At 61.9% G+C, this 112,476-nt stretch carries 104 protein-coding genes, 1 tRNA gene and 1 pseudogene (1 of these 106 cut by a window edge); 44 read left to right on the forward strand and 62 right to left on the reverse strand.

Going from position 1 to position 112,476, the window contains the following annotated elements; genetic code table 11:
* Nucleotides 1-91: 91 nt before the first annotated feature.
* The 5 genes from ACGLWX_RS11650 to ACGLWX_RS11670 all read right to left on the reverse strand — a co-directional run bounded on the left by ACGLWX_RS11650 (nt 92) and on the right by ACGLWX_RS11670 (nt 6,951).
* Nucleotides 92-958: an ABC transporter substrate-binding protein gene (locus ACGLWX_RS11650; protein WP_396239876.1), complete on the reverse strand. Its 867-nt coding sequence runs from the start codon at nt 956-958 to the stop codon at nt 92-94.
* 114 nt (nt 959-1,072) lie between these two features.
* Nucleotides 1,073-3,127 carry a TonB-dependent siderophore receptor gene (locus tag ACGLWX_RS11655; RefSeq protein WP_396240053.1) on the reverse strand — a complete coding sequence of 685 codons (2,055 nt, stop codon included), beginning with the start codon at nt 3,125-3,127 and terminating at the stop codon, nt 1,073-1,075.
* 200 nt (nt 3,128-3,327) lie between these two features.
* Nucleotides 3,328-4,248, reverse strand: a complete 921-nt coding sequence (locus ACGLWX_RS11660; protein WP_396239878.1) for a helix-turn-helix domain-containing protein — start codon at nt 4,246-4,248, stop codon at nt 3,328-3,330.
* Between the two features lie 39 nt (nt 4,249-4,287).
* Nucleotides 4,288-6,366 carry a TonB-dependent receptor gene (locus ACGLWX_RS11665; protein WP_396239880.1) on the reverse strand — a complete coding sequence of 693 codons (2,079 nt, stop codon included), beginning with the start codon at nt 6,364-6,366 and terminating at the stop codon, nt 4,288-4,290.
* Between the two features lie 183 nt (nt 6,367-6,549).
* Nucleotides 6,550-6,951, reverse strand: a complete 402-nt coding sequence (locus ACGLWX_RS11670; RefSeq protein WP_252108175.1) for an accessory factor UbiK family protein — start codon at nt 6,949-6,951, stop codon at nt 6,550-6,552.
* Nucleotides 6,952-7,329: 378 nt separating this feature from the next.
* Here ACGLWX_RS11670 and ACGLWX_RS11675 point away from each other — a divergent pair, with 378 nt between their 5' ends.
* The 3 genes from ACGLWX_RS11675 (at nt 7,330) to glnK (ending at nt 9,479) form a co-directional block, all read left to right on the forward strand.
* Nucleotides 7,330-7,668: a P-II family nitrogen regulator gene (locus ACGLWX_RS11675; protein ID WP_227389981.1), complete on the forward strand. Its 339-nt coding sequence runs from the start codon at nt 7,330-7,332 to the stop codon at nt 7,666-7,668.
* A gap of 63 nt (nt 7,669-7,731) precedes the next feature.
* Nucleotides 7,732-8,979, forward strand: a complete 1,248-nt coding sequence (locus ACGLWX_RS11680; protein WP_396239882.1) for an ammonium transporter — start codon at nt 7,732-7,734, stop codon at nt 8,977-8,979.
* Between the two features lie 161 nt (nt 8,980-9,140).
* Nucleotides 9,141-9,479 (forward strand): P-II family nitrogen regulator, encoded by a 339-nt coding sequence (gene glnK, locus ACGLWX_RS11685; protein WP_252108177.1) that lies wholly within the window; start codon nt 9,141-9,143, stop codon nt 9,477-9,479.
* 73 nt (nt 9,480-9,552) lie between these two features.
* On the opposite strand, the gene ACGLWX_RS11690 is transcribed toward glnK, so the two are convergent.
* Nucleotides 9,553-10,329 (reverse strand): ferredoxin--NADP reductase, encoded by a 777-nt coding sequence (locus tag ACGLWX_RS11690; protein WP_252108178.1) that lies wholly within the window; start codon nt 10,327-10,329, stop codon nt 9,553-9,555.
* Between the two features lie 170 nt (nt 10,330-10,499).
* On the opposite strand from ACGLWX_RS11690, the gene ACGLWX_RS11695 reads away from it, so the two are divergent.
* Nucleotides 10,500-11,426 carry a LysR family transcriptional regulator gene (locus tag ACGLWX_RS11695; protein WP_252108179.1) on the forward strand — a complete coding sequence of 309 codons (927 nt, stop codon included), beginning with the start codon at nt 10,500-10,502 and terminating at the stop codon, nt 11,424-11,426.
* A gap of 7 nt (nt 11,427-11,433) precedes the next feature.
* Here the strand turns inward: ACGLWX_RS11695 and ACGLWX_RS11700 are convergent, their stop codons facing one another.
* From ACGLWX_RS11700 to phnD, 8 genes and pseudogenes are all read right to left on the reverse strand, one after another.
* On the reverse strand, nt 11,434-13,353 hold the full coding sequence (locus ACGLWX_RS11700; RefSeq protein WP_396239883.1) for a methyl-accepting chemotaxis protein: 1,920 nt from the start codon (nt 13,351-13,353) through the stop codon (nt 11,434-11,436).
* A gap of 244 nt (nt 13,354-13,597) precedes the next feature.
* Entirely contained in the window at nt 13,598-15,700 is a 2,103-nt protein-coding gene (locus ACGLWX_RS11705; RefSeq protein ID WP_396239885.1) for a methyl-accepting chemotaxis protein, read from the reverse strand.
* A 274-nt stretch (nt 15,701-15,974) separates the two neighbouring features.
* Nucleotides 15,975-17,044, reverse strand: a pseudogene (locus ACGLWX_RS11710) (methyl-accepting chemotaxis protein).
* Nucleotides 17,045-17,418: 374 nt separating this feature from the next.
* Nucleotides 17,419-17,847 carry a host attachment protein gene (locus ACGLWX_RS11715; protein ID WP_396239887.1) on the reverse strand — a complete coding sequence of 143 codons (429 nt, stop codon included), beginning with the start codon at nt 17,845-17,847 and terminating at the stop codon, nt 17,419-17,421.
* A 76-nt stretch (nt 17,848-17,923) separates the two neighbouring features.
* Complete coding sequence (phnE, locus tag ACGLWX_RS11720) at nt 17,924-18,733, reverse strand: phosphonate ABC transporter, permease protein PhnE (RefSeq protein WP_252108184.1); 810 nt, start codon at nt 18,731-18,733, stop codon at nt 17,924-17,926.
* Nucleotides 18,727-19,533: a phosphonate ABC transporter, permease protein PhnE gene (gene phnE, locus ACGLWX_RS11725; RefSeq protein ID WP_396239889.1), complete on the reverse strand. Its 807-nt coding sequence runs from the start codon at nt 19,531-19,533 to the stop codon at nt 18,727-18,729. Before phnE (ACGLWX_RS11725) ends, phnE (ACGLWX_RS11720) begins: the two co-directional genes overlap by 7 nt.
* Nucleotides 19,520-20,320 carry a phosphonate ABC transporter ATP-binding protein gene (phnC, locus tag ACGLWX_RS11730; RefSeq protein ID WP_396239891.1) on the reverse strand — a complete coding sequence of 267 codons (801 nt, stop codon included), beginning with the start codon at nt 20,318-20,320 and terminating at the stop codon, nt 19,520-19,522. Before phnC ends, phnE (ACGLWX_RS11725) begins: the two co-directional genes overlap by 14 nt.
* 52 nt (nt 20,321-20,372) lie before the next feature.
* Nucleotides 20,373-21,356 (reverse strand): phosphate/phosphite/phosphonate ABC transporter substrate-binding protein, encoded by a 984-nt coding sequence (gene phnD / locus ACGLWX_RS11735; protein ID WP_252108187.1) that lies wholly within the window; start codon nt 21,354-21,356, stop codon nt 20,373-20,375.
* A 176-nt stretch (nt 21,357-21,532) separates the two neighbouring features.
* On the opposite strand from phnD, the gene ACGLWX_RS11740 reads away from it, so the two are divergent.
* Entirely contained in the window at nt 21,533-22,132 is a 600-nt protein-coding gene (locus ACGLWX_RS11740; protein WP_396239893.1) for a histidine phosphatase family protein, read from the forward strand.
* On the opposite strand, the gene ACGLWX_RS11745 is transcribed toward ACGLWX_RS11740, so the two are convergent.
* From ACGLWX_RS11745 to hemE, 7 genes are all read right to left on the reverse strand, one after another.
* Nucleotides 22,129-22,857, reverse strand: coding sequence for an amino acid ABC transporter ATP-binding protein (locus ACGLWX_RS11745; protein ID WP_252108488.1), 729 nt, complete (start codon nt 22,855-22,857; stop codon nt 22,129-22,131). The two genes, ACGLWX_RS11740 and ACGLWX_RS11745, sit on opposite strands and share 4 nt — an antisense overlap.
* 59 nt (nt 22,858-22,916) lie before the next feature.
* Complete coding sequence (locus tag ACGLWX_RS11750; protein WP_252108189.1) at nt 22,917-24,017, reverse strand: amino acid ABC transporter permease; 1,101 nt, start codon at nt 24,015-24,017, stop codon at nt 22,917-22,919.
* A gap of 15 nt (nt 24,018-24,032) precedes the next feature.
* Nucleotides 24,033-25,223, reverse strand: coding sequence for an amino acid ABC transporter permease (locus ACGLWX_RS11755; protein ID WP_396239895.1), 1,191 nt, complete (start codon nt 25,221-25,223; stop codon nt 24,033-24,035).
* 79 nt (nt 25,224-25,302) lie between these two features.
* On the reverse strand, nt 25,303-26,328 hold the full coding sequence (locus ACGLWX_RS11760) for an amino acid ABC transporter substrate-binding protein (RefSeq protein WP_396239897.1): 1,026 nt from the start codon (nt 26,326-26,328) through the stop codon (nt 25,303-25,305).
* Nucleotides 26,329-26,581: 253 nt separating this feature from the next.
* Entirely contained in the window at nt 26,582-27,607 is a 1,026-nt protein-coding gene (locus tag ACGLWX_RS11765) for an amino acid ABC transporter substrate-binding protein (protein ID WP_396239899.1), read from the reverse strand.
* 102 nt (nt 27,608-27,709) lie between these two features.
* Nucleotides 27,710-28,570 carry a polyamine aminopropyltransferase gene (gene speE, locus ACGLWX_RS11770; protein WP_396239901.1) on the reverse strand — a complete coding sequence of 287 codons (861 nt, stop codon included), beginning with the start codon at nt 28,568-28,570 and terminating at the stop codon, nt 27,710-27,712.
* Complete coding sequence (hemE, locus tag ACGLWX_RS11775; RefSeq protein ID WP_396239903.1) at nt 28,567-29,670, reverse strand: uroporphyrinogen decarboxylase; 1,104 nt, start codon at nt 29,668-29,670, stop codon at nt 28,567-28,569. Before hemE ends, speE begins: the two co-directional genes overlap by 4 nt.
* Before the next feature lie 160 nt (nt 29,671-29,830).
* Between hemE and ribA the strand changes: the two genes are divergently transcribed.
* The 5 genes from ribA to ACGLWX_RS11800 all read left to right on the forward strand — a co-directional run bounded on the left by ribA (nt 29,831) and on the right by ACGLWX_RS11800 (nt 35,391).
* Entirely contained in the window at nt 29,831-30,466 is a 636-nt protein-coding gene (gene ribA / locus ACGLWX_RS11780) for a GTP cyclohydrolase II (RefSeq protein WP_252108195.1), read from the forward strand.
* Nucleotides 30,467-30,537: 71 nt separating this feature from the next.
* Nucleotides 30,538-31,854: a diguanylate cyclase gene (locus ACGLWX_RS11785; RefSeq protein ID WP_396239905.1), complete on the forward strand. Its 1,317-nt coding sequence runs from the start codon at nt 30,538-30,540 to the stop codon at nt 31,852-31,854.
* A 51-nt stretch (nt 31,855-31,905) separates the two neighbouring features.
* Nucleotides 31,906-33,648: a PAS domain-containing protein gene (locus tag ACGLWX_RS11790; RefSeq protein ID WP_396239907.1), complete on the forward strand. Its 1,743-nt coding sequence runs from the start codon at nt 31,906-31,908 to the stop codon at nt 33,646-33,648.
* Nucleotides 33,645-34,973 carry an ATP-binding protein gene (locus ACGLWX_RS11795; protein WP_396239909.1) on the forward strand — a complete coding sequence of 443 codons (1,329 nt, stop codon included), beginning with the start codon at nt 33,645-33,647 and terminating at the stop codon, nt 34,971-34,973. The genes ACGLWX_RS11790 and ACGLWX_RS11795 overlap by 4 nt, the downstream gene beginning before the upstream one ends.
* A complete protein-coding gene (locus ACGLWX_RS11800) occupies nt 34,960-35,391 on the forward strand; it encodes a response regulator (protein ID WP_396239911.1) in 432 nt (143 codons plus the stop codon). The genes ACGLWX_RS11795 and ACGLWX_RS11800 overlap by 14 nt, the downstream gene beginning before the upstream one ends.
* A 10-nt stretch (nt 35,392-35,401) precedes the next feature.
* Here the strand turns inward: ACGLWX_RS11800 and ACGLWX_RS11805 are convergent, their stop codons facing one another.
* The 4 genes from ACGLWX_RS11805 to djlA form a co-directional block, all read right to left on the reverse strand.
* Nucleotides 35,402-36,445 carry a pentapeptide repeat-containing protein gene (locus ACGLWX_RS11805; RefSeq protein WP_396239913.1) on the reverse strand — a complete coding sequence of 348 codons (1,044 nt, stop codon included), beginning with the start codon at nt 36,443-36,445 and terminating at the stop codon, nt 35,402-35,404.
* Entirely contained in the window at nt 36,442-37,194 is a 753-nt protein-coding gene (locus ACGLWX_RS11810; RefSeq protein WP_396239915.1) for an HAD family hydrolase, read from the reverse strand. The genes ACGLWX_RS11805 and ACGLWX_RS11810 overlap by 4 nt, the downstream gene beginning before the upstream one ends.
* A gap of 115 nt (nt 37,195-37,309) precedes the next feature.
* Nucleotides 37,310-37,954 (reverse strand): glutathione S-transferase family protein, encoded by a 645-nt coding sequence (locus ACGLWX_RS11815; protein ID WP_396239917.1) that lies wholly within the window; start codon nt 37,952-37,954, stop codon nt 37,310-37,312.
* 65 nt (nt 37,955-38,019) lie between these two features.
* Nucleotides 38,020-38,802 carry a co-chaperone DjlA gene (djlA, locus tag ACGLWX_RS11820; protein WP_396239919.1) on the reverse strand — a complete coding sequence of 261 codons (783 nt, stop codon included), beginning with the start codon at nt 38,800-38,802 and terminating at the stop codon, nt 38,020-38,022.
* A 196-nt stretch (nt 38,803-38,998) separates the two neighbouring features.
* Here djlA and ACGLWX_RS11825 point away from each other — a divergent pair, with 196 nt between their 5' ends.
* From ACGLWX_RS11825 to ACGLWX_RS11835, 3 genes are all read left to right on the forward strand, one after another.
* Nucleotides 38,999-41,323: an FdhF/YdeP family oxidoreductase gene (locus ACGLWX_RS11825; RefSeq protein WP_396239921.1), complete on the forward strand. Its 2,325-nt coding sequence runs from the start codon at nt 38,999-39,001 to the stop codon at nt 41,321-41,323.
* Nucleotides 41,323-41,598, forward strand: coding sequence for a MarR family transcriptional regulator (locus ACGLWX_RS11830; RefSeq protein ID WP_396239923.1), 276 nt, complete (start codon nt 41,323-41,325; stop codon nt 41,596-41,598). The genes ACGLWX_RS11825 and ACGLWX_RS11830 overlap by 1 nt, the downstream gene beginning before the upstream one ends.
* Before the next feature lie 97 nt (nt 41,599-41,695).
* Nucleotides 41,696-42,637: an aldo/keto reductase gene (locus ACGLWX_RS11835; RefSeq protein ID WP_396239925.1), complete on the forward strand. Its 942-nt coding sequence runs from the start codon at nt 41,696-41,698 to the stop codon at nt 42,635-42,637.
* A gap of 73 nt (nt 42,638-42,710) precedes the next feature.
* Here the strand turns inward: ACGLWX_RS11835 and dxs are convergent, their stop codons facing one another.
* Genes dxs through ACGLWX_RS11850 form a run of 3 tightly spaced genes read right to left on the reverse strand, consistent with a single transcriptional unit; the run spans nt 42,711 to nt 45,870 of the window.
* The gene (dxs, locus tag ACGLWX_RS11840; RefSeq protein WP_396239927.1) at nt 42,711-44,642 is read right to left on the reverse strand and encodes a 1-deoxy-D-xylulose-5-phosphate synthase; all 1,932 of its coding nucleotides are present in this window, start codon (nt 44,640-44,642) and stop codon (nt 42,711-42,713) included.
* Nucleotides 44,643-44,689: 47 nt separating this feature from the next.
* On the reverse strand, nt 44,690-45,580 hold the full coding sequence (locus tag ACGLWX_RS11845) for a polyprenyl synthetase family protein (protein ID WP_252108208.1): 891 nt from the start codon (nt 45,578-45,580) through the stop codon (nt 44,690-44,692).
* Nucleotides 45,574-45,870, reverse strand: a complete 297-nt coding sequence (locus ACGLWX_RS11850; RefSeq protein ID WP_252108209.1) for an exodeoxyribonuclease VII small subunit — start codon at nt 45,868-45,870, stop codon at nt 45,574-45,576. The genes ACGLWX_RS11845 and ACGLWX_RS11850 overlap by 7 nt, the downstream gene beginning before the upstream one ends.
* A gap of 260 nt (nt 45,871-46,130) precedes the next feature.
* Between ACGLWX_RS11850 and serA the strand changes: the two genes are divergently transcribed.
* Nucleotides 46,131-47,375 (forward strand): phosphoglycerate dehydrogenase, encoded by a 1,245-nt coding sequence (gene serA / locus ACGLWX_RS11855; RefSeq protein ID WP_252108210.1) that lies wholly within the window; start codon nt 46,131-46,133, stop codon nt 47,373-47,375.
* A gap of 96 nt (nt 47,376-47,471) precedes the next feature.
* On the opposite strand, the gene ACGLWX_RS11860 is transcribed toward serA, so the two are convergent.
* A complete protein-coding gene (locus ACGLWX_RS11860; protein ID WP_396239929.1) occupies nt 47,472-48,158 on the reverse strand; it encodes a pirin family protein in 687 nt (228 codons plus the stop codon).
* Nucleotides 48,159-48,394: 236 nt separating this feature from the next.
* Between ACGLWX_RS11860 and ACGLWX_RS11865 the strand changes: the two genes are divergently transcribed.
* From ACGLWX_RS11865 to ACGLWX_RS11885, 5 genes are all read left to right on the forward strand, one after another.
* Nucleotides 48,395-49,342 (forward strand): rhodanese-related sulfurtransferase, encoded by a 948-nt coding sequence (locus ACGLWX_RS11865; RefSeq protein ID WP_396239931.1) that lies wholly within the window; start codon nt 48,395-48,397, stop codon nt 49,340-49,342.
* A gap of 171 nt (nt 49,343-49,513) precedes the next feature.
* A complete protein-coding gene (locus ACGLWX_RS11870; RefSeq protein WP_252108213.1) occupies nt 49,514-50,332 on the forward strand; it encodes an IclR family transcriptional regulator C-terminal domain-containing protein in 819 nt (272 codons plus the stop codon).
* Nucleotides 50,333-50,374: 42 nt separating this feature from the next.
* Entirely contained in the window at nt 50,375-50,806 is a 432-nt protein-coding gene (locus ACGLWX_RS11875; protein ID WP_252108214.1) for a YqaA family protein, read from the forward strand.
* A 159-nt stretch (nt 50,807-50,965) separates the two neighbouring features.
* On the forward strand, nt 50,966-53,329 hold the full coding sequence (gene ybiO, locus ACGLWX_RS11880; protein WP_396239933.1) for a mechanosensitive channel protein: 2,364 nt from the start codon (nt 50,966-50,968) through the stop codon (nt 53,327-53,329).
* A gap of 363 nt (nt 53,330-53,692) precedes the next feature.
* The gene (locus ACGLWX_RS11885) at nt 53,693-55,054 is read left to right on the forward strand and encodes a VOC family protein (RefSeq protein ID WP_396239935.1); all 1,362 of its coding nucleotides are present in this window, start codon (nt 53,693-53,695) and stop codon (nt 55,052-55,054) included.
* 35 nt (nt 55,055-55,089) lie between these two features.
* On the opposite strand, the gene ACGLWX_RS11890 is transcribed toward ACGLWX_RS11885, so the two are convergent.
* From ACGLWX_RS11890 to ACGLWX_RS11900, 3 genes are all read right to left on the reverse strand, one after another.
* Nucleotides 55,090-55,983: a LysR substrate-binding domain-containing protein gene (locus tag ACGLWX_RS11890; protein ID WP_396239937.1), complete on the reverse strand. Its 894-nt coding sequence runs from the start codon at nt 55,981-55,983 to the stop codon at nt 55,090-55,092.
* 90 nt (nt 55,984-56,073) lie between these two features.
* Nucleotides 56,074-57,627 carry a BCCT family transporter gene (locus ACGLWX_RS11895; protein ID WP_396239939.1) on the reverse strand — a complete coding sequence of 518 codons (1,554 nt, stop codon included), beginning with the start codon at nt 57,625-57,627 and terminating at the stop codon, nt 56,074-56,076.
* Nucleotides 57,602-57,925 (reverse strand): hypothetical protein, encoded by a 324-nt coding sequence (locus ACGLWX_RS11900; RefSeq protein ID WP_396239941.1) that lies wholly within the window; start codon nt 57,923-57,925, stop codon nt 57,602-57,604. The genes ACGLWX_RS11895 and ACGLWX_RS11900 overlap by 26 nt, the downstream gene beginning before the upstream one ends.
* A gap of 10 nt (nt 57,926-57,935) precedes the next feature.
* Between ACGLWX_RS11900 and ACGLWX_RS11905 the strand changes: the two genes are divergently transcribed.
* The 3 genes from ACGLWX_RS11905 to ACGLWX_RS11915 are packed head-to-tail and all read left to right on the forward strand — an operon-like array spanning nt 57,936 to nt 60,551.
* On the forward strand, nt 57,936-58,994 hold the full coding sequence (locus ACGLWX_RS11905) for an ABC transporter substrate-binding protein (protein WP_252108222.1): 1,059 nt from the start codon (nt 57,936-57,938) through the stop codon (nt 58,992-58,994).
* Nucleotides 58,994-59,776 carry an ABC transporter ATP-binding protein gene (locus tag ACGLWX_RS11910; RefSeq protein WP_396239943.1) on the forward strand — a complete coding sequence of 261 codons (783 nt, stop codon included), beginning with the start codon at nt 58,994-58,996 and terminating at the stop codon, nt 59,774-59,776. Before ACGLWX_RS11905 ends, ACGLWX_RS11910 begins: the two co-directional genes overlap by 1 nt.
* A gap of 10 nt (nt 59,777-59,786) precedes the next feature.
* Nucleotides 59,787-60,551, forward strand: a complete 765-nt coding sequence (locus tag ACGLWX_RS11915; protein ID WP_252108224.1) for an ABC transporter permease — start codon at nt 59,787-59,789, stop codon at nt 60,549-60,551.
* 43 nt (nt 60,552-60,594) lie between these two features.
* Here ACGLWX_RS11915 and ACGLWX_RS11920 read toward each other — a convergent pair whose 3' ends face one another.
* On the reverse strand, nt 60,595-61,281 hold the full coding sequence (locus ACGLWX_RS11920; protein WP_396240055.1) for a YdiY family protein: 687 nt from the start codon (nt 61,279-61,281) through the stop codon (nt 60,595-60,597).
* Between the two features lie 181 nt (nt 61,282-61,462).
* Between ACGLWX_RS11920 and ACGLWX_RS11925 the strand changes: the two genes are divergently transcribed.
* From ACGLWX_RS11925 to urtE, 11 genes are all read left to right on the forward strand, one after another.
* Nucleotides 61,463-63,142 carry an ATP-binding protein gene (locus ACGLWX_RS11925; protein WP_396239945.1) on the forward strand — a complete coding sequence of 560 codons (1,680 nt, stop codon included), beginning with the start codon at nt 61,463-61,465 and terminating at the stop codon, nt 63,140-63,142.
* A 118-nt stretch (nt 63,143-63,260) separates the two neighbouring features.
* On the forward strand, nt 63,261-63,989 hold the full coding sequence (locus ACGLWX_RS11930; protein WP_396239947.1) for a response regulator: 729 nt from the start codon (nt 63,261-63,263) through the stop codon (nt 63,987-63,989).
* A 234-nt stretch (nt 63,990-64,223) separates the two neighbouring features.
* The gene (locus ACGLWX_RS11935; protein ID WP_252108227.1) at nt 64,224-65,222 is read left to right on the forward strand and encodes a tripartite tricarboxylate transporter substrate binding protein; all 999 of its coding nucleotides are present in this window, start codon (nt 64,224-64,226) and stop codon (nt 65,220-65,222) included.
* The gene (locus tag ACGLWX_RS11940; protein WP_252108228.1) at nt 65,222-65,674 is read left to right on the forward strand and encodes a tripartite tricarboxylate transporter TctB family protein; all 453 of its coding nucleotides are present in this window, start codon (nt 65,222-65,224) and stop codon (nt 65,672-65,674) included. Before ACGLWX_RS11935 ends, ACGLWX_RS11940 begins: the two co-directional genes overlap by 1 nt.
* Nucleotides 65,674-67,200 (forward strand): tripartite tricarboxylate transporter permease, encoded by a 1,527-nt coding sequence (locus ACGLWX_RS11945; protein WP_252108229.1) that lies wholly within the window; start codon nt 65,674-65,676, stop codon nt 67,198-67,200. The genes ACGLWX_RS11940 and ACGLWX_RS11945 overlap by 1 nt, the downstream gene beginning before the upstream one ends.
* A gap of 202 nt (nt 67,201-67,402) precedes the next feature.
* Entirely contained in the window at nt 67,403-68,932 is a 1,530-nt protein-coding gene (locus ACGLWX_RS11950; RefSeq protein WP_396239949.1) for a hypothetical protein, read from the forward strand.
* A 345-nt stretch (nt 68,933-69,277) separates the two neighbouring features.
* A complete protein-coding gene (urtA, locus tag ACGLWX_RS11955) occupies nt 69,278-70,585 on the forward strand; it encodes an urea ABC transporter substrate-binding protein (protein WP_396240057.1) in 1,308 nt (435 codons plus the stop codon).
* Between the two features lie 72 nt (nt 70,586-70,657).
* Nucleotides 70,658-72,259: an urea ABC transporter permease subunit UrtB gene (urtB, locus tag ACGLWX_RS11960; RefSeq protein ID WP_396239951.1), complete on the forward strand. Its 1,602-nt coding sequence runs from the start codon at nt 70,658-70,660 to the stop codon at nt 72,257-72,259.
* Nucleotides 72,260-72,262: 3 nt separating this feature from the next.
* Complete coding sequence (urtC, locus tag ACGLWX_RS11965; protein ID WP_396239952.1) at nt 72,263-73,402, forward strand: urea ABC transporter permease subunit UrtC; 1,140 nt, start codon at nt 72,263-72,265, stop codon at nt 73,400-73,402.
* Nucleotides 73,399-74,235, forward strand: a complete 837-nt coding sequence (gene urtD / locus ACGLWX_RS11970) for an urea ABC transporter ATP-binding protein UrtD (protein ID WP_396239954.1) — start codon at nt 73,399-73,401, stop codon at nt 74,233-74,235. The genes urtC and urtD overlap by 4 nt, the downstream gene beginning before the upstream one ends.
* Nucleotides 74,235-74,942, forward strand: coding sequence for an urea ABC transporter ATP-binding subunit UrtE (urtE, locus tag ACGLWX_RS11975; protein WP_396239956.1), 708 nt, complete (start codon nt 74,235-74,237; stop codon nt 74,940-74,942). The genes urtD and urtE overlap by 1 nt, the downstream gene beginning before the upstream one ends.
* Before the next feature lie 95 nt (nt 74,943-75,037).
* Here urtE and ACGLWX_RS11980 read toward each other — a convergent pair whose 3' ends face one another.
* The 6 genes from ACGLWX_RS11980 to ACGLWX_RS12005 all read right to left on the reverse strand — a co-directional run bounded on the left by ACGLWX_RS11980 (nt 75,038) and on the right by ACGLWX_RS12005 (nt 80,906).
* Nucleotides 75,038-75,958 carry a metal ABC transporter permease gene (locus ACGLWX_RS11980; protein WP_396239958.1) on the reverse strand — a complete coding sequence of 307 codons (921 nt, stop codon included), beginning with the start codon at nt 75,956-75,958 and terminating at the stop codon, nt 75,038-75,040.
* Nucleotides 75,955-77,046: a metal ABC transporter permease gene (locus tag ACGLWX_RS11985; protein WP_396239960.1), complete on the reverse strand. Its 1,092-nt coding sequence runs from the start codon at nt 77,044-77,046 to the stop codon at nt 75,955-75,957. Before ACGLWX_RS11985 ends, ACGLWX_RS11980 begins: the two co-directional genes overlap by 4 nt.
* A gap of 3 nt (nt 77,047-77,049) precedes the next feature.
* A complete protein-coding gene (locus ACGLWX_RS11990; RefSeq protein WP_396239962.1) occupies nt 77,050-77,832 on the reverse strand; it encodes a metal ABC transporter ATP-binding protein in 783 nt (260 codons plus the stop codon).
* Between the two features lie 19 nt (nt 77,833-77,851).
* Nucleotides 77,852-78,820: a metal ABC transporter solute-binding protein, Zn/Mn family gene (locus ACGLWX_RS11995; RefSeq protein WP_396239964.1), complete on the reverse strand. Its 969-nt coding sequence runs from the start codon at nt 78,818-78,820 to the stop codon at nt 77,852-77,854.
* Between the two features lie 168 nt (nt 78,821-78,988).
* Nucleotides 78,989-80,359: a PepSY-associated TM helix domain-containing protein gene (locus ACGLWX_RS12000; RefSeq protein WP_396239966.1), complete on the reverse strand. Its 1,371-nt coding sequence runs from the start codon at nt 80,357-80,359 to the stop codon at nt 78,989-78,991.
* A 115-nt stretch (nt 80,360-80,474) separates the two neighbouring features.
* Nucleotides 80,475-80,906, reverse strand: a complete 432-nt coding sequence (locus ACGLWX_RS12005; RefSeq protein ID WP_252108240.1) for a DUF2946 family protein — start codon at nt 80,904-80,906, stop codon at nt 80,475-80,477.
* Nucleotides 80,907-81,238: 332 nt separating this feature from the next.
* On the opposite strand from ACGLWX_RS12005, the gene ACGLWX_RS12010 reads away from it, so the two are divergent.
* The 7 genes from ACGLWX_RS12010 (at nt 81,239) to ureG (ending at nt 86,738) form a co-directional block, all read left to right on the forward strand.
* The gene (locus ACGLWX_RS12010) at nt 81,239-82,123 is read left to right on the forward strand and encodes an urease accessory protein UreD (protein WP_396239968.1); all 885 of its coding nucleotides are present in this window, start codon (nt 81,239-81,241) and stop codon (nt 82,121-82,123) included.
* A 30-nt stretch (nt 82,124-82,153) separates the two neighbouring features.
* Nucleotides 82,154-82,456 (forward strand): urease subunit gamma, encoded by a 303-nt coding sequence (ureA, locus tag ACGLWX_RS12015; RefSeq protein WP_396239970.1) that lies wholly within the window; start codon nt 82,154-82,156, stop codon nt 82,454-82,456.
* A gap of 23 nt (nt 82,457-82,479) precedes the next feature.
* Nucleotides 82,480-82,800: an urease subunit beta gene (locus tag ACGLWX_RS12020; protein ID WP_396239972.1), complete on the forward strand. Its 321-nt coding sequence runs from the start codon at nt 82,480-82,482 to the stop codon at nt 82,798-82,800.
* Entirely contained in the window at nt 82,797-84,509 is a 1,713-nt protein-coding gene (ureC, locus tag ACGLWX_RS12025; RefSeq protein ID WP_396239974.1) for an urease subunit alpha, read from the forward strand. The genes ACGLWX_RS12020 and ureC overlap by 4 nt, the downstream gene beginning before the upstream one ends.
* A gap of 301 nt (nt 84,510-84,810) precedes the next feature.
* On the forward strand, nt 84,811-85,368 hold the full coding sequence (gene ureE, locus ACGLWX_RS12030; RefSeq protein WP_396239976.1) for an urease accessory protein UreE: 558 nt from the start codon (nt 84,811-84,813) through the stop codon (nt 85,366-85,368).
* A complete protein-coding gene (locus ACGLWX_RS12035) occupies nt 85,346-86,041 on the forward strand; it encodes an urease accessory protein UreF (protein WP_396239978.1) in 696 nt (231 codons plus the stop codon). Before ureE ends, ACGLWX_RS12035 begins: the two co-directional genes overlap by 23 nt.
* 64 nt (nt 86,042-86,105) lie before the next feature.
* Nucleotides 86,106-86,738, forward strand: a complete 633-nt coding sequence (gene ureG, locus ACGLWX_RS12040) for an urease accessory protein UreG (RefSeq protein WP_252108247.1) — start codon at nt 86,106-86,108, stop codon at nt 86,736-86,738.
* Nucleotides 86,739-87,002: 264 nt separating this feature from the next.
* On the opposite strand, the gene ACGLWX_RS12045 is transcribed toward ureG, so the two are convergent.
* From ACGLWX_RS12045 to ACGLWX_RS12065, 5 genes are read right to left on the reverse strand one after another with little or no spacing between them, the layout of a single operon-like run.
* A complete protein-coding gene (locus ACGLWX_RS12045; protein WP_252108248.1) occupies nt 87,003-87,245 on the reverse strand; it encodes a formate dehydrogenase subunit delta in 243 nt (80 codons plus the stop codon).
* The gene (gene fdhD / locus ACGLWX_RS12050; RefSeq protein WP_396239980.1) at nt 87,221-88,078 is read right to left on the reverse strand and encodes a formate dehydrogenase accessory sulfurtransferase FdhD; all 858 of its coding nucleotides are present in this window, start codon (nt 88,076-88,078) and stop codon (nt 87,221-87,223) included. Before fdhD ends, ACGLWX_RS12045 begins: the two co-directional genes overlap by 25 nt.
* Complete coding sequence (gene fdhF / locus ACGLWX_RS12055) at nt 88,075-90,960, reverse strand: formate dehydrogenase subunit alpha (RefSeq protein ID WP_396239982.1); 2,886 nt, start codon at nt 90,958-90,960, stop codon at nt 88,075-88,077. The genes fdhD and fdhF overlap by 4 nt, the downstream gene beginning before the upstream one ends.
* Nucleotides 90,957-92,513, reverse strand: coding sequence for a formate dehydrogenase beta subunit (locus tag ACGLWX_RS12060; RefSeq protein WP_396239984.1), 1,557 nt, complete (start codon nt 92,511-92,513; stop codon nt 90,957-90,959). The genes fdhF and ACGLWX_RS12060 overlap by 4 nt, the downstream gene beginning before the upstream one ends.
* Entirely contained in the window at nt 92,510-93,004 is a 495-nt protein-coding gene (locus ACGLWX_RS12065) for a formate dehydrogenase subunit gamma (protein ID WP_396239985.1), read from the reverse strand. Before ACGLWX_RS12065 ends, ACGLWX_RS12060 begins: the two co-directional genes overlap by 4 nt.
* 139 nt (nt 93,005-93,143) lie before the next feature.
* On the opposite strand from ACGLWX_RS12065, the gene ACGLWX_RS12070 reads away from it, so the two are divergent.
* The gene (locus tag ACGLWX_RS12070) at nt 93,144-94,211 is read left to right on the forward strand and encodes a substrate-binding domain-containing protein (RefSeq protein WP_396239986.1); all 1,068 of its coding nucleotides are present in this window, start codon (nt 93,144-93,146) and stop codon (nt 94,209-94,211) included.
* Between the two features lie 92 nt (nt 94,212-94,303).
* On the opposite strand, the gene ACGLWX_RS12075 is transcribed toward ACGLWX_RS12070, so the two are convergent.
* The 3 genes from ACGLWX_RS12075 to dctP all read right to left on the reverse strand — a co-directional run bounded on the left by ACGLWX_RS12075 (nt 94,304) and on the right by dctP (nt 97,182).
* The gene (locus tag ACGLWX_RS12075) at nt 94,304-95,587 is read right to left on the reverse strand and encodes a TRAP transporter large permease (RefSeq protein ID WP_396239987.1); all 1,284 of its coding nucleotides are present in this window, start codon (nt 95,585-95,587) and stop codon (nt 94,304-94,306) included.
* Complete coding sequence (locus tag ACGLWX_RS12080) at nt 95,584-96,090, reverse strand: TRAP transporter small permease (protein ID WP_396239989.1); 507 nt, start codon at nt 96,088-96,090, stop codon at nt 95,584-95,586. Before ACGLWX_RS12080 ends, ACGLWX_RS12075 begins: the two co-directional genes overlap by 4 nt.
* 66 nt (nt 96,091-96,156) lie before the next feature.
* Complete coding sequence (dctP, locus tag ACGLWX_RS12085; RefSeq protein WP_396239991.1) at nt 96,157-97,182, reverse strand: TRAP transporter substrate-binding protein DctP; 1,026 nt, start codon at nt 97,180-97,182, stop codon at nt 96,157-96,159.
* Between the two features lie 424 nt (nt 97,183-97,606).
* On the opposite strand from dctP, the gene ACGLWX_RS12090 reads away from it, so the two are divergent.
* Nucleotides 97,607-98,608, forward strand: coding sequence for a GlxA family transcriptional regulator (locus ACGLWX_RS12090; RefSeq protein WP_396239993.1), 1,002 nt, complete (start codon nt 97,607-97,609; stop codon nt 98,606-98,608).
* A gap of 71 nt (nt 98,609-98,679) precedes the next feature.
* Here ACGLWX_RS12090 and ACGLWX_RS12095 read toward each other — a convergent pair whose 3' ends face one another.
* Genes ACGLWX_RS12095 through ACGLWX_RS12105 form a run of 3 tightly spaced genes read right to left on the reverse strand, consistent with a single transcriptional unit; the run spans nt 98,680 to nt 101,540 of the window.
* Complete coding sequence (locus ACGLWX_RS12095) at nt 98,680-99,942, reverse strand: TRAP transporter large permease (RefSeq protein WP_396239995.1); 1,263 nt, start codon at nt 99,940-99,942, stop codon at nt 98,680-98,682.
* Nucleotides 99,939-100,493 (reverse strand): TRAP transporter small permease, encoded by a 555-nt coding sequence (locus ACGLWX_RS12100; protein ID WP_396239997.1) that lies wholly within the window; start codon nt 100,491-100,493, stop codon nt 99,939-99,941. Before ACGLWX_RS12100 ends, ACGLWX_RS12095 begins: the two co-directional genes overlap by 4 nt.
* Nucleotides 100,494-100,499: 6 nt before the next feature.
* Complete coding sequence (locus ACGLWX_RS12105; RefSeq protein ID WP_396239999.1) at nt 100,500-101,540, reverse strand: TRAP transporter substrate-binding protein; 1,041 nt, start codon at nt 101,538-101,540, stop codon at nt 100,500-100,502.
* A 202-nt stretch (nt 101,541-101,742) separates the two neighbouring features.
* On the opposite strand from ACGLWX_RS12105, the gene ACGLWX_RS12110 reads away from it, so the two are divergent.
* Nucleotides 101,743-103,128, forward strand: a complete 1,386-nt coding sequence (locus ACGLWX_RS12110) for an FAD-binding oxidoreductase (protein ID WP_396240001.1) — start codon at nt 101,743-101,745, stop codon at nt 103,126-103,128.
* A 72-nt stretch (nt 103,129-103,200) separates the two neighbouring features.
* Here the strand turns inward: ACGLWX_RS12110 and ACGLWX_RS12115 are convergent, their stop codons facing one another.
* Nucleotides 103,201-104,199, reverse strand: coding sequence for a TRAP transporter substrate-binding protein (locus tag ACGLWX_RS12115; RefSeq protein WP_396240003.1), 999 nt, complete (start codon nt 104,197-104,199; stop codon nt 103,201-103,203).
* A gap of 139 nt (nt 104,200-104,338) precedes the next feature.
* Between ACGLWX_RS12115 and ACGLWX_RS12120 the strand changes: the two genes are divergently transcribed.
* Nucleotides 104,339-104,415, forward strand: a tRNA-Arg gene (locus tag ACGLWX_RS12120).
* Nucleotides 104,416-104,762: 347 nt separating this feature from the next.
* Here the strand turns inward: ACGLWX_RS12120 and ACGLWX_RS12125 are convergent.
* The 11 genes from ACGLWX_RS12125 to ACGLWX_RS12175 form a co-directional block, all read right to left on the reverse strand.
* On the reverse strand, nt 104,763-106,133 hold the full coding sequence (locus ACGLWX_RS12125) for a phage terminase large subunit (RefSeq protein WP_396240005.1): 1,371 nt from the start codon (nt 106,131-106,133) through the stop codon (nt 104,763-104,765).
* Entirely contained in the window at nt 106,120-106,524 is a 405-nt protein-coding gene (locus ACGLWX_RS12130; RefSeq protein ID WP_396240007.1) for a hypothetical protein, read from the reverse strand. Before ACGLWX_RS12130 ends, ACGLWX_RS12125 begins: the two co-directional genes overlap by 14 nt.
* Nucleotides 106,525-106,564: 40 nt before the next feature.
* On the reverse strand, nt 106,565-107,554 hold the full coding sequence (locus ACGLWX_RS12135; protein ID WP_396240009.1) for a hypothetical protein: 990 nt from the start codon (nt 107,552-107,554) through the stop codon (nt 106,565-106,567).
* A 167-nt stretch (nt 107,555-107,721) separates the two neighbouring features.
* Entirely contained in the window at nt 107,722-108,282 is a 561-nt protein-coding gene (locus ACGLWX_RS12140; protein WP_396240011.1) for a hypothetical protein, read from the reverse strand.
* Nucleotides 108,275-108,793, reverse strand: coding sequence for a hypothetical protein (locus tag ACGLWX_RS12145; RefSeq protein ID WP_396240013.1), 519 nt, complete (start codon nt 108,791-108,793; stop codon nt 108,275-108,277). Before ACGLWX_RS12145 ends, ACGLWX_RS12140 begins: the two co-directional genes overlap by 8 nt.
* Nucleotides 108,790-109,782, reverse strand: coding sequence for an AAA family ATPase (locus tag ACGLWX_RS12150; protein WP_396240015.1), 993 nt, complete (start codon nt 109,780-109,782; stop codon nt 108,790-108,792). The genes ACGLWX_RS12145 and ACGLWX_RS12150 overlap by 4 nt, the downstream gene beginning before the upstream one ends.
* Nucleotides 109,779-110,699, reverse strand: coding sequence for a toprim domain-containing protein (locus ACGLWX_RS12155; RefSeq protein ID WP_396240017.1), 921 nt, complete (start codon nt 110,697-110,699; stop codon nt 109,779-109,781). The genes ACGLWX_RS12150 and ACGLWX_RS12155 overlap by 4 nt, the downstream gene beginning before the upstream one ends.
* Nucleotides 110,684-110,911: a hypothetical protein gene (locus ACGLWX_RS12160; protein WP_396240019.1), complete on the reverse strand. Its 228-nt coding sequence runs from the start codon at nt 110,909-110,911 to the stop codon at nt 110,684-110,686. Before ACGLWX_RS12160 ends, ACGLWX_RS12155 begins: the two co-directional genes overlap by 16 nt.
* Nucleotides 110,908-111,084: a hypothetical protein gene (locus ACGLWX_RS12165; RefSeq protein ID WP_396240021.1), complete on the reverse strand. Its 177-nt coding sequence runs from the start codon at nt 111,082-111,084 to the stop codon at nt 110,908-110,910. The genes ACGLWX_RS12160 and ACGLWX_RS12165 overlap by 4 nt, the downstream gene beginning before the upstream one ends.
* 202 nt (nt 111,085-111,286) lie before the next feature.
* Nucleotides 111,287-111,499 carry a helix-turn-helix transcriptional regulator gene (locus ACGLWX_RS12170; RefSeq protein ID WP_396240023.1) on the reverse strand — a complete coding sequence of 71 codons (213 nt, stop codon included), beginning with the start codon at nt 111,497-111,499 and terminating at the stop codon, nt 111,287-111,289.
* A 565-nt stretch (nt 111,500-112,064) separates the two neighbouring features.
* A protein-coding gene (locus ACGLWX_RS12175) for a tyrosine-type recombinase/integrase (protein ID WP_396240025.1) crosses the window boundary here: on the reverse strand, nt 112,065-112,476 show its 3' end. It continues 884 nt past the right edge of the window; only the last 412 of its 1,296 coding nucleotides appear in the window; its start codon lies off the right edge, out of view; it ends in the stop codon at nt 112,065-112,067.

Raw genomic sequence — 112,476 nt, forward strand, 5'->3', positions numbered from 1 at the left:
ACCGTTCCCCCGTTTTGGTCTAATTTTTCTTTTGACCAATTAAACCTGGCACATCGGGCGAGCTTTGGGCAACGCGTCCGGTCAACGGGAGTCACGAATCAGAAGGCTTTGAGGCGTCTTTCAGGGCAGTGGTCAGCTCGCGGGCGAAGCGCTGAGCGGAGGGCAGCGCGCCAAAGCTCCAGACCGGCGCCAGTCGAATGACGCGGTTCTCTTCGATGGCGGGCAGGCGCTGCCAGAGCCCGCTGCGCGCGAGTTCGTCCTCCACACCGGTGGGTACGGGGTCGACGATGACCAGGGTGGCGTCGGGGTAGTGCGCCAGCGTCTCGACGCCGGTCAGCGCAAAGCCCCAGGCGTTGGTGGCTTGCTGCCAGGCGTTATCGATGCCCAGCCGCGTGAGCACGGCGTTGTAGAGACTGTTGTCGCCAAACACGCGCACGTGGCGCGCATCCATGAACTGAATCGTCAAAAGCGGCGGCGTGGCGCGCGTCTGCTCGCTCAGGCGCTCCATTAGCGCGTCGGTTTCATCGATGAGCGCTTCGGCCTGGGCCTCGCGGTGGGTCTTTTCGCCGAGCTGGCGGGTGAAGCTCAGCATCTCTGGCCAGGTCTCTTCGCCTGGCGTGTAAAGCGCAAACGAGCTCACCGGCGCAAGGCGTGAGAGATTCGGCGTGAGCCCTTCGAACATCGGCGAAATCAGAAAGCCTTCCGGCGGGTCCTGCGCCATCAGCTCGAAGTTGGGCTGCTGGCGCAGGCCCAGATCAACCACCGAATCCGGAAGGCGCGGCTCGCCGACCCAGTCATGGTAGGCGGGAATTTGCGCCACGCCTTCGATCGGCGCGTCGATGGCCAGCAGCGTCTCGGCGATGGTCCAGTCCAGCGTCGCCCACTGCGCCTGGGCACCGGCCGGCAGAAGGCTGGCGGCCAGCAGGAGACCGCGGGCAAGAAGAGGGGAAAGGCGCATGCAGGGCGTCACTCGAGAAGTCAGCCGGTATTTAAACGATAATATTTATTGTTTGCAAACCCGAAACGGCGAACGCCCGAGCGCGATGGCCCGGGTGCCCAGCGTGGCGCTTGGTCAGAAGCGGTAGTGGACGCTGGCGGTCACGCTGCGCTCGGCGCCGAAGTAGCAGTAGTCCAGCGAGTTACAGGTGGCGACGTACTCCTTGTCCAGCACGTTGTTGACGTTGAGGCGGGTTTCGACGCCGTCGAAGCCCTGCCGGCTCCAGTCGTAACCCACCGTGGCGTCGACCAGCGTGTAGTCGGGCACCTTCTCTGTATTGGCGCGGTCGGCGGCGATGTCGGCGTAGTGACGCACGCCCAGGCCCATGTCGACACCGCTGAGCCTGCCATCCACCGGTGCGTAGTGCCCCCAGGCCTGAAGCTGGTGACGCGGCGCGTAGATGGCGTTGTTACCTTCGTTGCCGTCATCGCTTTTGGCGTAGGTGATGTCGGTGAAGCTGTAGCCCGCCTGCAGCGACAGCGTGTCGGTGAGCCGGATCTGTGCTTCGAGTTCCAGACCCTGGGATTCGATTTCGCCGACGGCCCGGTAGGGGTCGGTGGGCTGCTCCTTGGTGGCCACGTTCTCCTGGCTGATGTGGAAAACGGCGGCGCTGAACTGGCTTTGGCTACCCTCGGGTTGAATCTTGACGCCGGCCTCCCACTGTTCGCCCTCCATGGGCGCGAGCAAATCGTCGCGTTCGTCGACGAAGCTGGTCGGCGTGAAGGCGGTGGAGTAATTCACGTAAGGCGCCACACCGTTGTCGAACAGATACACCGCCCCGGCGCGGCCGCTGAACTGGGTGTCGCTGAGCGAGCTTGCGTCATTGGAGTCGCGGTTGACGTTGTCGATGTTCACCCAGTCGTAGCGCCCGCCGAGGGTAAAGCGCCAGTTATCGACGCTGATCTGATCCTGCAGGTAGACGCCGGTCTGCTCGATTTCGTGGTCCTCGCGCGTTGGGTCGTAGAACACCGCTTCATCCAGATCGACGCCGTAGACCGGGTCAAAAGCATCGAGTGACGGAAAGGCGCCGGAAGGCCAGGAGACCTCGTTTTCACGGTGCTGGTAGTCCACGCCGAACAGAAACTGATGGGCCGCGGTGCCGGTATCGAGCGCCGCTTCCAGCTGATTGTCCACTGTCCAGGCGGTGAGCGACTCGTCGCTGCCGGAGTAGTAGCGGGTCAGCTCATTGGAATCCGGCGCGCTCCAGCCGAAACCGTAGACCTGGTTGAGCACCACGTCGGCATTCAGGTAGCGCAGCAGCTGGCGCCCGGTGACGTCCTCGTTGAAACGGTGCTCCAGGGTGTAGCCGAGCATCCGCTGGGTGCGCTCATAGGTATCGAAGGCCTCTTCGCCGTCGAAGAAGGTGTTGCTGATCCTGCGCCCGTTATGGGGCACTACCGAGCCTTCGAACGGCACGCCGGAGTGGTAGCCGCCTTCGGGCTCGTCCTGCAGATAGGCTTCGAGCGTGAGGCTGGTGGCATCGGTCATGTCCCAGGTCAGGCGCGGGGCGATGGCGTAGCGCTGCTCCTCGGCGGGGTCGAACTGGGTGTCGGCGGCGTAAGCGATACCGGTCAGGCGAAACGCCAAGCGCTGCTCGTCGCCCAGCGTCCCGGTCAGATCGAACGCGGCGCTGCGCTGATGATGGTTGCCCAGGCGAAAGCGGAGTTCGCCGCCTTGCTCGAATTCGGGCCGTTTGCTGTTGAGCGCGACCATCCCGCCGGGCGAGGCGCGCCCGTAAAGTACCGAGGCCGGACCGCGCACCACCTCGATGCTGTCCAAAAACCAGGGATCGACGCGCATGGAGCTGTGGGAGTTGGCATCGCCCATCAGCTTCAATCCGTCGAGAAACGTATTGCTCAGGCTGCCGTCAGAGAAGCCGCGCAGCACCAGGTAGTCGAAGCGGTTGGAGGCGCCGACCTGGTTGGTGTACACGCCGGGGGTGTAGTTGGCGGCGCGCTGAACGGTCGTCACGCCGCGGCGCTGCATCTCTTCGTCGGTGATGGTCGAGACGCTCTGCGGGGTTTCCAGAAAAGGGGTAGTGACCTTGGTGGCCGCCTGCTGGGCGGTAACCGTCACGGTGTCGAGCCGAGTGGCCGTGGTCTGGGCGCTGGCCTGAAGCGAGGCCAGCATCAAAGCGGTAGCGACAGGAGCGAGGGTGAACGTGCGGGTCGGCAGCATGAAAGGTCCTGGAGTCGAACGCGAAAATATTTGGAGTAATGAGAATTATTACCTTTTGTGTGACGGAAAAAGTATGCCGTGCGCTAGAAGGACTATGCGTAATGACAAATATGGGGAAGATGGCGAACTTTTAGGCGCGGCGCTTTGAGCGGCTATCGCGGTGAGCGGACGCCGTGAGGTGAGACGCCGAAGGCGCGCTTGAAAGCGGTGGCGAAGTTGGTCGCATGCTTGAAGCCGCAGGCGTGGGCGGTTTGCTGAACGCTGTAGCCCTGCTCGAGATAGCGCCGTGCCTGATCGAGTCGGCAGCGGCGAACGTGGGTAAAGAGGGTGTCGCCGTAAAGCTGGCGGAATTTTTGGCGCAGGCTGCTGGTACTCATGGCGGCGTCGCGGGCCAGCGCTGAGAGGCAATACTCGGCGCCCGGGTCGCGGCGGATGCGCTCATGAAGCGCGCTCAGACAGGCGCGGTCGCGCCTGGATAGCTGCGGTGCGGCGGTTTCATCGGTGTCGGGAAGGGCGTGGCCCAAAAGCTGCAGCGCCAGCCCCTGCCAAACGAGCCGTTGGCGCCAAGCGCTTGCGGGCTCGCAGGCCGCCTGCATTAGCGTTTGGTAAAGCGATGGCGGCAGCGACCAGCCGTAAAGCGCGCTTGTTGACGTTGGTGCCGGCAGCGCGAACGGCGCGGTCGCCAGCACCGCGAGATTTACCGTTTTCAAACGGCGCTGGCGGGGCTGATGAACGACCAGCGGCTGGGCGGCGTCGAAGTGGGCGCAAAACCCGTCGCCGGCGCCCAGCGCCAGCGTCTGCTGGCCCAGCGTCAGCGATACCTCGCCTTCCAGCACTACGCTGACGAACCAGGGCACGCCTTGAATCGATGACGACGTATAGCCGCGCTCGACTTCGAGATCGGACAGCGTCAGGTGCAGCGAATCGAACAGGCGCACGTCGTGCACCTCGCCCCTGGCCACCGGGGCAGCAGCGGCCCCCGATGCGTCATCGATGCGATAACGAATGCCGAACCGCTGGCCCCACTGCGCCAGGGTGTGCGGCGTAATGGCATTCACGGCGGCGCGTGGCATGCAATCACCTCCGAAAACCGTGGCGCTTTCCGGTGCGCGCTAGTACTCGAGCGACCAGCCGAGCGTAAAGGTACGCCCGCGGGCCTGGTAGTCGTAAAGGTACTCCGGGCCATAGGTCGGCGAATAGAAGCCCACGGCGCGCTGGCCCCAAGGGGTGGAGTACTGTTTGTCGGTCAGATTACTGATGCCTAAGCTCAGAGTACCGAAATCGGTCTCCTGGCTTCCGATCAGGTCAAACGTGGTGAAGCCATCGATGCTTTCGCCGGCAGCGTCCTCGTACTCGCGGGCGTGGCTGCCCTGAAGGCGAACCGTGCGCGCCTGATCCTGCCAGCCCACGTGGGCGGTCAGGCTGTCCTGGGAGGGATAGGGCGAAACGGTGATGCCGCGGTCCTGCCAGTCGCCGTCCACCTTCTGCTCAGAAACCAGCGCGTGGAGCGTTGTGCCCACTTCCCAGTGGTTGCCGATGTAGCGCGTGAGTGACGCCTCCAACCCGTAGTCGCGACGGTCGTCGTCGACCTGAGCGATGTTGAGATCCTCGTCCAGCTCGATCGCGGTATCCGACCAAGCGTAGTAAACCGCCGCTTGGGCCAGCCAGTCGCCGCCCTGGTAGCGCCAGCCGAGTTCGACCTGGCGGGTCTTAATGCCATCCAGCGGATTGTCCGCCACGGTCTGGCCGGCGCGGCCGTAGTACTTGGACGGGTCGGGCAGCTCGAAGCCTTCCGAGTAGCCCAGCCAGCTCTGGTGGCCGTTGTCAAAATCGTACAAGGCGCTGGTATTGAACAGCGTTACGTCGTAGTCGCTCGAGCCGCCGGGCACGCCGTTGAAGTCATCGATGTCCACGTCCATGCGCTGGTGGCGAACGCCGCCGCTGAGCTGGAGCTGGTCCGTGGCCCACCACTCTCCTTGGGTAAACAGCGCCAGCGTGTCGACTTCGAAGCTCGGGTAGCGCGGGGTGACGCTGTCGCGGCGCTGAACGAGCCCGCCGGAGGCGTCGCTGGCGGCGCGATCGAAGCGCATCTGCGAGGCGTCGAACGACTCCCGGTCGATATCCGCGCCGTAGCTCAGGTTGAAGTCATCGGTAATGTCCGCCGAGAACAGCCCCTTCAAACCGCTCAGCGTGGTGTTCTGCTGCGAGGCGGCAAAGTAGTAGCCGCCGCCCTGGGCCCGGTAGGGGAAGGGGTGAAAGCTGGACTCCTCTTCCCGGTGAAACGCCTGCAGATAGAAATCCTGATTCAGCAGATCGGCGTGGTGATAGCTTGCGCTGATCATCTTGCGGTCGGTGCGCGGCTCGCGATCGGCGGTAAAGCCGTCGCGAATATCGGCGTCGTTCAGGTTTGGCGCAGGCGCGGCCAGATTGGGGTAGAAAACGCCGCGCTCGTTTTCCTTGCCGGAGTCATAAAGCTGGCCGGTCAGTTGAAGCGTCTGATCATCGCTGAGCTCGACGCTCAGGTTGCCCAGCACGTCCAAGCTGCGATTGCCCTGCAAATCGCTCTGGGCGATATCGGGAAAGATCTCGTCGCCGCCGGCATCATACTGGCGGCCATTCTCGTTGAGCGACACGCCGATGCGTCCGTACACGGTATCGCTGCCGCCGCTGGCGGACTGGGAGAGCCGCCGGTCCAGGTCATGGTCGGTGTTGAAGCCGGTGGTAAGACTCGCCTGAGTCTCGAAGTGCGGGCGCCCGCTGTCGCCCTGTTTGGTAATGATATTGATCAAACCGCCGGTGGCGCCGCCGCCGTACAGGCTGGTAGTGCCCGAAAGCACTTCGACGCGCTCGATATTGAATGGATCGATGGCATCGAACTGGCGCGACAGGCCGCGGGAATTGTTAAGTGAAACGCCGTCGATGAGCACCTGCACGCTGCGCCCGCGCATGTTCTGCCCCGCATTGGTGCGCCCCTGGGGGCCAAAGTCGAGCCCCGGCACCAGCCGGCCCAGCGCCGTTTTCAAATCGCCGCCGGCGTTGATCTGCTGGGTAAGCTCGGCGCCTTCGACCACGTGCACGGCGCCGGGAATCTGGCTGATCTGGGTGGGCGTACGCGACCCCACGACGACCATGGTGTCCTGAGCGGCAGCGTCGCCCCCGGTGGTCGGTTGGTTCTGGGCAAACGTCATCATGGGAAAAGCGCCGCTCAAAAGGGCGACGCTTAGGGGAGCAAGGCGAGTCATGGGCTATCCGAAAAGCAGATTGTTATTGAGAGAACGCCGACCAAGGGCGCTGTAAAGCGCAATGATAGGTGTTCTCATTTTTTATATCAATCTGCTGAGCCCGAGGTTTTTCCGGGTTTAACCGCTTAACGGCTATTCGCCTAGGTCGTCGACCGCGCCGGTCGCGCCTTTCGAGTCCTTGGCCGGCTTGGTGGCCGTGGCGCGCGGCTTGGCGGCTTTTTTGACCGGCTCTTCCGGTGCTGGAGTGGCTTGAGCCTCGGCTTCCATGGGCGTTGCTTTATCAATCTGGCTTGCGTCGATCGAGGCTTCCAGATTCGCCACTTGGCGCTCCAGCGCTTCTACCCGCGAGCGGGTGCGCTGCAGAACGTCCATCAGAATGTCGAAATCCTCGCGGGAGACCAGCTCCATACGATCAAACGCGCCGCGCATGACCTGTTGCACGCCTTTTTGAATGTCTTCCGGCGCGTGGGAGGCGTTTTGTAAACGATCGCCGATCTGCTGGGCGAGGCGGCTAATACGGTCTTGGGTCGCCATGACTCTCTCCTGATGAGGAACGCATGAATGTAAACGACGTGGGGACGCACGTCTTTGCAGTAAGGATACGCAACCGTAGCGAAATACGCATGTTTCGCAGGCGTTTAAGCCCTGACTTTTTCAATGCATCAAAAGAAGGCAGGGCGCTTTTCAATTCGCACTTATATGGTGCGGTGAATTATCTCTGCACCGCCTTGGCGCGCTGGAAAAAGTCATCATGACGTTCCAGTGGTGCTTAAAGTTATGATTTTTTAGTTAATTTTAGCCAATGGCACGGTATGAGCATTAACGAGGCATTGCATCAATTTCGGCGGCCGTACCGCTACTTATCCCAGCGCTGCTCATGTCAGCGCTACTTATCCAGCAGGGAGAACCGGGATGAAACTCATCACCGCTATCATCAAGCCGTTCAAGCTCGACGACGTTCGTGAAGCACTGGCCGACAACGGCGTGCAGGGGATCACGGTGACCGAGGTCAAGGGCTTCGGACGTCAGAAGGGGCATACCGAGCTCTACCGGGGCGCCGAGTACGTCGTCGATTTTCTGCCCAAGGTGAAGGTGGAAGTCGCGGTCGACGATTCGCGCCTGGACGGCGTGCTCGACGCTATCTGCAGCGCGGCGAACAGCGGCAAGATCGGCGACGGCAAGGTCTTCGTCACGCCGCTCGAAGACGTCATCCGTATTCGTACCGGCGAGCGCGGTGCCGACGCTGTATAGCCCGCAGGATTTGGATACGCCTTGATCGAATCACTATAACGCCAGGAACACGGGGAACGATTCATGAACGAAGTCACTGATTTGAGCTACGCGCTCGATACCTTTTACTTTTTGATCTGCGGCGTGCTGGTCATGTGGATGGCCGCTGGCTTCTCGATGCTGGAAGCCGGTATGGTGCGCTCCAAGAACACCGCGGAAATCCTGACCAAGAACATCGCACTGTTCGCCATTGCCTGCACCATGTACCTGCTGGTGGGCTACTACATCATGTACTCTAGCGGCGAAGGCGGCTTCTTGCCGAGTTTAGGCGTGCTGCTGGGCGCTGAAAACGGCGTGGATGCCGTGCTTAACGGCGGTGAAGACGGGAATTACTACTCCAATCGCTCCGACTTCTTCTTCCAGGTCGTATTCGTGGCCACTGCCATGTCGATCGTCTCCGGTGCCGTGGCCGAGCGCATGAAGCTCTGGGCGTTTCTGGCCTTCGCCGTGGTGATGACTGGCTTCATCTACCCGGTGTCCGGCTACTGGACTTGGGGCGGCGGCTGGCTGGACGCGGTGGGCTTCTCCGACTACGCCGGTTCCGGCATCGTGCACATGGCCGGTGCGGCCGCGGCACTCGCCGGCGTGCTGATCCTTGGCCCGCGTAAAGGCAAGTACGGTAAGGACGGCGCCATTCACGCCATTCCCGGTGCCAACATGCCGCTGGCAACGCTGGGTACCTTCATTCTGTGGATGGGCTGGTTCGGCTTCAACGGCGGCTCGGAGCTCAAGCTGTCCGACGTGGCGTCTGCCAATAACGTCGCTCAGGTGTTCGTGAACACCAACGCCGCCGCCGCTGCGGGTGTGCTCGCCGCGCTGGTACTCGCTAAACTGTGGTTCCGCAAGGCGGACCTGACCATGGCACTCAACGGAGCGCTGGCCGGTCTTGTCACCATTACCGCCGACCCGCTATCGCCCACGGCGCTGGGCTCGGCCATCATCGGTGCCATCGGCGGTCTGATCGTCGTCGTCTCCATCGTCACGCTGGACAAGCTCAAGCTGGACGACCCAGTCGGTGCGATCTCGGTACACGGCGTCGTCGGTATCTGGGGCCTGCTGGCCGTCCCGCTCTCTAGCGAATCCGCCACGTTCGGCGCGCAGCTGATCGGTATCGTGGGCATCTTCGCTTGGGTATTCCTGGCAAGCCTGGTGGTGTGGCTGGTGATCAAAGCGATCATGGGCATTCGCGTCAGCGAAGAGGAAGAGTACGAAGGCGTGGACATCGCCGAGTGCGGCCTCGAAGCCTACCCGGAGTTTAGCGTCAAGAAATAAGCACGCTTAACCCATATCAGCGACTCTGGCCTCCCCTTCGTGGGAGGCTTTTTTATTCTCTGGCGGGAGCGGTGTATGCTTAAGGGGAACAGGGCGCGTTTGGCCTCCAGTGACCTTCGCTTACCCAGATATAAACGGGCCACAAGTTAAAGGATGTCGCAATGAAACTTATCTCAGCCATTATCAAGCCATTCAAGCTTGATGACGTACGCGAATCCCTCTCGGACATCGGCGTGCAGGGCATTACCGTGACGGAAGTGAAGGGCTTTGGCCGCCAGAAAGGGCACACCGAGCTGTATCGCGGCGCCGAGTACGTGGTGGACTTTCTGCCCAAGGTTAAGCTCGAAGTGGCCGTCGACGACGAGCTGGTCGAGCAGGTGATCGAGGCGATCACTCAGGTGGCGAATACCGGTAAGATCGGCGACGGCAAGATCTTTGTCATGCCGCTGGAGCAGGTGATTCGTATCCGTACCGGCGAAACCGGTAAAGACGCGGTTTAAGCTCGCCAGGCGTGCGCAAAAAAGCCCCGCCAACCGGAAGGTTGGCGGGGCTTTTTAATGCCTTAAAGCGGCATTACTTCTCGACGAAGGCGCGCTCGATCACGTAGTCGCCCGGCTCGCCCATGCGCGGCGAGATATTCATGCCGAGCTCATCGAGCAGGGCGCTTGTGTCGTCGAGCATCGCCGGGCTTCCGCAGATCATCGCGCGGTCCTGACGCGGGTCGATGGGCGCAAGTCCCGTGTCCTCAAAGATCTTGCCGCTGCGAATATGATCGGTCAGGCGGCCCATGGTGTGAAACTCTTCCCGCGTTACCGTCGGGTAGTACACGAGCTTCTCGGCGATCTCTTCGCCCAGGTATTCGTGAGCGGGAAGCTCTTTGGTGATGAAGTCGGCGTAGGCCAGCTCTGAGACTTCGCGCACGCCGTGTACCAGCACGATCTTTTCATAGCGCTCGTACACTTCCGGGTCCTGAATCAGGCTCATGAAGGGCGCCAGGCCCGTGCCGGTGGAGAGCATGTAGAGATTGCGCCCGGGCAGCAGGTCGTCGCACACCAGCGTACCGGTCGGCTTTCGGCTGACCATGATCTGATCGCCCACTTTCAGGTGCTGCAGACGCGAGGTCAGCGGGCCATCCGGCACCTTGATGCTGAAGAACTCGAGGTGATCCTCGTAGTTGGGGCTGGCGATAGAGTAGGCGCGCATCAGGGGCTTGCCGTTGACTTCCAGGCCGATCATCACGAACTGGCCGGTCTTGAAGCGCAGGCTGCGCTCGCGCGTCGTGCGAAAGCTGAACAGCGTATCGTTCCAGTGATGAACGCTCAGCACTTCTTCCAGGGCAAACTTGCTCATGACGACTCCTTGGTCGCAAATGCCGGTCAATGAAGAGGCATTCGCATTACATATTCGATAAAAGAATAAAAGAGATGAATGATGTTGCCGAGAAGTCTAATCGGTGGCGGTATATCTGTTAAGTCAATTATACTGATAAACATTATCTGCAAAATCGATATAGGTAGGTCATGCACTATACCCTGCGCCAGCTCGAGGTGTTCGTCGCCGTGGCCCAGCACGAAAGCGTCTCCCAGGCGGCGCGCTCGCTGGCCATGTCTCAATCTGCGACCAGCACGGCGCTGACCGAGCTCGAGCGCCAGTTCGACTGCCAGCTGCTGGATCGCCTCGGCAAGCGGCTCAAGCTCAACGCGTTAGGGTTTCAGCTGCTGCCCAAGGCGGTCGCGCTTCTCGACCGGGCCGAGGAAGTCGAGGAACTGCTGCGCGGTCAGAAGGGCGTGGGCGCATTGGAAGTGGGCGCAACGCTGACCATCGGCAACTACCTGGCCACGCTTCTGATCAGCGACTTCATGCAGCGCTATCCCGGCAGCCGGGTACGGCTGGCGGTACGCAATACGCGCCATATCATCGAAGGGGTGCGCCAGCACTCGCTGGACCTGGGGCTGATCGAAGGCCAGTGCGATGACGAAATGATCGTCAGCCAGCCCTGGGTCGAGGATGAGCTTTGTGTGTTCTGCTCGCCGCGCCACCCGCTTGCCGGGCGCGAGCACCTGGAGCTCGAGCAGCTCTTGCGCGAAGACTGGATCATGCGCGAGGAGGGCTCGGGTACGCGCATGACGCTCGAACACGCGGCCCGCCATCGGCGTAGCCGCTTCAATACGCTGTTGGAACTCGAGCATACCGAAGGCATCAAGCGCGCGGTGGAGTCGGGGTTGGGGATTGGCTGCGTGTCACGGCTGGCGCTGCGCGACGCCTTCCGGCGTGGGAGCCTGGTCGCGCTGCCCACCCCGGAATTGGATCTCAAGCGCCAGTTCACCTTCATCTGGCACCGGCACAAGTACCTCACCACCGGCGTGCGCGAGTTTCTGCGGCTGTGCCGTGAAATGACCGCTGGTGCCAGCCGAAGCGATGACATCGAGCTGCCGCCGGTGCCTTAAGGATGCCTTAGAACTCGTCCCAGTCGCCTTGGGTCGATTGAGTCGTCGCCAATCGCGGTGTCGGTGCCATTGGCCGCGGCTGCGCCGCTTTGGCCAAAGCGGGCGTTTGGGCCGGAGCGCCTTGGCTGGAGACCTTGAAGCGTCCAATTACCGTGGCCAACTGACCGGACTGCTCCTTCAACTGCTCGGCGGCGGTGGTGGACTCTTCCACTAAAGCGGCGTTCTCCTGGGTCATGCGGTCCAGGTCCGCCACCGCGACGTTGACCTGTTTGATGCCCTCGCTTTGCTCACTGGTGGCCGCCTCGATCTCCTGGAGCACGTCGGTGACGCGGGTGATGTGCGAAACGATATCGCTCATGGTGTTGCCGGCGCTTTGCACGAGCGCGGTCCCACTATTGACCTTGCCCTGCGAGTCCTCGATCAGCGTTTGGATATCGTTGGCCGCGTCGCTGCTGCGCCGCGCCAGGTTGCGTACCTCTTCGGCCACCACCGCGAAGCCGCGGCCGTGCTCACCGGCCCGTGCAGCCTCGACCGAGGCGTTGAGCGCGAGCAGATTGGTCTGGAAGGATATGCTGTTCATCAGGTTGACGATCTCGCCGATCTTCTCCGAGGCCTGAGTGATCTCCTCCATGGTGCTCACCACATTGCCCATCACCTCGCCGCCATGACCGGCCACGTCAGAGGCGTTGCGGGAAAGCTGGCTGGCCTCCTGAGCCGAAGACGCCGTGTGCTGGACGGTGCTGGTGATCTCCTCGATCGACGCCGAGGTTTGCTGCAGACTCGCCGCGGTATTGTCAGTGCGCCGCGAAAGATCCTGGCCGCCGGAGGCGATTTCGTTGGCGGCGTGGTGGACCGCATCGCTGCTGGCGCGCACGTCGATCAGTACGTGCTCCATCTTGTCGACGAAGCGGTTGAAAGCGTCGCTGATCTGAGCGACCTCGTCCTTGCCGGCGACGGCCAAGCGCCGTGTCAAATCGCCGTCGCCGCTGGCGATATCGTTCAAGGCGTCACGGGCGCGCTCCAGGCCGGAAAGGGTGCGCTTGAGCCAAATACCAATCGCGATCACGGTGACGGCAATGACGATCAGCAGGGTGATTAGCGCCGACTTGATGATGGCGCGCAGCCCGGCGGTTGCCTCGTACTCGTCGAGTGCGACACCCAAGTCCCAGTTCGTGCCCGCAATGGGGGTGACGGCCAGGCGTTTGATTTCGTCGCCTACCGTGATGTTTTCCCAAGCGGTGGGGTTTGAACTCAACCGGTTGAGGGTAGTGGGTGTCAGCGCCGAGCTGATGCGCTCGAGCGGCTCGAGCGAAAGCGCGGTATCCGGGTGAGCGATAATCGTCTCATCATTGCTGCTTAGAAAAGCGAAGCTTGCCGGCGTAGGGTTAATCGAATTGACCTGATCGACCAACTGATTGATGGTCGCGCTGCCGCCCACGACCCCGTACAAGCGGCCGTTTTGCCTGACCGGCGTGGCGATAGTGACTACCAGATCGCCACTTTCAGCGTCCCGGTAGGGCTGCGAGATGATGGTGCCTTCTTGAGCAACGGCACTTTGGTACCATTCGCGCTCGCGGGCGTCGTAGTCAGCATCCGGTATCCAGCCATCCGAGGCGATCAGGCCACCGTCGGGAAGCCCCAGGTTGGCGGACGAAAAGCCGCCGGAGTCGGCGAGTTGAACAAGCGACGCCGTAGGGTCGCCACCGATCACGTGAAAGCGCGCTGACTCGACCATGGCAATGCGAGCCGTGACCCACTCCTCAATGGCCAAGGCGTTGCCTTGAGACAGGGATATGAGGTTCTGGGCGACCTGGCGGTCGTTGTGGCTTTTGAGAATCGTGTAGCTGACCGCGGCATTGATGACGAGCGCCAGGGTAATGATCGCAAGGGTCACCAGCAGAATGCGCGTGCGCAGAGAAGAAAGCATTGAAAAGTCTCGTTAGTTGACGGTCAGTACGAAATAAAATCGAAGGGTTCGGATAGCCATAGTTAAACTCTATCGGTCGCTACGTATACGACTTTAGGGGGGTGGATGAAATTATTGCCTGAAGGGTGTGCCGCTTTGAGAGTGCGTAGATAAAAGCAGGAGCGCCAATTAAAAAAAAGGGCCTCGCAAGGAGGCCCCGGATCAACGCCGATAAGGCGTCAAGGATCGCGCAATCGTTTTCTAATCAGTACCTTTGATGAGCGAGTGCGGGATGTTCACGACTGCCACGCTCCTCGGACAGCGTGAACCCGCCCACCAGCTCCGCCAAACGCTCGGCTTGCTCTTTTAGCTGTTCGGCGGCGGTGGTGGACTCCTCGACCAGCGCGGCGTTTTGCTGGGTCATCTGATCGAGGTCGTTGACCGCGATGCTGACTTGGCCGATGCCGTCGTTTTGCTCGCTGGCGGCGGTGCTGATATCGCCCAGCATCTGGTTGACGCGGGAGACGCTGTCGGCCAGTTCATGCATGGCCTGTTCGGCCTCGCGCACGAGCTTCGTACCGCTTTCGACCTTGTCCACCGAGGCGCCGATACGCTGGCGAATATCTGCCGCCGCGTCGCGGCTACGGGAGGCCAGCATGCGCACTTCTTCGGCCACGACGGCGAAGCCACGGCCGTGCTCGCCGGCCCGCGCCGCCTCGACCGAGGCGTTGAGCGCGAGCAGGTTGGTCTGAAAGGCGATGCCGTCGATCACCTTGACGATGCTCTGGATCTCATCGGAGGTCGTGCGAATTTCGTCCATCGTCGACACTACCTGGCCGAAGGCGCCGTTGGTGCGCGTGGCGAGTTCGGCGGCGGTATGCGAAAGCCCGCTGGCCTCTTTCGAGGCGCTGGTGGTATGGCCCACGGTGCTGCTGATCTCTTCCATGGCGGTCGAGGTCTGCTGCAGGCTAGAAGCCGCCTGGTCGGTACGTCGGGAAAGGTCCTGCCCGCCCTGGGTGATCTCGTTGGCGGCGTGGTGGACCGACTCACTGCTGGCGCGCACATCCACCAGCACGTCGTGGATCTTGTCGGCGAAGGCGTTGAACTGAATCGCAAGCTCGGCGCTTTCGTTACGCCCGCGCACCGGCAGGCGCTGGGTCAAATCCCCATTGCCGGAGGCGATATCACGCATGCGATCGGCCAGGTAGCGCAGCGGTCGGGCGATTCGGCTACCTAGCAGCCAACTGGCCAACAGACCCGCCAGGGCAATCAAAAGACCGACGAGGAGCATGCCCCACATGGAGGCCCTGCCTCGGTCGGAAAGCTGTGTCTGTAAATCCTGGAGACCTGCCATGACCGCGCTCTGCGGCAGGCGAATCACCATCACCCAGGGGCGACCGCTTTCATCGACGCTAAAGGGCGTGTAGAGCTCGAACATGCCCTCGTCGGTGTTGATATGGTTGACGGGCTCGCCCTGCTGGGCGCGGGCGATAGGGCCCTGAAGCGCGGCGGGTAGTGTGTCGACGCCGCGGCCCAAAAGTTCCGCCGCACCGGTATTGGCGGCCAGTGCGCCTTGGCCTGCCACCAGCAGCATCTCGCCAGCGCCGTCGTAAAGCGATTGATTGGCCTCTTCCAGCAGGCCCTGAATGAACGCGACCGAAAGATCGACGCCGGCGCTACCACGGAACTCGCCATCGACCATGATAGGGGCGTTGAAGGAGGTCACCAGCAGGTTGTCGCCGTTGTAGTCGTACCAGTGCGGGTCGACCACGCAGGTGCGCTGCGTTTCCCGCGTGCAGAGGTAATACTCGCCCCGACGAATCCCATCGTCGCCCAGCGCTTCATTTTCCATGTCCTGACCCAGCGCAAGCACCTCGATGGCACCGCTTTCGGTGCGATACCACCAGGGCATGAAACGGCCATCCGGGCCAAACCCCTGGTCCTCGCGATTGATAAAACGCGCATCGAGACCAAAGGCGTCCGGTTCCCAGCCAACAAAGGCATCGAGCAGTTCGGGGTTGTCGACCACCGTTTGGCGAATCAACACCGAAAATTCTCGGCGGCTTAGATACAGAAGCGGTCGGCCCGTCTCATCCACTTCTCCCAGCATGGCGTTGAGATTGGCAAGATTCGTTGCCAGCGTCAGCGCATGACCGAGTTCGCGCTTGATCTCTTCGGTATGCGCCGAGGCGATCGCCTCCAGCCGCGCGGCGGCGTTTTTTTCGAGCAACGTTTTGGTTTGTTCCTCCACCAGCGCTTGGGTGCGTGCGTTGGCGATTAGCGAATACACCACCAGCGCCACCACGACCAGCAAAATAGCGCTACCGGCCAAGGTCGCGATCAGAGTGCGAAGCGATTTAAAATGCATGTTCTTATCCTTGTTGCCTGATGGAAAACCACTACGCGCTCTGTGTCATTAAATAAAGCTGTATCATCGAAACAGCTGCACCATGGACACAGTTGGAGGCGTTAACATGAGTATCGGCATGGGAAGCTTTTTCTTGAAATGCAGACGAGGCAGGGCGACGAAAAAGCGTGCGACCGTCGCGATCAGCTCCTTTGGCGTCGGCTTTTGACAAAGTGCGGCGCTCACCGACCATCAGAGTCGAGAGCGCCGCAGGTGGGTTCAAGAGATGTGTTTTTTAGAACGCGGGTTGTGATGGGGCGGCGAGGAGTGTCGCGGTTTGGCGCGCAGAGCCGAGTGCTGGCGTGGTCGCCGAGAGGGTGAAGCTCGCAATCGTACGGGCCAGATGGTCGGCCTGCTCTTTTAACTGCTCGGCGGCGGTGGTCGACTCCTCGACCATGGCGGCGTTCTCCTGAGTCATGCGATCAAGATCGTTCACCGCGATATTGACCTGCTGAATACCGTCGCTCTGCTCGCTGGTGGCGGCGGCGATTTCGGCGAGCACGTCGGTGATGCGCGCACTGTTGGTCACGATCTCCTGCATGGTGTCGCCGGCGTGGCGCACCAGCGACGTGCCGCTATGCACCTTGGCTTGGGAGTCTTCGATGACTCGTTTGATATCGTTGGCCGCGCCGCTTCGACGGAGGCGTTCAGCGCCAGAAGGTTGGTCTGAAAGGCGATGCCGTCCATCAGCGCAACGATTTCACCGATGCGATCAGAGGCGCGGGTGATCTCCTCCATGGTCGAGACGACCCGAGAGACATCCTCACGGCCCCGGTGGGCGACGTCGGAGGCGGCCTGAGAGAGCGTGTTGGCTTCCTTTGACGAGGCGGCGGTTTGGCCGACGGTGCTATTGATCTGCTCGATGGAGGCCGAGGTCTGCTGCAGGCTCGCGGCGGTCTGGTCGGTGCGCCGTGAAAGGTCCTGACCGCCCAGCGCAATTTCGCTGGCGGCGTGGTGAACGGTTTCACTGCTGGTGCGCACGTCGATCAGCACCGTTTCCATCTTGTCCGCAAAGCGGTTGAAGGCGCCGGCAATGCGGGCGATTTCGTCCTTGCCCGTGGCCGGCAGGCGCTTGGTCAGATCGCCGTCGCCGGAGGCGATGTTGTCCATCTCGCGACCGACGCCCTTGAGTGGGCGCAGCAATAGCGAAAGCAGTACGCCAAGGCCGAGCGCGGTCAGCACCGCCACGATGACCAGTGTGGCCAGCGATGAGAAGGCGATGGCGCGAAGGCCTGCGGTCGCTTCCTGCTTGTCCATGGCGACGACCAGCTCCCAGCCGCTGCCGAGCCCGACGTCGCGCGCCATCAGCAGGTTATAGCGCTGATCGAGCACCAGCGGCGTCGGCGTGTTGCTGCTCTCCAGGTTCTTTAGAAAGGCGGGGTCGAGCTGCTCGTTGAGCACGGTCGAAGGCTCGAGCGCAAGCGCGCTGTCCGGATGCGCCGCAATGGTGCCGTCGTTGGCGACCAAAAAGGCGAAGCTCGAGGGCGTCGGCTGGATCCCGGTGACGATGTCCACTACGTCTTCGATACCGATGTCGCCGCCGATGACGCCCAGCAGTCGGCCGCTCTCTTGATCGATTAACAGATGACACTATTTTTTCCAGTAAAAGCAGCGCATTAGTTATCGGCAGGAGCGGCCTTAACATGAGTTAATTTTACCCGGGGCTACGCCCGACAGGATCAGAGCTTCTTGATCGCCTCTTCGATCTCATCGCTCGAGGCCTTGGTGTAATCCTTGGAGAGCGTATGCGTCACCATCTTCTGAGTCGGCTTGTCGAGCTTGTCGCGCAGAAGACCCAGAAACTTGGGCGCGGCGATCAGGATCAGCTCATCCATCTTATTGCTCGTGCGTGCGTCGAACAGGTATTTCACGACCTGCTTGGCGAACATCTCGTTTTCATGCTCGAGCGCCTCGCCGCCTTCGGCGGAGGAGCGGGCCGAGCCCTGTGAGCCGGTGTGGACATCTGCCCCGGGGCTATCGGTCACCAGATCGCCCTCGTGCATTTGCCCTTCGGCGTGCACCAGGCTCTCCTTCTCGGTGAGCTTGTTCGCGGCATGGGTGAAGATGCGCGCGCGTCCTGCGTCGGCCACCACAATGTAAGTTGGCATGATCAAACGTCCTCCGTGTCGTTAGTGGTTGATTAAACATGGCAAGCGATCGACGTTCGGTCAACCGCTGGCCGCGTTAAAGCACCTTGCGCCTCAAGACGCTCGTCAGCGCCTCTCCGATCAGCACGAGCACGATGATCGCCAGCAGAATCGTTGCGACCGTCGGCCAGGCGAAGGTATCGATCGCGCCCTGGAGGATCACGCCGATGCCGCCGGCGCCTACCAGCCCCAGCACGGTGGATTCGCGAATGTTGATGTCCCAGCGCAAAATGACGATAGCGAAAAACGCCGGCATCACCTGGGGCACGATAGCGTAGGCGATCACCTTGGCTTTCGACGCGCCGGTTGCCTCCATCGCCTCGACCGGGCGCCGGTCGATCTCCTCGATCGCCTCGCCCATCAGCTTGCCGATGAAGCCGATCGAGCGGAACACGATGGCGAGAATCCCCGCCAGCACCCCGGGGCCGAAAATGGCCACGAACAGCAGCGCCCAGATGATCGTATTCACCGAGCGGCTCGAGACCAGAATGAAGCGCCCAAGCCATAGGCACGCCCGGTTGGGCGTGGTGTTCTGCGCGGCGATATAGGCTACCGGCAGCGCGAGAAAGATGGTCAGGAAGGTGGCGAGCGTGGCGATGTGCACGGTTTCGAGCAGGGCACTTACGATGTTGGCAAAGCCCGCCGGGCTCGGCGGCCACATACGCGCCGCCAGCCCGGAGATCTGATTGGGCGCGTCCCACACCCAGGGCCAGAAGATATCGATATCGCTCAACGCCCAGACCACGAGCATCAAGGTGGCGAGCAGCACCGCGTAGCGAATCAGGCGCTCCTTGCGATCAAAACGTTGCCAAACGCGGTCGGCGAGTTGTTCGGCGTGATCTACCATATCTTTTTCCTCACCCAGCCGCTGATACCTTCACTCAACAAAATCACCGCGATGATCACTAAGAGAATCGCGAAGGCGAAGTCGTAGTCGTAGCGCCCGAAGGCGTTCATCAGCGTGCCGCCGATACCGCCGGCGCCGACGATACCGACCACGGCAGAGGCGCGCAGGTTGCTATCGAGCTGATACATGGAGAGCCCGATCTGGCGCGGCAGTATTTGCGGGAACACGGCGTAGAACAGCGTCGCCAGGTAGCCCGCCCCCGAGGCGCGCATCGCCTCGACCTGCCCCCATTCGATCTCCTCGATCTCTTCGGCCAACAGCTTGCCGACGAAGCCGATCGAGTAGAGCGTCAGCGTCAAAATGCCCGCCAGTGGTCCAAAGCCCACCGCGGCGACGAACAGAATCGCCACGATCACCGGATGAAAGCTGCGGGATACGATGATGATCGCGCGCCCGACCAGGTAGATCGGCATCGGAGCGATATTGCGCGCCGCCATCACGGCGAAAGGAATCGAGAGCAAAACGCCCAGCAGCGTTGCCAGAATCGCGATCTGGAAGCTCTCCTTGAAGCCGGTCAACAGCAGCTCGAAGCGGTCGAAGTTGGGCGGAAAGCCACCGCTGAAGATGCGTGCCGCCCGCGGTACGCCTTCGCTGATGCGCGCCCAGTTGAACGGCAGCGAGCCAAACGCCCAGATCAAATACGCCGCGGCGACGATCAAAATGCCGTAGCGCACCAACGGGTTAGCGATGAACGGCGGTTTTTTCCACCGGCGTGGGGCCGAAGACTCAGTGGGCGTCATGCGTCGTCTCCGAAGCGGCAGGCTCTGCGGTGATGTCGCCGTCCGGCGCCTCGATGCCGCCATAGATTTCGTCGAGTGCGTCCTTGTTGAACGCCGCCGGTTCACCGTCGAAAATCATCTTGCCGTGGCGAAGCCCCACGATACGTTCGGTATAGGTTTTGGCCTGGGCGACGTTGTGGATATTGATCAGTACCGGCAGCGAAAGCTCACTGGCCAGGCTTTGCAACAGCACCATGATCTGCTCGGAGGTACGCGGGTCGAGCGAGGCGGTCGGTTCATCGGCCAGCAACACGTCCGGCTCCTGCATCAGCGCACGCACCACGCCGACCCGCTGGCGCTCGCCGCCAGAGAGCTCGTCGGCGCGCTTGTTGGCGTAGTGGGCGATGCCCACGCGCTCCATCAGGTGAAAGGCGCGGTCGATATCCTCCTGCGGGTAGCGTCTGGAGATGGCCTGAAACAGATTGACGTAGCCAAGGCGGCCGGCCAGCACGTTCTCCATCACCGTTAGCCGGTCGAGCAGGTTGAAGCCCTGAAAGACCATGCCGATTTTGCGCCGGGCACGTCTGAGCTCGGCGCCTTTCAAATGGACGAGTTCGACGCCATTGAGCGTGATGGAACCCGATGTCGGCTCCACCAGGCGGTTGATACAGCGCAGCATCGTGCTTTTGCCCGCGCCCGAGGCGCCCACGATGGACACCACGCTGTTACCTTCGACCTTGAGATCGAGCCCCTTGAGCACGGGCTCGCTGTGGCCATAGCGTTTGACCAGATTCTTTATTTCCAGCATGTTGTCGCTTCCATCGGCAGCCAGCAAACCGCGCCCTGAGGCGCGGCGCGATTTACTCTTCCATATTCTCGGGCGTATAGGTCACGCCGTTGGCGGCCTGGATGGTGCGAATCACCTGCCAGTTATCCTTGTAGTTGATCGGGATAAACTTCTCTACGCCCTCGAACTCCTCGCCAAGCTCGGTACCGGCGAAGTCGAAGCTGAAAAACGCCTCTTCGATCTTTTCGACCAGATCCGGGTGCAGGTTGTAGGCGTAGTTATAGGAGGTGGTAGGAAAGCGGTCGGACTCGTAAATCAGGCGCACGTCCTCTTCGTCGTAAAGCCCGCGAGCGGCCATGCGCTCGACCACTTCCGAGGCTACCGGGGCGGCGTCATAATCGCGCGCCACTACGCCGAGCATCGATTGGTCATGACTGCCGGAGTAAACGACCTCGTAATCCTCGTCCGGGGTGACGCCCAGCTCGGGCAGAAGCGCGCGTGGGGCGAGGTTGCCGGAGTTGGAGGTCGGCGAGGTATGCGCGACGCGCTTGCCCTTGAGGTCCTCGACGGTTTCGATGTCGGAGTCGACGTGGGTGAAAAGCTGAAGGGTGTAGCCAAACTGGCCGTCGTCGGAGCCCATCAACGCAAACGGCACCGCCCCTGCCAGGTTCACGGCAAAGGGCGTGGGGCCGGTCGAGAAGCCGGCGATATGGAGCCGGCCGCTGCGCATCGCTTCGACCTGAGCGGCGTTGGACTGCACGGCGAAAAAGCGCACGTCACGCCCGGTCACCTCGGACAAGTGCTCGATGAAGGGCTGCCAGATATCGGAGTAGATGGCCGGGTCCTCGACCGGGGTATAGGCGAAAATCAGCGTGTCCGGGTTGGCCCATTCGGACTCGTCGGCAGGGCGGTCGGCGACCATGTCACCATTTTCATCGCAGTAAATGGCGTCGAGGTCGCCACGTTCGCATTCGGCAAACGCTGTGGATGAGAGTAGCGCAAGAGGCAGTGCCGCCGCCCATGACAGCGCGGGCCTGGATGAGAGAAGCTTTTTCATGGAAACCTCGAAGGTAGTTTGTTTTTATGAAGACGTGTTATGGCTGTTTTTTTATGGCCGGCGCGCGCTTTTGAGCGTTACTACGGCGTCCAGCTCGCTTGTGGTTTCGTTACTGCGCATTTAATGCTTGTTTTTCGAAAACGACGCTTCTTCAACCTAGGGTTTGTGACAAACATATGTCAAGCACTTTACAGGGCTCCTACTACCATTGGCGCAACCGCTATCTGCTGATGCGTCACGGCCATAGCCAGGCCAACGAGCAGGGGCTGATCATTAGCTCTCCCGAGCGCGGGCTCGATGCCTTCGGGCTTTCCGAAACCGGCGAGCGTCAGCTTGCCGAGGTGGTGGAAAATTGGGGCTGGCCGGTACCTACGCGCATCGTGCACTCGGACTTTCTACGTACCACCGAGACGGCGCGCCGGGTGGCGGATGCGCTGGGCGTAACCATGGAAAAGGACGAGCGTCTGCGCGAGCGCTATTTTGGCGAGTTCGACGGCCAGCAAGTGGCGTGTTACCAGGGCGTATGGGTGCTCGATGACTCAGACGCCGAGCACGCCGCGCACGGGGTCGAGCCGGTCGCCCGGGTAGCGGCTCGCATGCAGGCGGTGATTGCGGCGTGGGAGGCGCGGGTCAGCGGCGAGACGATTTTGCTGGTCAGCCACGGCGACCCGCTGCAGATACTGCTCACCGCGCTGGCCGGTAAGCCGCTCACCGGCCATCGGGACCAGACACCGCTTGCGCCTGCCAGCATCACGCTGGTCGACAAAAGCGCTTAGTGGCCGAGGATCTGGCTCAAAAAGAGCTGGGTGCGCTCGGACTGCGGGTCGTTGAAGAACGGCTCCGGGGCGTTCTCCTCGATAATCTGGCCCTGGTCCATGAAAATCACCCGGTCCGCCACGGTCTTGGCAAAGCCCATTTCGTGGGTCACGCAGAGCATCGTCATGCCTTCCTCGGCAAGCTCGACCATGACGTCGAGCACCTCCTTGATCATCTCCGGGTCGAGCGCCGAGGTGGGCTCATCGAAGAGCATCACGTCCGGGTGCATGCACAGCGAGCGGGCGATCGCCACGCGCTGCTGCTGGCCGCCGGAAAGCTGGCCCGGGTACTTTTTCGCCTGTTCGGCGATGCGCACCCGCTCCAGGTACTGCATCGCCTGGGCTTCCGCTTCGCGGCGTGATTTTTTCTGCACCCACATCGGCGCGATGCAGCAGTTCTCCAGCACCGAGAGGTGCGGAAACAGATTGAAGTGCTGAAACACCATGCCCACGCTTCGGCGCACCTGCTCGATGCGCTTGACGTCCTGGGTGAGCGGCACGCCGCCGACGACGATCTCGCCCTGTTGATGCTCCTCCAGATGATTGATACAGCGGATCATGGTGGACTTGCCCGAGCCCGAGGGCCCGCAAATGACGATGCGCTCGCCGCGCTTTACGTCGAGGTCGATATCGCGCAGCACGTGAAAGTCGCCGTACCACTTGTTGACGCCGCGCATCTCGACCATCGAATCCTGAGGTTTTAAAGCTGCTTCACTCATGAGGTTATCCTTGAAAGGGGGCGGCGTTAGCGCTTGTGGCCGGTGTTGAGGCGGCGCTCAAGATACTGGCTATAGCGCGACATGCTGAAACAAAAAATCCAGAACACGAACGCGGCGAACACGTAGCCTTCCAGCGAAAAGCCCAGCCAGCGCGAGTCGGACAGCGCCGCCTGCACGATGCCCAGAAGATCGAAAAGGCCGATGATCATCACAAGCGTCGTGTCCTTGAAAAGCGATATGAAGGTGTTCACGATGCCGGGAATCATCATCTTTAGTGCCTGGGGCATGACGATCAGCCCCATGCGCTTCCAGTAGGTCATGCCGAGTGCGGCAGCGGCTTCGTCCTGGCCGCGCGGAATCGCTTGCAGCCCGCCGCGAATGACTTCGGCCATGTAGGCGCTTTGAAATAGCGTGATCCCGATCAGCGCGCGGATCAGCCGGTCGACGGAGAGATCCGAGGGCAGAAACAGCGGCAGCATCACCGAGGCCATGAACAGCACGGTGATCAGCGGCACGCCACGCCAGAACTCGATGAACACCACCGAAAAGCTTTTGACGATCGGCATGCTCGAGCGCCGCCCGAGTGCCAGCACGATGCCGATCGGTAGCGCCCCGATCATGCCGACCGAGGCCAGCAGCAGCGTCAGCATCAGACCACCCCAGCGGTGGGTCGGCACCCGCGGCAGGCCGAAATGGCCGCCGTGAAGCAGCACGTAGGCGATCACCGGGAACACCACCAGCGCGAACACCGCCACCCAGCGCTTGAGCGGCAGGCGCGGAATGGCAAGCCAGGCAATCAGCGCGAAAAAGCCGACGAAGACGATGTTGGCGCGCCAAAGCTCCGAGCGCGGGTAGAGCCCGTAGATGAACTGGGTAAAGCGCGCCTTGACGAATACCCAACAGGCGCCTTCGCGGGTGCAGTCCTCGCGCGTGGTACCGACCCAGTTGGCGTCGATGATCGCCCACTGCACGGTGGGTACCACCAGCAGGTACAGCACGTAGAGCCCGACCAGCGTGAACAGCGTATTGACCGGGCCGTTGAAAAGATTGCCGCGCAGCCACGCCATCGGGCCAATGGTGCTTTTCGGCGCCGGGCGCTGGTCGATCATGGTTTTATTGTGAATCATGGGTGTCATCCTCGCCTAGCGTTCGACCAGCGCCACGCGGGCGTTGAACCAGTTCATGAACATGGAAACCGTAAGGCTGATGGTCAGATAGACCGCCATGGTCATGGCGATGACCTCGATGGCCTGGCCGGTCTGGTTCAGCGTGGTACCGGCGAACACCGATACCAGATCCGGATAGCCGATGGCCGTCGCCAGCGACGAGTTCTTGATCAGGTTCAAATACTGGCTGGTGAGCGGCGGAATGATCACTCGCATCGCCTGAGGCACCACCACCAGCCGCAGAATCAGATTGCGCGGCAGGCTCAGCGCCTGAGCGGCTTCGGTTTGGCCGTGGGAGATCGCCTGGATACCCGAGCGCACGATCTCGGCGATGAACGAGGCGGTGTAGATCGAAAGCGCCAGCCACAGCGCCAGAAACTCCGGAATCACCGTCACGCCGCCGCGGAAGTTGAAGCCGCCCAGTGCCGGCACGTCCCAGGTGATCGGCACGCCGGTGGCGAGCAGCACCAAAAGCGGCAGGCCAATCAGCAGTAAAAGCGCTATCCAGTAGGCGGGCAGGCGCTTACCGGTGGCCTCGTGGCGGCGCTTGTTCCACACGAGCAATGCAATACTGGCGACGATCGCGACCAAAAAAGCAGCGGGAATCAGCCCGAAGCCGGACTCGAACAGCGGCTTGGGCAGGTAGAGCCCGCGCACGTTCAAGAAGATGACCTCGCCCAGCGACACGCTATCGCGGGCGCCGGGGAGCGTGCGCAGTACGGCGAAGTACCAGAAAAAGATCTGCAGCAGCAGCGGGATATTACGAAAGGTCTCGATGTAGGCGGCGGCCAGCTTGGCGATCAGCCAGTTGGGCGAGAGCCTGGCGATCCCGACGACGAAACCAATGATGGTCGCCGCGAGCACGCCAAGCCCGCCCACCAGCAGCGTGTTGAGCAGCCCGACGAAGAAGGTGCGCCCGTAGGTGCTCTGCGAGGAGTAGTCGATCAGGCTCTGAACGATGCCAAACCCGGCGGTGTTGTCCAGAAAGCCGAAGCCCGTGGTGATGCCGCGGGCGGCCAGGTTCTGCTGGGTGTTGCCCACGATATAGAGCAAAAAGACGGCGACGGCCGCTACCACCAGCACCTGAAAAATGAGCGCGCGCTTGGCGCGGTCTCGCCAGAAGGGGGGCTTGTGGCCCACCGGGCGAGTGGTTGGTCTTGCTGACATGAAGGCGTCTCCGCGATACGGCAGAATCGATCAAACGGCCCGCCGGGCGATGCGCGGCGGGCCGGGTCTTGCGAGACGCTTAGCGAATCGGCGGTGCGTAGTGGAAGCCGCCCTGGTTCCACAGCGCGTTGATACCGCGTTCGATCTCAAGCGGTGAGTCCATGCCGACGTTACGGTCGTAGATCTCGGCGTAGTTACCGACCTGGCTGATGATGTTGTAGGCCCAGTCGGCTTCAAGACCCATGCCTTCGCCGTAGTTGCCATCCTGCCCCAGGATGCGTGCGACGTCCGGGTTTTCGCTGTCCATCATGTCGTCGACGTTTTCAGAGCTAATGCCGTACTCTTCGGCGTTGAGCATCGCAAACAGCGACCACTTGACGATGTTGAACCAGGTGTCGTCGCCCTGGCGCACCACCGGGCCCAGCGGCTCTTTCGAAATGATGTCCGGAAGAATGACGGCGCCTTCCGGGTCGTCGAGCTGAATGCGCAGCGCGGCCAGCTGGGAGGAGTCCGAGGTCAGCACGTCGCAGCGCCCGGACTGGAAGCCGCCAACGGTTTGCTCTGAGGTATCGAAAACGATCGGGTCGAAGGCCATGTCGTTGGCGCGGAAGTAGTCCGCCACGTTGAGCTCGGTGGTGGTGCCGGATTGAATACAGATTGCCGCGCCGTCGAGTTCATCGGCGCCGCTGAGCCCCAAGTCGCGGTTGACCATGAAGCCGATGCCGTCGTAGAAGGTGACGCCGGCGAAGTTGAGGCCCAGCGTCGTGTCGCGGGTGGTGGTCCAGGTGGTATTACGCGACAGCACGTCGACTTCGCCGGACTGCAGCGCGGTGAAGCGCTCGACGGCGTTGAGCGAGATGTAGTTGACCGCGTCGGCATCGCCCAGCACCGCGGCGGCCACGGCGCGACAGATATCGACGTCGAGCCCCTGCCACTCGCCGCTATCGTTGGGGGCTGAGAAGCCCGGCAAGCCGTCGCTGACGCCACACTGCACGGCGCCTCGTGAGCGCGTATCTTCCAATACGTCCGCCTGAACGCTCGCTACACCGGATAGGGTGAGAGCACCGGCGGAGGCCAGCAGTACCGCGTTTTTTTTATTGAACATGGTGTTTCCCGTCCTCGTTATTTGAATATCGTTATAGGCATCGATCTACGACACCCATAACGCTAGCAAGGAAGATGCCAGAAAGGGCCTGTCGACTCATTCAGCGCTTTTCAACGCAAAAGCGCCAACGTTATGACCAAAGTTGTGCTGTAAAACGGTGCGCAATCGGCTACGCGTTGCCCACTTTTAGTGCGGCTTCCAAACGCTTGTTTGAAATTCGCTCAGTAAAAACAGTCAAATAGCGCCGGCGCGCCTAGCGAATGGGCGGGGCGTACTGCAAACCGCCATCTTTCCATAGCGCGTTTAGCCCGCGGCCAATATTAAACGGTGAGCCCACGCCAACGCTGCGATCGAAGGCGTCGGCGTAGTTACCGACCTGCTTGATGATTTGATATGCCCAGTCCGCGTTAAGCCCCATCCCCTCGCCAAAATCGCCGTCGCGGCCCAGAAGACGCATCACCTCAGGTGAGTCATCCTCGAGCATTTCGTCGACGTTGGTTTGGCTCACGCCCAGCTCCTCGGCGTTGAGCAGCGCATAAAGCGACCACTTGACGATGTTGAACCACTGATCGTCACCCTGGCGCACCGCCGGGCCCAGCGGCTCTTTCGAAATGACCTCGGGCAGCACCACCGCCATGTCTGGGTCGGCAAGCTGCATGCGCTGGGCGTAAAGCTGCGAAGAGTCCGAACTCAGCACGTCGCAGCGACCCTCTTCGAAGCCGATGATCGACTGTTCCGGCGCGTCGAATACCACCGCCTCGAACGCCATATTGTGGCGGCGGAAATAGTCGGCCAGGTTGAGCTCGCTGGTGGTGCCGGACTGGGTGCATATCGCCGCCCCATCGAGCTCGCGGGCGCTCTGCACGCCCAGGTCGCTTGCCACCATGAACGCTTGGCCATCGAAGTAGCTCACCCCTGTGAAGTGAAGGCCAAGCGTGGTATCACGGCTCGAGGTCCAGGTCGTGGTGCGAGCGAGCACATCGACCTCGCCGGACTGAAGAGCGGCGAAGCGCTCGACGGAATCGAGCGGCACGAACTCGACGCGCGCGCCTTCGCCGAGCGCGGCGGCGGCCACCGCCCGGCAGATGTCGGTATCCAGCCCCCGGTAGGTGTCTTCATCGTCCAGCGCCGAAAAGCCGGGCTGGGCGGCGTTGACCCCGCAGCGCAGCGCCCCGCGCTCCTTGACCGTTTCGAGCGTGCTGGCCATCGCAAGCCCCGGGAGTAACAGCCCCGCCGCCAGCACGCCGGCCACACCGCGGTATCGGTATTGATTGTTCATTGTTATTGCCCTCTCTGGTTGGGGGTCGTGCGATCTGCAAAAAACCACCAAAAAGGCCGGGCAATGCCCGGCCTCGTCAACGTGCTGCCCGTTCGATGAGCGCTAGGCGAAGGCGGCGCGCATGAAAGGCGGCAGCGCCAGGGCGCCGCGATGCGCCTCTACCGTGTAGTACTGTAGCGGCATTTCGTGGCCGGCGGCAGCCTCTTCGCGGAAGGTTTCAACGCTTACCCCCTTGCCGGCCAGCGTCACGCTCCACCAGCCGGACGGGTAGACCGGCTGCGGGAAGGGCAGGGTGGCCACGCTTTCAAAGCCCGCCGCCTGCATGTCCGTGCGCAGCTCGCGAATGATCGAGCCCGAGTGATAAAGCGGCGATTCGCTTTGCTGCACCAGTACGCCGCCGGATTTGAGAATCCGGTGGCAGCGCTTCAAAAAGTCGGTCTTGAACAGCCCTTCCGCCGGGCCGACCGGGTCGGTGGAGTCGATGATCAGAACATCGATGCTTTCGTCCTCGGCATCATCGACCCACTTTACGCCGTCGGCGAACAGAAGCTCCGCGCGCGGATCACTATTGGATTCGACCAGCGCCGGGAAGAAGCGCTCGGAGGCTTTGGTGACTTCCTCGTCGATATCGATCTGGGTGACCTTCTCGACGTCTTCGTGGCGCAGCACTTCTTTTAGCGTGCCGCAGTCGCCGCCGCCGATGATCACCACGCGCTTCGGGTCCTGATGGGTGTAAAGCGCCGGGTGAGCAATCATCTCGTGGTAGAGGAAGTTGTCGCGGTCGGTCAGCATCACGCAGCCGTCGAGCACCATCAGGTTGCCGTAGGTTTCGGTGGCGTACACCTCGAGGTGTTGATAGTCACTCTGCACGTCCCAAAGCTTCTCGGTGATCTTCATCGAAAAGGCGCTGCCGTGACTGTCGAATACTTCGGTAAACCACTGGTCCTGATTAAAATCGCTCATCGAACGTCTCCGGTGTCGTTCTGGTGATACTGTGGACTGAGTTCGTGAAGTGCCTCCATGAAGGCGCTCACGTTATCCGGGTTGGTGAACTGGCTGATGCCGTGACCCAGGTTGAACACGTGGCCCGCCCCGTGCCCGTAGCTTTCCAGCACCCGCGCGACCTCGGCGCGAATGGCGGACGGGCGGGCGAACAGCACGTTGGGGTCGAGATTGCCCTGCAGCGCCACCTTGTGGCCGACGCGCGCGCGGGCATCACTGAGCTCGGTGGTCCAATCGAGCCCCACCGCATCGGAGCCGGCGCAAGCGATGTCCTCGAGCCACTGCCCGCCGTTCTTGGTGAACAAAATCACCGGCACCCGGCGACCTTCGTGCTCGCGAATCAGGCCCGAGACGATCTGCTCCATGTAGCGCAGCGAGAACTCGAGATAGGCGGGCGTGGAGAGCGAGCCACCCCAAGTGTCGAAGATCTGCACCGCCTGGGCGCCGGCGCGAATCTGGGCGTTGAGGTAGTCGGTCACCGCGTGGGCCAGCGTATCCAGCAACTGGTGCATGGTGTCCGGGGTATCGTAGAGCATGGTTTTCAGGTGGCGAAAATCCTTGCTCGAGCCGCCTTCGACCATGTAAGTGGCCAGCGTCCAGGGGCTGCCGGAAAAGCCGATCAGGGGCATCCGGCCATTAAGCTCGCGGCGGATGGTGGAGACCGCGCGCATTACGTAATCAAGGTCGCGCTCGGCGTTGGGCACGCTGAGCGAGGCAACCTCTTCCGGGGTGCGCACGGTCTTTTTAAACTTGGGCCCTTCGCCGGTTTCGAAATAGAGCCCCAGGCCCATGGCGTCGGGGATCGTCAAAATGTCCGAAAACAGGATCGCCGCGTCCAGCGGGAAGCGCTCCAGCGGCTGCAGCGTGACCTCGCAGGCGAACTCCTGGTTGCGGCACAGATCCATGAAGCTGCCCGCCTGGGCGCGGCGCTCGCGGTACTCCGGCAGGTAGCGCCCGGCCTGGCGCATCATCCACACCGGCGTGCGGTCGACCGGCTCTTTGGTGAGCGCGCGAAGAAAGCGGTCGTTGTGCAAGGGAGGGGGAGTCGCAACGGAAGACATAAACGCCTGCTCTTGAGAAATTTGCCCTATTGTAGGCGAGGTGGTGCGCTTCGGGATAGCCGGCGCGGCGCAGGCCGTGAGACCGGCGCGCCTTTTTGATAGACTATCGCGCTTTGATACTCACATCGTTGACGGCTCCAGTCGATTTGCGAGGTAATTCGTGACCATCCGCTTCATTTCCGCTTGTCGGCTCCCCACGCCCTGGGCCACCTTCACCATGCACGGCTTCGAGGACGAGGCGACGGGCAAGGATCATATCGCCTTGACCCTTGGCGACGTGACAAGCGATGAGCCGGTGCTGGGGCGCGTGCACTCGGAATGTTTGACCGGCGACGGGCTTTTCTCGATGCGCTGCGACTGCGGCTATCAGCTCCAGGAGGCGCTCAAGCGCATCGCCGAAGAGGGGCGCGGGGTGCTCTTGTATCTGCGCCAGGAGGGGCGAGGTATCGGGCTTTTGAACAAGATTCGCGCCTATGCGCTCCAGGACCAGGGCGCCGATACCGTCGAGGCCAACGAGCAGCTGGGCTTTGGCGCCGACCTGCGCCGCTACGATCTGTGCGTACCGATGCTCGAACACCTAGAGATCAAAGCGCTCAAGCTGATGACCAACAATCCGCGCAAGGTCGCCGCTCTGACCAAAGACGGTGTCAACGTCGTCGAGCGCCTGCCCATCACCACCGGGCTCAACCCGCACAACGAGCAGTACCTGGCCACCAAGGCTGGCAAGCTCGGCCACATGATGGCGCTGGGCGACTTTACTCAGGCCGACAGTGTGGATATCGAGCGTAAAAAGTGAGCAATTGACGTCGCTTGACTCTGGAGCCGCTTCTGCGCAGTCTTGCCAGACGACAACGCGGAAGGCTTACCATGACCCAGACATCCAGTCAGCTCTCGATCGTGCTGGTGGAAGACGACCCCGGCGACGCCGCACTCATCCAGTACATCTTCAAGTATGACCATCGCGAAAGCGAGCTGGTCTGGGTTGATAGCCTGAGTGCTCTTGGTGATTCCTTGCAGGAATCGACCTCGCCGCCCGATGTTGTTTTGCTGGACTTGAGCCTTCCCGATACCAGCGGCATTCAAACCGTTTTAACGTGCAAACAGACGGTCGGCACCATTCCTATCGTGGTGCTGACGGGTTACGACGACGCCGAATTCTCGCTCCAGGTGCTCGAAGCCGGGGCGCAGGACTATCTGATCAAAGGCAAAATAGACGCTGATTCACTCAACCGCGCGATTCGCTATGCCATCAGCCGTGCCAAGCTGGAGCAACGACTGGTACTTTCCGAGGAGCGGATGGCTGCTGCGATTGAGGGCGGTAATCTGGGCGTGTGGGACTGGTTATTCGATCGCAACGAGTTCATCTACAGCGAGCGCTGGTTAGCCACGCTTGGTTACGGGCGGGAGTATGCCGATTTGCCCCAGAGTGCGGATGAATGGCTGGACTGCGTTCATCCGGAAGATATGGCCACGCTCAAGTCCGCGATCGACAGTCACTTAAAGGGTGAACAGGCCAGCTACCAGTGTGAATTTCGCATGAAACATCGCGATGGCCAGTGGATCTGGGTGTTCGAATCCGGCCATATCATTAGCCGTGATCTCAAGGGCAATCCTTTGAGGTTGGTCGGTGTTCAGCAGGACATCAGCGAGCGTAAGGCCATGGAAGCTGAGCTTACGCGACTTGCCATGCACGACGAGCTGACCGGCCAGCTCAATCGACGCAGCTTCATGAACCTGGCCGAGCGCGAGCTTGCCCGAGTCAAACGCAAGCAAGGCTACGTCACCTGCATGGTGATGTTCGACCTGGATCGCTTCAAAAGCGTCAACGACCGCTACGGCCACGGCGCTGGCGATGCCGTACTCAAACGCTTTGCCGATACCGTCAGCGCAGAGCTTCGTAAGATGGATGTGTTTGGCCGGCTTGGCGGCGAGGAGTTTGCGGTCATGTTGCCGGATACCGATGTCAGCGGCGCCCAGGTCGCCGCCGAGAAGCTGCGTCGCGCCGTCGAGGCAATGGCCATACCCGTGCCAGGCCTCGACGAGCCGCTCAAGGTCACCACCAGTATCGGCGTAGCGGCTTTAGAAAGCAGCGATACACTCCCCGACAGCGCCCTCGCCCGCGCCGACATCGCTCTCTACGAGGCCAAAAACAGCGGTCGAAACCGGATATGCATTAACGTTTAAGACGAGTTGGCCGATACGCATTGAAAGACACTATCAATGCGAGGAGGCGGCGTGAGCTCACGGCGTGCAACCAATAAAATACAAAAAGCGGCCTGGTGCCGCGGATTTGCGTTCATAGGTACGTTTTACCCGGTGGCTCTGTACGCCGGTGACACCGTCCGTCAAAGCACGTCGCCCCTCTTCACAGGCGATTGGTTAACGCTGGCGCTTCTAACGGGGCTGATCGCCTCGCTGATTCTTTTGGCCTACGTTTACTGGCGAAGCCGACAGCGCTTGGCCAAGCTGCGCCAGCAGCAGCAGGCGCTCAACGGCATTATGTGGGGCACCTCAGCGGGTTCCTGGGAGTGGAACGTCAAAACCGATGAGCTGCACCTCAACGAGCGCTGGGCCGAAATGCTCGGCTATACGCTCGAGGAGCTGGCGCCCGTCACGATCGGCACCTGGGAGCGGCTTTGTCACCCGGAAGACCTTGAGCGGGCGCGCCAAGCGCTTTCGGCTCACGTCGACGGTAGCGCCGAAACCTACACCGTCGAGTTTCGCCTGAGCCATCGCGACGGGCGCTACATTTGGGTCTATTCGCGCGGGCGGGTTCTGGCCCGAGACCCGGAGGGCGCGCCGCTGTTGATGGCGGGCATCCATATCGATATCGATGCCCGCAAGGAAGCCGAAACGCAGGCGCGCGTCAGCCACGAGCGCCTTACAAAACTCAGTGCACGCCTACCCGGTACGATCTATCAGTTCTGGCGGGGCGTGGATGGCTCCATGAGTTTTCCCTACGCAAGCGAGGGCATGACGGAGGTCTATGGTATTACGCCGGAAGAGGCCAACCGGGACGTTAATCAGGTTTTTGCGATTATTCATCACGATGATCTGGCGAGTGTATCGGCCAGTATCGAGGCCTCCACCGACAAGCTAACGCTTTGGAGCGAGATATTCCGCGTTCATCACCCCGTTAAAGGACTTTGTTGGATCGAAGGCAACGCCGTGCCTGAGCGGCTAGAGGACGGCAGCACGATGTGGCATGGCTATTTGCGTGACATTACCGAAAGCCACGAGCTGCAAAAAGAGCGCGACGCTTACCGTGAGTCGCTGGAAAAATCCAACGCCGAACTCGAGCACTTCGCCTACGCCGCCTCCCACGATTTGCGCCAGCCGCTTCGCATGGTGACCAGCTACGCCGGGCTTTTAAAGCGCCACTTGGGCGCTCAGCTCGACGCTGACGGACAGACCATGCTGCATTACATGAGCGATGGCGCCAAACGCATGGATGACATGCTGCTCTCTCTGCTGGAGTACTCCCGTGTTGGACGCCAGGGGGAAGCCTTCACCGAGGTGGCGCTGCGTAAGACCCTCGATGAAGCGCTGCATTTTCTCGCCCCGGCGGTGGCAGAGGCCAACGCGACGATCCGCGTCGAGGGCGAGTGGCCCGCGACTCGCGCAAGCCACGATGAAATGACGCGCCTGTTTCAAAACCTGATCGGCAACGCGCTCAAGTATCACGCCGCTGACGCCCCGGTCGAGGTGCGCATCGATTGCCGGCGACGTGAAGAGGAGTTTTATATCACCGTTGCCGACAACGGCATCGGCATCGATCCGGATCAGATCCCGCGGCTGTTCAAGGTGTTTCAGCGTCTGCACGGGCGCGACCAATTCGAGGGCACCGGGGTGGGGCTGGCGGTGTGTCGCAAGATCGTCGAACATCATGAAGGGCATATTTGGATTACCTCGCCGGGCCGCGGAGAGGGGAGCGTCGTTCATTTCACGTTGCCCGAACGGGCAGTGGAGGCGTCATGAATCGGTTTTTTCGTCGTGGGATTGGCCTTGCGCTAACGGTGGCGCTGTCGCTCGTCGCGTCACAAGGTCAAGCGCAGCCCACCTTCGACGAATTTTTCGAGAAAAGCTCCGTGCCGATGTGGATGGTAGCCACCGACAATGGCGATATCGTGCGTGCCAACCCGGCAGCGAAGGCGTTCTACGGCTACTCCGATCTGGAGCGCATGAATATCAATGAGATCAATACGTTTACCCAAGAGCAAATACGCGATGAGTTGAATCGCGTCAGCAGGGAGGAACGTAACCATTTGATATTTCGCCACCGGCTGGCCGATGGCAGTATCAACGTGGTGGGTGTGTACACACAGCCCTTCGACGACAACGGTCGTTCAACGGTGCTTTCTACTATTGTCGATTTGAGCTTTGCCGAGGGCACCGCCGAGCGGCGCTACGTTGAGTCCGTTGAGCAACAAGTGGATCTTCAAATGGCCGCGCTGAGTCGCGCGCGAGAGAGAGCCCGCTGGTTCTGGATAGGCGGAGCGCTGGCTCAGGCGCTCGTGATCCTTCTGCTGATCCTGGCTTTGGTACGGCTGCGCGGGGCCCAGCGAGAGAACGTGCGCCTGATCGATGAACTCTCTTTTCGAAATCAGGAACTCGAGCGTTTGAGTCAGGCAATGGCGCACCACTTCCAGGAGCCGAGCCGCCGGCTGGTGAGCTTTGCCCGTCAGCTTCGAACGTCATCGTCAGAGCCAGCGGATTCGGCCCAGGGTGTGGCGATTCATTTCATCAGCACTCAGGCCCAGCGGCTGAGCGAACTGGTCGGGGATGTTCAGCGCTACTTGAGTGTCGGTAACACCAAGGTCATCAATGAGCGGGTCGACGTCGCGAAGCTGCTCAATGAACTCTATCGACACGATCCTTTGCTCGAGCCGCTGCGTGAATCGGAGAGCCTGACCGTTGATGGCGCGCTGCCAAAGGCGTATTTCGATTACAGGCTTTTGACTCAAATATTCAAACTGCTGCTGCATAACGCTTGGCAGTACCGGGACCCGGCACGTTCTCTTGAAGTGATCGTCAGCGGCACTGTAAGCAAGGGGCGCGCCTACTACCGGGTTATCGATAACGGTCAAGGCATTGCGCCGGAGTATCGTGAGCAGGTGTTCGATATGTTTACTCGGCTAGTACCCAACGGCGATGCCTACCCTGGCACCGGGGTAGGGCTTGCCACGGTCGTGAAGACCCTTCGCGAGGCCGACGGGCGTATTGTCGTCGAAGATGGCAAGGACGGTGGAGCCTGTTTCGTGTTCGATCTGCCCTTTGGAGGAGCAAATCATGAGGAACGGTAATTTTGTCGTGCTGCTGGTGGAAGATGAGCCCGCCGATGTCCACTTGACCAAAATGGCCTTCAACGAAGGTCAGATGATGGTGGAACTGCATGACGTGGGTGATGGTGTAGAGGCGCTCGAGTTTTTACAGCACGAGGGAGTTCATGGCGATGCACCGAGGCCGGATCTAATTCTGCTGGATCTCAACATGCCGCGCATGGGAGGGAGAGCCTTTCTGGAGCGAGTCAAATCGCTCGACACCCTGCGTCAGATACCCGTGGTAGTGCTGACCACGTCGGAAGCCGAATCGGACATCGTCGCCTCATACGATTTAGGCGCCGCTGGTTTCATCGTCAAGCCGGTGGACATCGAGCAGTTCATCGACTCGATTCGCTCGCTGGAGGATTACTGGCTGACGCTGGTGCGTCGGCCTTCTTGAGACTTACCACTCAGGCGTTTCGCAGCCGATTGCCTAGGCAAAACCCCAAAAGTCCGAGCAGCGTAATGCCGAGCGTCGTTTCGAGCGTGGTGGCCCACTTCAGCCAGCGGCTCGAAAGCTCGGCATCGAGCGAGGCGGTCATCGCTTGGGCGCTGAACAACAGCGCATCGTTGAGCGTGTTCAGCGTTTCGCCCTGTGCGCCTGCCACGCCGGTCGCCGCGTAGAGCCCGGCGAAGGCGAGCATCACCACCAGCAGCGTTACCATCACGCGCAGCGGGCTTTCACCGAAACCGGCGACCAGGTCGGCGCTGGTGCCCAGCAACCAGCGCAGCGTCGCACGAAAGAGCCCCGGGCGCGTTGGCGTATCCAGCTCACGTTCGATGCGCCGGCGCCGCCACACCTGGTCCGGGCGTACCGCCCGCGTTTCCAGTCGGCGGGCGTGATAGTAGGCCCAGCCCGCATCCCGCGTGCTGCCCTTGGCGCTCCAGTGGGCCGAAAGCGCGCGATAGATATCCGCCGCCTCGCGGTGGCGGCGCGACAAATGCAGCGGGGTGCGTATGGGATCGTCGCCCCGGCCGCGCGCCGCCAAATCGGCGTGAAACGCGGCGAAGTCCTCCTCGCGCTCCTGCAATAGTCCGCTTTTGAACCCTTCCTCGATCGCCCCTCGCGGTAGCGCCACGCCGTCGAACACCGCCAGATGCAGCGAGCAGGCGCTGATGTCCGAAGCTTCGAACACGGTATTCATCCCTAGCCGCGCCCGGTAGAAGTCGCAGCCCTTGAGCCGTGCGCGCTTGAAAGAGACGCGCTCGAACTCGGCGTAGCGCAGATCACAGTCGATGAGTTCGGCCTGCTGAAACTTCGCGTCGCGAAGCTGTGCGTTGGTGAAGGTGCAGCGAAAAAGCCGCGCGTCGCGAAAATCGAAGCGCTCGAGCAGCGTAGCGTAGTGCGGATTGCCGAAGTTGACCGCCTCGAGTTCGCACCCGACGAAGTCGACCCAGTCGTTCTGGCGAGCGGTGAGCCGCTCTTCGACCTGTGCCGCGCTCAGCCGCTTCACGGGGCGCTTTCCAAACCGAAGTGCTGGCGCGCGATGCGGGCCACCGCCTGCGGGTCGCCGTCCTTGATCGTGGCCAGCGGTGTCGGCAGCGCCACGCCTTCTGGCGCCTGGGTGCCGCGATCGAGCAAAATCGTCGGAATGCCGACTTGGCTGGCGCCCAGCACGTCATCGAAAGGGTTATCCCCCACGTAAATGACGTTGTCCGCGGGGCAGTCGAGCGCGTCGAGTGCGGCGCGAAACAGGGCCGGGTCCGGCTTGCAGGCCTTCACGTCGGAGCTAAACAGCACGAGCTCGAAGTCGTCCCACAGCCCGAGCATGGAAAGCTCCGCTTCGGTATAGGCGCGCTGGGTGTTGGAAGCGATGGCAAGGCAAAAATCCGCCGCGCAGGCGTCGAGCATCGCGCGCGTGCCCGGCCATAGGCCGATCTCGCGGGTGGTGATCTGGCGATAGGTCAAAGCGAGATCCGCCGCCAGCACGTCGCGGCGCGCGGCGGGCACGTCTGCCTCGGCGAGCAGCGCCTCCCATACCCGGTGCACGTCGACGTCCGGCGCCTCACCGCCGGCGGCGTCGAGCTGCTCCCGGGTAATCGCCCAGAAACGCTGCTCGAGCCTTGGCGCCTCGATGAAGACTTGGCGGTAGCGCAGCCAGTCGGCGAGAAAGACGAAGGTGCTCGCATCGACGTGGTCGCCGTCGAAGACGAGCAGGGTTTTGAAGACGTCGAACAGCAAGACGGGCCTGGAGGGCGGCATCGTTGAATCCCTTGAAAGCGAGGCCGTCATTGTAGGTCGGTGCTAAAAGCGTGACCAGCGCCCATCGAGCGACCTGGATGGAACGACTTGTCTTGAATGACTTGTTTGAAACGACTTAGCCGGTCGCCTCGCTGCCGGCCTTTTCGGCGGCGGCTTTCTCTTGCGCTACGGCGCGGGCCATGGCGGGGCGCTCGAGCTGCGCGGTCATATAGCGCTCGAGCGTGTCCGGCAGGCGGTACTTCATGCTCTTCGCCCAGCTCAACGTATGGGCGAGGAAAAGATCCGCCAGCGTGAAACGTTCCCCCACCAGATACGTCTGGCCCTGATAGCGGCGCTCGAGCGCCTTGAGCGCGCGGGAAAACTCCCAGGCGCAGGTGGGGATCACCGCGGCCACACGCTGCTCTTCGGGCAGCGCGAAGGTGTGTTTGGCGTGATTCCAAAGCGGTTGTTCAAGCTCGGTGGTCACGAAACAGAGCCACTGGTCGACCTCGGCACGCCCTTCGGCGGGGCCGGGAAAAAGCGTGTCGTCGCCGTAGCGCTCGGCCAGGTAGCGGCAGATGGCGACAGACTCGAACAGGACCAAATCGCCATCCTCAATCACCGGCACCTTGCCATCCGGGTGGCGTGCCAGGTGCGCCTCAGCGCGGCCTTCGCCCTTGTCCAGCGCCACGTGCTGGCAGCGATACTCGACGCCCAGCTCCTCGAGGGTCCAGGCCGCGCGCAGCGAGCGGGAATGGGGGTATCCGTAAAGTGTGATCATGGGTCACTTCCTTTTAAGGTCGGAGCGTCATGTTAGTCGGCGATGAAGGGCGGCTGCGTTCGATCCTAACCGCTCGAGCCCGCCTCGCGGGCGGATTTGATGCGCTCGAAGGCGTTACTGATCTCGCTGGTGCGCTGCTGGGCCATGTCGCGCATGCTCTCGGGCAGGCCCTTGCCGGCCAGCTTGTCCGGGTGGTTCTGGCTCATCAGGCGACGGTAGGCCTTTTTGATCTCGGCGTCGCTCGCCTCTTCACTGACGCCAAGCACCCGGTAGGCATCCTTTAGCGAGGCCTCGCTGGTCGCCTGGCCGTTGCTGGCCGCGCGCTCAAGCATCGCTTCGAGCTGCTGAATCTCGGTGTCGCTGCAGCCGATGCCGCGGGCCACGCGCATCATCATCGCGCGCTCGTCGTCGTGAATCTCGCCGTCGGCGGCGATGGCGTTGAGCTGTACCTGCAAAAAGATCTGGCGCAGCATCGGCTGGCGGCGAGTCAGCTGCCCGACCGTGGCAAGCTCCGCCTCGAGGTCGAAATCGTCGGCCCGGCCGCGCTCGAAGGCGGCGCGCGCTTGGCGGCGCTGGGCGTCGTTGAAACGCATCTGGGTGAACAGGCGCTCGGCGATGTCGCGCTCACCGTCGCTGACGCGACCGTCGGCCTGGCAGAGGCAGCCCATGACCGAAAACACCGACTCCAGATACCCCTGCTCGATCTGCAAGCGGGCGGTCAGCAGCCGGCGCACGGCGCGCTGGGCGATCCAGAAGCCGAAGGCACCGCCAATCAAAAGCCCCACCGGGCCGAACAGGGCAAGGCCCAATAATCCAAACAGCAGCGTCGAAATCGTTAGAAATACCATGGCTCTCTCAAAACGGGTGAAAAAAGGGCGGGCTAAGTGGTTATCCAGCGCCACTATATCGAGAATTGAGAGTCAGTATAGAAGGATTGGTTTCTCTCGCTTGACCTTGTCAGACTTTTGTCCAGACTTTATGAGCTTGATAACGGTCGGCGTCCACGCCAATGGCCGCCCCGAACGCCTCGCCAGGAGATGCGCAATGACCTCGCCCAGTAGCCAGAAACCCGCCGATAAAAAAGCCCGCGAACACGACCCGGACGTGGGCACGTATCGCAACCCGGCTGGCGGGTGGGGCGCGCTCAAGGCAGTGGGCCAGCATCTCCTGCACAGCCGCTCGCCGGCGACCAACGCCCGTTCGCTTTTGAAACTCAACCAGCCCGACGGCTTCGACTGCCCCGGCTGTGCCTGGGGCGACCCGGAGCACGGCTCGTCGTTCGAGTTTTGCGAAAACGGCGTCAAGGCGGTGACCTGGGAGGCGACCGCCAAGCGGGTCAAGCGCGACTTCTTCGCCCGCTACAGCGTCACCGAGCTAAAAAGCTGGGACGACTACCGCCTCGAGGACCAGGGCCGGCTGGTCGAACCCATGGCCTACAACGCCGAGACTGACCACTATGAGCCGATCAGCTGGGACGATGCGCTCACGCTGATCGCCGACGAGCTCAAGGCGCTGCCCACCCCGGATGACGCGATCTTCTACACCTCTGGCAAGGCGTGCAACGAGTCCGCCTACGTGTTCCAGCTTCTTGCGCGCCTTTACGGCACCAACAACCTGCCGGACTGCTCCAACATGTGCCACGAGGCGAGCGGCGTGGCGCTGGGCGACGCGCTGGGCACCGGCAAGGGCAGCGTGCGCCTGGAGGATTTCGAGCACGCCGAGGCGATTTTCGTCTTCGGCCAGAACCCGGGCACCAACCACCCGCGCATGCTCGGCACGCTGCGCGAAGCCGCCGAGCGCGGCGCCATCATCGCAAGCTTCAATCCGCTTCACGAGCGCGGCCTGGAGAAATTCGCCGACCCGCAGAAGCCGCTGGAGATGCTGCACAACGGCAGCCACCGCATCAGCTCGCACTACTTCTGCCCCAAACTGGGCGGCGACATGGCGGCGGTGCGCGGCATTGCCAAGGCGCTGTTCGAGCGCGAGGCCAGCGGCGAAACGGTGCTCGACCACGCCTTTCTCAGCGAGCACACCGAGCAGCTCGAGGCGTACCAGACGCTGGTCGAGGCGACCACGTGGGGGGATCTCGAAGCGCAGTCCGGGCTTGCCCGGGCCGAGATGGAGAAGGCCGCCGAGCTCTACGCCCGCTCGAATGCCACCATCATCTGCTGGGCGATGGGCATCACCCAGCACGAACACTCGGTGCCCACCGTGCGCGAAATTGTGAATCTTTTGATGCTGCGCGGCAATTTGGGTCGGCCCGGCACCGGCACCTCGCCGGTGCGTGGCCACTCCAACGTGCAGGGCGACCGCACCATGGGCATCTTCGAGCAGCCTTCCGACGAGCTGTTGGATGCTCTCGAGGCCCGCTATAAGCGGCCCATGCCGCGCGAGCACGGAGTCGATTCCGTGGCCGCAGTCGCCGCGATGCGCGACGCGCCGGGCAAGGTGTTCGTGGGCCTGGCGGGCAACTTCACCCGCGCGATTTCGGATACCTTCGTGGCCGAGGCGGCGATGAGTCAGTGCCGGCTGACCGCGTTCATCAGCACCAAGCTCAACCGCAGCCACCTGATCACCGGCGAAAAAGCGCTGATTCTGCCCTGCCTTGGCCGCAGCGAAATCGACAAAACCGGCGGCAAGACCCAGCTGATCACCGTCGAGGATTCCATGAGCATGGTGCACGGCTCCGCGGGCATCAACCGCCCGGCAAGCCGCCACCTGCCCTCGGAAATCGCGCTGTTGACCCAGCTTGGCGAAAAGCTGGTAGGAAGCGAGGCGGTCGATTGGGCGGCGATGAGAAACGACTATGATGTGATTCGCGAGCACGTTGCCGAGGTCATTCCTGGCTTTGACAACTTCAACGAGCGGGTGCGCGTGCCGCGCGGTTTTTGGCTTGGCAACCCCACCGCCGAGCGCAAGTTCCCGACCGAAAGCGGCAAGGCCGTGTTCTCCCACGCGCCACTGCCAAAGGGCGTGATGCACCAGCGCATGGCCGCGCGCGACGGCTGGCTGACGCTGCAGACGATGCGCTCTCACGATCAGTACAACACCACGGTGTACGGCTACAACGACCGTTACCGCGGCATCGAAAACGGCCGCCAGGTGGTGTTTCTGAACAAGGCGGATATCGAGCGCTTGGGCGTATCCGCCGGGCAGTGGGTCGATCTGGTCGGCGAATCCGACGATGGCATTGCCCGCCGGGTCGAAGGCTTCAAGGTCGTGGCCTACGACACCCCGGCCGGCTGCGCGGCGGCCTACTATCCGGAAACCAATCCGCTGGTACCGCTTTCCCACAAGGGCGAGGGCAGCCATACCCCGGCGTACAAATCCATCGCCATTCGTCTTGAACCCAGCGCCCGTATTGCCTGATGCAGACGCTCGAGCGCGCGCTTGCGAGCCTTCAGCGCACCTACCCAGCGCTCGACGCGCTGCAAGCGCTGGTGCTGCTGGCGCTCGATGAGCAGGGCGAGGGTGGAATTTCCAGCGCGCGGCTGTCACGGCGCCTGGAGATCGAGCACGCGCTGATCCGGCGCGCCTGCGCCGAGCTCGAAGCCCAAGGCTGGGTGCGCCTCACCGCCGCTGGCAAAGCGACGCCGGCGCTGCGCGTCGAGCGTTTGCGTTCTCTACCCAACACGTTGGCTTAGCGGCCGTACCGGCGTCGCTGCCGTGGCCTGCCAGGCTGACAACAGCGCGTTATCTCAAACCCTCGCGCACCCTCAAAATCCAACAGGGAGTAGGATGATGAACAAACACCCACTGGGCCGCTCCGGCATCGAGATCGCGCCGCTCGCGTTTGGCGGTAACGTATTCGGCTGGACCGCCGACGAGAAGCGCTCGTTCGAGCTTCTGGACCGCTTCGTCGAGCGCGGCTTCAACGCTGTGGACACCGCCGACGTTTACTCGTCCTGGGCGCCGGGCCATCGCGGCGGCGAGTCCGAGAAAGTGCTGGGCAAGTGGCTCAAACAAAGCGGCAAGCGCGACGACATCGTGCTGATGAGCAAGGTGGGGCTGTGGGAGGCGCGCAAGGGGCTCTCGAAGGCCAACATCGAAGCGGCGGTCAACGACTCGCTCACGCGGCTGAACACCGACTACCTCGACGTCTACTTCGCCCACACCGATGATCAGGACACGCCGCTCGACGAGACGCTCACCGCGTTCTCGAAGCTGATCGAGGCGGGCAAGGTGCGCACGATCGGCGCGTCCAACTACTCGGCCGGACGCCTGCGCCAAGCGCTGGACGTCTCCAAAGAGCAGGGGCTGCCGCGCTACGAGCTGATTCAGCCGCTTTATAACCTCGTCGAGCGCGACAAGTACGAAGGCGAGCTAAAAACGCTGGCAAGCGAGCAGGCACTAGGCGTGGTGAGCTACTTTTCGCTCGCCAGCGGATTTCTCACCGGCAAGTACAAAACCCTTGAGGATACCAAAGGCAGCGACCGCGAGCGGTTTCTCGGCCACTACTTCGATGAGCGCGGCAAGCGCGTGCTGGGTGAGCTTTTAAGCGTGGCCGACGAACTCGACGCCAAGCCCGCCCAGGTGGCGCTCGCCTGGCTGCTGGCCAAGGACGGCGTCACCGCGCCGATCGCCAGCGCCACGAAGCTTGAGCAGCTCGACGATACGCTCGACGCGGTCGAGCTAACACTTTCCGGTGAGGCGATCGAGCGGCTTAACGCGGCCGGAGAGTAAGTGCTGCAAGACGGCTTGATAGCCGTGAAACGGCAAACCGGCAGGTCAGATGACCTGCCGGTTTTTGTTGGGGCTAGCCGTTTAGCTGCGCCAGGCGTTTTTCGATCGCCGCCTGAATGCCGGGGGCATCCAAGCCGCAGTCGCGCAAGAGCTCGTCCGGGGTACCGTGCTCGACGAAGCTGTCGGGCAGGCCCAGGTTCAGCACGTTGGCGGCCACGTTTTCCAAGTGCAGCAACTCGCTGATGGCGCTGCCGGCGCCGCCGGCCACCACGTTCTCTTCGAGCGTCACCAGCAGATCGTGCTCGGCGGCGGCGGTGAGCACCGCGTGGCGGTCCAGCGGCTTGATCGAGCGCATGTTGATATGGGTGGCGCCCAGCGCCTCGGCGACTTCCTCGGCCGGGCCGTTCATGCTGCCGAATGCCAGCAGCGCGACTTTAGGGCCGTCGCCGTCGGCGCGTCGGCGCGTGTCGGCGCGGCCAATGGTCAAGGGCTCCAGGTGCTCGGGCACCGCCACGCCGGGGCCGGTGCCGCGGGGATAGCGCACCGCCGCCGGGCCCTCAAACTGGTAGGCGGCGCTCAGCATGGCACGGCACTCGGCTTCGTCTGCCGGGGCCAGAATCACCATGTTGGGCACGCAGCGCAGAAACGAAATGTCCATACTGCCATGGTGGGTCGGGCCGTCCTCGCCGACCAGTCCTGCGCGGTCGATGGCGAAAGTGACGTCGAGCCCCTGTACCGCTACGTCGTGAATCAGCTGATCATAGCCGCGCTGCAGGAAGGTGGAGTAGATCGCCACCACCGGCTTCATGCCCTCGCAGGCCATGCCGGCGGCGAGTGTGACCGCGTGCTGCTCGGCGATCGCCACGTCGAAGTAGCGCTCGGGGTACTCTTTCGAGAAGCGGATCAGATCCGAGCCTTCGCGCATGGCCGGGGTAATGCCCATCAGCCGTTTGTCCGAGGCGGCCATGTCGCACAGCCAGTTGCCGAACACGTTGCAGTACTTCTGCTTCGGCGCGGCCGGGGCGGCGGCGGGCTTTTTCGCCTCGGCTTTAGCGCCTTGCGGCTTCTCCAGCTTGGTGATGGCGTGGTAGCCGATCTGGTCCGCCTCGGCGGGCAGAAAGCCCTTGCCCTTGACGGTCTTGATGTGCAGAAACTGCGGGCCGCTCTGTTCGCGCAGCGCGCTTAGCGTATCGGTCAGCGCTTCCAGGTCGTGGCCGTCGATGGGGCCGACGTAGTTGAAGCCGAGCTCTTCAAAAAGCGTTGCGGGGCTGACGAAACCCTTCATGTGCTCTTCGGTGCGCTTGGCAAACTTCAAGGCGCCGGGGAGGTGCGAGAGCACCTTTTTGCTCTCTTCGCGCATTTTGAGATACGGCTTGCTCGACAGCATGCGCGCCAGATAGGTCGCAAGCCCGCCGACGTTTTCCGAGATCGACATCTCGTTGTCATTGAGCACCACTAGCATGTTGGCATCGACGTGTCCGGCGTGGATCAGCGCCTCGAACGCCATGCCCGCGGTCAGCGCGCCGTCGCCGATGATCGCGCACACCTTGCGGTCATCGTTTTGCGCGCGGGCGGCCAAGGCCATGCCGAGCGCGGCGGAGATCGAAGTACTCGAGTGGCCCACGCCGAAGGTGTCGAATTCGGATTCCGCGCGGCGCGGAAAGGCGGCCAAGCCCCCGTGCTGGCGGATGCCGGTCATCGCCTCGCGCCGCCCGGTCAAAATCTTGTGCGGGTAGGCCTGGTGGCCCACGTCCCACACCAGCCGGTCTCTGGGGGTGTCAAAGACGTGGTGCAGCGCCACGCTGAGTTCGACCACGCCAAGGCCCGCGCCGAAGTGGCCGCCGGAAACGCCCACGCTGTACAGAAGGTAGGCACGCAGCTCGTCGGCAAGCTCGGCGAGCTGGGCGTCGTTCATGGCGCGCAGAGCGGCCGGGTGATCAATGGCGTCGAGCAGCGGCGTTACCGGGCGCTCGCGGGAAATCTCGTCGAACAGCTTCATGGGCATGTAGTCACGGTCATTTTTTATACAGACACTGTCGAGACAGCGCTCGTTTAGTGGTCGCGCTCGATCATATAGGCGGCAAGCTCGATCAAGGGCGCGGCGTTCTCGCCAAGGGGTTCAAGCGCCGTTTGGGCCTCATCGACCAGCTCGCGCGCCTTTTGCCGGGCCCCATCAAGACCCAGCAGGCTCGAATAGGTGGGCTTGGCACGCGCGGCGTCGGCGCCGGAGATCTTGCCAAGCGTGGCCGTATCGCCGGTCACGTCCAGCACATCGTCATGAATTTGAAAGGCTAGCCCAATGGCGCGGGCGTAGCGAGCCAGCGCCTCGAGACGCGGGTCGTCCTCATCGACGGCGCAAAGCCCGCCCAGGCGCACCGCGGCTTCGATCAGCGCGCCGGTCTTGTGCGCGTGCATGTGCTTGAGCGCTTCGACGTCGGGAAGTCCGCCTACGGCGGCCAGATCCAGCGCCTGGCCGGCCACCATGCCTTGGCGCCCGGAGGCGACGGCCAGGGTGGTGACCATGGCGGCAAGCCTTGGCGGGCGCGGGCGCGCCAATACTTCGAAGGCGAGCGCCTGCAGGGCGTCGCCGGCCAGAATCGCGGTGGCTTCGTCATACGCCTTGTGCACCGTGGGCTGGCCGCGGCGCAGGTCGTCGTCGTCCATCGCCGGCAGGTCGTCATGGATCAACGAGTAGGCGTGAATCAGCTCGATGGCGGCGGCCGGGGCGTCGAGCGCTTTGTCATCGGCGCCTAGCGCTTGGCCCGCCAGGTAGACCAGCAGCGGGCGCAGGCGCTTGCCGCCGACCAGCAGGCCGTGGCGCATCGCCGCGTCCAGGCGCGCATCGACGGTACCGTCGGTCAACAGCGCCTCTAACGTGGCGTCGACCCGAGCGCGGCTGGTGTCGCGGTGCTCGCGCAAGGAGGTGGGGCGCTCGCTTACCATGGGGGCGTATCCTCGGCGTTGTCGTCGGGGGAGGCGCTCGCTGCGGCGTCGGCCGGGCTCTCGAACGGCGTCATTGTGAGTTTACCGTCGCCGTCTTCACTAAGCGCGCGCACCTTGAGCTCGGCGCTGTCCAGGCGCTTTTGGGCGTCGCGGGTCAGCGTCACGCCCTCCTCGAATGCGGTCAGCGCCTCTTCCAAAGAGAGCTCGCCTGATTCCAGCCGCTCCACCAGGGTCTCCAGGCGGGAAACCGTGGCGGCAAAATCCTGTGAAGGGGGAGTGGTATCGCTCATTGACCCGTGCCTGCCTATTGGCGCCCATGCGTTGGGCGGCGAGTGTGCCTGCTATCGAGGGCACAGTATACACCCAGACCCAGAGGTGGTCTGCCCTTGCGCCCGCGGGGCTTGGCAGCCAACGTGCGCTGCGTTCATTTTGAAAACGCACACTTTTCATAAAGCCGGAACGCCGGGGAAGGCGCGGGCTGTGCTACCATAGCGGCCTTTCATGAACCGATAAACGGCGCGCGTCGCCGAACATAGAGGTTGATTCAGTCATGGCCAAAACGTCCCTGGACAAGAGCAAGATCAAAATCCTGCTACTCGAGGGCGTCCACCAGAGCGCGGTGGACAATTTTCGCAACGCCGGATATGAAAATATCGAGCACCTGCCTACGTCGCTGGACGAAGAGGCGCTGATCGATAAGATCCGCGATGTTCACTTCATCGGCATTCGTTCGCGCACGCAGCTCAACGAGCGCGTGTTCGCCGCGGCCGAGAAGCTGGTGGCGGTTGGCTGTTTCTGCATCGGGACCAACCAGGTCGATTTGAACGCCGCGCTCAAGCGCGGGGTAGCGGTGTTCAACGCGCCGTACTCCAACACCCGCTCGGTAGCGGAGCTGGTGCTTGCCGAAGCGATCATGCTGCTGCGCGGCATTCCGGAGAAAAACGCGCGCGCCCACCAGGGCGGCTGGCTGAAATCTGCCGCCAACTCCCACGAAGCCCGCGGCAAGACCCTGGGCATCGTTGGTTACGGCAGCATCGGCGCGCAGCTCTCGGTGCTGGCCGAGTCGCTGGGCTTCAACGTCATCTATTATGACGTCATCACCAAGCTCGGTATGGGCAACGCAAGCCAGGTCGGCAGTCTCGAGGAGCTTTTGAGCCGCTCGGACGTGGTCAGCCTGCACGTGCCGGATCTGCCCTCCACGCGCTGGATGATCACCAAAAAAGAGATCGCGGCGATGAAACCCGGGGCGATCTTCATCAACGCCTCGCGTGGAAGCGTGGTCGAGATCGAGCCGCTGGCCGAGGCGATCAAGTCCGGCCATCTCAACGGCGCGGCGGTGGACGTCTTCCCGGTCGAGCCCAAGGGCAATAGCGAAACTTTCGAAAGCCCGCTGCGCGGTCTCGAGAACGTCATTCTCACCCCGCACATCGGCGGCTCGACCCTGGAAGCCCAGGAGAACATCGGCATCGAAGTGGCCGAGAAGCTCACCACCTACTCCGATAACGGCACCACCATCACCTCGGTCAACTTCCCGGAAGTGGCGCTGCCCGCCCACCCGGACAAGCACCGCTTGCTGCACATTCACGACAACGTGCCCGGCGTGATGTCACAGATCAACCGCGTGCTCTCGGAAGACGGCATCAACATCTCTGGCCAGTACCTGCAGACCAACGAAAAGGTCGGCTACGTGGTGATCGACGTGGACAAGGCCTACGGCCCTCAGGCGCTGGAGGCGCTCAAGCAGGTCGAGCACACGCTCAAAATTCGCGTGCTCTACTCGTCGCACAATAGCTAAGCCTCTAGGGCTATAAGCCTGTAGCGCTAGCCATTGGCCAGCCGTTTCAAACCGGCCTCCTTCGGGAGGCCGGTTTTTTTGCGCCTTGGGCGGCGCTCACGCCAAATCGAACAGCAGCACATCGGCGCTGGCGGCGTCGGTCAGTTCGAGCGCCTCCTCGGGGTCGAGGGCGGCGGCGTCGCCGGCCAGCAGGCGCGTACCGTTGACCGTGAGCTCGCCCTTGACCAAGTGCAGCCACGCGTAGCGGTGGGGCGGCGGGGCGGGCAGGTCGCCATCGAACAGGCCGGTATACAGATTAACGTCCTGATGAAGGCTAATGGAGCCCTGGGCCGCGTTGGGCGAGGCGAGCAAACACCACCGCTGCTCGCGCTCGGCGCGGGGGAAGTGCTTTTGCGCGTAGCTCGGCGCCATGCCGGGGGTGGCGGTTTCGATCCAGATCTGCAGAAAGTGCAGGCCTTGAGTGTTGGAGGCGTTGTACTCGCTGTGGCGCACGCCGGTACCGGCGGACATGCGCTGCACGTCTCCCGGGCGCATGGTTTCGCCATTGCCCAGGCTGTCCTCGTGCGCCATCTCACCGTCGAGCACCCAGGAGATGATCTCCATGTCACGATGCGGATGGGTGCCGAAGCCGTGGCCCGGAGCGACGCGGTCCTCGTTGATGACTCGCAGCGCGCGAAACCCCATGTGCGCCGGGTCCATGTAGTTGGCGAACGAAAACGTGTGATACGAGCGCAGCCAGCCGTGGTCGGCGTAGCCGCGATCATTAGAGCGGCGAATGTTCATGCAGGTTCTCCGTGTCAATCCATGGCATTAACCAGTGCCGCTCACTATACGCCCGCCGCTGCGCGGGCAAAGTGAAGCTTTTCCCCCGATCGCGTCGATAAAATCGAGCGTTAACCGGCAAGCCGGCTTGATCTGCGTCAATCCGGCCTTGCTGCACCCGGGCAGCGCTTGCGTTAGAATGAGCGCGTTTTTTAACCCGGTCCGCCCTTTACGAGAGCGACTACCAGGAGAGTTCGATGACCCAACCTTCCTCGACGGCCCCCATCGTGGTGGCCGCGCTGTATAAATTCGTCACCCTCAACGACTTCGAGGCGCTACGCGAGCCGCTTAGACAGGCCATGGTCGATCACGGCGTGAAAGGTACGCTGCTGCTCGCCCGTGAAGGCATCAACGGCACCGTGGCCGGCTCGCGCGAGGGCATCGACTCCCTGCTCGAGTGGCTGAGTAGCGATGAGCGCCTTACGGATCTCGATCATAAAGAGTCGTTTTGTGACGAGATGCCGTTTTACCGCACCAAGGTGAAGCTCAAGCGCGAGATCGTCACCATGGGCGTTGACGGCGTCGATCCCAACGCGTCTGTTGGCACCTACGTCGAGCCGGAACAGTGGAACGACGTGATCAGTGACCCGGAAGTGCTGGTCATCGATACGCGCAACGACTACGAAGTGGAGATCGGCAGCTTCGAAGGCGCCGTCGATCCCAAAACCGCCACCTTCCGCGAGTTTCCCGAGTACGTGCGCAAGCATTACGATCCGGCCAAACACAAGAAGGTCGCCATGTTCTGCACCGGCGGCATTCGCTGTGAAAAGGCGTCGAGCTTCATGCTTAACGAGGGCTTTGAAGAGGTGTTCCATCTCAAGGGCGGCGTGCTGAACTATCTCGAAAAGGTGCCCGAGGAGCAGTCGCTATGGCGCGGTGAGTGTTTCGTGTTCGACAACCGCGTCACCGTGCGCCACGATCTGAGCGAAGGCGCTTTCGAGCAGTGCCATGCCTGCCGCCGGCCGATTTCCGAAGAGGATATGGCGGATGCGGCCTATGAGCCGGGCATCAGCTGCCCGCACTGCATCGACTCGCTGCCGGAGAAGACCCGCGCGGCGGCCCGCGAGCGCCAGCGCCAGATCGATCTGGCCAAGGCCCGCGGCGAGCCCCATCCGCTTGGCCATGATCAGCGCCGGCGCGCCTAAGCCGTTTTACTCTTTCGATTCTCGTTCGATAGCGCCGGTGGGCGCTATCGGCGTTTTTACCGCCAGAATGGGATTTATTTCCGCAAACGCGACATTCGCCTGCGCCTCGCGTTATCCTGATCGTTTTGCGCGGCGAGCGCTGCGCGGCAAGCGAGTTAAGGAGAACGTACGGTGAGTGAGGCCAAGCGCAGGTCCGTAGGACGCCCGGCCGGGGCGGCGAAAGCCAGCGGTGGGCACAGCCAGTCGCTGGTACGCGGCTTGACGCTGCTCGAGCATCTGGCGGCCAGCCCCTTGGGCATGGCGCTTTCCGAGCTCGCCGAGACGGCGGAGCTGGCGCCTTCGACCACCCACCGCCTGCTCCAGGCCCTACAGAGCCAGGGCTTCGTCACGCAAGAAGGCGAGCAGGGGCTTTGGCGCATCGACGTCAAGACGTTTCGTATCGGCAACAGCTTTCTGGAAGCGCGCGACGTGGTGGCCACCAGCCGCCCGTTTCTGCGCCGCCTCACTCAGGACACCGGCGAAACCGCCAACCTCGGCATTCGCGATGGCGCCACGGCGGTGTTTCTCGCCCAGCACGAATCCACCCAGATGATGCGCATGATCACCAAGCTCGGCTCGCGCGCGCCGCTTCACGCCTCTGGCGTGGGCAAGGCGCTGTTGGCGGGCATGAGCGACGACGAGCGCGCCGAGCTCTTGAGAGGCGATGCGCTGTCGCGCGTCACGCCCAACACCTTCTTCGACCCGGAGGCGATCGAGTTTGAGGTGCGCACCATTCGCGCCCAGGGCTTCGCCTGCGACCGCGAAGAGCACGCCATTGGCCTGCACTGCGTGGCGGCGTGTATTTTTGATGAGCGGCGCATGCCGCTGGCGGCGATCTCCGTCTCGGGGCCGATGGCGCGCATTCCCGAAGAGCGCCTGATGGCGCTTGGCGAGCTGGTGCGCGAGGCGGCGAACAATATCACCGCCCGGCTCGGCGGCCGGCTGCCCTAGCGCGTCGCGTACCGAATGTCTCTCCTGTAGCGCTCGACGCCCGTGGTCAGCCTTTTCTGGGTCGCGCTTTTAAGCGCCACGCTCTTGCCCGGCGGCTCCGAGGTGTGGCTTGCCCGCCAGTGGTGTCAGGGCGAGCCCTGGGTCGCCCTCTGGCTGGTGGCTACACTCGGCAACACGCTGGGCAGTTTGATCAACGTCGCCCTTGGCCGCTACGCCCGCCGGTTTCAGCACCGGCGCTGGTTTCCCGCTACGGCCGCCCAGCTTGCCCGCGCCAGCCGCTGGTACCAGCGCTTTGGTGCATACAGTTTGCTGCTGAGCTGGGTGCCGGTCATAGGCGACCCGCTCACCGTGGTGGCCGGTCTCTTGCGTCTTGCCTGGTGGCGCGCGGCGGCGCTGATCCTGCTGGCCAAGGGCGCGCGCTACGCGCTGGTGCTGGCGTTTTCCGCGCAGTGGCTGGCGCCTTACTGCCCTTAATGCCCGCGGCGGATAACCCGCCAAAGGGCGCCCATGTTACCCTGCCACGCGCTGCAAAAGGCGCGGCGCTGGACGCGAGGCGCCTGCTCGCTATGATTTGCATAACGCGGTTAAGCCGTTAGATTGAATACACTACTTCACCCAAAGGGAGACTCCGGTGTGACGCCATCACGTTTACTACCCTGGCTGGGCGTTTGGCTGCTTGCGCTTTTTGCCATGATGAGCCCGGCGCTGGCTCAAACCACGCTTAGCGCCGACGACGAAACCGCCGATTCGCCTCCCTCCTACGAGGCGCTGGCCGATCTGCTCGAAAACGATCAGGCGCGCCAGGAGCTGATCGAACGCCTGCGCAGCGAAGCCTCTTCGATGCCGGACGCGCTGGACGCCCAACTCTCCCCGGAGGCCGCTGCCGAAGGGGGCAATCTGGCCCCGGAAGACGTGTCGCTTCCACGCCAGCTCGCCGAGCTCACCAGCAGCGTGGTGGGCAATATCGGTACCCAGCTCGAGCAGGCGGCGGGGGTCGTCACCGGAATCTTTAGTGGCCAGAGCAGCGGCAGCTTTGATAGCGCGGCTTTCATCACCGCGGCGATCAATCTGGGCATCGTCATCGCCTCCACCTTCGTCATTTTCATGCTGTTTCGCCGGCTGGCGAAGTCACTGTTCACCAAGTTGAGCGGCTGGTCGCAGTACGGTGAGCGCTCGACCTCGATTCTGCGTCTGATTGGCTGCGTGATCATCGCAGCGCTGATCGACGCGCTGATCATCGGTGCCGCCTACGTGGTGGGTAATTTGATCGCTACCTTCGCGGTGGGCGAAACCGGCGAACTCTCCACGCGCGCCTCGCTGTTCCTCAACGCCTTTTTGGTCATCGAGCTAATCAAGGCGGCGTTTAGAATGCTCTTCTCGTCGCGCTACGAGGGGCTGCGCCTGCTGCCCATCTCGGCCAAGGAGGCGGGCTACTGGAACCGCTGGATTGCGCGGCTGGTCGGCATGGTCGGCTACGGCCTGATGGTCGTTGTGCCACTGATCAACTTCTATATCGCCCCGGCGCTGGGTCAGGCGGTCGGCACGCTGATCATGGTTTTGGCGTTCATCTACGCCGTGGCCGTGGTGTTGAGAAACCGCGTGCGCCTGCGCGACAACCTGAGCGATATGAGCCGCCAGAGCACGATGACGGCGAGCCGTATCTCCCTGAGGCTCTTTGCCCGTACCTGGCATTTATTCGCGCTGCTCTATTTCCTGATCGTGTTCGTGCTCACGCTGGTGCGCCCGGGCGACGCGCTGCCCTTCGTTCTGTTCGCCACGCTCAAAACGCTAGTCGCGGTGGTCATCGGCATTCTGCTCTCGAGCTTTTTGACCCAGTTCATCGGCCGGCGTATCGAGCTTTCGGCGGATCTTCGCCGCAAGCTACCGATGCTCGAACATCGCCTCAATAGCTACATCCCCAACGCCCTGCGCGTGATTCGCACCATCATTCTGGTGGCCGTGGTCATGGTCGTGCTGGATGCCTGGGGTGCTTTCAACCTGGCCGCCTGGTACGCCTCCGAGCGCGGTGCGCTCATCGTGGGCCGGCTGATCAGCATCGCGGTGATTCTCATCGTCGCGCTGGGCATTTGGCTGGCGCTGGCGAGTTTGATCGAGCACAAGCTCAACCCGGAAACCGGCGGTGGCGAGCCTTCGGCCCGGGCCAAAACGCTCTTGAGCCTGTTCCGTAACGCCCTGGCGATCGCCATGGTGACCATCACCGGCATGATTTTGCTGTCGGAAATCGGCATCAACATCGGCCCGCTGATTGCCGGTGCCGGGGTGCTGGGTCTGGCGATCGGTTTTGGCGCTCAGAAACTGGTGCAGGACGTGATCACCGGCGTGTTCATCCAGATCGAAAACGCCATGAACACTGGCGACGTGGTTACCGTGGGCGGCATCACCGGTACGGCGGAGCGTTTGAGCATCCGCTCGGTGGCGATTCGTGACCTTTCCGGTACCTACCACATCGTACCGTTCTCGAGCGTGGATACCGTCTCGAACTACATGCGCGAGTACGGCAACCACGTCGGCGAGTACGGCATCGCCTACCGCGAGAGCATCGACTACGCCATCGAGCAGCTTCAGCTGGCCTATGAGGATCTTAAGGCCAGCGAAGAGCACGGCTTCAAGCTCTTGGCGGACATGACCGTGGCCGGTGTGACCGCGCTTGCCGACAGCTCGGTGAATATCCGCGTGGTCATCAAGACCACACCTGGCGATCAGTGGGGCGTGGGCCGGGCCTTCAACCGGCTGGTCAAGATGCGCTTCGACGAAGCCGGCATCGAGATCCCGTTCCCGCACACCACGCTCTACTTCGGCGAGGACCGCGACGGCAAGGCGCCGCCCGCGAACCTGCGGATTCTGGACTCGACGGCCAAGGAGAAGAGCGCCGTTCAAACGCCCATCTCCGAGGCAACGCCGCCCAGCCAGCAGACCAGCGAGGCGGATCACAAAACGCCGCACCATGACGACGTGGACGACGCCGACGAGACCTGAGACGTTTAAGGACGCGTCAGTAACGACCAGCGGGGCCGCCTTCGGGCGGCCCCGCTGCGTTTAAGGCGCGTGCTGTTGCCGTCCAATCGCGCATTCAGGATGCCGATTACGTCTACAGGGCCTTCCACTCGGTGGCCTATGGCTTGTAAATGACGGAGTACATTCCTTTTTTGCCTTTTCTGGATGGTGCCGGGTTTTTTTAAAGCGTTATCGGCTCGATGCATTCCAGCAAGGCATGCGTTGGGCGGTTTTTTTCGTTTGTGAAGGGCGTATACCTCTGCTTTCATGAAAGGCATCCCTTTTTATCCGCGTGGGCCGCCGGCTTTGCGCTTTGGCATGCCCTCATTCATCCCGGAGACCCCCATGACACAGCAACGTTATCTGCCCGCCAACGAGATTCGCGATCGCTTCTCGAAGGCGATGTCCGACATGTATCAAACGGAAGTGCCCCAGTACGGCACGCTGCTGGAGTTGGTGGCCGAGGTGAACCGGGAAACGCTGGAAGAGCATCCGGAGCTACGCCAGCGCCTGGAGGCGCAGGACGAGATGACCCGGCTCGGCGTCGAACGCCACGGTGCAATCCGCGTTGGCTCTCCCGACGAGCTTTCGATGCTGCGCCGCCTGTTCGCCGTGATAGGGATGTACCCGGTAGGGTATTACGATCTGTCCGAGGCGGGCGTGCCGGTCCACTCGACCGCCTTTCGTCCCATCGATGATGACGCCTTGGCGCGCAACCCCTTTCGCGTGTTCACCTCGCTTTTGCGTCTTGAGCTGATCGAAAGCGACGCGCTGCGCCAGCGCGCCAAGCGGATTCTCGACCAGCGCGATATCTTCACCTCGCAAGCCCGCGAGCTGATCGAACGCTTCGAAGCCCAGGGCGGACTCACTGAGGACGAGGCCGCGCAGTTCGTCGAACAGGCGCTGGAAACCTTTCGCTGGCACAAGGACGCCACGGTCGATCTCGAGACTTATCAGGCGCTTCACGATGAGCACCGCCTCATTGCCGACGTGGTCTGCTTTCGCGGCCCCCACATCAATCACCTGACGCCGCGCACGCTGGATATCGACGAAGTACAGCGGCGCATGCCGGGCGTGGGCATCAACCCCAAGGCGGTGATCGAAGGGCCGCCCCGCCGGGAGTGCCCGATCCTGCTGCGCCAGACCAGTTTCAAGGCACTGGAGGAGACGACCCGCTTTGCCGGCGACGCCGAAGGCACGCACACCGCGCGTTTCGGCGAGATCGAGCAGCGCGGCACGGCGCTCACCCCCAAGGGCCGCGCCCTGTACGATCAGCTGCTGGGTGAGGGCCGAAAGCGCGCGGCGGGGCTCGACAACGACGCCCATCAGGCGGTGATGGGCGAGGTTTTCGAGGCCTTCCCGGATGATCTGGAGGCCATGCGTCAGCAGGAGTTGGGCTATTTTCACTACCACCTGACCGCGGCGGGCAAGGCGTCGGCCCCTCAGCCCGGCGTGGAGATCGAGGCGCTGATCACTGAAGGGCTGGTCGAGGCGCAGCCGATCACCTACGAGGATTTTCTCCCGGTCAGCGCGGCGGGTATCTTCCAGTCCAACCTGGGCGGCGGCGAGAACGACGCCTATGCGGGCAACGCCAACCGCGATGCCTTCGAGCAAGCGCTCGGCGCACCGGTGACCGACGAACTGGCGCTTTACGCCGAACGCGAGCGAGCCTCGAGGCAGCGCGTGCTGGCGGCAATAGCGGGGTAGATCGAAAAGCAGGGTGGCCGGATCTGGCGGGGAGCTCAGCTCTGCTCAGCATGTTTGGTCAGATGCTCGACGAACCGGCGCACTTTGGCCAGCTCGCCCAGGTGCTCCGGGTAGACCAGATAATAGGCGTTGGCGCTACTGAACCGGTGGTGCCAAACGATCGCCAGCTTGCCAGCGGCCAGCTCCTCTTCCACGGTAAAGTAAGGCACCAGCGCCACCCCGCCGCCGGCCATCGCCGTACGCAGAATCATGGGAAAGGTCTCAAAGCGATGGCCGTGATAGCTTCGATCGGTCGCGACATTCTGGTCGGCGAACCAGTGGTGCCAGGCATCGGGGCGCGTCGATAGATGCAGTAGCGACAGACCGGCCAGATCCTCCGGCCGGGTGATCCGGTGGCGCTCGATCAGCGTCGGGGACGCAACGACCACCATCTCTTCGTCGAGAAGCTTGTGGCAGGCCAGGCTCGGCCAACTGCCGTGCCCGTAGAAAAAAGCGACATCAATGGACTGTTGCTCGAGATCGAAATCCTCCACTCGTTCGTGAAACTCCAGGCTAATGCCCGGGTTGGCGGCGATGAAGTCGGGCAGTTTATTCGCTAGCCAGCGGCTGCCGAAGCTTGGCAGCGTGGCCACCTTCAGTACTTCGCTGTTACCGCTATAGGTCATGACGGCTTGAGCCGACATCTCGATCTGAGTGAGCACCTTGCGCACGTCGCTTAGGAACATCGCGCCTTCCGGGGTGAGCAGAAGGCTTCGACGCACGCGGCGAAAAAGCTTGTGTTGAAGGATCGCCTCCAGGTGCGCCACCTGCTTGCTCACCGCGCTCTGCGACAGGTTCAGCTCGTCGGCCGCGCGGGTGAAGCTCAGATGGCGGGCCGCCGCTTCGAAACACTGCATGGCGGCGGTGGAGGGTAGGTGTCGCGATGCCACGGGCGCTCCTGATCGTCTGGGCCGCTCCGGCGTCGTGGGAGCAGATGGGCGAGCCATCATAGCGCAAACGTCAGTGCCATCCGAAAGACATCAGTCGATAATCCCTTGCTCCCGGGCCATCGCAAACGCTGCCTGTGGCCCGTTCCAGAGCGAGGGCAGCAAAAAGAACGAGACCGGCACGGCGGTGATGACGATGAACTGCTGGAGCGCGGCGATCTGGCCTTCGCGCATGGCCAGAAGCACCGCGGCCATGATGGCCATGACCACGCCCCAGAAGGCGCGCAGAAAGCGGCTGGGCTCGTCGTGACCGGCGCCCACCATGGCGATGGAGTAGCTCATCGAGTCGCCGGTGGTGGCCACGAAGATCGTCGTTAGCAGCAAAATAGCCAGCGCCATCCAGGTGCCGCCGGGCAGCGCCTTGGCTACGGTCAGCGTGGCGATGTCGAACTGGAAGGCCTGCAGGGCATCGCTGAGATCGATCGCGCCGGTCATCTGGTAGAAGATGCCGGAGCCGCCGAGCAGCGTGAACCACACCGTGGTGGCAATCGGGGCGATGACCGACACGGCGAGGATCATTTCGCGAATGGTGCGCCCGCGGGAAATCCGCGCGACGAAAATCGCCATTAGCGGGGCAAAGGCGATGAACCAGGCGTAGAAAAAGACGATCCACCACTGCATCCACTCCGCCGGGGCGGTTTCCGCGGTCATGGTGACCATCTTGAAGAAGTCACCGAGATACGTGCCCATGCCGGCGAAGTAGCTATTGAACAAGAACAGCGTCGGGCCGAACACGAAGATCACCGCGCCAATGATGAGCGCCAAAATGACGTTGAAGCGGCTAAGAAGCTGCATGCCTTTTTGCACGCCGCTGACCGACGACAGCACGTAGATCACGCCCAGCACCACCAGCACGGCCAGCTTGGTATAGAAGTTGTTGGGTAACCCGAACAGATCGTGCAGGCCAAAGCTCACTTGGGTGGCCAGAAAGCCGACCGGCCCGACGGTGCCCGCGACCACCGCAATGACGCAGCAGGCGTCGATCAGCCCGCCCAGCGGGCCGCGCAGCAAGCGCTCGCCGAGCACCGGATAGAGCAGAGTGCGTGGCTGCAGCGGTTGGCCTTTCACGTAGTGGGCGTGGGCCAGCACGATGGCGGTGAGCGAGCCCAGAATCGCCCAGCCGACGAAGCCCCAGTGAGTAAAGGATTGCGCCAGCGCCCCGGGTACCGCGGCGGGCACGTTGGGGTCGGTATCGAAGGCCGGCGGCACGACCACGAAGTGGTAGATCGGCTCACCGGCGGCGAAAAACACGCCACCACCGGCCAACAGCGTACACAAAATGATCGAGATCCACTTGAACGTGCTCAGTTCTGGTGCATCCAGGTTGCCGATTTTGGCCTTGCCCGCCGGCGACAGCGCAATGCCGATGGCGATGAAGAAGGTCACCAGCATCATGAACTGGAAGTAGGTGCCGAACATCAGCGCGCTCCAGGCGAAGCCCTGGCTGATGGTGTCGGCGACCAGATTCAGGTCATAGAAAGAGAAGGCAAGAAAAGCGACGATAAATCCGATGCTTAGGATAAGTACAACGGGGTCGCCTAGCGTAGAACGCCTGCGGCTGTCACCGTCGTGAGCCGATGGTTTCATCAAGAAGAACACCTTTGGTGGGACGAGAAGAAAACGCGTCAGTGTGTAAATCGCGGGTAAAAAAAAGCGCCATTGGGGAAATGGCGCGAGGACAGGAAACAGCGTTTAGTATACAAGCCGAGTAGACGAAAGTCGAATATGTTTTTCTTTGGTGCGTAAAAAAAGTATCGCGCACCGTTTGGGCGCGCCCGCGCCGCGTTGAGTTACCCGTGACGTTTTTCAAGCTGCTGAATTCATTGAAATTGGCTGTGTCTGGCAACGTTGCTGCACTGTTCAGAGCATTTTCATCTGTATACAAGGTGCTCTCGATGACTCATCGCATTAACCCCTTTGGGGCAGGGAAAGCGGTTTGGCTGGGCCGGGCCTGCGCATTGACGCTTGCGGGGTTGCCCGCGCTAGCACTGGCCGATACGCCAGTTCGTTTTCAGCTGGATTGGCGTTTCGAGGGGCCGTCGGCGCCGTTTTTGATGGCGCAAGAGAAGGGCTATTTCGCCGAAGAGGGCTTGGACGTGCAGATCGATTCCGGTAGCGGCTCGGCCGGGGCGGTCAATCGGGTGGCCTCCGGCGCCTACGAAATGGGTTTTGGCGATTTGAACGCGGTGATCGAGTTTTTGGCTGAAAACCCGGAGGGCCCCGGTATTCATGGGGTCTACGTACTCTACGACGGCACGCCCGCGGCGGTCTTTGCGCGTAAGGACCGTGGCATCGAAACCCCGGCGGATTTGGTCGGTAAAACCATCGCCGCGCCGACCTTCGATACGGGCTATCGCGCCTGGGACGCCTTTGCCGCGGCCAATGACCTCGCCCCCGACGCGGTGACGTGGCAAAACGTCGACCCAACGCTTCGCGAAACGCTGCTGATGCGCGGCGACGTCGATGCCATTACGGGCTTTTACTTCACCAGCCTTCTGAATCTGGAAGAGCGCGGCATGAGCGAAGAGGAGCTCACGATCATGGCGTTTCCCGAGTTCGGCGTGCCGATCTACGGTAACGTCATCATCGCAAGCGACGCCTTTGCCGAAGAGCACCCCGACGCCGTCGAGGGCTTTTTGCGCGCCTTCAACCGGGCGCTGGCGGAGACGCTGGACGACCCCGAAGCCGCGGTTGAGTACGTCAGCGCGCGCGATGGTTTGATCGATGCCGCCGTCGAAACAAGGCGTTTGGAGCTTGCCATCGAGAGCGTCATCGACACGCCCTACACGCGCGCCAACGGCGTGGGCGACGTCGACGATGAGCGCCTTGGCCAGGCCATCGAGCTGGTCGCCGAGAGTTACGATTTGCCCACCGTTCCCACGCCGGAACAGGTATTTACCTCACGGTATCTTCCCTCTGTCGAAGCTCGGGCGCTGTTTTCGGAGGCCGAGTAATGCGCCAAGCGTTCGTGCGCTTTGACGATGTCAGCCTCTCCTATGACGGCGTGGAGAACGCCATCGAGCAGATCGACCTGGACATTTTTGAGGGCGAGTTCGTCGCCTTCGTGGGGCCATCGGGCTGCGGTAAATCGACTTTCATGAAGCTCTGCACCGGGCTTCACGCGCCGAGCAACGGCGCGGTGAGCGTGGACGGAGACCCCGTGACCGGCCCGCTCAAGATCACCGGCATGGCGTTTCAAAACGCCAATCTGCTGCCCTGGCGCACCACGCTCGATAATGTGTTGCTGCCGCTGGAGATCGTCAAACCCTACCGCCATCAATTTCGCCGCCGGCGCGAGGAGTTCGTCGGCTGGGCGCGGGCGCTTCTGGAAACCGTTGGGCTTAAAGGCTACGAGGATAAATACCCCTGGCAGCTTTCCGGCGGCATGCAGCAGCGCGCCTCGATCTGCCGGGCGCTGATCCATCGGCCGAAACTTTTGATGCTCGACGAACCCTTCGGCGCACTCGATGCCTTCACCCGGGAGGAGCTTTGGTGTGTGCTGCGCGATCTGTGGGAGGCGCAGCGCTTTACCGTGGTGCTGGTCACCCACGACCTGCGCGAGGCCGCGTTTTTGGCGGACACCGTCTACGTCATGAGCCGCCGCCCAGGCCGGGTGATCGAGCAGCGCGCCATTGAGCTGCCGCGCCCGCGCTCGATCGACTCCACCTATGAAAAGCCCTTTATCGATCTGGTGCACGCATTGCGAAGCCGGATCGGCGACGTGCGTGCAAGTTAAAAGGTTCCTTATGAAACGACCGGGTAAAACCACCGAGCGCCTGGCGCCCTGGATCGCCGTGGCGGTGCTGGTGCTGGTATGGGAGGCCGCGGTGCGGCTTTTCGATGTGCCGAGCTTCATCTTCCCAAGCGCTCTCGACACCGCCAACGCGCTCGTCGACTACGCCGGGCCCATCGGGCGCCACTCCTGGCAAACCTTCTGGACCACGCTGATCGGCTTTGGCCTCGGTGTGGCGGTGGGGCTGGTGCTAGGCTTCATCATTGGCTCGTCACGTTTTTTGTATAACGCCTGCTACCCGCTGCTTGTCGGCTTCAACGCCATTCCCAAGGTCGCCTTCGTGCCCATCCTGGTGGTCTGGTTCGGCATCGGCTCGATCCCGGCGATCCTGACCGCCTTTTTGATCTGCTTTTTCCCCATCGTGGTCAACGTGGCGACAGGGCTTGCGACGCTCGAGCCTGAGATGGAGGACGTGCTGCGCGTGCTCGGCGCGCGGCGCATCGACGTGCTGCTCAAGGTCGGCATGCCGCGCTCGCTGCCCTACTTTTTCGCCTCGCTGAAGGTGGCGATCACTTTGGCATTCGTGGGCACCGTGGTGTCGGAAACCGTGGCGTCGAACCAGGGCATCGGCTATCTGATGATGAGCGCCGGCTCGCAGATGCGCATGGGGCTGGTGTTTGCGGGCTTGATCGTGATCAGCGCCATGGCCATGGTGATGTACGAGCTGTTCGCGGTGCTGGAAAAGCGCATGACGGCCTGGGCGCACCGCGGTCAGTAAGGGCTGATGCGCAGGGTTTGAGAAAAATTCTTAAAAACAAGGCTTACCAGCGGTACAGGAGCGAGGCGCTGGTGGTGTTGTCGGTGCGCTCGATGGTATCCGGCGGCGGCTGTGAGTTGTGCTTGATCTCGTGGGACAAGCGCATCGAGATCCGCGGCGTCACCCGAGCGGTCAGGGCGGTGAAGGAGCGCGAGGTGGTGTTTTCCGACGTGTACTCGACGGACATCTCCTGCTCGAAATCAGTGCCCTCGGCGAACCCAAAACGGTACGCAAGCGCAGTGTAGGCGACGGCCAGCTGCTGGTCGTCGTACTCGCGCAGCCGGTCGTTGCGATAGCCCGGACCCGCCTCGAGCGACAGCGACTGTCTATCGCCTGCGAGCAGTTGGCGCCCGTAGCCGCCGATCACCGAGAGCTGCTGGTCGTAGCCGGCGAAGCGGTCCTTTTCCCAACGGGCGAAGCCGAACAGATAGTGCGGGCCGTTGAAATCAAAGCGCTCGCGCCCGGCCAGCAGATACTGCTCGGCGCTGGTTTCCCCATCCTTGGTGACGTTTCGCACCTCGCCGCGCAGAGAGTGGGTCAAGTTGCCGGTCAGCCAGGTCAGGCGGGTCTTGCCGATCAGCGTTTGGCTGTCGGTATTGCCCGAAAGATGGGTGAAGCCGAGCTCGGCATCGCCGGTGAAGTTCGGTGAACCGTCGTCCGGCGGGGGCGGGGCGTAGAACGGGTTGGCCATCGTCGCCCCTGCAAACAGCGGCCAGCACACCAGTACACTGCTTCTCAATAAAGTAAGCACGTTACCTTCTTTTCCAAAATTCACGAAAGCGAACCACGCCCGGTCGCGCAAAAGCGCCATAGATTACCGTGGCTTTGGCCTGCGTGCCATAATGACGCCTTTGCGCCCGCTGAGTTCCCTCATGTCGTTGTCCCGGCCTTCGCTTGCCGATTTGAAACCCGGCCAGCGGCCCCGTTCCCGGCGCCGCTGGTACAAACGCAGCTTTCGCCTGCAGGTCATGCTGCTGGTGGGGCTGTTGCTGGCCGGTATGCTGCTGGCCCAGGGCACGTATCTGAATCACCGCAAGGCCGATATCGTCACCGCCCAGATGGGCGAGCGGGCGCTGGCGGTGGCGAAAACCGTGGCGGGCATGCCGAGCATCGTCGCCGCTTTTGACACCGACGACCCGGCGCGCATCATCCAGCCTTTGGCCGAGCGGGTGCGACTGGAAACCGGCGCCCGCTACGTGGTGGTGGGCAACGCCCAATCGATTCGCTACTCCCACCCCGTGCCGGAGCGCCTGGGCCAGCGGATGGTCGGCGGCGACAACGACCAGGCGCTGCGGGACGGGCAGTCCTACGTCTCCGAGGCGACCGGCACGCTCGGCACGGCGATGCGCGGCAAGGCGCCGATTCGGGATGAGGCGGGCAACATCATCGGGCTGGTCTCGGTCGGCTTTCTGGTCGACCGGGTGGAGATGGATGCGGCGCGCTACACAAGCCTTGGCTGGATGCTGGTGGGCCTGATGATCCTGCTCGGCTTTGCCGGCGCGTACGTGCTCTCCCAGCACTTGAAGAAGGTGATTCTCGGGCTCGAGCCCTACGAAATCGCCCGGCTCGCGCTGGAGAAAGAGGCCATTTTGCAGTCCATCCACGAAGGCATTCTGGCGGTCAACCGCGAAGGCCACATTACGCTGGTGAACCAGCAGGCGCGTCGGCTGATGGAGCTGCCCGACGACCAGGCGCTGCTCGGTCAGCCGATTCGCGAGGTGGTGCCCAACTCCCGGCTTCTGGAGGTGCTCAAGCGCGGCGAACAGGAGTTCGACCAGCAGATGTGGCTGGGCGATCATCCTGTGGTGGTCAATCGCGTGCCGATCATCGATGAGGGCGAGATCGAAGGGGCGGTGGCGACCTTTCGCAGCCGACGCGAGATCGTCGATCTTTCCGAGGCGCTGACCCAGGCGAGTCGCGATGTCGACATGCTGCGCGCCCAGGCCCATGAGTTCTCCAACAAGCTCTACACCATTTCCGGTCTCTTGCAGCTTGGGCGCGTCGAGGAGGCGCTCAAGCTGATTCATCAGGAGAGCGAACGCGCCCAGAAGCAGATGAGCTTTTTGATGAGCCACGTGGCGGACACGGTGCTAAGCGGCACCTTGCTTGGCAAGCTGACTCGGGCGCGCGAGCTTGGCGTAGCGCTCGAGATCGACGAGCAGAGCTCGCTGTCGCAGCCGCTGACGCCAAGCGGCCAGGAGGTGATGATGACCGTGGTGGGCAACCTGCTCGACAACGCCTTCTTTGCCACGCTTCACGGCCCCCGCGCGGATTCACCGACGGTGCGGCTGTTCTTTACCGATCTGGGCGAGCAGCTCGTCATCGAAGTGGACGACAACGGCCCGGGCGTGTCCGCCGAGCACGTCGAGTCGATTTTCAGCGAGGGCTTTTCGACCAAGACCGGCCAGCACCAGGGGCTGGGCCTGGCCCTGATCGCGCGGCTTTGCCGGCAGTACGGGGGAGACGTCACACTCGAGGAGAGCGAGCTGGGCGGGGCCTGCTTCATCGCCGTGCTGAACCGTTCGCTGTGCGTGCAGACCGGGCCTGATTAGCCCGTGGTAGACTGCTAAGCCAGCTCGGCGCATGACGACACTATCACTAACGACCATAGTAATAACGACGATACCCATAACAACGAATACCTATAACGACATCGACCCTGGAAGCGCTATGGCGGCACACGAGTACGGTATCCTGGTGGTGGAGGACGATTTTCGCATCGCCGATATTCACCGCGCGTTCATCGAACAAAACGACGGCTTCAAGGTGGTCGGCCAGGCGCGAAGCGGCGCCGAGGCCCGCGAGCAGATGGCGCGCCACGGCGAAAGCGTTCACTTGGTGCTGCTGGATGCCTATCTGCCGGACGTTCAGGGGCTCGAGCTTCTCTGGGCGCTGCGCCGCGACTATGTCCACGTCGAGATCGTCATGGTCACCGCCGCCCGCGAGGTAGAGACCATCAGCGAGGCGCTGCGCGGCGGCGTGTTCGACTACCTCATCAAGCCCGTCGAGGCACAGCGCATGCAGCAGATGCTGGCGCGCTTTCAGCGCGAGCGGGCCCAGCTCGCCTGTCGCCAACAGATGAGCCAGGCCGAGCTCGATCGCATGCTGGCGCGAGTGCAGCCACCCGCCCCGCCGGTCGCCGGTCGCAGCCTGCCCAAGGGCATCGACCGCCTAACGCTTCGCGCGATCGTCGAGGCGCTGCAGCACGCCGACCATCCGCTGGCCGCTGCTCAGGTAGCCAAGGCCATGGGGGCCAGCCGCTCCACCGCGCGGCGCTACCTGGAGTATCTAGTCTCGGTGCACGTGGTCGAGGCGGAATTGGGCTATGGTGATGTAGGTAGGCCCGAACGCCGCTACCGCTTACAGCGCACCAGCACCGAGTATCTCGAAACGCTGTAATCCTTTCCGCCGTTCCCGCCTTCGACGCCTGGGCTCGTGAACACAATGAACAAAATGCCCACAATGCTCTTTTTGTGCATTATGTCCAGAAGCTTGTTGCCAGGTCCTATCCTCTTCTAACGTCTCGCCGTTGCACGATCAGCGCGGTGCATCATCACAACAAGTGCAGCGCACGACTTACCAAGCACCGCTTTAATAAGCACCACAACAATAGATCACCTTCAGGAGAGCGCCATGACCCTCACGTCCTCATTCAAGTACGTCACGCTGCTGGCTCTGCCGCTGGCCGCCGCTTCATTCGCCACTACCGCCGCCGCCTTCGACCCCACCGGTAAGGTCGAGTGCATCGCGCCGTCGGATCCGGGCGGCGGCTGGGACTTCACCTGTCGAAGCGTCGGTAACGTGATGCAGGAGCTCGACCTGGTGCCGGCCAACGTGCAGACCATCAACATGGCCGGTGCCGGCGGCGGCGTGGCCTTTGCCCACGTCGTAAGCAAGCGCGCCGGCGACGACCAGCTGCTGGTCGCCGCCTCGACCGCGACCACCACGCGCCTGGCCCAGGGGCAGTTTCCCGGGCTTTCCGCGGATATGGTCAACTGGGTCGGCGCATTGGGCGCCGATTACGGCATCATTGCGGTCTCCGCGGACTCTGAATACCAGGATCTCAACGACCTGATGGACGCGCTGAAGGACGATCCGCGCAGCGTCAAATTCGCCGGCGGCAGCGCCCGGGGCGGCTGGGATCATCTCAAGGTGCTGATCGCCGCCCAGGCCGCCGAGGTCGAAAATCTACCGCGCATCGCCTATTTGTCCTACAACAATGGCGGCGAAGCGCTGACTCAGGTCATCGGCGGCCACGTGGATGCTTTCACCGGCGACATCACCGAAGCCCAGGGCTTCATGGAGTCCGGCGATCTGCGCGTGCTGGCGGTGCTCTCGGAAGAGCGCCTGCCCGGTGATTTCGCCGATATTCCCACCGCCCGTGAGCAGGGCATCGATGCGCTCGGCCCCAACTGGCGCGGCTTTTACATGCCCGCCGATATCTCTGACGACGCCCTGGCTTACTGGACCGACGCCATGGATACGATCTATGAGAGCGAAGAGTGGCAAAACGTCATGTCGCAAAACGGCCTGATGCCGTTTCACATGACCGCCGGCGAGTTCGAGGCGTTCGTGCTCAATCAGATCGATGAAATCGAGCAGATCTCTCAAGATATCGGGCTGATTCAGTAATGACATTTAACGACCGCATCTTTGGGGTCCTGTTGATCGTCCTGGCCGTCGCGTACGGCTGGGCCGCCTCGCAGTTTCCCGTACCGTTTGGTGGCGGCGAGGCGGTGGGGCCGGATACCTTCCCCAAGCTTTTGGCCGTGGTACTGGCCATCTCCAGCCTCTACCTGATCGTGCGCCCCGACCCGGATAACGCCTGGCCCTGGAGTCGCACCGGCGTCGAGTTGATCGTCGCCGTGGTGGTGCTGATTCTTTACGCGATGCTGCTGCAGCCGTTGGGCTTCATCATCAGCACTACGCTGGCCGTAGGCACGCTTTGCTGGCGCATGGGCGCACCGCCCGTGAAGGCTTACGTGACCGGGGCCGTGGCCGGGGTGATCGTCTACTTCCTGTTCAGCTACGGGCTGGATCTCGCCCTGCCGCTGGGGCTGCTCTCCTTTCTGGAGGTGAACTGATGGAAACCCTTGGTTTTTTGATGGACGGGTTCGGGGTAGCGCTTCAGCCCCATAACCTGATGTTCGCCTTGATGGGGGCCTTTTTGGGTACCTTGATCGGGGCGCTTCCGGGGCTGGGCCCGGCCAACGGCGTGGCCATTCTGATTCCGTTGGCCTTCAGTTTGGGGCTGGCGCCGGAAACCGCGCTGATCATGCTGACCTCGGTTTACGCCGGGGCGATGTACGGCGGGCGTATCTCGTCGATCCTGCTCAACATTCCCGGCGACGAGCCGGCCATGATGACCTGCCTGGACGGCTACCCCATGGCCCAGAAGGGCAAGGCCGCCGAGGCGCTAGCGATCTCCGCCATTGCTTCCTTCATCGGCAGCCTGGTCGCAACCGTGGGCCTGATTTTGCTGGCGCCGCTGCTGGCCAAATTTGCGCTGACGTTTGGCCCGGCGGAGTACTTTGCGCTGTTCATGCTGGCGTTTGCCACCCTGGGCGGCATCACCGGCAAGAACCCGGTCAAAACGGTGGTCGCGGCATGTCTGGGCTTGATGATCGCCACGGTGGGCATCGATAACACCGGGGTGCAGCGCTATACCTTCGGTGTGCTCGAGCTTTTCGAGGGCGTCGACTTCATCATCGCCATCGTCGGCCTGTTCGCCATTTCCGAGCTTTTGTTCTTCATCGAGGAGCGCGCCGGCGGTGGCAAGGAGAACATGAAGGTCAACAAGCTTGCGCTGAGCTGGCGTGAGATTCGCGATATCCTCCCCACCAGCCTGCGCGGTGGCGTGCTGGGCTTTATCGCTGGCGTATTGCCGGGGGCCGGCGCGTCCCTGGGTAGCTTCATCAGTTATACCCTCGAAAAGAAGGTGGTCGGCAAGAAGGGCCATTTCGGCCAGGGCGACCCGCGCGGCGTAGCCGCCCCGGAGGCAGGTAACAACGGCGCCTCGAGCGGCGCGTTAGTGCCCATGCTGACCCTTGGCGTGCCCGGTAGTGGCACGACCGCGGTACTGCTGGCACTGCTGATTTCGCTGAACATCACCCCCGGCCCGCTCATGTTCACCCAGAACGCCGATATCGTCTGGGGCGTGATTGCGGCGCTGTTGATCGGTAACTTCCTGCTGCTGTTGCTCAACATCCCGCTGGTGGGCATTTTCGTGAAGCTTTTGTCGATTCCGCCGATGTACCTGCTGCCGGTGGTGACAATGGTGGCGTTCGTGGGGATCTACTCGATCAGCAACACGACGTTTGACCTCTACTTCATGGTGGCCTTCGGCGTGGGCGGCTACATTCTGCGCAAGCTGGAGATACCGCTGGTGCCGGTGATTCTGGGGCTGCTGCTGGGCCCGGAAATGGAGAAGAATCTGCGCCACGCCATGGAAATTTCCGACGGCGACTGGATGATCCTGTGGGACAGCGGCCTGGCAATCGGCCTGTGGGTCTTCGCCGGGGTAGGGCTGATCCTTCCGTATCTGCTGGGCCCGCTGCTGCGTAGGCGCATGCAAAAGCCTATCGAAAAGGGCACTCCGGAGAGCGATTGATCCAGTTGCTCGAGGCTGTAAAGCGGGATGTGCAAGCGCTGATTGCTCCCGTTCCCGGCCAGGACCGTTCCTTTCTGCTGGCGCCCTTCGGGGCGCCTTTTTTGATTCCCGGTTTGGTTTGATGAAAGCCCACGGCAATGGCGCCTCCAAGGGGTAATCGTTAATATTTGACGTTTGATCCTTATCGCTTTTGGGAGCTACCGTGAAACTGCCGCTTTATGTCCTGTTGGCGCTATCCACAATAGCGCTGTCCGCTAACGCCGCGCCCACAGTGTTGGCACCCTCCAATGCAGACTCTCGGGCGTACCAGATAGGCCTGGCCAGTACGACGAGCGTCGAGGGCGAAGAGCCTCTGGAGAGCGAGGTGAGCGTCATTGCACAGGCGGCGCGGTTTCGTATTGAAAGCCCGATGCATGGGCCAGAGAGCGACGCGTTTTTGCTTCGGGTTAAGCCGCTTTGGTTGGTGACCCTAGGAAACGGTGAACGAGTCGACACTGCAACCGGCGGTGAGTGGGCGGGCGCCCGTGTCTGGCTCGAACAGGGCTTTGACATCACGCTCGATCGCGATGGTGCGGCCGTCGGCGGTCTTCAAGCGCCCCCATCAGACGCTGCTGGTGCTTCCGACATGCCGAGCGAGCTTGGTGAGCCGCTGCTCGACCAGCAGGCCGTTCCGGTGCTGCCGGTGGCGCTGGAGCTCGAACCGGGGTGGAGCACGACCGCTCCATTTGCCGGGCTGGAAAACGCGCGGTTCGAGGTGCTCGACGTGACACCGGAGTATGCCTATATCGATATCGTCGCCGAGGAGGCGGGCACTTCTCTGGCGGGGCTGGTCAAGCTCGATCGAACAACGGGTTGGATTCAGAACCAGGTAGTGACCACGCATACAGCGCTTTCGCCCTCGGTCGATACGTCGGCCGAATCGCTTTTTCGAACAACGGCCTTCGTTCCGCTGGAGGCACAGGAGGAGATGGCGAATCCCTACTATACCAGCATGCTATATTTTGGTTCGTGGGAGGCCGGGCTACGTGACGGTCGGGGCGCAAAGCCGGCCAGCGAAGCGGTCGTTTTCGACGCAACAAGCTCGCTAGATGTCGGGGAGAACTATCTTTTGTTAGAGCTGCGCCAGTCAGTGCAGACGCCCGACGCTATCGGACATCTGAAAGTCACCGAACTTGAATTGAAGGATGCTTCCGGCGAGCCGGTCGACGTGCAGACCATCCTCATGCCGATGACGGTCACCGATACTGCCGACGGCGTCATTTCGTCATTTGCTGTCCAAGCGCTCTCCCTGACGGACACCCGAGAGCTGCTCGGTCGTATCGAGACGGCGACGGCGCACATTGAGTGGCGACCGGCCACCCGCCAGCACCTGACGCTCGTTCCGGATGACGAAGGGGTGGCTCACGTGCGCCATGATGAAATCGAGGCGGACATCAGGCCCTTGCCAGAGGGTAGGGCGGAGTTAGTAGTAACGGGCTCGCCCCAGGATCGCACTCGCTGGAGAGTCACCAGCGATGAGGAAGTAACCGGCCGGGTGTACGCCTATGAGCGGGGGCCGAGCTGGCTGACGCCCGGCGAAAGTCGGAATCGCCAACTGGCGTCGGCGCACCCTGAAGGGCGGCGCATCGTGCTCTCCTCCATGCCCACCCAAGTCGATCTATGGGTCGATCAGTTCGAAGACGCGCCAGCGGCGACGCACGTCGTGGAGTTTAACCGCGATGGGAAAGAGTAACCGACTCGCTTCAACGGTGCCTGCTTTACGTTCGAAAAGGCACCGCTGAAAAGAATCGTTTTGGTGCGGACGGTTATTTTGGTGCATCGAAAACGTGCTTGGCGGGGAGTTGCGCGCGCCAGTCTGGTGCGCAAGGGTTTGATTAAGCGTTCCTCATTGTTTTTAAGCATATGATATTGCTTGTTTAATGGTGGAAAGCTTTAGTTTGGCGCATGCCTTGCAAACGTTATGAGCGATACCTTTGGGCGTTTGCCCGAAGGTTCTGCGCTCAAATAACGAGCCCTCTGTAGGGGGCGCAAGGAGACTCAAGTGGCCCAACCAACGCATTCTCTCTCTCGCCGTTTCATGATCACCGCCGTGGCCGCCGCCGTTCTGGGCGCCGGTACCCAAGCCGTTGCCCAGGAAAGCGACGACCCGATCAAGGTCGGTATCCTGCACTCGCTCTCCGGCACCATGGCGATCAGCGAGTCGACGCTGAAAGACACCGTCGAAATGCTCATCGAGCAGCAGAACGAAGCGGGTGGGTTGCTTGGTCGCGACCTGGAAGCCGTGGTCGTCGATCCGGCTTCCAACTGGCCGCTGTTCGCCGAGCGCGCCCGAGAGCTGCTGGCTCAGGAAGAGGTCGACGTCATCTTCGGTAACTGGACCTCCGTTTCGCGCAAGGCGGTGCTGCCGGTGGTCGAGGAGCTCAACGGCCTGCTGTTCTACCCGGTGCAGTACGAAGGCGAGGAGTCCTCGGAGAACGTCTTCTACACCGGCGCGGCGCCCAACCAGCAGGCGATTCCCGCCGTCGATTATCTGATCAACGAAGTCGGCATCGAGCGCTTCGCCCTGGTCGGCACCGACTACGTCTATCCGCGCACCACCAACCGCATTCTGGAAGCCTACCTGCAGGACGAGCACGGCGTGGCGGAAGAGGACATCATGGTCAACTACACGCCCTTCGGCCATTCGGACTGGCAGAACATCGTCTCGGAAATTCGCCGCTTCGGCGAAGAGGGCAAGCCCACTGCGGTCGTCTCGACCATCAACGGCGACGCCAACGTGCCGTTCTACCGTGAGCTTGCCAACCAGGGCATCGACGCCGCCGACATTCCGGTCATCGCCTTCTCGGTAGGCGAGCAGGAGCTTTCCGGGATCGATACGGGCCCGCTGGTTGGCCACCTGGCGGCCTGGAACTACTTCATGAGCGTGGACACCGACGAGAATTACGACTTCATCGATGCCTGGATCGATCATACCGGCGATGAGATGTCGGTGACCAACGACCCGATGGAAGCCCACTACATTGGCTTCAACATGTGGGCGGAAGCGGTGCGCAAGGCGGGCACGGTGGATGTCGACGCGGTGAAGGACGCCATCATCGGTGTCACCGTGCCGAACCTGTCCGGCGGCTATGCGGCCATGATGCCCAACCACCACATCACCAAGCCGGTGCTGATCGGCGAGATCCAGGACAACGGTCAGTTCGACATCGTCTGGCAAACGCCGTCGACGGTTGCCGGCGACGCCTGGTCCGACTATCTGCCCGGCTCCCGCGATCTGATCGCTGACTGGCGCAAGCCCATGGAGTGCGGCAACTTCAACGTCGTCAACGGCTCCTGCGGTGGCAGCACCGCCGCGGAAGAAGCCGAAGCGGCGCTGGCCGAGTAACGCTCCCTTCACCCGGGCCGCAGCCGCGGCCCGGGGCACGCCACCTCCAACTTACACTTAAAGGAACAACCCATGAGGCGCTTCCTTTTCTGGGCGCTGCTGTGTCTGCTGGCCGGCTTTTTGCCAAGTGCCGCGGCACAAACCAGCGCACAAGACAGTGACCCCGGCTATTCGCTGCTCGAAACCCTGAACGTCGACTCGTACCGCGACAAGGGCGAGGCGATCACCGCGATTTTGCAAAGCGATGACGAGCGTGCCCGGGGCTGGCTGCAGGCGCTGCTCGACGGCCGTTTGCAGCGCGCGGGTGACGGCAGCTTCGTCATCGTGCTGAACAATACCGGGCGCAGCTGGCCCGTCGAAGATGCGCTCAGCGGCGAGCCGCTGGGTGAGATGTCGCGCCGCGAGCTCGACCGCATCGGGATCAACAACGCGCTGCGCAATCAGCTCCGAAGCGCCATCGCCGTGGTGGATCTCTACTCGCCCAACGTCGAGCGCCGGCGGACCTCCGCCGACCGCCTGCTGGGCGAAGTGGACGATGAGCTCTTTGACACCCTGACACCGCTGATCGAGGACGCCGAGGACGACTACGTGCGCCGGCGCCTGATTCAGGCGGTCGCAATTTATCAAACCGAAAACGGTGAGATGGCAGGCGTCGAGGCGCTGGCCGGAAGCCTGCACCCGCGCGCCCGCGTGGCGCTGAACCGCGCCACCAATGCCGAGAACCCGGCGGTGGCGGACGCCGCCCGCGCCGCACTTGCAAGCGTCGAGCAGAACTTGAAGATCAACCGCGGCGTCGAGACGCTCTACTTCGGCCTGAGCCTTGGCTCGGTGCTGGTGCTCTCCGCCATTGGCCTGGCCATTACCTTTGGCGTGATGGGGGTGATCAACATGGCCCACGGCGAGCTAATGATGCTCGGCGCCTACACCACTTGGATGATGCAGCAGCTCTTGCCCGGCCAGCCCGGGCTTGCGCTGATGCTCTCGATTCCCGCCGGCTTTCTGGTGGCCGCGCTTGCCGGTATCGCCATCGAGCGCAGCGTGATCCAGTTTCTCAAGGGCCGCCCACTTGAAACGTTGCTTGCCACTTTCGGTATCAGCCTGATCCTGCAGCAGCTGGTGCGCACGGTGATATCGCCGCTCAACCGTACGGTGATCACGCCGGAGTGGATGAGTGGGTCGCTGGTCATCAACGATGCGCTATCGCTGACGCTCAATCGCTTGTTCGTGATGGGTTTTGCGCTGCTGGTCTTTGTCGCTCTGATGCTGATCATGCGCCGTACGCGTTTGGGCCTCGAGGTGCGCGCGGTGACGCAAAACCGCGCCATGGCGCGTTCCATGGGTATTCGCGCGACCAGGGTCGATATCATGACCTTCGCGCTGGGCTCTGGCGTTGCCGGGCTTGCCGGCGTGGCGCTTTCCCAGCTCACCAACGTCGGGCCGAATCTGGGCCAGAACTACATCATCGATTCTTTCATGGTGGTGGTGTTTGGCGGCGTAGGGAATCTGTGGGGCACGCTGGTGGCGGGGCTTTCGCTTGGCGTGATCAACCAGATCCTTGAGCCCTGGGCGGGGGCAGTGCTGGCCAAGATCATCGTGCTGGTGTTCATCATCCTGTTCATTCAAAAGCGCCCGCGGGGACTCTTCCCGCAGAAGGGCCGCGCGGCAGAGGGTTAACCGATGACCTTTCAGGCAACCTCGAGCCGCTTCTGGCTCACCCGCCCATTCACCGAGCGCGCCACCCAGCTGTTTCTCGGCGTACTGTTTGCCGCGCTGCTGATCGTCACCGTGCTGCACGTGGCCGTGCCGCAAGGCAGCGCCCTGCACGTGAACGCCTACACGGTGAACCTGTTCGGCAAGTACTTGAGCTACGCGCTGCTCGCCGTGGCGGTGGATCTGGTGTGGGGGTATCTGGGTATTCTAAGCCTTGGCCACGGCGCCTTTTTTGCCATTGGCGGCTACGCCATGGGCATGTACCTGATGCGCCAAATTGGCGACCGTGGCACCTACGGCGACCCGGTGCTGCCGGACTTCATGGTGTTTCTCAACTGGGATAGCCTGCCCTGGTACTGGCTAGGCTTCGACATGGTTTGGTTCGCCTTCGCCATGGTGCTGCTCGCACCCGGGCTTTTAGCGCTGATCTTCGGCTTTCTGGCGTTTCGCTCCCGGGTCACCGGGGTGTATCTCTCGATCATCACCCAGGCGCTGACCTTTGCGCTGATGCTGGCGTTCTTTCGCAACGAAATGGGCTTTGGCGGCAACAACGGCCTTACCGACTTCCGCGAGATTCTGGGCTTCAATCTGCGAAGCAGTGATACGCGGCTGGGGCTCTTTCTGGCTTCCGGGGTAGCGCTGGCGCTGGGCTACGTGCTGTGCCGGGCGATCGTCACCAGCAAGCTTGGCCGGGTCTGCGTGGCCACCCGTGATGCCGAGGCGCGTACACGCTTCATCGGCTACCGGGTCGAGCGCTTTCAGCTCTTCGTGTTCGTGGTCTCCGCCATGATCGCCGGTGTCGCCGGGGCGCTCTACGTGCCGCAAGTGGGCATCATCAACCCCAGCGAGTTCTCGCCGCTGTTCTCGATCGAGATCGTACTGTGGGTGGCGCTCGGTGGGCGCGCCACGCTTTACGGCGCGGTGATCGGAGCGATTCTGGTCAACTACGCCAAGACCGTGTTCACCGGCGTGATGCCGGATGCCTGGCTCTTCGCCCTGGGGGGGCTGTTCGTGCTGGTCACGGTGCTGTTGCCCAAAGGCGTGGCGGGGCTCTTTTCCCATCTTCGCCGACGCGATTCCACCTACTCACGGGAGGCGAGCGCATGAGCTTTTTCGAGTCGCTCAGAGAGCGCGATCGGGTCTTCGATTTCATGACCCCTCAGGCATCGACCGTGGATGTGCGCCACGGCCCGATCCTCTACATGGAGGATGTCACCGTCAGCTTCGACGGCTTCAAGGCGATCAACAAGCTGAACCTGACCATCGACGACGGCGAGCTGCGCTGCATCATTGGCCCCAACGGCGCGGGCAAGACCACCATGATGGACATCATCACTGGCAAGACGCGGCCCAATGAGGGCAGCGTCTGGTTCGGCAGCCGCCATAATCTCTTGAAAATGAACGAACCCGAGATCGCAAGTTTGGGCATAGGGCGCAAGTTCCAAAAGCCCACGGTGTTCGAGGCGCTGAGCGTGTTCGAGAACCTGGAGCTCGCCATGGCTGCGGACAAGCGCATCTTTCCCACGCTTACCGCGCGCATGACCGGCGAGGCGCGCGACCGCATCGACGAGGTGCTCCAGATCGTCGGGCTTGCCGCCCTGAGGTTCCAGCCCGCGGGTATTCTTTCCCACGGCCAGAAGCAGTGGCTCGAGATCGGTATGCTGCTGATGCAGCGCCCGCGCCTGCTGCTGGTGGATGAACCCGTGGCCGGAATGACCGAGCAGGAGATGGAGCGCACCGCCGAGCTCTTGACGCGCTTGGCCGGCAAGCAGTCGGTAGTGGTGGTCGAGCACGACATGGGGTTCGTGCGCTCCATCGCCCGCAAGGTGACGGTGCTTCACCAGGGCAGCGTGCTGGCCGAAGGCAGCATGGACCAGGTCGCAAGCGACCCCAGCGTGGTCGAGGTGTACCTGGGCGCGGACGACGAGGAGGCGGCCTGATGCTCGCGATCGAAAAACTCAATCAATTCTACGGCGAAAGCCACACCCTGTGGGATCTGGATCTCGAGGTCCCCAAAGGGCAGTGCACCTGCGTGATGGGCCGCAACGGCGTGGGCAAGACCACCCTGATGAAAGCGATCATGGGCGAAGTCGCGGTTAAAAGCGGCGCACTCAGATTTCAAACGGAAGGCGGTGAGGTCGAGCTGACCAAAAAGGCGATCGAGACGCGCTCGCGTTTGGGCGTAGGCTTCGTCCCGCAGGGGCGCCAGATATTTCCCATGCTGACCGTCGAGGAGAACCTGCGTACGGGTCTTGCCGCCCGTGGCGACGGCTTGAAAAAGATCCCGGCGCGGATCTATGAGCTCTTCCCGGTGCTCGAGGAGATGAAGCATCGCCGTGGCGGCGATCTCTCCGGCGGCCAACAGCAGCAGCTCGCCATCGGCCGTGCCTTGGTGATCGAACCCAAACTTTTGATTTTGGACGAGCCGGGCGAGGGCATTCAGCCCAACATCGTGGCGCAAATCGGCCAGGTAATCCGCCAGCTGATCGAAGAGGACGGCCTAACGGTGCTACTGGTCGAGCAGAAGCTGCCGTTCGCGCGCAAGTACGCCGACCGCTTTGTGATCATGGACCGCGGCCGCCCGGTAGCCAAGGGTGAGATCGGTGAGCTATCCCAGGAGCTGATCAAGACGCACCTGACGGTGTGAGTTATCCACACCCGGTTGCCTCGATTAATGACGCTCGACCAAAGACAGCGCCCGCCAATAGGCGGGCGCTTTTTTAGGCGGGTAGGCACCGGCATTCACATCGTGGCTGGCGGCTCCACAGGTGCTTGCCGCGCCCGTCGACGCTTCAGCACTTGGGTCATCAAGCCATAGCGCGGCCCAAACAGAAAAGCGAGGATCAAAAATACCCCGGTCATCACCGCCATCATGCCGCCGATCGAGACGTTGAAATGCACAGCGAGAAAGTAGCCGCTAATGCTCGAGGCGATCGAAATCAGCGCGCCGATGATAAACATCATCCACAGCCGGTCGGTAAGCAGGTATGCCGCCGAGGCGGGGACGATCGCAAAAGCGATAAACAGCACCGCGCCGACGGCATCGAAGGCGGCTACGGCGGTGGAGCTGGTGAGCATCAAGAGCACGTAAAAGAGAATCGTCGGCATGAAACCGAAGGTTTTGGCCAGCGCCGGATCGAACGTGGCAAGCTTCAGCTCTTTGTAGAAGAGCCCGATGAAGGCGTAGTTGATCAGCGTCATCACGCTCATCGACACCAGCGCCAGAGGAATGGGCAGGCCAAACAGCTCGACGGTATCCAGCCAGACGAAGCCGATTTCTCCGAGCAGCACCGTGTGGGTGTCGATGTGAACGTCGTGGGCGTAGATATTGAGCAGCAGCACGCCGATGGAGAACAGCGCCGGAAACACAAGCCCGATGGCGGCGTCCTGTTTGACGCGCTTGGTGTTGGCCAGCGCCTCGGTGAGAAAGACGGTCAAAAGCCCGGTCAGTGCGGCGCCGATGAGCTGCACCGGCCCGCTCTGCTGTTTGGTGAGTATCCAGACGATGACGATACCGAACACGATCGAGTGGCTAATGGCATCCGAGAGCATGCTGTTGCCGCGCAGCACCAAAAAGGTCCCCACTGCCGAGGAGGCGATGCCCACCATGGCGCCGACCAGAATGATCGGCAGCGCGGTACTGTTGAGAAGCTCCGCGATCATGGCGCGACCTCCTCGAAGGTGGCGACGACCTGGCGCGCTTTTGCCTGCCCCGTTGCCGTTAGCCCCCAGCCCGCCTCACCTTGTGAGCGGATCAGGTAGCCCTGGCGCTTCAAGCGAGCAAACGTTAACCGCGCGCTCAGCGTCGAGCGCCGTGTCGCGGGCCTGTTCGGGTGTTTGTACAGTGTGTAAAGAAGCTGGCGTTTTTGCAGCTCGGCTTTCTGGCGGTAGTGTTTCACGATGCCCCATAAAAGCCCGCGGTTAGGTGCCAGCGCCAGTGACAGCAGCACGATGATTGTTGCGGTAAGCACGATGAGCGGGCCGGTGGCGAGTCCGCGCGAGAGCGTGCTGATGGTGGCCCCGGACACGCCGCTGACGATGCCCACACCCGCCGCGATGGCAAGCATTGAGCCCAAGTGGCGGCTCCATTGACGCGCCGCCGCCGCCGGGGCGACGATCATCGCCGCCATCAAAATCACCCCGACCATCTGCAAACCGACCACCACCGCTAGCGCCACCATGGCGGTAAGCGTCGCTTCGATGGCCGTCGTAGGCATCCCCAGGGTGCGGGCGTACTCGGCGTCGAACGTCACCAGTTTGGCTTGCTTCCAAAAGGCAGCAAGCAGTGAAAGTGTCACTAGCGTTACGCCGCCCATTACCCAGAGATCCGAGCGCAGCGTGGCGGCGGCCTGGCCGAACAGAAAAGCTTCAAGCCCTCCCTGGGAGGCGTTGCTGGTGCCCTGAATATAGGTGAGCAGCACGATGCCAACGGCAAAGAAAAGGCTCAGACAAACCCCCAAGCCCGCGTCCGTTTTCAGGCGGCTTTTGCGGGTGAGCAGCAGCATGAGGAGCGCGGCAAGCGAGCCGGTCACAAGCGCGCCGATCATGATGCCGCCGATATCTCGGCTACCGGTGATGATAAAGCTTAGGCATATTCCCGGAAGGGCCGCGTGGGAGATAGCGTCGCCTAAAAGGCTCTGGCGGCGCAGTACCGCAAAGCAGCCAAGGGGGCCGCTGATCAGGCCTAAAAGTGAGGCGCCAATCACCACGTTTTGAAAGGTGTAGTCGGTGAGAAGGTCTAGCCAGGACATGGGTCACGTCACCTTCGAGGCGGAGAACATCAGCGATTCACTGTCGCCGAGCAGGGCGATCTGGCCGCCGTAGGCCTTACGAAGATGATCGATCTTGAACACCTCTTTTGCGTTACCGGAGGCGATGACCCGTACGTTCAGAAGCAGCAGCCAGTCGAAGTAAGTACTCACCGTCTGCAGGTCGTGGTGAACGACGATCACCGTTTTGCCTTCGTCGCGCAGGCGGCGCAGGATATCGACGATCGCCCGCTCGGTGGTGGCGTCGACTCCGGCCATGGGCTCGTCGAGAAAGTAGACGTCGGCTTTTTGCACCAGCGCGCGAGCCAGAAACACCCGCTGCTGCTGACCGCCGGAGAGCTGACTGATCTGGCGGTTCGCCATCTCGCTCATGCCCACCATCTCGAGCGCTTCCATGGCCTCCTGGCGCTCTTTACGGCGAGGGCGTTTGAACCAGCCAAGACGCCCGTAAAGGCCCATGATGACGATATCCAGCGCGGTGGTGGGGAAGTCCCAGTCAACGCTCGAGCGCTGGGGTACGTAGCCCACCCGCTTGCGCTGGGAGGCGTAGGACTTGCCGTGCACCTGCACCTCGCCGGAAAGCGACGGCACGAGCCCCAGAATACTCTTGATCAGCGTGCTTTTGCCCGCGCCGTTGGGGCCGACGATGCCCGCCATCACCCCGGCGGGAATATCGAGATCGATATCCCACAGCACGGGCTGATTGTGATAGCTCACGGTCAGATTCTTGATACTGAGTGCCGGCTCAGCGTTACCGGTCTTTGTCATCAAACAATGCCTTTGGTCATCAGGTGTCGAGCTGCCACTCGCTCGCCCAGTCGTTGAGCGCCTCCGGCAGGGGAGCGAGGGTGCCGCCCAGCGCCTCGACGATGTGCTCGGTGTTGCGGTAGATCATGCCCATATAAGTACCGTCGACGGTAGCGTCGTCACCCATGGCATCCGAATAAAGCTCGCCGCCGACGTTGACTTCATGGCCTCTTTGGCGCGCCGCGTCGATCACCGCCTGAATGGTGCGTGGGTTGATGGTGCTCTCGACGAACACCGCCGGTACGCGCCGCTCTACCACACTATTGGTCATGTTGCGGATATCGGCAATGCCGGTTTCGGTGGCAGTGCTGATGCCTTGAATACCTTCGACGTCGATGTCGTAGGCGCGACCAAAGTAACTGAACGCGTCGTGGGCGGTAACCAGCACGCGCTGCTCATCCGCGATGGAGGCGATGCTTTCCTTGACCCACTCGTGCAGCGCGAGAAGTTCGGCTTCGTAGCGCTCGGCGTTGGCCTCGATGGAGGCGGTGCACGCCGGGCGCGCCTCGGCCAGGGTGTCGCTCAAGGTCGGGACGGTTTGCGCCCAGAGCGAGACATCCATCCACAGGTGCGGGTCGACCCCGTAGGCGCCTTGAGAGGTGATCAGCGCATCCTCCTCGATCGACGCGGGGGCGACGGCAAGCGTCGGCGTGCGCTTGGCAAAGTTCTCCAGCACCGAGCCAAGCTGGCCCTCGAGCGCGTAGCCCGAGTAAAGAATCTGATCGGCGCCGCGCAGCAGGGCTACATCGCTGGCGCTAGCCTGGTAAAGGTGTGGGTCGACGCCCGGGCCCATCATCGCCTCGACGCTGACGCACTCGCCGCCCACGTTCTGAGCGACATCGGCGATCATACCGATGGTCGCCACCACGTTCAGTGGCGGCTCGTCGGCCAGCGACAGCGAGCTCAGCGGCAGTAGCGCCATAGCGGCAACGATACGGTGTACGGCCATGGTGGATCCTCGCGGTGATCAAAAAAGCGGGCGGTGTTTTACGTCTGGTAAGAAGTATAGCCTTTGCTAAGTTTCCTGCCAGCGGCGTTGCCTGTCAAGCGGTGTGAAAGTGAGAAGAAGTGCCCCGGCCTGGTTATAAAGAGCCGGGGAAAAGGGCTGGGGAAAGGATCAAGCGCTGCGTGCGGCGAGGCGTCGCTGCTGAAGAGGGCGCACCAGACACCAATCAATGAACAGCATGACGAGAATCGCCGCGCCGGTCAGCGGAAAGAGAACGCCGCCGACGACGAGAATCGTCAGAATGCCGCGAAAGGCGCGCTTGTCTTGCGGCAGCGGCGGCACGCCCAGGCCGCCTTTCGGGCGGCGCTTCCACCACATGACGCCGGCGCTGACGCACAGCAGGATGATCGCCACGCATACCGCCAGAAAGAGTAGCTGATTCGCCAGCCCGAACTGCTGGCCCATGTGCACGTTGATGCCGAACTCCAGCCAGCGCCCGAGCGGTCCGTAATCCGCATAGCTCATGTCCACCAGCGGCTCGCCGGAGTAGCGGTCCAGATGTACCACCCGCTGCTGGCTCAAATCATTCGGGTAGACCGAGCCGGAGTAGACGCCGGTGGGGGTGGTAGGCAGGCTCACCGTAAACCCCGGATGCATCTCCATCGTTTCAAAGGTAGATACTGCCTCGTCCAGGCCGATGCCCGCTTGCCCTGACGACGTCGAGGTCGATTCGGGAATTTGCGCTTGCTCCATCGACCAGCTCATCATCGTTTCTTCGCTCAGGCGGGCGTCGGACATCGGCACCTCGACGCGAACCCCGGAAGGGTAGCCGAAGTTGTTGCCGTTGGCCCACTGGTTCACCTGGCCGCCCCACACGCCGGACCAGGGCATGCCGGTGATCGCCAGAAACAGAATGAAGGCACCGACGAACAGCCCCGTTACCGCGTGCAGGTCGCGCCAGAAAACGCGCTTTTTCGGCGCGCCGCGCACGCTGACCACGCCGCCTTTGGCGTTGCCGCGGGGCCACCACAGATACACGCCGGTGAGCACCAGCAAAATCGCGAAACCGCCGGTGATCTCGATCAGCTTGCGCGGCGTAGCGCCAAAGAGCTTGAAGCTGTGCAGCTTGCGCACCGTCCACATGAGGGTGCTTTGGTCATCCATTGCGCCTAGCACCTCGGCGTTGTAAGGATTCACGTAGACCGCCAGCCGCTCGCCCTCGGCGGTGCTTACGGTGATTTCCGCGGAACTCTCTGGCGTTTCCGGATCGGTGTACTTCAATGCCGTCCCCGGGTGAGCGTCTAGGGCGGCGCTTACCAGCGTGGAAGGCGGCTGGGTGGTTTCCTGCGCTGCTACGCGTTTGACGTCGGCGTGCACGAGCGCGTCGATCTCATCGTGAAACAGGTATAGCGCCCCGGTGATCGAGAGGGTGATCAGAAAGGGTAGAACCAGAAGGCCTGCGTAGAAGTGCCAGCGCCAGACGGCGCGGTAGAGATCGAACGGCGTTTTCGCCGCCGATCGGGGGTCGACATGAGAAGTCATCACGGCTCCTGAAGCGCCCGATGGAAGGGGCGCCTGAGTGATAGCGACACGCACCCGTCGGCCGAGGGCGGCCGTCAGGTCGTAAGAATAGGGTCATACAAGCTGGTGGGTGTTGTCAGGCGAGCGGCGGGGCGCGGACAGGCGCATGCAGGTAGTTATCGAAGGACGCAAACCCCTGATGCGGCGGCTTTGGCCGCGGGGCGTGGTGAACGAATGCTTGGCGAGCAATGGCGGGCAAGAACGCATGAGAGGAGGGAAACTGTTGCCACAGCGAGCAGTAGCCGCACTCATGAAACCAAGTGAAGATGGGCTCGAGCGACTGTTGAGAAACGTGGGTCGAATGATCGTGCGCTGACGGATGGGCGTGATGGTGAGCCGAGGGAGCATCATGCGAGTGGGCGGCATCGTGGTGACCTGCGTGCTGGTCGTGATGCCCCGCTTGGGATTGGGAAATCAGCGGGCTGATCAGCAGCAACAGCATGGCCGTCAGCGCCGCGTGAAGCGCGACGCGATACCAACGGCTATGGGCAAAGCGCTGAAGTGGCAAGATGAGTACCCTTGGCAAGAAAGCCACGGTCAAGGCGCGGCGCTGTCGATAGTGGGCCTTGAGGTGAAAGCGGCCCGGTCAATCGGGCCATGGTAGCGTAAAACGCTCTTTGTTAAGAGATCCTTGGTGTGGCCTTTTGTCCCGGTTCAGCTACGCACTGCTTTGCGCTTTTGTGGTGTTTTTGCAGCCAAAATAACCCATTTTGGTGCATGCTTTTGGCTAGAGTGAAGGGCGCTGCCCCGGTTAGGAGCTACCTTGGCCCTTTTCACCATTTTGGCGCATAACTTGCATTGTTCAGCAATATGACTCAATCGATTAAAAGCGACCGCCTGATGACGGCACGCGATAGCAGCGCATCACACCCCCCCTCCGGCCATCGGTTCGACGACCAGCGCCGCTGGGCGGCGTCGCTTGCGCTGCGCTTTGCCCAGCGCGGCGGCGCCACGCGGCTGATCCAGGCGCGCCACCAGGGCCCGCTTCGCGTACAGCGCCCTTTTTACCCGGAGGGCCGCGGTGAGGCCTGCCACATCTACGTGCTGCACCCGCCTGGGGGCCTGGTCAGCGGCGATGCGCTGACCATCAGTGCCCATGTGGAGCGCGGCGCCCACGCGCTTTTGACCACGCCGGCCGCCAACAAACTCTACAAGGCGGACAGTCAGGGCGTGGCCTGGACCCAGCGTACCGAGCTTTGCGTGGAGGACGGCGGAGTACTCGAATGGTTGCCCCAGGAGACCATCGCCTTCGATGGCTCAAAGGGCGAGCAGCACACCCATATCGCCCTTCACGGCAGCGCCAGATGCCTTGGCTGGGAGGTGATGGCGCTGGGCCGCCCGGCCAGTGCGCTACCGTTCGTTTCCGGGCGCATCGAGCAGCACTTTCGCCTGACCCTGGACGACAAGCCGCTGTGGCTCGAGCGCCAGCCGCTGGACCCCAACCATCCGCGTTTCGTTGGTCGCTGGGGCCAGGGCGGGGCCACGGTGCAGGCCACGCTCTGGGCGGTGGGCCTTGAGGACGGCCCTGGCACCATCGAGGCGCTGCGCGAGCGGCTTCCGGCCGAGCCGAACTGGGCGGTCACCCTGCGCCATGGCGTGCTGCTGCTGCGCTACCTCGGCGGCTCGCGCAAGGAGGCCTGGACGCTTTGCGAGCGGGCCTGGCGGCTTCTGCGCCCGCGCTTGATCGACCGCGAGGCCCACACGCCGCGCATCTGGCTGACCTGACGCTTCATCTTTTTTAGAGGATAACGCTCCATGGAACTGACCCCGAGAGACAAGGACAAGCTGCTGCTGTTCTCCGCCGCGCAGTTGGCCGAGCGCCGAAAGGCCCGCGGGCTGAAGCTCAACTACCCGGAAGCTGTGGCACTGATCAGCTTCGAGATCATGGAAGGTGCCCGCGACGGTAAGAGCGTGGCCGAGCTGATGAGCTTCGGTCGCGAGATATTGACCCGCGATGACGTCATGGAGGGCGTGGCCGAGATGGTCGACGAGGTACAGGTCGAGGCGACGTTCCCCGATGGCACGAAACTCGTGACCGTCCACACGCCCATCAACTAGTGTTTCGCCATTTGGAGGCTGCCATGATTCCCGGTGAGTACCAATTAAGAGAGGGCGAGATCGAGCTGTGCGCCGGCCGCGAGCGCATTACCGTGGAGGTCGCCAACACCGGCGACCGGCCCATTCAGCTCGGCTCCCATTACCACTTCGCCGAGGCCAATCCGGCGCTTGAGTTCGACCGCGACAAGACTCGCGGCTTTCGCCTCGACGTGGCCGCCGGCACCGCGATCCGTTTCGAGCCGGGCCAGAGCCGCGAGGTCACGCTGATTCCGTTCGTCGGCAAGCGCGAGATCTACGGTTTCCGTGGCGATGTCATGGGTGCGTTGGAGGGAGATAGGCAATGACCACGAACAGGATCAGCCGTCAGGCCTACGCCGACATGTACGGCCCCACTGTAGGCGACCGCGTACGCCTGGGCGACACCGAGCTCTGGATCGAGGTCGAGCGTGACGCCACCCACTACGGCGAAGAGGTGAAATTCGGCGGCGGCAAGGTGGTGCGTGATGGTCAGGGCCAGAGCCAGCGCGTCGATGACGCGGTGATGGATACCGTGATCACCAACGCGCTGATTCTCGACTGGTGGGGCATCGTCAAGGCGGATGTCGGCCTGCAAAACGGGCGCATCGCGGCCATCGGCAAGGCGGGCAACCCGGACACCCAGCCGGACGTCGAGATCGTCATCGGCCCGGGCACCGAGGTCATCGCCGGCGAGGGCAAGATTCTCACCGCCGGCGGCATCGACGCCCACATCCATTTCATCTGCCCGCAGCAGGTGGAAGAGGCGCTGATGAGCGGCGTGACCACCATGCTCGGCGGCGGCACCGGCCCCGCCACCGGCTCGAATGCCACCACTTGCACGCCCGGCGCCTGGCATATCGGCAAGATGCTCCAGGCGGTGGATGCTCTGCCGATGAACATCGGCCTGCTTGGCAAGGGCAACGCCAGCCTGCCGGAAGGCCTCGAAGCCCAGCTCGACGCCGGGGCCATGGGGCTCAAGCTTCACGAGGACTGGGGCACCACGCCCGCCTCCATCGACAATTGCTTGAGCGTTGCCGAAAAGTACGATGTGCAGATCGCGATTCACACCGACACTCTCAACGAATCGGGCTTTGTGGAGGACACGCTCGCGGCGTTCAAGGAGCGGGGTATCCACACTTACCATACCGAAGGGGCGGGCGGCGGCCACGCGCCGGATATCCTGACCGCCTGCGCCAAGGAGTACGTGCTGCCGTCCTCCACCAACCCCACGCGCCCCTACACGGTGAATACCATCGACGAGCATCTGGACATGCTGATGGTGTGCCACCACCTGGACCCGAACATCCCGGAAGACGTGGCCTTCGCCGACTCGCGCATTCGCCGCGAGACCATCGCCGCGGAGGATATTCTGCATGATCTGGGCGTGATCTCGATGATCGCTTCGGACTCCCAGGCCATGGGCCGGGTGGGCGAAGTGGTCTGCCGTACCTGGCAGACCGCGCACAAGATGAAGGTGCAACGCGGCCTGCTGCCGGAAGACGAGGCATTGGGTGCTGACAACCTGCGCGCCAAGCGCTATATCGCCAAGTACACCATCAACCCGGCGATCACCCACGGCATCGCTCATGAAGTGGGTTCTATCGAGGTGGGCAAGCTGGCGGATCTGGTGCTCTGGAAGCCGGCGTTTTTCGGCGTGAAGCCCTCGCTGATCCTGAAAGGCGGCATGATCGCCGCCGCGCCCATGGGCGACCCCAACGCCTCGATCCCGACGCCCCAGCCGGTGCACTACCGCCACATGTTCGGCGCCTTTGGCCGCGCGGCGAGCCAGACCCGGCTCAACTTTGTCAGCCAGGCGTCCATCGATGCGGGCATCAAGGAGCGCCTGGGGCTTCAAAGTGAATTGTCCGCGTGCAAGAACGTGCGCGGCGTGCGCAAGAAGGACATGAAGCTCAACGATGCCTGCCCGGAGCTCAGCGTGGACCCGCAAACGTATGAAGTTCGCTGCGACGGCGAACTGCTGACCTGCGAGCCCGCCACGGAGCTTCCGTTGGCGCAGCGGTATCATTTGTTCTAGAAGCGGTCGCTAGCTAAAGCTACTCCTACAGGGGACGAGCTCACCCTTGTAGGAGCTGGATTCATCCGGCGATGGAAGGCGCTAGCCTTCCCTTGCTCGCGGTGCCCCTTTAAGAGGTCGCTAGCTGAAGCTACTCCTACAGGGTGCGGGCTCGTCCTTGTAGGAGCTGGATTCATCCCGCGATGGAAGGCGTTAGCCTTCCCTTGGTGAGGTGCCACCGTCGATCGCTAGCTGAAGCTGTTCCTACGGGTGGCTGGACGAGACAAGGTGCGCCACTTATTGAATGGTTAAGAGGTCGATCATGCTGAAACTGATAGAACGGTTAGGCCCCGTGGAAGCGAGCGCCGCCAGCGATACGCTGACGCTGCCCTTCGAGCTGCGCATCCGTGGCCGCCTGAAGGCCGAAAGCGACGCCGGCCAAGCGCTGGGGCTGTTTCTCGATCGCGGCCCGGTGCTGCGCGACGGCGACGGCTTGAAGGCCGAGGACGGTCGCGTGTTGCAGGTGCGCGCCGCCATCGAGCCGGTGGTCACCGCGCGCGTGGTACAGGGCCTTCCGCTGGCGCGCCTAGCCTACCACCTGGGCAACCGCCACGTGCAACTGGCGCTGGGCGAAGATGACAAAGGTGGCTGGGTGCGTTTTCCGCCGGATCACGTGCTGGAAGAGCTGGCAACGCTTCTTGGGGCAACGCTTGAACACGGTGATGCCACCTTCGACCCGGAGCCCGGCGCCTACCAGCAGTTAGGCCACGCCCATGCGCACGATCACGGCCACCACGACCCGGAAGAAGATGAGGTAGCGCACGAACCTTCTCACGAGCATTCCCACGAACATGGCCATGACCACACCCATGGCCACTGAGTCCCAAAACGATTTGGCGCTGCTGGGGCTGTTGCAGCTGGTCAGCCCGGCGCTGCCGATCGGCGCCTTCGCCTTCTCCCAAGGGCTCGAGAGCGCCTTCGAGCTTGGCTGGGTGGACGGTGAAGAGAGCTTGACCGAGTGGCTTTCCGGGGTGCTCGACGACGGCCTGACGCGCTGCGAGCTGCCGGTGATTGCGCGCCTGTTCGAAGCCTTCGAGCGCGGCGATGCCGCCGACGTTGCCGAGTGGGACGCCTGGCTTGGCGCCACCCGGGAAACCGCCGAGCTTGCCGCCGAGGATAGCCGTTTAGGCGCCTCGCTCACGCGCCTGCTGGCAAGCCTTGAGCTTCTGCCAGGCGATGAGCTACTGCCCAGCGGCGCCGGCTACGTGACGCTTTTTGCCTATACCGCGTTCAAGCGCTCCTTGCGCCCGCGCCAGGCCCTGCTCGGTTTTGGCTGGGCGTGGCTCGAAAACCAGCTGGCGGTGGCCTGCAAGGCGCTGCCGCTGGGCCATACGGCTGCCCAGCGCATCATCGAACGGCTGCGCCCGGCGGTTTCCCGCGCAGTGGACGAGGCGCTAACGCTTGATGATGAGGCGCTCGGCCCGGTGCTACCCGGCGTGGCGCTGGCCAGTGCGCTGCACGAAACCCAGTATTCAAGACTTTTTAGAAGCTAGCGTTTAGAAGCTAATGTTTAGCAGCCAACGTTTAGAAGCGGATGGACCGATTCAGGAGAACGACATGACACACTGTTTACGCGTAGGGGTCGGTGGCCCGGTAGGCTCGGGCAAGACCGCCCTTTTGAAGCAGCTTTGCCTGGCGCTGCGCGATCATTACGACATCGCCGTGGTGACCAACGATATCTACACCCGCGAAGACGCGGATTTTCTGCTCAAGCACGACGCCCTGGCGGCGGACCGCATTCTGGGCGTGGAGACCGGCGGCTGCCCGCACACTGCGATTCGTGAAGACGCCTCGATGAACCTGGCGGCCATCGATGAGCTGCAGGGCCGCCACCCGGGTTTGGAGCTGGTGCTGGTGGAGTCCGGCGGCGACAACCTCTCGGCGACCTTCAGCCCGGAGCTTTCCGATCTCACGCTCTACGTGATCGACGTTTCCGCCGGCGACAAGATTCCGCGCAAGGGCGGGCCGGGTATCACTAAATCGGATCTTCTGATCATCAACAAGATCGACATCGCCGAGCAGGTACACGCCTCACTCGAGGTGATGGAGCGGGATTCGAAAAAGATGCGCGGCGAGCGGCCCTTCGTGTTCACCAACCTTTACGACGGTGTCGGGCTCGAGGAGATCATCCGCTTCATTCTGGACAAGGGAATGCTGGAGGAGCGCCGGCCCGAAAGCGCGAGCGCTTAAACGTCGGGCACGACGTACAGGCAATAAAATGGCTGCCCTGGCCAGGCGGTTAAATGGTCAGAGCAGCCCAAACGGTGCGGCACGTCCGTGTCCAAATGGGCCGTTCCTAGCCTCAAGATCCTCACAGTGAACCTCACGCCTCTCAATCGCCTTAACCCAGGTTAATAAGAGGCGTTTTACACCGTTTGTAGCCTGCTTAATTCGTTAACCAGCGGTTATGAAAGGGCAAACGCACGCTTTAAGGTTTTTTGACAGCGCTCGTCTTCAGCTTGCCTGACGCTCGCTTAGCCGCTCGGCGAGAAGCGTTGCCGCTTGCCTGGCGACCGGCGAAAAGCCCGTAGGGTCATTCTGTACGCGTTCGGCCAAACGCTTTTTCATCGCCCGCGCCCAGAAGGTTTCGAGATGGCGGCACGTGGCGCTGGCCGCGGTGTCGTCATCGCGCCCGCCGCTCAGGTTGGCGGCGATCTGGTTGACCATGTGAATCAGGTTGTCGTCGGTGTTCGACATGACGTTGCTCCCTTTGAAGGTGCCGCGCTCGGGCGGTGATAGATCACGTGGCGGTGGCGGCGGGCAAACCCCACGAGCAGCAGCTGCGCCGCCTGAGCCTGGCGCACGGCCAGCGCCGTGGCCGCGGAAACCGCCACCAGCGCGCCGATGCCGGCGCTGGCGCACTTGTGCACCATTTCATAGCTGGCTCGGCTGGAAACCAGCACGAAGCCGTTGTCGAGCGCCGTTTTCTCGCGGGCCAGCGCACCGATCAGCTTGTCCAGCGCGTTGTGACGGCCTACGTCCTCACACACATGGAGAATGTCGCCCTCCACGCTGCACCAAGCGGCGCCGTGCACCGCGCCGGTGGCGGCTTTTAGCGGCTGATGAGCGGAGAAGGCATCGAGCGCGCGAGCAATGGCGGCGTCCTCGAGGGCCGGCGCGTGAACCTGGGGAATCGGGCGGATCGCCTGGTCGAGCGCTTCGGTGCCGCAAAGCCCGCAGCCGGTGCGCCCGGTCATGCTGCGCCGGCGCTCCTTGAGCGCCATCAGGCGCTCGGTGGCGATCGTCAGGTGAACGGCCAGGCCGTTTTCCTCCTCACGGATCTCCCAGTCGTAGCACTCGTGCGCGTCGGCAATGATCCCTTCGGTCAGGCTAAAGCCGAGCGCCAGATCCCGTAACTCATTCGGGCTTGCCATCATCACCGCGTGGGAAATGCCGTTGTAGATCAGCGCGACCGGCACTTCCTCGGCCAACGCGTCCTCATCGACATCGCCCCACCAGCCGTTTTCGTGGCGCTGCACCTCGACCGGCAGGCGCGCTAGCGCCTGCTCTTCGGGCTCGGTAGCGCTCACGGCGCCTCCTGCTGCGCCTTCGCCAAATGGCTCTTCTGGGTCTGGTCGAAGGCGCTAAAGCGCTGCTGCCAAGCGGAGGGTTGGCTGACTTTTTCTACCTGCACTGCGGTCACCTTGTATTCCGGGCAGTTGGTGGCCCAGTCCGAGTTGTCGGTGGTGATCACGTTAGCACCGCTGCCCGGGTGGTGGAAGGTGGTGTAAACCACGCCAGGCTGCATGCGCTCGCTAATGCGCGCGCGCAGCACCGTCTGACCCGAGCGGCTGGTGATGCCCAGCCAATCGCCGTCACTCACGCCGCGAAGCTCGGCGTCAGAGGGGTGTAGCTCCAGCACGTCCTCGTTGTGCCAGTGCTGGTTGTGGGTGCGCCGGGTCTGGGCGCCGACGTTGTACTGGCTCAAAATCCGCCCGGTGGTCAATAACAGAGGGAAGCGGCGGTTGGCGCGCTCTTCGGTGGCCACGTACTCGGTGATCGCAAAGCGGCCAAGCCCGATCGGGAAGTTGAGCGCGTGCATGGTCGGCATGCCCTGCGGGTTGTCGTCGTTGCAGGGCCACTGCAGGCTGCCGTACTGCTCGAGTTTTTCGTAGCTCACCCCGGCAAAGCTCGGCGCAAGCGCTGCGATCTCGTCCATGATCTCGGACGGGTGAGTGTAGTTCATCGGGTAGCCCAGCGCGTTGGCGAGATCCTGAGTCACTTCCCAATCCTGCTTGCCGGCCACCGGCGGGGTCACCTTACGCACGCGGTTGATGCGCCGCTCGGCGTTGGTGAAGGTGCCGTCCTTCTCCAGAAAGCTCGAGCCCGGCAGCAGCACGTGGGCGAACTTGGCGGTTTCGTTCAGGAAAATGTCCTGCACGATCAGGCAGTCCAGCGAGCGCAGAGCGGCCTCGACGTGCTGGGTATTGGGGTCGGATTGGGCGATGTCCTCACCCTGCACGTACATTGCCTTGAAGGTGCCTTCGATGGCGGCATCGAACATGTTGGGAATGCGCAGCCCCGGCTCGTCGTCGAGTGCCACGCCCCATTTGGCCTCGAAGCGGCCGCGGGCGTTGGGGTCCGCCACGTGCTGGTAGCCCGGAAGTTCGTGGGGGAAGGAGCCCATGTCACACGAGCCCTGCACGTTGTTCTGGCCGCGCAGCGGGTTCACGCCGACGCCTTCGCGGCCGATGTTGCCGGTAGCCAAAGCGAGGTTGGCGATGCCCATCACCATGGTCGAGCCCTGGCTGTGCTCGGTCACGCCCAGGCCGTAGTAGATCGCGCCGTTGCCTGCGTTGGCGTAGGTGCGCGCCGCCTGACGCACGGCCTCGGCGGGTACGCCGGTGGTGGCTTCACTAGCTTCCGGGGAGTGGCGCTCTTCACTGATGAACGCGCGCCAGCTCTGGTAGGCATCGGTATCGCAGCGCTTGGCGACGAAGTCCTTATCTTCGAGACCTTCGGTGATCACCACGTGGGCAAGCGCATTGACCAGCGCCACGTTGGTGCCCGGGCGCAGCGGCAGGTGCTGGGCCTCTTTCAAGTGCGGGGTCTTGAGCAGATCGATGCGGCGCGGGTCGGCGACGATCAGCTTCGCCCCCTGGCGCAGGCGCTTGCGCATCATCGAGCCGAACACCGGATGGGCGTCGGTGGGGTTGGCGCCGATCACGATGATGGCATCGGCCTTCATCACCGAATCGAATGTCTGGGTCCCGGCGGACTCGCCGAGCGTGGTTTTCAGGCCGTAGCCGGTGGGCGAGTGGCAGACCCGGGCGCAGGTATCGGTGTTGTTGTTGCCGAAGGCCGCGCGGATCAGCTTCTGCACCAGATAAGTTTCCTCGTTGGTGCAGCGCGAGGAGGTGATGCCGCCGATGCTTTCGCGACCGTGCTCCGCCTGAATCGCTTTCAGGCGCTTGGCGGCGAAGCTGATCGCCTCTTCCCAGCTCGTCTCGCGCCAGGGCTGGTCGATCGAGTCGCGAATCATCGGCGTGGTGAGGCGATCCGGGTGGGAGGCGTAGCCGAAGGCGAAGCGGCCCTTCACGCAGGAGTGGCCGTGGTTCGCGTCCCCGCCCTTGTAGGGCACCATGCGCACCAGCTTGTCGCCCTTCATCTGGGCCTCGAACGAGCAGCCCACGCCGCAGTAGGCGCAGGTGGTCACCACGCTTCGATCCGGCACGCCGTGGTCGATCACGCTGTTGTCCATCAGCGTCGCGGTCGGGCAGGCCTGCACGCAGGCGCCGCAGGAGACGCAGTCCGAGTCCATGAACGCCTCGTCTTGGCCCGCGGAGACTTTCGAGTCGAAGCCGCGGCCGTCGATGGTCAGCGCGAAGGTGCCCTGTACCTCGTCGCAGGCGCGCACGCAGCGCGAGCAGACGATGCATTTGCTCGGATCAAACGTGAAGTAGGGGTTGGAGGTATCCTTTGGCTTTTCAAGGTGATTCTCGCCGTCGAAGCCGTAGCGCACTTCGCGAAGCCCGACGCTGCCCGCCATGTCCTGCAGCTCGCAGTCGCCGTTGGCGGAGCAGGTCAGGCAATCCAGCGGGTGATCGGAGATGTAGAGCTCCATCACGCCCCGGCGAAGCTTCGCCAGGCGCTCGTTTTGGGTGGTCACCTTCATGCCTTCCACCACCGGTGTGGTGCACGACGCCGGCAGGCCCCGGCGGCCTTCGATCTCGACGGCGCAGAGCCGACAGGAGCCGAACGCCTCGAGACTGTCGGTGGCGCAGAGTTTCGGAATGCTGATGTCGGCAAGGGCGGCGGCGCGCAGCACGGACGTGCCTTCCGGCACGCTCAAGGTGACGCCGTCGATGTTGACGCTGATCGAGGCCGCGCCCGGGCGAGCGGCGGGAGTGCCATAGTCTTTGCTGAAATCGACGCTGTTGGCCTGACGCCGTGGATCGAAATGTTCAATCATGAGTGTTCTCCGCTGGCCGGACGCTGGAAGTCTTCGGAAAAGTGCTTGAGCGCGCTCTGTACCGGGAAGGGTGTCATGCCGCCCATGGCGCATAGCGAGCCGTCCACCATCGTCTCGCAAAGATCGCCGAGCAGCGCGAGGTTGGCGTCGCGGTTCTCGCCTTTGCGAATGCGGTCGATCACCTCGACGCCGCGTGTCGAGCCGATCCGGCACGGCGTGCACTTGCCGCAGGACTCCTCCTTGCAGAACTCCATCGAGAAGCGCGCCTGCTCGGCCATATCGACACGGTCATCGAACATCACCACGCCGCCGTGGCCCACCCCCGCGCCGACCTCGGCGAAGGTTTCGTAATCGAGCGGCATGTCCCACTGGCTTTCCGGCAGATAGGCGCACAGCGGCCCGCCTACCTGCACCGCGCGAAGCGGCCGCCCGCTTAACGTGCCGCCGCCGAACTCCTCCATCAGCGTGCGCAGGGTGGTGCCGAAGGCGAGCTCCACCAAGCCCCCGCGCTTGACGTTGCCTGCCAGCTGGAGCGCCAGCGTGCCCTTCGAGCGGCCCATGCCGTACTCCGCGTAAGCCTGGCCGCCTTCGGCCAGAATGAACGGCACCGCGGCGAGCGAGAGCACGTTGTTGACCACGGTGGGGCGGCCAAACAGCCCTTCGATGGCGGGCAGCGGCGGCTTGAAGCGCACCAGCCCCCGCTTGCCCTCCAGACTTTCCAGCAGCGAGGTCTCTTCGCCGCAGATATAGGCGCCTGCGCCAAGGCGCACTTCCAGGTGGAAAGCGCGGCCGCTCTCGCGAAGATTGTCGCCTAGGTACCCGGCGGCGTCGGCGCGGTTGATCGCCTCATCGAGAATCTCTTTCGCCAGCGGATACTCCGAGCGCAGGTAGATATAGCCCTGAGTGGCACCCACCGCGAGCCCCGCGATGGTCATGCCCTCGATCAGCATGTACGGGTCGCACTCCATGGCGAGCCGGTCGGCGAAGGTGCCGGAGTCGCCTTCGTCGGCGTTGCAGACGATGTATTTTTGCTCCGAGGGCGCGTCCAGCACCGTCTGCCACTTGATGCCGGTGGGAAACGCCGCGCCGCCGCGCCCGCGAAGCCCGGAGGCCTTCACTTCATCGACGATGGCCTGGGCCGATAATGTAAGCGCCGCTTCGAGCCCGGCAAAGCCGCGGTGGGCGCGGTAGTCGTCAATCGACAGCGGGTCGGTGACGCCGATGCGCGCAAAGGTGAGGCGCTGCTGACGGGAGAGATAATCGATTTCGTCCACCGGGCCGAGCGCCAGCGGATGGCTGACGCAGCCTTCGAGCAGGCCGCTGTCGAGCAGGCTGGGCACATCGCCTGGCGTGACTGGGCCGTAAGCGACGCGGCCTTTCGGTGTTTCGACCTCGACCATCGGCTCGAGCCAGAAAAGCCCGCGGGAGCCGTTGCGGACAATGTCGATGCCTTCGTGGCGAGCGGCGGCTTCGCGCTCCAGACGGTGCGCGACGGTGTCGGCGCCCAGTGAAAGGGCGGTAGTGTCGCGGGGCACAAATACGCGGATGCTCATGCGCTCACCTCCAGCGGCCGGGTCTGGAGCTCGTCGAGAAGCTCATCGAAGGCTTCTTCGGTCACGCGCCCGCGTACTTGGTCGTCCACGCGAATCGACGGGCCGCAGGCGCAGTTGCCGAGGCAGTAAACGGCTTCTAACGTGATTTCACGGTCCGGCGTGGTCTGGTGGTAATCCACGCCCAAGCGCGCCTTGGCGTGGGCCTCGAGCGCGCGCGCGCCGACGGACTGGCACGCCTCGGCGCGGCAGATCCGTACCACGTGGCGCCCCGGCGGGGTGGTGCGAAAGTGGTGATAGAAGCTGATGACACCGTGGATTTCAGCGCGGGTTTGCTGGAGCGACGCGGCGATCAGGGGGATCGCGTCGGTCGGGATGAAGCCGAAGCGGTCCTGCAGGGCGTGAAGAATCGGCAGCAGCGCGCCGGGTTTATGTTTGAGCGCGTCGATCTCGGTTTGAATCGACGCCGACGACCATTCTGGAGACGGCTTCATCGTGTCTCTCCCGGTACGGATTGTTTGTTATCAATATGCACGCTGATGCTTATTTGGAATCGATTTTAAAAGGCGTGCACCACGGTCAATGTCACGCTAGCATCAAGCCTATAACGACAAAATATGAAAGATGCTGCCAATGAAGAAAATCACCGTGCTTCCTACCTGGTGCTTTCGTGACGATGCGGGAAACCAGCTGGATTTACAGCTACTTCGCCTACTGGGCGCGGTTTACCGGCGGGGTAAGTTAACCCAAGCCGCCGAGGACGTGGGTATCTCATACCGGCACGCGTGGAACTTATTGCGCCAGGGGAGTGCGTTTTTCGGCGTGGCGCTGGTCGAGATGCAGCGTGGGCGCGGCGCTCAGCTCACGCCACTCGGTGAAAAGCTGTTATGGGCGGAGCAGCGCGCCGTTGCCCGTTTGGGCCCGCAGCTCGAAAGCCTCGGCTCGGAGCTGAATCTTGCCATCGCGCGCGAACAGCAGGGGGTGGTGTCGGTGCTGCGCCTGCACGCAAGCCACGGCTTCGCCGTGGAGCTTCTGCCAAAGCACCTGACGGCGGTGCCGCTGGATTTACAGTACTGCAGCCCCCAGGAGTCGCTCGCCGCGCTCAACCGCGGCAGCTGCGACGTCGCGGGCTTTCACCTGCCCCGCGGCGCGGTGGGCGAGCGCATACGCGCCACCTACCAGGGCCTGCTGAAACCCCGCGAGCATCGAGTGATCGGCTTCATCGCCCGCACCCAAGGGCTGATGGTGGCCCCCAACAATCCGCTTGGCATCGAGGGCGTGGCATCGCTGGCAACCGAGGGCGTGCGCTTTATCAACCGCCAAGCCTCCTCCGGGACACGCTCGCTGCTCGACTGCCTGCTGAGCGAGGCGGGCGTAGCAAGCGCCGTCATTCGCGGCTTCGAAGTCGAGGAGTTCACCCACTCCGCCGTCGCCGCTTACGTGGCCGCCGGCATGGCGGACGTCGGCTTCGGCGTGCAGGCCGGCGCCGAGAAGTTCGGCCTCGATTTCATCCCGCTGGCGGTAGAGGACTATCTGCTCGCCTGCCATCACCAGTCACTGAAAGAGCCGCGGGTGCAGGCCTTTATCGACGTTCTCGGCAGCGACGCCTTCCAGCAGGCCGTGGAGGCCCTCCCTGGCTATCGCCCGAGCCGGTGCGGCGAGGTCATGGAGGTGGGGGAGGTGTTGGATGTCGACTGCTAGTTTTCACTGCCTATTACTCGCATAAAAAGCGGCCCGCTTCGATGAAAGCGGGCCGCTATTCGTTACGCGATATTTCCAATGCAGCACTTTGACTAAAGGTTTGTCACCCAAAGAACAATACCTGGAAATAGGGTAAAAAACCCGACGGCACCCAGTAGAATGAGCCAGTAAGGCAGCGCGGCCTTTGCCGCTGCCGTCAAGTTCACCTCGTTTTTGGAAATCGACGACAATACGAACAGGTTAAGGCCCACTGGTGGAGTGATCATGCCAATCTCGATCAATAGAGTTACCACGATGCCAAACCAGATGGGGTCAAATCCAAGACTTGTGATCATGGGGAATGTGATCGGTAGGGTCATCAACAGCAGCGAGATACCGTCGAAAAAGCATCCCAATACGATATAGACCATGACGATCATCAGCAGTATACCGTAAGGCCCCAGCCCCAAGCCGGCGATGGTCTCTACCGCGGCACGCGGAATACCGAGTATGCTGACGGCCTGAGACAGAATCACCGTTCCAATCAGAATCATGCCGATCGCGGTGAACATGATCGAGGCGTGTTTGAACGCCTGCCAGAGACGCTTGAATGTCAAATCTCCCCAAGTCAGACCGAGCACGATGCTTGCTATGACTCCAAGCGCGGCGGACTCTGTGGGCGTGGCGATACCCATGTAGATCGTGCCCAGCACGAAGAAAATCAGCAGTGGCAAAGGCCATATCTCTTTCACTCCGCTTAAGACGTGCCTAAGCGTGATCTTATCTTTGAACGTGGGCGTGACTGGCTCGCCGATTTTTGAGCGAATCACGATCCAGGTAGAGAAAGCCGCGGCGATGAGAAGTCCTGGCAGCATGCCCGCGATAAATAGCTGGCCGATCGAAACGTTCTGTGTGGCGCCATAGATGATCAGCGCAAGGCTTGGAGGAATCAGAAGTCCTAGGGTACCTCCAGCGGCTAGAGTGCCCACCACAACGCTTGGGTTGTAGCCCCGGCTTTTAAGCTCCGGGTAGCCGACGGCGCCTATAGCGGCGGCGGTAGACGTGCTCGAGCCGCTCACCGCGCCAAACAGCGTACATACTGCAATATTGGTGTGTAGAAGCTGCCCGGGTACCCGAGCAAAAAGTGGTGTCAGGCCGTTATAAACGCGCCGTGATACGCCGCTGGCCAGCAGGATTTCCCCCAGGAAAATGAATAGTGGAACGGCGCTAAGCGTAAAATCCGTGAGCATGTTCCAAGTGGCGTTGATCGCCAGTGCCGTTGCGCCATTGGCCTGAAAGTGGAGCAGCCCCAAGCCGGTGAGCCCCAGTGCCGCGCCCAAAACCGCGCCGCTGGTGAGAAATAGAATCAGGCTTGTACTCAAAAGCAGCCAACTCATATCGCATCCTCCGTCGAGGCCACGGGGTTGGTAGGCTGTTTAAAACCATGGCTGAGTTGTATCAGGATACAAAGCACCATGGAAAACGGCATGATGGCCATCCAGGGCCACAACAAAATACTGCTGATATCCGTGCGTGAATTGATCGCAAACGAGAATTCCATAAACTTCCAAGACTCGATGGCAAAAACGGTGCAGAAAGTGAGCAGCACCATGACCGCGACGAAGTCCATTACCCTCGCGATGCTCGCCGGCATAAGGTTGATGAGGATTTCGATGCGAATATGGCGGCCTTTATTGAGCACGTAGGGCAAACACAGAAAGGTTAGGGTCAAAAACAGTAGTCCCGCCAGCTCATCGGAAAAGCGTAATGGGCGACCGCCAAGGTAGCGCATTAAGGTGCTTATGAAGATGAGTAGCGTCATGACGACACCGCTCATGACACCCAGCAAAAAAGAGGCATAAGCCGTCTTGTCGAGCAGACTGTCGATTTTTTTAATCATCGCAGGTTAACTCCAAAAAAAGAGCCAATGTACATTGGCTCTTTTTGGCAGTGGGTTTAGTTATTCTTACTCTTCGGAAAGCGCTTGAGTGACCGTGTTGTAGTAGCGCGTACCGTCTTCTCCGGCGTTTTCCGCCATGTTCTGCCAAGCCTGCCAAGCGGCGTCGACGAAGGTTTGAACATCCTCGTCAGAGAAATCCGGCAACATGGTGATGCCTAGCTCCTCGCGTTCCTGACGTGCCTGCGCTTCGCGCTCCGGATCCACTGCCGTGGCGCGGGTTTCGTTCCAGATCTGTTCGCCGGCTTCTTCGAGTGCCTGGCGCTGATTGTCGTTCAAACGCGATAGCGCGCGCTCGCTAATACCGAAAAGCCAGGGAGAGGCCGCCCAAGGGTGCAGGTAGGATTCGTACTCGGTGACTTCCTGAAGCGACACGGTAGGCGCCACGGTAGAGAGGTAGTATGCGCAGTCGACGACGCCGGTCTGAAGCGCCATGTACATATCGTTTTGCGGAATGACCTGCGCAGAAATGCCTAAAAGATCAAAGGTATCGACCAGATGCCGTGACCAGACGCGCACCTTTTTGTCCTGCAGCTCTTCGAGCGTATGTACGGGCTCTTTACAGTGCAGACCTACGTCGAAAATGGGGGCCACTACGCCACCCACAATCTCGATGTTCCAGTCGGCGAAGCCATCTTCGTAAAGCTCGCGAATAACGTCGAGAATTTCATCGTGCTGCGACGACTCGGTGATGGCCCCCTGCGCGTACACCGATGAGAGCGCCGGTGCGTCACGGGTATAGTACTCGCCGTAAAGTAGCGCCATATCCACCATGCCCTGCTGGAGAATGCGTAGCATGTCGGCCTCTTTCAGGCCAAGCGCGCCAGCGTGGTATACCTCGATTTCAAGCTCGCCGTCGGACTTCTCGCTGACTAAATCGGCGAAACGATCGATCTGCGCAGCTTCCGGGCGTGACTGAGCCAAGCCGCTATGGAATTTCAGTGAGATATTATCGGCTTGCGCATTTCCAACGAACGCCAAGGAAAGAAAAGCCGCTGCGCCAAGCGCGAGGGGAGTGCCTTTGGAATTATTCATGTTGATCCTGTCCAGCAGAGGGGAGTGAATCTTCATCTTGATTCAAGCCCCCCGCCGCAAGCCCGGCTTTTGCGACATGGAAAGACTGATTGGCGACATTATTGTAAAGTCAATGCCAAAAAGATTTGATGAAGTATCAATGGCGGAAAAGCAACGTTTGCGTTTGGCACTTTTATTGCACTAAATAAGGCAGGGAGCCTTGGCCAGGATTAGGTAAAACGCCACCACTTAAAAAGAGGGGCATTCTATACATTATTAATTAATAGCAAGTATCTGTATTGGTAAGCACTATAATAAGGATAGTCGTTGCCACGCTATTTTATTTTGAAACTTCTTTTTTTGAAAGTTTTCCTGAAAAGTCGTTCTCATAAACTTCGGGGGCGTGATGAAAGACCGATTTTCAAGCGTATTAAAAAACAAGAATATGGCCTACATCCATGGTGATGAAAACGCAAGGAACGATAAGAAAAGCAAAAGAGTAGCCTTCATCCTGCTCGATCACTTTTCGATGATGGCGTTTACCGGCGCGGTGGATGCGCTGGTGACCACGAACCTGATGAAGTCCTCGACGCTTTATGAAGTGCTGGTGGTGGGAGAGCGGGCGGCGACGGTGTCCGATCTTGGAATCGAGGTGTCGACGGACATGGCGCTTGCGCATTTCGACAGTGCCGCGCTGGATGTCGACGTCGTGATCGTTTGCGGTGGGCTACGCGTCAAGGTACAGGCGACAGCGCTTTTGCGTAGCCGGCTCAAGAGCGCGGATGGTCACGGCGCTATTCTGGGCGGACTCTGGAACGGCGCCTATTTTCTGGCCGAGGCGGGGCTTATGAGCGGCTATCAGTGCGCCTACCACCCGGACGGCCGGGCGATGATGGCGGAGCAGTTCTGGGATGTTTCCGTGACCAGCCGTAGCTTTATCGTCGATCGTAACCGGCTGAGCTGCGCCGGGGCGAGTAGCTCGCTGAGCATGATGCTCGAGCTTGTGCGCTCCGACTGCGGCAACGCGGTGGTCGGCGCCGTTGAGGAGATGCTCAGCTGTGACAAGGGGCTCGACTCACCGGATATATCGACACTGCGGGTCGATCAAAACCATACCTTGCCGGAGAAGCTCAAGATCTCGCTGCAGCTGATGAAGAACAACATCGAAGAGCCGCTTTCGATTGCCGAGATCAGTAACTGGGTGAATATTTCAAGGCGTCAGCTCGAGCGCATGTTCTCGATCTACGTCAGCGCAAGCCCGTCACGCTATTACATGGAGCTTCGCCTGACGCGCGCCCGTCAGCTTCTGCAGCAGACCAACAAGCCGCTGGCGGAAGTGGCGGTGGCCACGGGCTTTGTCAGCATCTCGCATTTTCGCAGCTGCTTTTATCAGCTTTTCGACATCACCCCGGGGCAGTTTCGCAAGTCCTGCCAGCAGGGCGCCTGAGCGCCGTCGCCGCTTTGTGAACATAAAAAAGGGAGCCTGATTGGCTCCCTCGACGCGCAGACATGGCCCGGTCAGTTCCCCGACCAGCCCATGAAAATCGGCACGTACACGACCAGCAGCAGCACGCCAATCAGCCCTAAAAGATACGGAATGATCGCGCGGGTGATGCGCTCCAGCGGTAGCTGGGTCACCGAGGACGCCACGTACAGGTTGATCGCTACCGGCGGAGTGATCATGCCGATCGAGAGCCCCACCACGATGATCAGCCCGAAGTGGATCGGATCTATCCCGAGCTGCAGCACCAGCGGCAGCAGCACCGGGGTGAGAATGATCAAGGCGCTGGCGGTTTCGATGAAAACCCCGGTGAGCAGGATCACCGCGACGACCAGCAGCATGATCACCAGCGGGTTGGTGGAGAGTGACAGCACCGACGCGGCGATGGCGCCGGGCACCTGCCAGCTCGAGAGCGTCCAGCTCAGCACCGCCGACATGGCGATCACCAGCATGATCACCGCGGTGGTCATCGCCGAGCGAATCAACAGCCGGTACGCCTGGGGTAGGGTCAAATCGCGGTAGACGAACAGCGACACCAGCAGCGCGTAGTTCACCGCCACCACGGCGGCCTCGGACGGGGTAAAGATACCGGTGAAGATACCGCCCAGGATGATCACCGGGGTCATCAGCCCCCAACTGGCGGACTTGAAGGTGCGCCAGATAGTGGCGGGCGACAGCGGCGTGCCTTTCGGGTACTGGCGCTTGTAGGCCTGCACCAGGGCGATCGCCATCAGTCCTAGCCCCATTGCCAGGCCCGGTAGAAAGCCGCTCAGGAACAGCTCGGACACCGACTGCTGGGCGATCACCGCGTAGATGATCATCGGTACCGACGGCGGAATGACTACCCCGATGGTGCCGCTCGCCGCGATCAAACTCGCCGCGGAGGCCGGCTCATAGCCCTTGCGCTTGAGCTCCGGTACGAGACTCGACCCCACCGCCGCGGTGGTGGCCGCCCCGGAGCCGGAGATCGCGGCAAAGAACATGCCCGCCATGACCGACACGATCGAGAGTCCGCCGCGAAGAAAGCCCACCAGCGAGTCGGCGAAGCTCACCAGCCGCTCACTCACCCGCCCCTGAGCCATCAAATCGCCGGCCAGAATGAACATCGGAATGGCCACCAGCGCAAACGAGTTGATGCCCTGGAACATCTGCTGGGTCACCACCATCAGCGGCACGCCGCCCTGGTAAAGCGCGTAGAGCGAGCTTGCGCCGATGGCGAAGGCGATCGGCACGCCCAGCAGCATGAGTAGAAAGAAGAGCCCAAAGAGAAGAAGCGTCATGGTGTTTGCTCTCCCATCGGTTTTCGCGGCTCGCCCTCAAGGAGGATCTCGAAAAGATCCACCAGCGCATACCAGGCCATGATCGCCGCACTCACCGGCATCACCGCATAGACGTACGACATCGGCACGCGAAGCGACGCGGACTTCTGAAAGCTCTGCACCTGCATGTAGCGGTAGCCGATCACGATCAGCGTGATCATGAAGGCAATCACCGCCAGCACGGCGAGAAATCGCGCCGCCCGGCGTAGCGTGAGCGGCAGGGTGTCGACGGCGAAGGTGACGGCGATGTGGTGGCCGCGCTGAAACGCCAGCGTGCCGGCGAGGAAGGTGATCCAGATCAGCAGAAAGCGGGCGACCTCCTCGGTCCAGCCCACCGCGGTGAAGAGCACCCGGGAGACGATCTGCAGCGTGATCACGAGGATCAGCGCGGCCATGCCGAGAAACACCACGGGCTTGAGCACGGCGTCCAGGCCGCGCTCGACGGCCCTTAGCGCACTCACCACGGGGTCAAGCAACGAGAGCGACGATGACGATGGCGGTCTTGAGGACATGGCGGCTTACTCGAGTGCGGCCTGAATGCGCGGCAGGTAGTCGCCGAACTGATCGCCGTAACGCTCATACACCGGGGCTACGGCCTCGCGGAAGGCGTCGATAGCCGGGGACTCGTTGATCTCCATGCCTGCTTCCCGGAGCGCTGCGAGCTGCTCGGCTTCGGCCTCGGCGTTTTGCTCGCGCGCATAGGTAGACGCCTCGCGGGCGGCATCCTGCACCAGCGTCTGCACCTCGTCGGGCAGTGCGTTCCACTTGGGCAGGCTCATCACGAACAGTGCCGGCGCGTAGATGTGGCGCGTCATGGTCAGGTAGTCCTGGGTGTCGGCCAAGTCAAAGGCGTAGATGGCGTTGACCGGGTTCTCCTGGCCGTCGATGGTGCCCTGCTGTAGCGCCGTCAGCGCTTCGGTCCAGGCCATCGGCACGGCGTTGGCGCCCAGGGTGCGGAAGGTGTCGACGTAGACTTCGTTCTCGATTACGCGCAGGCGTAGCCCGTCCAGATCCGACGGCTCGTTGATCGGGTTGCGGCTGTTGGTGATGTTGCGAAAGCCACGCTCGGCAAACGCGAGTCCTTTCAGGTTGACGCCCTCGAGCTTGTCGAGAATCTCCTGGCCGATCTCGCCGTCGAGCACGTCATAGGCGTCCTCGGCGGTGGGAAACAGAAACGGCAGCTCGAAGACCGAAAACTCGTCGACGAAGTTGGCCACCGGTCCGTTGGTGATCACGCCCATGTCCACGGTGCCGATCTGCATGCCTTCCAGCAGTGTGCGCTCGTCGCCCAGGCTCGCGTTGGGGAAGATTTCTACGCTGACCGCGCCGTCGCTCTGCTCATCGAGGATTTCCTGAAAGCGCGTGGCGGCGAGGTGGTAGGTATCGTCGCTGTTCACCACGTGGGCCAGACGCAGCGAGGTTGGCGCAATATCGGCGCTGGCGGTGGACATGCCAAGCAGGCCGGCGGCGGCCAGAATGAGCAGGCGGGGCGTGAGACGAGAGGGGGCGTGTTCCACGTGAACTCCTTGAGAGCGCTGTTTTAATCGTTGGAGGGGCATTTTCTGCCCGGGGCACTTTACCATAACGGCGCCAGAGCATGCGGCTGGCGCTTGAGCAAAAATGGCGTTGGCGGTAGCCTTCATGGCCCCGCACGGCATCGACGCTTTCGCGAGAGGCGATGACAGGATAACGTTGTATTCGCTTTGGCTAAATTAAAACAGGCGGACCGCCGATTCAGGCCCCGCTCGACAGGTAGAGATCATGAACACGCTGATTAACGAGCTTGAAAACATCGTCGGTAAAAAAGGCATTCTGCTGGGAGACGACGTCGCCCAGCGAAGCGTCGACTGGTTCACCAAGGCCCCCTGCGAGGCCATGGCGATCATTCGGCCGCAGACGACGCAGCAGCTCAGCCAAGTCATGGCGGCGTGTCATTCGGCCAAGCAAGCGGTGGTGACTCACGGCGGCCTGACCGGCGTCGTGCACGGCGCTGTCGCCAGCCCCAATGAGCTCGTGGTCTCGCTCGAGCTAATGAACCAGATCGAAGAGGTCGACGCGGTGGGCTCGACCATGCGCGTGCAGGCCGGCGCCACGCTTCAGCGCGTCCAGGAAGCCGCCGACGATATCGACATGCAGTTCCCGCTGGATCTCGGCGCGCGCGGCTCCTGCACCATCGGCGGCAACATCGCCACCAATGCCGGCGGTATCCGCGTGATTCGCTACGGCATGATGCGCCAGCAGGTGCTGGGCCTCGAAGCGGTCCTGAGCGACGGCACCGTGGTCAGCTCGATGAATACCATGCTGAAAAACAACGCCGGGTACGATTTGAAGCAGCTGTTCATCGGCAGTGAAGGGACGCTTGGGATCGTCACTCGCGCAGTGCTGCGCCTACAGCCCAAAATGCCCAGCGAGCAGACTGCGCTGGTGGCGGTGCCCTCGTTTGAGGCGCTTACCCGGCTTTTGCAGTTCGCCTCCAAGGAGCTCGCCAACAGCCTGAGCGCGTTCGAGGCGCTTTGGAACAACCACTACGCGCTGATGACCAGTGAAGCCACCAAGCACGCTGAGATTCTCGCCGGCGACTCGCCTTTCTACGCCATCATCGAAACCCTGGGCTCTGATGAGGAGAAGGATGCTGAAGCCTTCGCCGCGGTACTCGAGAAGGCGCTGGAAGAGGAGCTGATCACGGACGCGGTGCTTGCGAACTCCAGCACCCAGCGCCAGGGCATTTGGGATATCCGCGAAGACATCGAGACGCTGGTGTACGAACTCAACCCGATGTTCTCCTTCGATATCAGCCTGCCGATTGCGCACATGAACGAGTACGTCACCACGCTTGAAGAGAAGCTGAAAGCGCAGTGGCCGGAAACCGGCCAGCTCGTGGTCTTTGGCCATCTGGGTGACGGCAACCTGCACATCATGATCACCGTGCGCGACGCCAGCCCGCACAGCCGCCGCGATGTCGAGGAGCAGGTGTACGGCACGCTGTCTCAATACAGCGGCTCGATCTCCGCCGAGCACGGCGTCGGGCTCGAAAAGCGCGACTACCTGAGCCTTTCACGCACGCCGGAAGAGATCGCGCTGATGAAGCGCATGAAGCTGGCGCTGGATCCGAAAGGGCTTTTGAACCCGGGCAAGATTCTGGCCTGAGAGTCTCAATATGTTCAGCAATCAAAAGGCCACCGCGACGGTGGCCTTTTTTGGTGACACTGGCGAAAACGCCTACTCGGCGATCGCCTCGCGAATGCGCGGCAGGTAGTCGCCAAAGCGCTCCCCATACTGCTCGTAGATCGGCTCGACGGCGCTCTGGAAGGCCTCGATATCCGGCGACTCGTTGATCTGCATGCCGGATTCCTTGAGCGAGGCGAGCTGCTCGGCTTCCATATCGGCGTTGAGCTGACGTTCGTACTCTGCGGCTTCCTGAGCGGCGTCTGCCAATACCGTTTGAGCTGCTTCCGGCAACTGATTCCAGGCGGGTAGACCCATCACGAAGATCGCCGGCGCGTAGGTGTGGCGCGACAGCGTCATGTAGTTCTGGGTCTCCTCCAGGTTGAAGGAGTGGATCACGTTCACCGGGTTTTCCTGCCCGTCGATGGTGCCTTGCTGCATGGCGGTGAGCGCCTCGGTCCAGGCCATCGGTACCGCGTTGGCACCCAGCGCGCGGAAGGTGTCGGTGTAAACCGGGTTCTCCATCACGCGAATACGCAGCCCGTCCATGTCGTCCGGCGTATTCACCGCGCGCTCGCTGTTGGTCAGGTTGCGAAAGCCGCGCTCGGCATAGGCCAGCCCTTTCAGGTTCACATCGCCCAGCTTGTCCAGAAGCTCCTGGCCGATCTCACCGTCCAGCACGCGATAAGCGGCCTCGGGGGAGGGGAAGAGGAAGGGCAGCTCGAACACCGCCATCTCCTCGACGAAGTTGGCTACCGGCCCGTTGGTGATCACGCCCATGTCGACGGTGCCGATTTGCATGCCTTCCAACAGCGTGCGCTCGTCGCCCAGGCTCGCGTTAGGGTAGATCTCGATAGCGACCTTGCCATCGGTGCGCTCTTCGACCAGCTCCTCGAATTTGGTCGCGGCCATGTGGAAGCCGTCCTGCTCGTTGACCACGTGAGCCAGGCGCAGCGTGACCGGGTCCATGTCGTCGAAATCATTGGCGTGGGCGCTGCCCACTGCCGCCAGAGAGACCGCGAGGGTGAGCGTACTCAGCGTGAAATTCTTCATTTTGTTAGGTTCCCGATGGGTTGCGAAAAGCGTGCCCGTTCAGCATGCCCCAGGGCGCCTCGGGCGGCAATGCGACCCCCGTCTAAAACCGCCCGCCGCTGGACAGCGCCCGCCCACACAGGTAGGATACGCCCCCTACGCGCCCGTAGCTCAGTTGGATAGAGTATCGGCCTCCGAAGCCGAGGGTCGCAGGTTCAAATCCTGCCGGGCGCGCCAAGAATTTCAAGGGCTTACGTTAACACGTGGGCCCTTTTCTTTTGTGGAATAGGTGGCTGTAACCACGCTGGTAACTGCAAATGGCAATTCCAAAACGCTGTCGTTCGACCTTGTGTGGTGTTGCGATTCGTTGCCTTGTTCGTTGCGCAGTCTTTTTAAGCCGTGGGAAGTGCGGGAAGGCTGGCCATCTCTGCTTTCAAAACGCACTTGGTTCTTCCATTTCAAATGTAAAAGCCCCAGCGCTAGCCAAGGCTTGAAGGGCCTGCCGCCGTCACTACTCGGAAGGTAACGCGCAGGCTGTCGGGGTTTTCTCAAGCGGGGCACTCGCCGACTAATCCCCGTTGCTGCTAGCGAAAGCCCGGTATGATCTTATAGCCGCCCTTGAACGGTTCCTTCCTCAAGCAGCCATAGCGCACCGCGTCGGCGGCATGATCCGGGCCGGTGGTTTCCATGTCCTCGATGCGTTTCTGGTCACGGGCGAGGTAAGGCACGGTATCCCAGAAATACCCGCAATGACGGGCAATATACAGGCCGGGGCGGTCGGGCTTGCCTGCATCCCCCAGCAGGCGGCGCATGATGTTCCAGCCGGTGATCCGATCAGCTTTCTTGGCCGGGCGGAAGGTCACGCCTGCTTTCTGGAACTCATCGGCAATGCTGCCAGCCCCTGAGCCGGTCTTGGCGAATATTGCATCGTCGGCCACGCCTTCGGGCTTCACGTCCCAATGCTGACACCACTTCACGATCTCTTCGCCAAGTACGGGCACTGTCCAGCCCAGCCCCTTGTCCGGGTTCTCACGTCGGGCAGTGTGCATTTCATCCACCAGCACAATAGAACCACGCGGGTAGAAACGGTCATCAGGCCCATAACCACCCGGCGATACAGCACAGATATACGTTACGCTGGGGGCGCTGCTACCGAAGTCATGGGTAAGGTATACACTCCAGTCGTCGGGAATTTCTCGCCATGTGGGAACGGCGTTGCGGCTCTCCTCCAGCACAGACGCGAAGTAAGCGCCACGGTTAACGGCCCAATCGCCCTCTATCCATGCCCGCAATAGCTCAGGATCATCAGGACACGCGCTTTCTAGCTGGTCGCGGTACTGCTCACGGTCGATTAAGTGGTTGCCCTGGAAGGTGGAAGGGCAGTACAGCCATTGGCGTTTGCTCTTTTCCTCATGGAAAGGCTTCCAGGGTTCCGCTTGAAACACATAGCGGCGGGCGATCCAGTGATGACCGGGGCCACCAGGGTTAGCCGCTACTACTACCCGGATGGGCATATCCTTGGGGCCGCGCAGGTTGGAGCGCATTAGGTCGAGAAGGTCAGGGGTGGGGTACTGCCCCGCTTCATCAATAATCAGTAGCGTGAAGCTACGGCCCTGGTACTTGGCATAGTCGCCTTGGGTTTCAAGCTGCCCCAGCTCAAGATAGCCCCCATTGGGGAATTTCCAGACGTGCTCTCCCTGGTTGTAGCGGGCGTTGGTGCCGTACACCATGCCAAATAGCGTGCGAGTGATTAGCTCGAAGTCAGCCAGCCCCTTGTAGGTCTTACGCAGGTAGAGCACGCGGGCTTGATCGCCGTACATTTCTACATGACGCAGGCACAGCAGGGCCAAGCCGTATGACTTACCACCACCACGGCCACCGCCTAGAAATAGATCCAGCTCTTCAGGGGCGGCCAGGGTGCGCTGTTGGAAGTCGTTAAGATCAATCGCTTCCACGTACCACCTCCCCATCTATTGTGCGGCTGAAGTCTTCCAGCGATTGCGGCCCCGGTAGCTGGAAAGTGACGCTCACCCGGTTGGCCAGCTCGCCCTGGTCGCCTTCACGGTAGCCGTGACGACACTTCAGCAGAAAGATAGCGGCTGTTACGTTGCCGCCTTCGGCCTGGTCCATCAGGGCGCTTCTTAGCTTGGTGTGTTCAATTTCGCGGCCTTCATCGAGCGCGTTCTGTAATTCGGGGTGATTTTCCCGCCATGCCTTGAGTAACGCGGTGCTGATACCTAGCCCACGGGCGATAGCGCTAACCGACAAGCCGCGTTGACTCATGTCGAGAATCTTCTTATCGGTGTCCTTTGGCGGTTTCTTTTGAGTTCCGGCGCATTTTGCCATGTCGTGCCTCCTGAATGGCCCCCGTAGGGGCCGGTGGTGCTTACTGAGCGCGAGCGATCAGGAAGGCGAGGGGCACGGCCTTGCGCTCAACTACGCGGTTCCAGTTGGCCGGAAGGGCGAGTTCTGACAGGCTGGGTGATTCGTCCTCGATGGTATCCTCTACCCAAGTAAAGCCAGCGGGGTGCAGACCCACGTTCATACGGCTATGAAGGATTTGTTGACCGCCGCCACGGCCAGCAGAAGGCAGGTTCTCAACTTCCGTGCCATCAGCAATGACAGGTTCAGCAGCACCATAGCCCACGGCACCAGCGCCAAACAGCGCGCAGGTATAAGCGCCTTCGTTCACTGGTAGGCCATCATCTACCACAGTCGCCAGGCCCCGGAAGGTGGCAATGGTGCCGCCCTGAGAGTCGGGGATAAACTCGATCAGGTCATTCTTGAGGGCGCGGCGGTAAATGTCGCTGTGCATGGCGATCGAGACAAGGCTGCTCATCGAGTCGCCAAGGGTGCCCGTGGCATCAATCACCGCTTCAGCACCAAACACGCCAGCGGCCCCGGTCTCGGTGCTAATGTCCAGCACCATATCGCCGTCAAAGTTGGCGATGTTATCGGCCATGATGCCGCGCAGAGACGCCACTAGGCGCTTTTGAAGCTGTCGATCCCAATAGGCGACTACCCGGCTCTGAATCTTCGCTAGGGCGTCATCTCCGGCGATCTCGGAGGCCAGGTTCATGGCAGACCAGCTCTGGTGAAGGTAGCTTTTGCGGACTAGCTGCTTACCGCTGCCAATCTTCTTGGGCGTGGAGTGGGTGTCCGGGTCATCGTTAACGATGTTGGCTTCATCGTCTTCCAGGTCACGCCAGAAAGGCACGGTGAAGCTATGGGAGCCGGCCTTAAGCTGCTCGGCAATCACGTTGTTTTGTACTGCTACACCCGCACGGACCAAAGCGGTCTTTTTCATGGTTTCTTGCAGGGTGTAGCCCGTAAACGGGGCGGGTTCAATAATATCGGTCAGGCGTGTAACGGCCATGATGAATCACCTTGATAATAAGGATTGAGTGATTCTCACGGACCACAGGTCTCGGGAGGGTTCGCCACAGGCGATCAAGTCCCAGCGTTGGGCGGCTGGTGCGCTTCTCCCACAGGGAGGGAATGAAAGGCAGCCCCACAGGGGCCGCCAGTCGTCTTCTGATTATATCACCTCATGCCAAAGTGTGGGCCGTTGGCGGGTTTTTCCTCTGGCTTTTCGTCGTTGGCCACTGGGCGGGGCGCGCTTCGCCGAGAGCTTCCCGGTGCGCCGCTTCCCGTGGGTTTGGGCATGAAGTAGCGAACGTCTTCAAGCGCTTGCTCATGTACCAAGTCGGCAAGGTCGTCAAAGGTCAGCTCCCTTGGATGCTGCTCTTCCCCGTACTGGCCAACCTTGACGGTTTTCAGTACCGGATTGCCATCCTTGTTATGGATGTAGAACTTGCCATCCTCGCCTTGGGCAATATCAAAGTGCTGTTCAAATGTCTGGCGTAAAGCGCCAGCAGCAGGGCAAACGCTTTGGAAAAACTCGCTGATAGGTTTCTCGAACGTGAGTTGGTGGAGCTGGTCGGAAAGCTCGCCTTTTTCGGCTTCCAGCCGCTCGACTTGCTGCTTGAGGTCGTCGGATTCGCGGCTTTTGCGCGCCCGCTTCAGCTCGTCCAGTAGCTCGGCATTCTTGGTTTTCAAGGCTTCGTTTTCGGTTTGCAGTTGTTCAATCGTGGCTTCAGACATACTCGGCACCTCTTTTCAGTTTGGTGATAATCAGATTGGCAGCGCGTCGCCCGGCGTTATCGCGCTTGTGGTACATGGGTTCATCGTCGGCAGCAGCCCGCCAAGCCTCTACGTAGCGCTCGGCCAGGCGTTGCTGCATTCGTGGGTGAAGGCGTAGAAGGCCAGCAACCACATGGCGGCGATCTTCCGGCACCAGGGGGCAGCGCTGGGCGATCCATTCCAGCCAGTCGGGCACTTCCTCGCTGTAGGTGGAAACGTCCGCAAATTGCGCAACTTTCACCCCCTCAAAATTCCCCGAAAGTTGCGCTGTTTTTGGATCTTCGGTTGCGTCATGGTTGCGTTGCTGGTTGCGCTCCTTTCTCTGCAAGTAGCTGTTAGCAAGGGATTTTAAGTCTCCGGTTGCGTTGTCGGTTGCGCGGGATGCCTCAAAAGTTGCGCCACCATCTTGTGAAAGTTGCGGGTTGCGTTGCCTAGGGGGCGCAACGCGCAACTTTGGTTCACTGGGCATCATTGCTTGGCCTCCCGCTTGGGCGCTTTAGGCTTGGTATACAGCCCTTCGCGCTCGGCTTTCTTGGCATGGCGATTGACGTTGGACTTGTTGATGTCCAGCTCCCGCGCAATCTCGACCTGGGTAAGCCCTTCGTTCAGCAGAGACACGACACGCTTGTAAGTGCTGTCTTGCAGGGATTGATAGGCCCACGAAATACGCCCATCGGGGGCACTGTGTAGCTCGATCTCACGGCTTCGGGCATCGTCGCCATAGAAGCCCCGGTTCTTTTCAAAGTGCATCTCGAACTTTGCGCCCTGAGTGTCCTCCTCGCCCTTGGGGTAGCGCAGGGCAATGACGGTATCGAGCACGTCCTCACGGCGGCTGGTGCCGCGTTGCTGGCCCCCTTTGCCACTGTGGTGGACAAACAGCACGGTCTTGCCCTGGGCGCGCATCCGTAACGCCCACTCCTGCACGCCCATCCACGACTCGCCTTCGTTCTCCTTCCCGCTTCGGCAGAGCGTGGCGATGTTGTCCACCACGATCAGCTTGGCCGGGTCGGTAAAGGGCTCTATGGCAAGCTGCCCCTCAAGGCTGGCCAGGTCGGGCATGCCACGCTTCTGTAGGTCAGGTGTGAGGATTTGCAAGTTGTCGGGTGGGGCTTGGTAGGGCGCGCTTTGAACAATGCTTACGAATCGCTCCTGAAGCGCTACAGCGGGCATTTCGCCGTCGATATAAAGCACCGGGATCGGCTCGGGCGCTTCCCATCCAAGAAACTCGCCACCGGAAGCGCAGGCGTAGGCCGCCCCCATTGCGAACCATGTCTTGCCCAGCCCGCGTGGTGCGTAAACCATGGCGAGGCCGCTGGAGGGCAGCCACGGGGCCAGTAACATGGTTCTTTCGGGCAGCTCCATGCTAATCAGCCCGGCCAGGCTAACGGCGTTCAGTCGCATGTCATCGACCGTTTCCTGTACTGCCTGCGTCACCTTTCTAAGGTCGGTCGCTACGGTCATGGCAGCACCTCGCTGCCCAGCCGTGCCAGGTCGTTGAAGTCGGTCACACCGTCGAGCGTGTCAGGCCACACGCAGCGCGCCCCAATGGCGGAAGCGGCCACCTTGCCCTTGGTGACGCCGGGGTTTCCCGGCGTGCCGTGGTCGTTATCCGCACAGACGATAATGGGCTGGCGGGGGTAGCGTTCGCGTAGTCTTTTCGCCACGGGCAACAGGTTGCCCGCGTTCATGGCAGCGGCCACCGCGTAGCCTGTTGCTTCGTGCAGGGTGGCGGCAGTGGCCCAACCCTCGGCGATCAGTAACGGCTGTTCTGGTTCAATGCTGCCAAGAGGCGAGTAGCAGCCGCCGACTTTGCCACCAGACCGAAAGCGCTTGTCTCCATCGGCGTTGATAGTCTGCCAGTTGACCAGGCGTTGGCCATCGGTAAGCGGCACTACCAGCAGGCCATGCTTTTGGCGCAGGTTGTGAGGCTTGACGTGCTTGTTAGTCAGGTAGGCATGGGTAGCGCTGGCAGGGGGCAGCATCGGCCATTCTCGGCGCGTCTGGCTGGCTACCTGGGCATATCCCCGCTCTCGCTCGGCCTGGCGTTCTGCACGGCGCTTTTCGGCCTCCTTGCGCGCCTTCTCGGCGGCTTGCGGGTCGGGGGTGTCGTCGGCAAAAACGCTGTGCTGTTCGCCGGTCGCCCAATCGCCGTGTACGCCAAAGTCATAATGCAGGACGTACCAAAGGCGTTTGTTGCCCTTGCGGCTATCCGGGTGGTCGTGGCGGTGGATTTCGCCGTCACCAATCGGGCTGACACTCAGGCCGTAATGAGCGACAATACTTTCAGCCAGCTTGTTCTCCAGGGCGATCTGGCCTGAAACGACTTTTGATAGCGCCCATGCCCCTCCAAGGCTGGGCGTTTTTATTGTGGTGTGCATAGGCCCTCCTCACGCAGCCAGGCGGCGCGTTCATCTAGCACCTCAGCCGTCAGGCGCAGGGTTTCCAGCAGTGCATCGCGGCGCAGACCATCAATAGACGAATCGCCCAGCAGTTCGGCCACGCCGTCGAGAATGGCGGCGCAGCGGATCATGTGGCGGGCATCGCCGGACAAGGCAGCGCGGGCAAGGTAGTTTTGTTCTGTCGCGTTCACAGGGTGGTCTCCTTGCCAAATGCCTTGGCTTCCTGCTCCAGTTGTTCGCGCTCCTCGTCGTTGATTAAGCCGCAGGCAATCGCTTGCTCGGCGGTCAGCAAGCAATCAGGGTCGGTGAAGTGAAAGCGGATAACGTGGGTGCGCATATCGCGCATGATGGCAACGGGCATCATTGGCTCACCTCCGCGTTTTCAGCGCGCAGGGTGTCGTAAGCCTGCATCATGCGTTCACGGAAACAGGGGGCTTGCTCTACGCTGTCACGGCTATTCCCTTTGGCTAGCGTTAAGGCAAGCTCTATAGCTGGGCGTGTTAGCCTTTCACCACGGTAAGGGGCGAGGATTGCCGTCAAGCGAGTGAGTTGGTCGCGGGTAAGTATCATGCCGTTACCTCCTTGGCGACTCGCTCAATCCAGGCGTCTAAGTCGGCAATGTCGTAACGAACAGCACGGCCCAACTTTTGATGTTTAGGTGGTTTGGTTCCGGCGAGAATCCCCATACAGCGGGATTGGCGGAAAGTGGCGGGGCGATAGCCAAGGTACTCGGCGGCTTCGCGTTCGGTAAGTAGCTTTCTTTGAAGTGCTGTAGCCATGCTGGCTTTCCTCTATCGAGGCCAGTTCGACTAACAGGGATAGGCGGGGAGCGATAACCACAGATATAAGCAATGCTTGTAATTTGTGTGTATAGAAATCTATACTTCGCATAGAGCTAAACGTTTACGTATTAGCTCGTGCTCTTTAACTCGACTACGCACTGCTCCGCATGACGTTAGCGCGTCAAGCATTAGGGAGTGGTGCGTTTTCGTGTTATAGAGCATCCGCTTTTCCCTTGTCAGTCTGACTGGCTTGGGCGTAGGGCCAGAACCACGGATCGGGTCGCCAAACTTTCACCGTGTTCTGGCCTTTTCTTTTATCTCTGAACGTCTGTATAGATATTCAGCGATGTATTAATGCTAACCTCATTTTAAAACAATTCAACGCATATTATTGTTTCACGGAGCATTAAGCGCTTCCTTGTCGCCCTCCTTTTTGCCTATTGACTTTCTTTACAGTTAGAAAACGCGGTGCAATATGTCTTGCTATGTCTCAATATGTTGCATGTTGTCTTGATAGTGCATGAATAAATCTCATGGCTTGCTTCTCTAAAAATATAAATTTTCACTGCCCTGCTCGAATTTTTATTACGTTATTTTGCTCAAGTGTCTGCGCGCTGGTGATTAATTGCCCCCATGCCTGCCAAGCCAAGCGCTGCTCTTTGGCATAATCATGACGCTGGTAGGTCTCGATTAGTCGATCTGTTGGCGCGTGGTTCAGCATTTGCTCGACAACGTGCGGTGCGGTGCCAAAGTGTTTTAGCAGGCCCGTGGCGAATGAGCGGCGCAGGTCGTGAACGCTAAAGCGTGGCATATCCGCAAGCGGTGCTTTCATGTTCTGTTTTGCCAGCTTACGGCCTTGCAGTCGAGCAATAGCAGTGGTCAGGCTGGCGTCTCCAATCGGCTGGCCATAGGCCCGCTGACTTTCAAATACGTACTCACTATTGCCCGTTACGGCTTGTTGCTCCCGTAGTAGG

The sequence above is a fragment of the Halomonas sp. HMF6819 genome, assembly GCF_044335525.1.
Taxonomy (GTDB): domain Bacteria; phylum Pseudomonadota; class Gammaproteobacteria; order Pseudomonadales; family Halomonadaceae; genus Vreelandella.

Bases quoted from the DNA above. Each gene is read 5' to 3' on its own strand.
- urtE (WP_396239956.1), top strand. From the start codon at position 74,235: ATGCTCGCGATCGAAAAACTCAATCAATTCTACGGCGAAAGCCACACC.
- ACGLWX_RS12095 (WP_396239995.1), bottom strand. From the start codon at position 99,942: ATGACGCTTCTTCTCTTTGGGCTCTTCTTTCTACTCATGCTGCTGGGC.
- ACGLWX_RS11800 (WP_396239911.1), top strand. From the start codon at position 34,960: ATGAGGAACGGTAATTTTGTCGTGCTGCTGGTGGAAGATGAGCCCGCC.
- ACGLWX_RS12105 (WP_396239999.1), bottom strand. From the start codon at position 101,540: ATGCCCCTCCAACGATTAAAACAGCGCTCTCAAGGAGTTCACGTGGAA.
- phnD (WP_252108187.1), bottom strand. From the start codon at position 21,356: ATGAAAAAGCTTCTCTCATCCAGGCCCGCGCTGTCATGGGCGGCGGCA.
- urtD (WP_396239954.1), top strand. From the start codon at position 73,399: ATGAGCTTTTTCGAGTCGCTCAGAGAGCGCGATCGGGTCTTCGATTTC.
- ACGLWX_RS11695 (WP_252108179.1), top strand. From the start codon at position 10,500: ATGCACTATACCCTGCGCCAGCTCGAGGTGTTCGTCGCCGTGGCCCAG.
- ureG (WP_252108247.1), top strand. From the start codon at position 86,106: ATGACACACTGTTTACGCGTAGGGGTCGGTGGCCCGGTAGGCTCGGGC.
- ACGLWX_RS12130 (WP_396240007.1), bottom strand. From the start codon at position 106,524: ATGGCAAAATGCGCCGGAACTCAAAAGAAACCGCCAAAGGACACCGAT.
- fdhF (WP_396239982.1), bottom strand. From the start codon at position 90,960: ATGATTGAACATTTCGATCCACGGCGTCAGGCCAACAGCGTCGATTTC.
- ureA (WP_396239970.1), top strand. From the start codon at position 82,154: ATGGAACTGACCCCGAGAGACAAGGACAAGCTGCTGCTGTTCTCCGCC.
- ACGLWX_RS12110 (WP_396240001.1), top strand. From the start codon at position 101,743: ATGAACACGCTGATTAACGAGCTTGAAAACATCGTCGGTAAAAAAGGC.
- ACGLWX_RS11985 (WP_396239960.1), bottom strand. From the start codon at position 77,046: ATGTCCTGGCTAGACCTTCTCACCGACTACACCTTTCAAAACGTGGTG.
- djlA (WP_396239919.1), bottom strand. From the start codon at position 38,802: ATGGTATTTCTAACGATTTCGACGCTGCTGTTTGGATTATTGGGCCTT.
- ACGLWX_RS11660 (WP_396239878.1), bottom strand. From the start codon at position 4,248: ATGCCACGCGCCGCCGTGAATGCCATTACGCCGCACACCCTGGCGCAG.
- ACGLWX_RS12000 (WP_396239966.1), bottom strand. From the start codon at position 80,359: ATGACTTCTCATGTCGACCCCCGATCGGCGGCGAAAACGCCGTTCGAT.
- ACGLWX_RS11995 (WP_396239964.1), bottom strand. From the start codon at position 78,820: ATGGCCGTACACCGTATCGTTGCCGCTATGGCGCTACTGCCGCTGAGC.
- urtB (WP_396239951.1), top strand. From the start codon at position 70,658: ATGAGGCGCTTCCTTTTCTGGGCGCTGCTGTGTCTGCTGGCCGGCTTT.
- ACGLWX_RS11980 (WP_396239958.1), bottom strand. From the start codon at position 75,958: ATGATCGCGGAGCTTCTCAACAGTACCGCGCTGCCGATCATTCTGGTC.
- ACGLWX_RS11850 (WP_252108209.1), bottom strand. From the start codon at position 45,870: ATGAGCGATACCACTCCCCCTTCACAGGATTTTGCCGCCACGGTTTCC.
- phnE (WP_396239889.1), bottom strand. From the start codon at position 19,533: ATGACGCCCACTGAGTCTTCGGCCCCACGCCGGTGGAAAAAACCGCCG.
- serA (WP_252108210.1), top strand. From the start codon at position 46,131: ATGGCCAAAACGTCCCTGGACAAGAGCAAGATCAAAATCCTGCTACTC.
- speE (WP_396239901.1), bottom strand. From the start codon at position 28,570: ATGAGCGATTTTAATCAGGACCAGTGGTTTACCGAAGTATTCGACAGT.
- ACGLWX_RS12155 (WP_396240017.1), bottom strand. From the start codon at position 110,699: ATGCACACCACAATAAAAACGCCCAGCCTTGGAGGGGCATGGGCGCTA.
- ACGLWX_RS12035 (WP_396239978.1), top strand. From the start codon at position 85,346: ATGACCACACCCATGGCCACTGAGTCCCAAAACGATTTGGCGCTGCTG.
- ACGLWX_RS11795 (WP_396239909.1), top strand. From the start codon at position 33,645: ATGAATCGGTTTTTTCGTCGTGGGATTGGCCTTGCGCTAACGGTGGCG.
- ACGLWX_RS11885 (WP_396239935.1), top strand. From the start codon at position 53,693: ATGACACAGCAACGTTATCTGCCCGCCAACGAGATTCGCGATCGCTTC.
- ACGLWX_RS11680 (WP_396239882.1), top strand. From the start codon at position 7,732: ATGAACGAAGTCACTGATTTGAGCTACGCGCTCGATACCTTTTACTTT.
- ACGLWX_RS11705 (WP_396239885.1), bottom strand. From the start codon at position 15,700: ATGCATTTTAAATCGCTTCGCACTCTGATCGCGACCTTGGCCGGTAGC.
- ACGLWX_RS11760 (WP_396239897.1), bottom strand. From the start codon at position 26,328: ATGTTCAATAAAAAAAACGCGGTACTGCTGGCCTCCGCCGGTGCTCTC.
- ACGLWX_RS11745 (WP_252108488.1), bottom strand. From the start codon at position 22,857: ATGGTCGAGATGCGCGGCGTCAACAAGTGGTACGGCGACTTTCACGTG.
- ACGLWX_RS11665 (WP_396239880.1), bottom strand. From the start codon at position 6,366: ATGATGACGTTTGCCCAGAACCAACCGACCACCGGGGGCGACGCTGCC.
- ACGLWX_RS11910 (WP_396239943.1), top strand. From the start codon at position 58,994: ATGCGCCAAGCGTTCGTGCGCTTTGACGATGTCAGCCTCTCCTATGAC.
- ACGLWX_RS12070 (WP_396239986.1), top strand. From the start codon at position 93,144: ATGAAGAAAATCACCGTGCTTCCTACCTGGTGCTTTCGTGACGATGCG.
- ACGLWX_RS11650 (WP_396239876.1), bottom strand. From the start codon at position 958: ATGCGCCTTTCCCCTCTTCTTGCCCGCGGTCTCCTGCTGGCCGCCAGC.
- hemE (WP_396239903.1), bottom strand. From the start codon at position 29,670: ATGTCTTCCGTTGCGACTCCCCCTCCCTTGCACAACGACCGCTTTCTT.
- ACGLWX_RS12065 (WP_396239985.1), bottom strand. From the start codon at position 93,004: ATGAAGCCGTCTCCAGAATGGTCGTCGGCGTCGATTCAAACCGAGATC.
- ACGLWX_RS11825 (WP_396239921.1), top strand. From the start codon at position 38,999: ATGACCTCGCCCAGTAGCCAGAAACCCGCCGATAAAAAAGCCCGCGAA.
- phnC (WP_396239891.1), bottom strand. From the start codon at position 20,320: ATGCTGGAAATAAAGAATCTGGTCAAACGCTATGGCCACAGCGAGCCC.
- ACGLWX_RS11895 (WP_396239939.1), bottom strand. From the start codon at position 57,627: ATGAAACCATCGGCTCACGACGGTGACAGCCGCAGGCGTTCTACGCTA.
- ACGLWX_RS11835 (WP_396239925.1), top strand. From the start codon at position 41,696: ATGAACAAACACCCACTGGGCCGCTCCGGCATCGAGATCGCGCCGCTC.
- ACGLWX_RS12090 (WP_396239993.1), top strand. From the start codon at position 97,607: ATGGCCTACATCCATGGTGATGAAAACGCAAGGAACGATAAGAAAAGC.
- ACGLWX_RS12170 (WP_396240023.1), bottom strand. From the start codon at position 111,499: ATGGCTACAGCACTTCAAAGAAAGCTACTTACCGAACGCGAAGCCGCC.
- ACGLWX_RS11670 (WP_252108175.1), bottom strand. From the start codon at position 6,951: ATGGCGACCCAAGACCGTATTAGCCGCCTCGCCCAGCAGATCGGCGAT.
- ACGLWX_RS12010 (WP_396239968.1), top strand. From the start codon at position 81,239: ATGACGGCACGCGATAGCAGCGCATCACACCCCCCCTCCGGCCATCGG.
- ACGLWX_RS11810 (WP_396239915.1), bottom strand. From the start codon at position 37,194: ATGCCGCCCTCCAGGCCCGTCTTGCTGTTCGACGTCTTCAAAACCCTG.
- ACGLWX_RS11920 (WP_396240055.1), bottom strand. From the start codon at position 61,281: ATGGCCAACCCGTTCTACGCCCCGCCCCCGCCGGACGACGGTTCACCG.
- ACGLWX_RS11830 (WP_396239923.1), top strand. From the start codon at position 41,323: ATGCAGACGCTCGAGCGCGCGCTTGCGAGCCTTCAGCGCACCTACCCA.
- glnK (WP_252108177.1), top strand. From the start codon at position 9,141: ATGAAACTTATCTCAGCCATTATCAAGCCATTCAAGCTTGATGACGTA.
- ACGLWX_RS11700 (WP_396239883.1), bottom strand. From the start codon at position 13,353: ATGCTTTCTTCTCTGCGCACGCGCATTCTGCTGGTGACCCTTGCGATC.
- ACGLWX_RS11715 (WP_396239887.1), bottom strand. From the start codon at position 17,847: ATGCCAACTTACATTGTGGTGGCCGACGCAGGACGCGCGCGCATCTTC.
- ACGLWX_RS11940 (WP_252108228.1), top strand. From the start codon at position 65,222: ATGACATTTAACGACCGCATCTTTGGGGTCCTGTTGATCGTCCTGGCC.
- ACGLWX_RS12115 (WP_396240003.1), bottom strand. From the start codon at position 104,199: ATGAAGAATTTCACGCTGAGTACGCTCACCCTCGCGGTCTCTCTGGCG.
- ACGLWX_RS11750 (WP_252108189.1), bottom strand. From the start codon at position 24,017: ATGATTCACAATAAAACCATGATCGACCAGCGCCCGGCGCCGAAAAGC.
- ACGLWX_RS11755 (WP_396239895.1), bottom strand. From the start codon at position 25,223: ATGTCAGCAAGACCAACCACTCGCCCGGTGGGCCACAAGCCCCCCTTC.
- ureC (WP_396239974.1), top strand. From the start codon at position 82,797: ATGACCACGAACAGGATCAGCCGTCAGGCCTACGCCGACATGTACGGC.
- ACGLWX_RS12100 (WP_396239997.1), bottom strand. From the start codon at position 100,493: ATGTCCTCAAGACCGCCATCGTCATCGTCGCTCTCGTTGCTTGACCCC.
- dctP (WP_396239991.1), bottom strand. From the start codon at position 97,182: ATGAATAATTCCAAAGGCACTCCCCTCGCGCTTGGCGCAGCGGCTTTT.
- ACGLWX_RS11740 (WP_396239893.1), top strand. From the start codon at position 21,533: ATGTCAAGCACTTTACAGGGCTCCTACTACCATTGGCGCAACCGCTAT.
- ACGLWX_RS12165 (WP_396240021.1), bottom strand. From the start codon at position 111,084: ATGATGCCCGTTGCCATCATGCGCGATATGCGCACCCACGTTATCCGC.
- ACGLWX_RS11935 (WP_252108227.1), top strand. From the start codon at position 64,224: ATGACCCTCACGTCCTCATTCAAGTACGTCACGCTGCTGGCTCTGCCG.
- ACGLWX_RS11925 (WP_396239945.1), top strand. From the start codon at position 61,463: ATGTCGTTGTCCCGGCCTTCGCTTGCCGATTTGAAACCCGGCCAGCGG.
- ACGLWX_RS12080 (WP_396239989.1), bottom strand. From the start codon at position 96,090: ATGATTAAAAAAATCGACAGTCTGCTCGACAAGACGGCTTATGCCTCT.
- ACGLWX_RS11860 (WP_396239929.1), bottom strand. From the start codon at position 48,158: ATGAACATTCGCCGCTCTAATGATCGCGGCTACGCCGACCACGGCTGG.
- ACGLWX_RS12140 (WP_396240011.1), bottom strand. From the start codon at position 108,282: ATGTCTGAAGCCACGATTGAACAACTGCAAACCGAAAACGAAGCCTTG.
- ACGLWX_RS11915 (WP_252108224.1), top strand. From the start codon at position 59,787: ATGAAACGACCGGGTAAAACCACCGAGCGCCTGGCGCCCTGGATCGCC.
- ACGLWX_RS11765 (WP_396239899.1), bottom strand. From the start codon at position 27,607: ATGAACAATCAATACCGATACCGCGGTGTGGCCGGCGTGCTGGCGGCG.
- ACGLWX_RS12075 (WP_396239987.1), bottom strand. From the start codon at position 95,587: ATGAGTTGGCTGCTTTTGAGTACAAGCCTGATTCTATTTCTCACCAGC.
- urtC (WP_396239952.1), top strand. From the start codon at position 72,263: ATGACCTTTCAGGCAACCTCGAGCCGCTTCTGGCTCACCCGCCCATTC.
- ACGLWX_RS11675 (WP_227389981.1), top strand. From the start codon at position 7,330: ATGAAACTCATCACCGCTATCATCAAGCCGTTCAAGCTCGACGACGTT.
- dxs (WP_396239927.1), bottom strand. From the start codon at position 44,642: ATGCCCATGAAGCTGTTCGACGAGATTTCCCGCGAGCGCCCGGTAACG.
- phnE (WP_252108184.1), bottom strand. From the start codon at position 18,733: ATGGTAGATCACGCCGAACAACTCGCCGACCGCGTTTGGCAACGTTTT.
- ACGLWX_RS11655 (WP_396240053.1), bottom strand. From the start codon at position 3,127: ATGCTGGCCTCGCTTCAGGCCAGCGCCCAGACCACGGCCACTCGGCTC.
- ACGLWX_RS12135 (WP_396240009.1), bottom strand. From the start codon at position 107,554: ATGGCCGTTACACGCCTGACCGATATTATTGAACCCGCCCCGTTTACG.
- ACGLWX_RS11905 (WP_252108222.1), top strand. From the start codon at position 57,936: ATGACTCATCGCATTAACCCCTTTGGGGCAGGGAAAGCGGTTTGGCTG.
- ureE (WP_396239976.1), top strand. From the start codon at position 84,811: ATGCTGAAACTGATAGAACGGTTAGGCCCCGTGGAAGCGAGCGCCGCC.
- ACGLWX_RS11815 (WP_396239917.1), bottom strand. From the start codon at position 37,954: ATGATCACACTTTACGGATACCCCCATTCCCGCTCGCTGCGCGCGGCC.
- ACGLWX_RS11945 (WP_252108229.1), top strand. From the start codon at position 65,674: ATGGAAACCCTTGGTTTTTTGATGGACGGGTTCGGGGTAGCGCTTCAG.
- urtA (WP_396240057.1), top strand. From the start codon at position 69,278: ATGATCACCGCCGTGGCCGCCGCCGTTCTGGGCGCCGGTACCCAAGCC.
- ACGLWX_RS11990 (WP_396239962.1), bottom strand. From the start codon at position 77,832: ATGACAAAGACCGGTAACGCTGAGCCGGCACTCAGTATCAAGAATCTG.
- ACGLWX_RS11690 (WP_252108178.1), bottom strand. From the start codon at position 10,329: ATGAGCAAGTTTGCCCTGGAAGAAGTGCTGAGCGTTCATCACTGGAAC.
- ACGLWX_RS12020 (WP_396239972.1), top strand. From the start codon at position 82,480: ATGATTCCCGGTGAGTACCAATTAAGAGAGGGCGAGATCGAGCTGTGC.
- ACGLWX_RS11785 (WP_396239905.1), top strand. From the start codon at position 30,538: ATGACCCAGACATCCAGTCAGCTCTCGATCGTGCTGGTGGAAGACGAC.
- ACGLWX_RS12145 (WP_396240013.1), bottom strand. From the start codon at position 108,793: ATGATGCCCAGTGAACCAAAGTTGCGCGTTGCGCCCCCTAGGCAACGC.
- ACGLWX_RS11930 (WP_396239947.1), top strand. From the start codon at position 63,261: ATGGCGGCACACGAGTACGGTATCCTGGTGGTGGAGGACGATTTTCGC.
- ACGLWX_RS11865 (WP_396239931.1), top strand. From the start codon at position 48,395: ATGACCCAACCTTCCTCGACGGCCCCCATCGTGGTGGCCGCGCTGTAT.
- ACGLWX_RS12045 (WP_252108248.1), bottom strand. From the start codon at position 87,245: ATGTCGAACACCGACGACAACCTGATTCACATGGTCAACCAGATCGCC.
- ACGLWX_RS11845 (WP_252108208.1), bottom strand. From the start codon at position 45,580: ATGGTAAGCGAGCGCCCCACCTCCTTGCGCGAGCACCGCGACACCAGC.
- ACGLWX_RS12150 (WP_396240015.1), bottom strand. From the start codon at position 109,782: ATGACCGTAGCGACCGACCTTAGAAAGGTGACGCAGGCAGTACAGGAA.
- ACGLWX_RS12060 (WP_396239984.1), bottom strand. From the start codon at position 92,513: ATGAGCATCCGCGTATTTGTGCCCCGCGACACTACCGCCCTTTCACTG.